Annotated in this window: 93 protein-coding genes, 4 tRNA genes, 1 pseudogene, 1 riboswitch and 1 other annotated feature; of the genes and pseudogenes, 18 read left to right on the top strand and 80 right to left on the bottom strand. The window is 58.4% G+C overall.

Annotated elements, in window-relative coordinates; all coding sequences use genetic code 11:
- The 3 genes from J3352_RS08200 to sigG all read left to right on the top strand — a co-directional run.
- Positions 1 to 417 (top strand): sigma-E processing peptidase SpoIIGA (locus tag J3352_RS08200; protein ID WP_207700498.1); only part of this gene is annotated, 417 nt, incomplete at its 5' end.
- 38 nt (positions 418 to 455) lie between these two features.
- Positions 456 to 1,148, top strand: coding sequence for a sigma-70 family RNA polymerase sigma factor (locus J3352_RS08205; protein WP_187115630.1), 693 nt, complete (start codon positions 456 to 458; stop codon positions 1,146 to 1,148).
- A 234-nt stretch (positions 1,149 to 1,382) separates the two neighbouring features.
- Complete coding sequence (gene sigG / locus J3352_RS08210) at positions 1,383 to 2,147, top strand: RNA polymerase sporulation sigma factor SigG (protein ID WP_156065914.1); 765 nt, start codon at positions 1,383 to 1,385, stop codon at positions 2,145 to 2,147.
- A 36-nt stretch (positions 2,148 to 2,183) separates the two neighbouring features.
- Here the strand turns inward: sigG and J3352_RS08215 are convergent, their stop codons facing one another.
- Positions 2,184 to 2,429, bottom strand: a complete 246-nt coding sequence (locus J3352_RS08215; protein ID WP_005932131.1) for a sporulation transcriptional regulator SpoIIID — start codon at positions 2,427 to 2,429, stop codon at positions 2,184 to 2,186.
- A 110-nt stretch (positions 2,430 to 2,539) separates the two neighbouring features.
- Positions 2,540 to 2,642, top strand: a riboswitch (TPP riboswitch).
- Between the two features lie 88 nt (positions 2,643 to 2,730).
- Here J3352_RS08215 and thiT point away from each other — a divergent pair.
- Both thiT and J3352_RS08225 read left to right on the top strand, forming a co-directional pair.
- Positions 2,731 to 3,303, top strand: a complete 573-nt coding sequence (gene thiT, locus J3352_RS08220; protein WP_005932129.1) for an energy-coupled thiamine transporter ThiT — start codon at positions 2,731 to 2,733, stop codon at positions 3,301 to 3,303.
- Between the two features lie 145 nt (positions 3,304 to 3,448).
- Positions 3,449 to 3,524 (top strand) — tRNA-Ala (locus tag J3352_RS08225).
- Between the two features lie 338 nt (positions 3,525 to 3,862).
- Here the strand turns inward: J3352_RS08225 and J3352_RS08230 are convergent.
- Genes J3352_RS08230 through J3352_RS08240 form a run of 3 tightly spaced genes read right to left on the bottom strand, consistent with a single transcriptional unit; the run spans position 3,863 to position 6,022 of the window.
- Positions 3,863 to 5,386 carry a recombinase family protein gene (locus tag J3352_RS08230; RefSeq protein WP_156065916.1) on the bottom strand — a complete coding sequence of 508 codons (1,524 nt, stop codon included), beginning with the start codon at positions 5,384 to 5,386 and terminating at the stop codon, positions 3,863 to 3,865.
- A 13-nt stretch (positions 5,387 to 5,399) separates the two neighbouring features.
- Positions 5,400 to 5,720: a type II toxin-antitoxin system RelE/ParE family toxin gene (locus J3352_RS08235; protein WP_112090862.1), complete on the bottom strand. Its 321-nt coding sequence runs from the start codon at positions 5,718 to 5,720 to the stop codon at positions 5,400 to 5,402.
- Positions 5,717 to 6,022, bottom strand: coding sequence for a type II toxin-antitoxin system RelB/DinJ family antitoxin (locus J3352_RS08240; RefSeq protein WP_156065918.1), 306 nt, complete (start codon positions 6,020 to 6,022; stop codon positions 5,717 to 5,719). The genes J3352_RS08235 and J3352_RS08240 overlap by 4 nt, the downstream gene beginning before the upstream one ends.
- Before the next feature lie 135 nt (positions 6,023 to 6,157).
- Between J3352_RS08240 and J3352_RS14280 the strand changes: the two are divergent.
- Positions 6,158 to 6,250: pseudogene (locus J3352_RS14280) on the top strand (DUF6061 family protein); the annotation flags it as partial.
- Between the two features lie 83 nt (positions 6,251 to 6,333).
- On the opposite strand, the gene J3352_RS08245 reads toward J3352_RS14280, so the two are convergent.
- The 6 genes from J3352_RS08245 to J3352_RS08270 form a co-directional block, all read right to left on the bottom strand.
- On the bottom strand, positions 6,334 to 6,873 hold the full coding sequence (locus tag J3352_RS08245) for a hypothetical protein (RefSeq protein ID WP_156065920.1): 540 nt from the start codon (positions 6,871 to 6,873) through the stop codon (positions 6,334 to 6,336).
- A gap of 65 nt (positions 6,874 to 6,938) precedes the next feature.
- On the bottom strand, positions 6,939 to 7,277 hold the full coding sequence (locus J3352_RS08250; protein ID WP_156065922.1) for a hypothetical protein: 339 nt from the start codon (positions 7,275 to 7,277) through the stop codon (positions 6,939 to 6,941).
- Positions 7,278 to 7,507: 230 nt separating this feature from the next.
- Entirely contained in the window at positions 7,508 to 8,173 is a 666-nt protein-coding gene (locus J3352_RS08255; protein ID WP_156065924.1) for a sigma-70 family RNA polymerase sigma factor, read from the bottom strand.
- Positions 8,157 to 8,987: a helix-turn-helix domain-containing protein gene (locus tag J3352_RS08260; protein WP_156065926.1), complete on the bottom strand. Its 831-nt coding sequence runs from the start codon at positions 8,985 to 8,987 to the stop codon at positions 8,157 to 8,159. Before J3352_RS08260 ends, J3352_RS08255 begins: the two co-directional genes overlap by 17 nt.
- Before the next feature lie 788 nt (positions 8,988 to 9,775).
- A complete protein-coding gene (locus J3352_RS08265; RefSeq protein ID WP_120120272.1) occupies positions 9,776 to 9,982 on the bottom strand; it encodes a helix-turn-helix transcriptional regulator in 207 nt (68 codons plus the stop codon).
- 10 nt (positions 9,983 to 9,992) lie between these two features.
- Positions 9,993 to 10,472 (bottom strand): DUF2975 domain-containing protein, encoded by a 480-nt coding sequence (locus J3352_RS08270; protein WP_156065928.1) that lies wholly within the window; start codon positions 10,470 to 10,472, stop codon positions 9,993 to 9,995.
- Positions 10,473 to 10,611: 139 nt separating this feature from the next.
- Here J3352_RS08270 and J3352_RS08275 point away from each other — a divergent pair, with 139 nt between their 5' ends.
- Together J3352_RS08275 and J3352_RS08280 are read left to right on the top strand one after the other, a co-directional pair.
- A complete protein-coding gene (locus J3352_RS08275; RefSeq protein ID WP_156065930.1) occupies positions 10,612 to 11,877 on the top strand; it encodes a plasmid recombination protein in 1,266 nt (421 codons plus the stop codon).
- A gap of 17 nt (positions 11,878 to 11,894) precedes the next feature.
- Entirely contained in the window at positions 11,895 to 12,071 is a 177-nt protein-coding gene (locus J3352_RS08280) for a hypothetical protein (protein ID WP_223387700.1), read from the top strand.
- A gap of 103 nt (positions 12,072 to 12,174) precedes the next feature.
- On the opposite strand, the gene J3352_RS08285 is transcribed toward J3352_RS08280, so the two are convergent.
- From J3352_RS08285 to J3352_RS08425, 29 genes are all read right to left on the bottom strand, one after another.
- Positions 12,175 to 12,756, bottom strand: a complete 582-nt coding sequence (locus J3352_RS08285) for a hypothetical protein (RefSeq protein ID WP_156065932.1) — start codon at positions 12,754 to 12,756, stop codon at positions 12,175 to 12,177.
- Positions 12,753 to 14,126, bottom strand: coding sequence for an ATP/GTP-binding protein (locus tag J3352_RS08290; RefSeq protein WP_156065934.1), 1,374 nt, complete (start codon positions 14,124 to 14,126; stop codon positions 12,753 to 12,755). The genes J3352_RS08285 and J3352_RS08290 overlap by 4 nt, the downstream gene beginning before the upstream one ends.
- A gap of 72 nt (positions 14,127 to 14,198) precedes the next feature.
- Positions 14,199 to 14,450, bottom strand: coding sequence for a DUF6061 family protein (locus J3352_RS08295; RefSeq protein ID WP_156065936.1), 252 nt, complete (start codon positions 14,448 to 14,450; stop codon positions 14,199 to 14,201).
- A 152-nt stretch (positions 14,451 to 14,602) separates the two neighbouring features.
- A tRNA-Tyr gene (locus J3352_RS08300) sits at positions 14,603 to 14,688 on the bottom strand.
- 185 nt (positions 14,689 to 14,873) lie between these two features.
- Positions 14,874 to 14,948 (bottom strand) — tRNA-Thr (locus tag J3352_RS08305).
- Between the two features lie 66 nt (positions 14,949 to 15,014).
- Positions 15,015 to 16,835 carry a glutamine--fructose-6-phosphate transaminase (isomerizing) gene (gene glmS, locus J3352_RS08310; RefSeq protein WP_197036492.1) on the bottom strand — a complete coding sequence of 607 codons (1,821 nt, stop codon included), beginning with the start codon at positions 16,833 to 16,835 and terminating at the stop codon, positions 15,015 to 15,017.
- A 470-nt stretch (positions 16,836 to 17,305) separates the two neighbouring features.
- Complete coding sequence (locus J3352_RS08315; protein WP_156065940.1) at positions 17,306 to 17,857, bottom strand: hypothetical protein; 552 nt, start codon at positions 17,855 to 17,857, stop codon at positions 17,306 to 17,308.
- Complete coding sequence (locus J3352_RS08320; protein WP_156065942.1) at positions 17,854 to 18,723, bottom strand: DUF5685 family protein; 870 nt, start codon at positions 18,721 to 18,723, stop codon at positions 17,854 to 17,856. The genes J3352_RS08315 and J3352_RS08320 overlap by 4 nt, the downstream gene beginning before the upstream one ends.
- Before the next feature lie 18 nt (positions 18,724 to 18,741).
- Positions 18,742 to 19,941: a class I SAM-dependent RNA methyltransferase gene (locus J3352_RS08325; protein ID WP_097772495.1), complete on the bottom strand. Its 1,200-nt coding sequence runs from the start codon at positions 19,939 to 19,941 to the stop codon at positions 18,742 to 18,744.
- 86 nt (positions 19,942 to 20,027) lie between these two features.
- Entirely contained in the window at positions 20,028 to 20,579 is a 552-nt protein-coding gene (locus J3352_RS08330) for a S1 RNA-binding domain-containing protein (protein WP_156065944.1), read from the bottom strand.
- Between the two features lie 73 nt (positions 20,580 to 20,652).
- Positions 20,653 to 20,958 carry a septum formation initiator family protein gene (locus tag J3352_RS08335; protein WP_035393978.1) on the bottom strand — a complete coding sequence of 102 codons (306 nt, stop codon included), beginning with the start codon at positions 20,956 to 20,958 and terminating at the stop codon, positions 20,653 to 20,655.
- 45 nt (positions 20,959 to 21,003) lie between these two features.
- The gene (locus tag J3352_RS08340) at positions 21,004 to 21,474 is read right to left on the bottom strand and encodes a hypothetical protein (RefSeq protein WP_156065946.1); all 471 of its coding nucleotides are present in this window, start codon (positions 21,472 to 21,474) and stop codon (positions 21,004 to 21,006) included.
- The gene (locus tag J3352_RS08345; protein WP_005933464.1) at positions 21,474 to 21,740 is read right to left on the bottom strand and encodes a YabP/YqfC family sporulation protein; all 267 of its coding nucleotides are present in this window, start codon (positions 21,738 to 21,740) and stop codon (positions 21,474 to 21,476) included. Before J3352_RS08345 ends, J3352_RS08340 begins: the two co-directional genes overlap by 1 nt.
- 162 nt (positions 21,741 to 21,902) lie before the next feature.
- Positions 21,903 to 22,148 (bottom strand): RNA-binding S4 domain-containing protein, encoded by a 246-nt coding sequence (locus tag J3352_RS08350; protein WP_005933461.1) that lies wholly within the window; start codon positions 22,146 to 22,148, stop codon positions 21,903 to 21,905.
- A 154-nt stretch (positions 22,149 to 22,302) separates the two neighbouring features.
- Positions 22,303 to 22,572 carry an HU family DNA-binding protein gene (locus J3352_RS08355; protein WP_005933459.1) on the bottom strand — a complete coding sequence of 90 codons (270 nt, stop codon included), beginning with the start codon at positions 22,570 to 22,572 and terminating at the stop codon, positions 22,303 to 22,305.
- 39 nt (positions 22,573 to 22,611) lie between these two features.
- A complete protein-coding gene (locus J3352_RS08360) occupies positions 22,612 to 23,343 on the bottom strand; it encodes a MazG family protein (protein WP_099357222.1) in 732 nt (243 codons plus the stop codon).
- Positions 23,344 to 23,536: 193 nt separating this feature from the next.
- On the bottom strand, positions 23,537 to 23,983 hold the full coding sequence (locus J3352_RS08365) for a zinc ribbon domain-containing protein (RefSeq protein WP_156065948.1): 447 nt from the start codon (positions 23,981 to 23,983) through the stop codon (positions 23,537 to 23,539).
- 181 nt (positions 23,984 to 24,164) lie between these two features.
- Positions 24,165 to 25,103 (bottom strand): uridine kinase, encoded by a 939-nt coding sequence (locus J3352_RS08370; RefSeq protein ID WP_005933447.1) that lies wholly within the window; start codon positions 25,101 to 25,103, stop codon positions 24,165 to 24,167.
- Positions 25,069 to 26,538 (bottom strand): coproporphyrinogen dehydrogenase HemZ, encoded by a 1,470-nt coding sequence (gene hemZ / locus J3352_RS08375; RefSeq protein ID WP_156065950.1) that lies wholly within the window; start codon positions 26,536 to 26,538, stop codon positions 25,069 to 25,071. The genes J3352_RS08370 and hemZ overlap by 35 nt, the downstream gene beginning before the upstream one ends.
- A gap of 18 nt (positions 26,539 to 26,556) precedes the next feature.
- On the bottom strand, positions 26,557 to 27,174 hold the full coding sequence (locus tag J3352_RS08380; RefSeq protein ID WP_156065952.1) for an MBL fold metallo-hydrolase: 618 nt from the start codon (positions 27,172 to 27,174) through the stop codon (positions 26,557 to 26,559).
- Between the two features lie 53 nt (positions 27,175 to 27,227).
- Positions 27,228 to 27,689 (bottom strand): D-aminoacyl-tRNA deacylase, encoded by a 462-nt coding sequence (gene dtd / locus J3352_RS08385; RefSeq protein WP_097771014.1) that lies wholly within the window; start codon positions 27,687 to 27,689, stop codon positions 27,228 to 27,230.
- A 3-nt stretch (positions 27,690 to 27,692) separates the two neighbouring features.
- A complete protein-coding gene (locus tag J3352_RS08390) occupies positions 27,693 to 29,996 on the bottom strand; it encodes a bifunctional (p)ppGpp synthetase/guanosine-3',5'-bis(diphosphate) 3'-pyrophosphohydrolase (protein ID WP_098922854.1) in 2,304 nt (767 codons plus the stop codon).
- Positions 29,997 to 30,000: 4 nt separating this feature from the next.
- Positions 30,001 to 32,142, bottom strand: a complete 2,142-nt coding sequence (recJ, locus tag J3352_RS08395; RefSeq protein WP_005933430.1) for a single-stranded-DNA-specific exonuclease RecJ — start codon at positions 32,140 to 32,142, stop codon at positions 30,001 to 30,003.
- A complete protein-coding gene (locus tag J3352_RS08400) occupies positions 32,139 to 33,494 on the bottom strand; it encodes a 5-bromo-4-chloroindolyl phosphate hydrolysis family protein (protein WP_156065954.1) in 1,356 nt (451 codons plus the stop codon). The genes recJ and J3352_RS08400 overlap by 4 nt, the downstream gene beginning before the upstream one ends.
- A gap of 9 nt (positions 33,495 to 33,503) precedes the next feature.
- The gene (locus tag J3352_RS08405; RefSeq protein ID WP_097772505.1) at positions 33,504 to 35,099 is read right to left on the bottom strand and encodes an NAD(P)/FAD-dependent oxidoreductase; all 1,596 of its coding nucleotides are present in this window, start codon (positions 35,097 to 35,099) and stop codon (positions 33,504 to 33,506) included.
- Positions 35,100 to 35,274: 175 nt separating this feature from the next.
- Positions 35,275 to 36,573 (bottom strand): YbbR-like domain-containing protein, encoded by a 1,299-nt coding sequence (locus J3352_RS08410; protein WP_156068716.1) that lies wholly within the window; start codon positions 36,571 to 36,573, stop codon positions 35,275 to 35,277.
- Positions 36,570 to 37,472, bottom strand: coding sequence for a diadenylate cyclase CdaA (gene cdaA, locus J3352_RS08415; protein WP_005933418.1), 903 nt, complete (start codon positions 37,470 to 37,472; stop codon positions 36,570 to 36,572). Before cdaA ends, J3352_RS08410 begins: the two co-directional genes overlap by 4 nt.
- A gap of 16 nt (positions 37,473 to 37,488) precedes the next feature.
- Positions 37,489 to 38,655, bottom strand: coding sequence for a 2-C-methyl-D-erythritol 2,4-cyclodiphosphate synthase (gene ispF / locus J3352_RS08420; protein ID WP_097786443.1), 1,167 nt, complete (start codon positions 38,653 to 38,655; stop codon positions 37,489 to 37,491).
- A 172-nt stretch (positions 38,656 to 38,827) separates the two neighbouring features.
- Complete coding sequence (locus J3352_RS08425; RefSeq protein WP_005933408.1) at positions 38,828 to 40,510, bottom strand: phospho-sugar mutase; 1,683 nt, start codon at positions 40,508 to 40,510, stop codon at positions 38,828 to 38,830.
- A 322-nt stretch (positions 40,511 to 40,832) separates the two neighbouring features.
- On the opposite strand from J3352_RS08425, the gene J3352_RS08430 reads away from it, so the two are divergent.
- The 4 genes from J3352_RS08430 to J3352_RS08445 all read left to right on the top strand — a co-directional run bounded on the left by J3352_RS08430 (position 40,833) and on the right by J3352_RS08445 (position 44,715).
- Positions 40,833 to 42,374 carry a YifB family Mg chelatase-like AAA ATPase gene (locus tag J3352_RS08430; RefSeq protein ID WP_005933402.1) on the top strand — a complete coding sequence of 514 codons (1,542 nt, stop codon included), beginning with the start codon at positions 40,833 to 40,835 and terminating at the stop codon, positions 42,372 to 42,374.
- A gap of 110 nt (positions 42,375 to 42,484) precedes the next feature.
- Entirely contained in the window at positions 42,485 to 42,757 is a 273-nt protein-coding gene (locus J3352_RS08435) for a helix-turn-helix transcriptional regulator (RefSeq protein ID WP_005933400.1), read from the top strand.
- Between the two features lie 172 nt (positions 42,758 to 42,929).
- On the top strand, positions 42,930 to 43,382 hold the full coding sequence (locus J3352_RS08440) for a MarR family winged helix-turn-helix transcriptional regulator (RefSeq protein WP_005933396.1): 453 nt from the start codon (positions 42,930 to 42,932) through the stop codon (positions 43,380 to 43,382).
- On the top strand, positions 43,372 to 44,715 hold the full coding sequence (locus tag J3352_RS08445; protein ID WP_005933394.1) for an MATE family efflux transporter: 1,344 nt from the start codon (positions 43,372 to 43,374) through the stop codon (positions 44,713 to 44,715). Before J3352_RS08440 ends, J3352_RS08445 begins: the two co-directional genes overlap by 11 nt.
- A gap of 56 nt (positions 44,716 to 44,771) precedes the next feature.
- Here J3352_RS08445 and J3352_RS08450 read toward each other — a convergent pair whose 3' ends face one another.
- From J3352_RS08450 to J3352_RS08475, 6 genes are all read right to left on the bottom strand, one after another.
- Positions 44,772 to 45,704: a carbohydrate kinase family protein gene (locus J3352_RS08450; protein WP_156065958.1), complete on the bottom strand. Its 933-nt coding sequence runs from the start codon at positions 45,702 to 45,704 to the stop codon at positions 44,772 to 44,774.
- An 88-nt stretch (positions 45,705 to 45,792) separates the two neighbouring features.
- Entirely contained in the window at positions 45,793 to 47,838 is a 2,046-nt protein-coding gene (locus J3352_RS08455) for a ComEC/Rec2 family competence protein (protein ID WP_197036491.1), read from the bottom strand.
- 68 nt (positions 47,839 to 47,906) lie between these two features.
- Entirely contained in the window at positions 47,907 to 48,446 is a 540-nt protein-coding gene (locus J3352_RS08460) for a phosphoribosyltransferase family protein (protein ID WP_005933386.1), read from the bottom strand.
- 45 nt (positions 48,447 to 48,491) lie between these two features.
- Positions 48,492 to 48,824 (bottom strand): histidine triad nucleotide-binding protein, encoded by a 333-nt coding sequence (locus tag J3352_RS08465; RefSeq protein WP_005933383.1) that lies wholly within the window; start codon positions 48,822 to 48,824, stop codon positions 48,492 to 48,494.
- An 18-nt stretch (positions 48,825 to 48,842) separates the two neighbouring features.
- Positions 48,843 to 51,503, bottom strand: coding sequence for an alanine--tRNA ligase (gene alaS, locus J3352_RS08470; RefSeq protein WP_156065962.1), 2,661 nt, complete (start codon positions 51,501 to 51,503; stop codon positions 48,843 to 48,845).
- Positions 51,504 to 51,923: 420 nt separating this feature from the next.
- On the bottom strand, positions 51,924 to 52,487 hold the full coding sequence (locus tag J3352_RS08475; RefSeq protein ID WP_097772716.1) for a hypothetical protein: 564 nt from the start codon (positions 52,485 to 52,487) through the stop codon (positions 51,924 to 51,926).
- 266 nt (positions 52,488 to 52,753) lie between these two features.
- Here J3352_RS08475 and J3352_RS08480 point away from each other — a divergent pair, with 266 nt between their 5' ends.
- Positions 52,754 to 53,704: an RluA family pseudouridine synthase gene (locus J3352_RS08480; RefSeq protein WP_156065964.1), complete on the top strand. Its 951-nt coding sequence runs from the start codon at positions 52,754 to 52,756 to the stop codon at positions 53,702 to 53,704.
- 62 nt (positions 53,705 to 53,766) lie between these two features.
- Here J3352_RS08480 and J3352_RS08485 read toward each other — a convergent pair whose 3' ends face one another.
- The 3 genes from J3352_RS08485 to J3352_RS08495 form a co-directional block, all read right to left on the bottom strand.
- Positions 53,767 to 54,393 carry a hypothetical protein gene (locus J3352_RS08485; protein WP_050762791.1) on the bottom strand — a complete coding sequence of 209 codons (627 nt, stop codon included), beginning with the start codon at positions 54,391 to 54,393 and terminating at the stop codon, positions 53,767 to 53,769.
- Between the two features lie 153 nt (positions 54,394 to 54,546).
- Positions 54,547 to 55,044 carry an N-acetyltransferase gene (locus J3352_RS08490; RefSeq protein ID WP_156065533.1) on the bottom strand — a complete coding sequence of 166 codons (498 nt, stop codon included), beginning with the start codon at positions 55,042 to 55,044 and terminating at the stop codon, positions 54,547 to 54,549.
- A 136-nt stretch (positions 55,045 to 55,180) separates the two neighbouring features.
- A complete protein-coding gene (locus J3352_RS08495) occupies positions 55,181 to 56,200 on the bottom strand; it encodes an alpha-hydroxy-acid oxidizing protein (RefSeq protein WP_117533581.1) in 1,020 nt (339 codons plus the stop codon).
- Between the two features lie 265 nt (positions 56,201 to 56,465).
- On the opposite strand from J3352_RS08495, the gene J3352_RS08500 reads away from it, so the two are divergent.
- The 3 genes from J3352_RS08500 to J3352_RS08510 all read left to right on the top strand — a co-directional run bounded on the left by J3352_RS08500 (position 56,466) and on the right by J3352_RS08510 (position 58,255).
- Positions 56,466 to 56,557, top strand: a tRNA-Ser gene (locus J3352_RS08500).
- Positions 56,558 to 56,615: 58 nt separating this feature from the next.
- On the top strand, positions 56,616 to 57,302 hold the full coding sequence (locus J3352_RS08505; protein WP_005933185.1) for a gamma-glutamyl-gamma-aminobutyrate hydrolase family protein: 687 nt from the start codon (positions 56,616 to 56,618) through the stop codon (positions 57,300 to 57,302).
- A gap of 80 nt (positions 57,303 to 57,382) precedes the next feature.
- On the top strand, positions 57,383 to 58,255 hold the full coding sequence (locus J3352_RS08510) for a hypothetical protein (protein ID WP_099357225.1): 873 nt from the start codon (positions 57,383 to 57,385) through the stop codon (positions 58,253 to 58,255).
- Between the two features lie 49 nt (positions 58,256 to 58,304).
- Here J3352_RS08510 and J3352_RS08515 read toward each other — a convergent pair whose 3' ends face one another.
- The 11 genes from J3352_RS08515 to J3352_RS08565 all read right to left on the bottom strand — a co-directional run bounded on the left by J3352_RS08515 (position 58,305) and on the right by J3352_RS08565 (position 72,295).
- Positions 58,305 to 59,198 carry a hypothetical protein gene (locus J3352_RS08515; protein ID WP_156065966.1) on the bottom strand — a complete coding sequence of 298 codons (894 nt, stop codon included), beginning with the start codon at positions 59,196 to 59,198 and terminating at the stop codon, positions 58,305 to 58,307.
- 173 nt (positions 59,199 to 59,371) lie between these two features.
- Positions 59,372 to 61,471: an S-layer homology domain-containing protein gene (locus tag J3352_RS08520; protein WP_099357226.1), complete on the bottom strand. Its 2,100-nt coding sequence runs from the start codon at positions 61,469 to 61,471 to the stop codon at positions 59,372 to 59,374.
- A 99-nt stretch (positions 61,472 to 61,570) separates the two neighbouring features.
- A complete protein-coding gene (locus tag J3352_RS08525) occupies positions 61,571 to 62,767 on the bottom strand; it encodes an ABC transporter permease (RefSeq protein WP_005933168.1) in 1,197 nt (398 codons plus the stop codon).
- Complete coding sequence (locus tag J3352_RS08530) at positions 62,764 to 63,513, bottom strand: ABC transporter ATP-binding protein (RefSeq protein ID WP_099357227.1); 750 nt, start codon at positions 63,511 to 63,513, stop codon at positions 62,764 to 62,766. Before J3352_RS08530 ends, J3352_RS08525 begins: the two co-directional genes overlap by 4 nt.
- A complete protein-coding gene (locus J3352_RS08535; RefSeq protein WP_005933163.1) occupies positions 63,510 to 65,243 on the bottom strand; it encodes an HlyD family efflux transporter periplasmic adaptor subunit in 1,734 nt (577 codons plus the stop codon). Before J3352_RS08535 ends, J3352_RS08530 begins: the two co-directional genes overlap by 4 nt.
- A 273-nt stretch (positions 65,244 to 65,516) precedes the next feature.
- Positions 65,517 to 66,827 carry a histidine kinase dimerization/phospho-acceptor domain-containing protein gene (locus tag J3352_RS08540; RefSeq protein WP_005933161.1) on the bottom strand — a complete coding sequence of 437 codons (1,311 nt, stop codon included), beginning with the start codon at positions 66,825 to 66,827 and terminating at the stop codon, positions 65,517 to 65,519.
- Positions 66,820 to 67,548 (bottom strand): response regulator transcription factor, encoded by a 729-nt coding sequence (locus J3352_RS08545; protein ID WP_005933159.1) that lies wholly within the window; start codon positions 67,546 to 67,548, stop codon positions 66,820 to 66,822. Before J3352_RS08545 ends, J3352_RS08540 begins: the two co-directional genes overlap by 8 nt.
- 236 nt (positions 67,549 to 67,784) lie before the next feature.
- Positions 67,785 to 68,750, bottom strand: coding sequence for a calcium/sodium antiporter (locus tag J3352_RS08550; protein WP_156065968.1), 966 nt, complete (start codon positions 68,748 to 68,750; stop codon positions 67,785 to 67,787).
- 75 nt (positions 68,751 to 68,825) lie between these two features.
- Positions 68,826 to 70,124 carry a putative ABC transporter permease gene (locus J3352_RS08555; protein ID WP_035394176.1) on the bottom strand — a complete coding sequence of 433 codons (1,299 nt, stop codon included), beginning with the start codon at positions 70,122 to 70,124 and terminating at the stop codon, positions 68,826 to 68,828.
- Between the two features lie 70 nt (positions 70,125 to 70,194).
- Entirely contained in the window at positions 70,195 to 71,343 is a 1,149-nt protein-coding gene (gene fucO, locus J3352_RS08560; protein ID WP_035394173.1) for a lactaldehyde reductase, read from the bottom strand.
- A 292-nt stretch (positions 71,344 to 71,635) separates the two neighbouring features.
- On the bottom strand, positions 71,636 to 72,295 hold the full coding sequence (locus J3352_RS08565) for a GntR family transcriptional regulator (RefSeq protein WP_005933151.1): 660 nt from the start codon (positions 72,293 to 72,295) through the stop codon (positions 71,636 to 71,638).
- 293 nt (positions 72,296 to 72,588) lie between these two features.
- Here J3352_RS08565 and J3352_RS08570 point away from each other — a divergent pair, with 293 nt between their 5' ends.
- Both J3352_RS08570 and asnB read left to right on the top strand, forming a co-directional pair.
- Entirely contained in the window at positions 72,589 to 73,065 is a 477-nt protein-coding gene (locus J3352_RS08570) for a Fur family transcriptional regulator (RefSeq protein ID WP_005933149.1), read from the top strand.
- A 13-nt stretch (positions 73,066 to 73,078) separates the two neighbouring features.
- Positions 73,079 to 73,341 (top strand) — a binding site (T-box leader).
- Positions 73,342 to 73,470: 129 nt separating this feature from the next.
- Positions 73,471 to 75,057, top strand: coding sequence for an asparagine synthase B (gene asnB / locus J3352_RS08575; protein WP_370569098.1), 1,587 nt, complete (start codon positions 73,471 to 73,473; stop codon positions 75,055 to 75,057).
- Positions 75,058 to 75,114: 57 nt separating this feature from the next.
- Here the strand turns inward: asnB and J3352_RS08580 are convergent, their stop codons facing one another.
- From J3352_RS08580 to J3352_RS08680, 21 genes are all read right to left on the bottom strand, one after another.
- Positions 75,115 to 75,984 carry a hypothetical protein gene (locus J3352_RS08580; RefSeq protein WP_005933145.1) on the bottom strand — a complete coding sequence of 290 codons (870 nt, stop codon included), beginning with the start codon at positions 75,982 to 75,984 and terminating at the stop codon, positions 75,115 to 75,117.
- Entirely contained in the window at positions 75,978 to 76,706 is a 729-nt protein-coding gene (locus J3352_RS08585; RefSeq protein WP_097772521.1) for an ABC transporter ATP-binding protein, read from the bottom strand. The genes J3352_RS08580 and J3352_RS08585 overlap by 7 nt, the downstream gene beginning before the upstream one ends.
- On the bottom strand, positions 76,699 to 77,079 hold the full coding sequence (locus tag J3352_RS08590) for a GntR family transcriptional regulator (RefSeq protein ID WP_005933142.1): 381 nt from the start codon (positions 77,077 to 77,079) through the stop codon (positions 76,699 to 76,701). The genes J3352_RS08585 and J3352_RS08590 overlap by 8 nt, the downstream gene beginning before the upstream one ends.
- A gap of 153 nt (positions 77,080 to 77,232) precedes the next feature.
- Entirely contained in the window at positions 77,233 to 79,377 is a 2,145-nt protein-coding gene (locus J3352_RS08595) for a polyribonucleotide nucleotidyltransferase (RefSeq protein ID WP_005933140.1), read from the bottom strand.
- A 208-nt stretch (positions 79,378 to 79,585) separates the two neighbouring features.
- On the bottom strand, positions 79,586 to 79,840 hold the full coding sequence (rpsO, locus tag J3352_RS08600) for a 30S ribosomal protein S15 (RefSeq protein ID WP_005933138.1): 255 nt from the start codon (positions 79,838 to 79,840) through the stop codon (positions 79,586 to 79,588).
- Positions 79,841 to 79,987: 147 nt separating this feature from the next.
- Positions 79,988 to 80,908 carry a riboflavin biosynthesis protein RibF gene (gene ribF, locus J3352_RS08605; RefSeq protein WP_097772522.1) on the bottom strand — a complete coding sequence of 307 codons (921 nt, stop codon included), beginning with the start codon at positions 80,906 to 80,908 and terminating at the stop codon, positions 79,988 to 79,990.
- A gap of 6 nt (positions 80,909 to 80,914) precedes the next feature.
- The gene (gene truB / locus J3352_RS08610) at positions 80,915 to 81,799 is read right to left on the bottom strand and encodes a tRNA pseudouridine(55) synthase TruB (RefSeq protein WP_097772523.1); all 885 of its coding nucleotides are present in this window, start codon (positions 81,797 to 81,799) and stop codon (positions 80,915 to 80,917) included.
- Entirely contained in the window at positions 81,799 to 82,788 is a 990-nt protein-coding gene (locus tag J3352_RS08615; protein ID WP_097772524.1) for a bifunctional oligoribonuclease/PAP phosphatase NrnA, read from the bottom strand. The genes truB and J3352_RS08615 overlap by 1 nt, the downstream gene beginning before the upstream one ends.
- Positions 82,789 to 82,805: 17 nt before the next feature.
- Positions 82,806 to 83,195: a 30S ribosome-binding factor RbfA gene (gene rbfA / locus J3352_RS08620; RefSeq protein ID WP_097772525.1), complete on the bottom strand. Its 390-nt coding sequence runs from the start codon at positions 83,193 to 83,195 to the stop codon at positions 82,806 to 82,808.
- A 163-nt stretch (positions 83,196 to 83,358) separates the two neighbouring features.
- Positions 83,359 to 85,836 carry a translation initiation factor IF-2 gene (infB, locus tag J3352_RS08625; protein WP_097770980.1) on the bottom strand — a complete coding sequence of 826 codons (2,478 nt, stop codon included), beginning with the start codon at positions 85,834 to 85,836 and terminating at the stop codon, positions 83,359 to 83,361.
- Positions 85,833 to 86,210 (bottom strand): hypothetical protein, encoded by a 378-nt coding sequence (locus J3352_RS08630; protein ID WP_005933129.1) that lies wholly within the window; start codon positions 86,208 to 86,210, stop codon positions 85,833 to 85,835. The genes infB and J3352_RS08630 overlap by 4 nt, the downstream gene beginning before the upstream one ends.
- Entirely contained in the window at positions 86,197 to 86,493 is a 297-nt protein-coding gene (gene rnpM / locus J3352_RS08635) for an RNase P modulator RnpM (protein WP_005933128.1), read from the bottom strand. Before rnpM ends, J3352_RS08630 begins: the two co-directional genes overlap by 14 nt.
- A 36-nt stretch (positions 86,494 to 86,529) precedes the next feature.
- Positions 86,530 to 87,645: a transcription termination factor NusA gene (nusA, locus tag J3352_RS08640; RefSeq protein WP_097770979.1), complete on the bottom strand. Its 1,116-nt coding sequence runs from the start codon at positions 87,643 to 87,645 to the stop codon at positions 86,530 to 86,532.
- Positions 87,646 to 87,680: 35 nt separating this feature from the next.
- Positions 87,681 to 88,172, bottom strand: coding sequence for a ribosome maturation factor RimP (gene rimP, locus J3352_RS08645; protein WP_097770978.1), 492 nt, complete (start codon positions 88,170 to 88,172; stop codon positions 87,681 to 87,683).
- Between the two features lie 177 nt (positions 88,173 to 88,349).
- The gene (locus J3352_RS08650; RefSeq protein ID WP_156061964.1) at positions 88,350 to 88,826 is read right to left on the bottom strand and encodes a hypothetical protein; all 477 of its coding nucleotides are present in this window, start codon (positions 88,824 to 88,826) and stop codon (positions 88,350 to 88,352) included.
- A 34-nt stretch (positions 88,827 to 88,860) separates the two neighbouring features.
- The gene (locus tag J3352_RS08655) at positions 88,861 to 89,124 is read right to left on the bottom strand and encodes a hypothetical protein (protein ID WP_143405741.1); all 264 of its coding nucleotides are present in this window, start codon (positions 89,122 to 89,124) and stop codon (positions 88,861 to 88,863) included.
- Positions 89,125 to 89,346: 222 nt separating this feature from the next.
- Positions 89,347 to 90,588 (bottom strand): aminopeptidase, encoded by a 1,242-nt coding sequence (locus J3352_RS08660; protein ID WP_156065972.1) that lies wholly within the window; start codon positions 90,586 to 90,588, stop codon positions 89,347 to 89,349.
- Between the two features lie 497 nt (positions 90,589 to 91,085).
- On the bottom strand, positions 91,086 to 92,507 hold the full coding sequence (locus tag J3352_RS08665) for a glycine--tRNA ligase (RefSeq protein ID WP_154276383.1): 1,422 nt from the start codon (positions 92,505 to 92,507) through the stop codon (positions 91,086 to 91,088).
- A gap of 239 nt (positions 92,508 to 92,746) precedes the next feature.
- Positions 92,747 to 93,232 (bottom strand): 23S rRNA (pseudouridine(1915)-N(3))-methyltransferase RlmH, encoded by a 486-nt coding sequence (gene rlmH, locus J3352_RS08670; RefSeq protein ID WP_097770974.1) that lies wholly within the window; start codon positions 93,230 to 93,232, stop codon positions 92,747 to 92,749.
- A gap of 211 nt (positions 93,233 to 93,443) precedes the next feature.
- Positions 93,444 to 95,693 (bottom strand): DNA gyrase subunit A, encoded by a 2,250-nt coding sequence (locus tag J3352_RS08675; protein WP_097772531.1) that lies wholly within the window; start codon positions 95,691 to 95,693, stop codon positions 93,444 to 93,446.
- A 185-nt stretch (positions 95,694 to 95,878) separates the two neighbouring features.
- Positions 95,879 to 97,870: a type IIA DNA topoisomerase subunit B gene (locus J3352_RS08680; RefSeq protein WP_005933111.1), complete on the bottom strand. Its 1,992-nt coding sequence runs from the start codon at positions 97,868 to 97,870 to the stop codon at positions 95,879 to 95,881.
- Positions 97,871 to 98,251: the final 381 nt, after the last annotated feature.

A 98,251-nucleotide genomic window follows, 5' to 3' on the forward strand; every position in this document is an offset into this window, starting at 1 on the left:
GCCCGGCTCACTGTGGCAGACACAGCGCTGGATGTCCGGGCCTTCTGCGACACCGGCTTTTCGGTGCAGGAGCCGCTTTCGGGCCGGACGGTGGTGCTGGTGCGGTTCGGTGCCGTGCAGGGCCGCCTGCCGCCCGCCCTGGGTACTTATCTGGAGCAGCACTTTGCCGGGGCCGCTCCCCTGCCCGACCCGGCGCTGGGGGTGCGCCTTGTTCCCTGCACCACCGTGGCCGGGCACTGTATCCTGCCGGCCGTCCCGGCCAGCCTGTGCTGCACCGGCTCTCCCGCCGGGCAGGGCATGGCCGAGCACCTTTATGCCGCCTTCGCCGATCTCCCCCCGCCGCCTGATGGGTGGGAAGTGCTGGTGGGGGTGGAAGCGTTGGAAATGATTCACCCCCTCCGTCACCGCCAAGCGTGACCGAGGGCTTCACAAAGGAGGAACCGCCCTTGCATCATCTGCTTTCACTTCTTTGCCGTCTTTATTGCTTTCTGCTGGCCCCTTCCGCCGCCCACTACATCAACGGCGGGCCCAGCCTGCCGCCGCCGCTGACACCGGAACAGGAAAAGGCCCTGCTGACCCGGATGATGGCGGGGGATGCCGCCGCGCGCGATGACCTCATCACCCATAACCTGCGGCTGGTGGTCTACCTTGCCAAAAAGTACGAGAACAGCGGTGTGCCGCAGGAGGACATGATCTCCATTGGCACCATCGGGCTGATCAAGGCGGTAAACACCTTTACGCCCGCGCGGAACATCAAGCTGGCCACCTACGCCAGCCGGTGCATCGGCAACGAGATCCTGATGTACCTGCGCAAAAGCTCCAACCGGCGGCAGGAGGCCAGCATCGACGAGCCCCTGAACACCGACGGCGACGGCAACGAGCTGCTGCTCTCGGATGTGCTGGGCAGCGACGAAAATCTTGTGGGCCTGCAATTGGAGCAGGCCGCCGAGCGCGCCACCCTCCGGCGCTCCGTGGAGCAGCTGGCCCCCCGGGAGCGGCAGATCATGGAGCTGCGCTTCGGCCTTGTGGACGGCGTGGAGCACACCCAGAAGGAAGCCGCCGATGCCCTTGGCATCAGCCAAAGCTACATCTCCCGGCTGGAAAAGCGGATCATCCGTCAGCTGAAAGAGGTGCTGGAGCGGGAGTAACCGGCAGCTGGCTCACCCTCTCAGGCGCTAACGCGCCAGCTCCCCCAAAGGGGGAGCCAAGACTGCCCCAGCCTTTAGCACCTGCTTGCGGTTGCCCTGCCAAAGGCTCTCCCTTTGGGAGAGCTGGCATTGCGAAGCAATGACTGAGAGGGCGAGGCTGCTAACAATTCCCATGTATCTTCCCCGCCCTCTTACCCCATACTTCCGGTATCAACGTAACCGGAGGTTCGGGGGATGTACAACAAAGTGGAATTATGCGGGGTGGACACGGCCCAGCTGCCGGTGCTTTCCGAAACGGAAAAGCGGCAGCTGCTCACCCGGGCGCGGGCAGGCGATGCCGCCGCCCGGCAGGCCATGATCGAGGGCAACCTGCGGCTTGTCCTGAGCGTGGTGCAACGGTTCGCGCAGCGGGGGGAGAATCTGGACGACCTGTTTCAGGTGGGGTGCATCGGGCTCATCAAGGCCATCGACAACTTTGACCCGGCCCAGCCGGTGCGGTTTTCCACCTACGGCGTGCCCATGATCATCGGGGAGATCCGGCGCTTCCTGCGGGACAACAACGCCCTGCGGGTCAGCCGCAGCCTGCGCGATGCCGCCTACAAGGCCATGCAGGCCCGGGAGACGCTGGAAAAGCAGCTGGGCCGGGAGCCCACCGTGGACGAGGTGGCCCGGCAGGCAGGACTTTCCCGCCGGGAGGTGAACGCGGCGCTGGAATCGGTGGTGGAGCCCATCAGCCTGGAAGAGCCCCTTTACACCGATGGCGGCGATGCCATGTATGTCATCGATCAGGTGCGCGACCCGGACAGCGAGGACAGCTGGATCAGCGGGTTGGAGTTCCGGCAGACCGTGGCCGGGCTGACCCCGCGCGAAAAGCGGATCATGGAGCTGCGCTACCTCAAGGGCGAGACCCAGATGGAGGTGGCGCGGGAGATCGGCATCAGCCAGGCGCAGGTCTCCCGGCTGGAAAAGGCCGCGCTGGAGCAGTTCCGGCACAAATAAACAGGAGAGCGGCACAGGCCTCCCTGCGCCGCTCTCCTACTTTTTGTATTTGCGCCTGGTCGCCGCCCCGCCCCGCAGATGGCGCTCGGCCTTGTTGCGGGCCAGCACGGCCTGCACCCGGGCAAACAGGGCCGCATCCACGGCCCGCAGGCGGGTGGATACATCCTTGTGCACCGTTGATTTGCTGCACCCAAACGCCCGGGCGGCTGCCCGCACCGTGGCACTGTGCTCTGCAATGTACTCTCCCAGCAGCGCCGCCCGCTGCTCCGGCTCCACGTTCATCCGGTCACGCCTCCCCTGTTTGCGGTCTCCCTAAAAAATATGAGCCAGCGGCCGCCAATATGCCCGCCGGGGCTTGACATTTGGGCGCTGGCCGCTATACTGGGAGCTGGACATAAAAACAGGGGCGCTGAAAAGCTGAGATCCGCACCTGAGCGGAGTACCCTCGAACCTGATCCGGGTAATGCCGGCGTAGGTAGTTTGCGGAAAGGTCCACCCTCTTCACAAACGAAGCCCATGCGCCTGCCTTTTTGTGCGGGTGCATTTGTTTTTGTGTACTATTATCTGAGAAGAGGAATCTCCCATGTCAAAAACCTATTCCAAGACCCGCATTCTTGTGGAGTGCGCCCTGATGATCGCCATTGGCACCGTGCTGAGCAACATCAAGTTCTTCACCCTGCCCAACGGCGGCAGCGTTACCCTGCTGAGCATGCTGCCCTTTGTGCTGGTCTCCTTCCGCCACGGCGTGAAGTGGGGCCTGTTCACCGGCTTTGTCAACGGCTGCCTGCAGATGCTGCTGGGCTTCTGGGCACCCCCGACCCCGACCTTCCTGTATTTCCTGGGTGAAGTCCTGCTGGACTACCTGGTGGCCTTTATGGCGCTGGGCACTGCCGAGTTCTTTGCCCGTCCCTTCAAGAACCGGATGGTCGGCGTGGCCGTGGGCACATTTATGGCAGGCTTCCTGCGCTTTATGTGCAGCTTCCTGTCCGGTGTGCTGGTCTGGGGCAACCTGAACGAAGGCCTGTCTGCCTGGACTTACAGCCTGGTGTACAACGGCAGCTACATGCTGCCCGAGACCCTGCTGACCATGGTGGCCGCCGTTCTGCTCTGCCGTGTGGCTCCGCAGATCTTTGACCGCCAGCACGCAAAGGCCTAACCTATCTTCACTTTGTTCCGCGCCCTGCCCGGCTCCGTGCCCGGCAGGGCTTTTTTGTTTTTGCAGACTTTTTCAAATTGGGTGTTGACAACCGCCTGCCCGGCTGGTATAATAACTCACGTCGCAAGACACCAACCGAATATGTGGGGGATTAGCTCAGCTGGGAGAGCGCTTGCATGGCATGCAAGAGGTCAGCGGTTCGATCCCGCTATTCTCCACCAAAAAGGCACTGTACTTCGTAGGAAGTACGGTGCTTTTCTTTTTTATTCCGGCAAAAAGATCAGGGGGTGCACCGCTCGCCATGCAGGCGGGCCAGTGACACCCCCGATCTCAATCGAAACCGTTATCTGATTTAACGCTTGCAGTGTTTTCCGCGCCGCGCCGCCAGCGCCATGCCAAGGCCCGCCTGCGTATCTCTACGCTGGCGGTCTTTTTATGGGCGCGGGTGGATTACGCAAGCCGCGCATCTAAAAAAGCCCCGCAGGGGCTTTTTCCCCCGCCGGACTGTTCGGCGGGTCGATGCTGTTCGAATCCACCCGCCTAGCCTCCGGGAAGGTTATTACAAAACAGAAACTCCAGTACCCGGTTCGGATACTGGAGTTCTTGGTGGAGCGAAGCAACCTAAATCCGAACCATTGCCCTCTGGGGCATCTTTGGCGGCAATCTCATCAAAAGTGATGGTTTTTGTGCCGTCTTTGTAGTTGAATGTAATCAAAACTTTTTCATCATAGAGATAAACAGCGTTCACAAACGTATTGATAAGCGTCTCACGGTGGCTTTTCACGTTCGGGTCGAGCTTGCGGAACCGGGTCAGCCAGAAACGAACCTGATTTTCGCTCAACCGAGGCCGAGCGATTTTTTCTTCGGCAATCCGAGCCTCAAGCTCTTTCTGCTGGGCTTCCAGCTTTTCCAAACGTAATTTGGTGGAGTTGGTCAGCACACCCGCCTGAATAGCGTTCAGCATATTCTCAATGCCGTTCTCCACCTCGCGCATCTGCTTTTCCAGCAAAGGGAGCGTGGTGTTTTCCTGTTCCTGCAACTCCATCACTTCCGCAACGATGGCATCAATCACGGCATCGTCCTGAATCAGCTTCATGGTTTCAGCTATGACCAAATCTTCCAGCCACTCTTTACGGACGGTCTTTTTCTTACAGGTCTTGAAACGCTTCGCAGTGGCACACTTATAATAATGATGAACTACCTTGTTTCTACCCGTACCGCACTCGCCGAACATCATGGCACCGCACATTCCGCAGAACAGCTTGGTGGTGAGCAGATAATCATCCTCGGCCTTGTGACGGGCAGGAGCGCGGCTGTTCTTCTTGATTTTCAGCTGCACTTCTTCAAACAAGTCCTTGTCCACGATGGCCGGGATGCTGTCGGGCATCACAATGTCCTTGAAGTGGTTTTCTCCGATGTACCGTTTGTTCGTCAACAGCTTCTGAATACTGTTGTAGGTAAACTTCTGGTTGCGGTTGGTGGTCACGCCACTGTCGTTCAGCCAGTTCATCAGTTCCTTCATGGTCGCGCCCTCATTGTACCGCTGAAAGGCTTCTACCACAAAAGGAGCTTTCAAAGGGTCGATCTGGAAGAACTTTTCCTCGTCCACCTTAAAACCAATGGGAATCGTGCCGCCGTTGTACTTGCCTTTCAGAACATTCTCAGTCATGCCGCGCACGACTTTTTCAGAAAGTTCTGCGGAATAGTATTCAGCCATACCGGTGAGCATACTCTTGACCATGATACCCGCTGGGCTGTCAGAGATGGGCTCCGTGGCAGATACCAGCTTGACATGGTTTCGTTCCAACTGATACTCATAGTGTGCCGAATCATAGCGGTTCCGGGCAAAGCGGTCGAGCTTCCAGACCAGTACCATATCAAACAGCCGTTTCTCACTGTCCTTGATCATCTGCTGGAAGTCCGGGCGGTTATCGGTTTTGGCGGAAAGGGCACGGTCAATGTAGTGTTTGACCACAGTGATGCCGTTCTTTTCGGCGTAGGCCGTACATTCCCGAATCTGGCCTTCGATGGATTCTTCGCGCTGGTTATCCGATGAATATCGGGCATAGATCACGGCGGTCATGCAAATACCCCTTTCACTTCATTCTCCGCAGGCGGCGCACAAGGTCAGATGCACTGTACAACACACGAGCCACCGACACAGTATCCTCTCCCACGATGTAGAACACTGAGTAGTTGTCCACCAGCATCTGCCGCAGCCCTTGGGTGCGTTCCGGCTCGCTTTCCACCAGCGCACAGCGTTCCGGCAGGATGTTCAGCGATTGGATGGCTTCTGCAATGCGGTTATACTGCCCCATAGCTGTGTCAGGCTCCAGCAGACGGTCGGCAATGTAGCTGTAAATCTGCTCCATATCGCTGAGAGCTGCATGGGAAATTTTCACGTCATACTGCTTCATCTGTGCTGTTCCCTGAACTGTGCAAATGAGCTTGCCGCATCTACGGTGTCACCGTTCTGAATCTCCTTAATGCCTACCTGCAAGGCTGCATGAAGCTGATCATCGGTCATGGTGTCAGCGTTCAGTGCCGCAGGAGCCTTTGGCAGGGACAGAGAGAAGGGAATGCCGCCAGTCAGGGTGATTTGGCGCAGGTACATATCAATGGCAGTTGCCATCGGGATGCCGAGCTGCTTCAGCACATCCTCGGCTTGCTGCTTGACGCTGGGACTGACCCGGACATTCAGCATCATCGTTTTTTCCATGGTTATCACCTCAAAAGTATTGTAATGCTTTTTGCATTACAAGTCAATCGAGAGCTAAGTAACATTTGAAATTCTCCATATTGCACAATATGTCAATCGTCAAATTGTTCAAAGCGCAAAATATTCATTCGTTAGAATAAATCTTTGGAGTATGCCCAGCTAGTGCTAGGTGGTGAGATTGAACACTACCTTTCACTTGGCTGCGACCATGGCAGACTGGAAGATTGACCTTTAATTAAAATATCCAAGGCAAAACAACAGCCCTCTACTTGCAGTCGTTGCAAATAGAGGGCTCATGGTTAGTTAGTAGTTCAACCTATTATGGTAACCATCTGAAAATACTGATACTGATATTCGTCTTCTAATACCGCCTGCATTTCTTCCATGTATAACGGGTCTTTCAACAATTTGGGATGAAATGCTCGCTCTCTCCAGAGTCGGACTCCAATTTTGGGAAAAATATATTCCGTTCCCAGTTGCAAGTCCTTTTCGTTGCAAATAACGTTGTCCTTTTTCATTAAGCTATCAATAATGCACTCGGCGGTTGTATTAAACATATCTATCCCGAACAATTTTATTGATGCCACTTTAGACAAATCTCTCTGGATGCCGATTTCAGTAGCTTTTCCGTTCCGATACTGCACAAGAAAGAACGAATCATTATCCATATATCGTCCGGTTATCAAATCAGGATCATCAGTTTCCGCACAACATTCCATTTGCATTGCTTCATCAGAAGAATTTGACCACTGTTTCTTCATTTGTAGAAGAGCATTTTCTAGCCCATCTGATGTCATGCCTAATTTTAATTGTCCAATTCTAATATGCGGTTCAACAATTATCTCTTTCATAATAATATCTTCATATTCTCAAAAGCATCTATATTCATTTCATTGTTTAGGGCATGAAAATAGGATTATGGTAATCGAATACTGTATATCGTATCAAACTGATAGGGGTCAGATAATAAAACCTTTCCATTGGAAACTACCGCAATCTTTTCGCCTTCTTCAATTTGCGATAGCTGAATATTTCCTTTTAAGTATTTCGAAGCTCCCTGAATGAGATAGTAATTATTTGTACCGTACAGTTGATTGGGAGCAGTTGCATAGATAGAATTATTGCTTAAATCCACCTTTGTTACAGTAAGTTCCGATTTTGTCCTCCCCCACGGATGCAACAGGAAACCGCCTATAAGAATCGCTACGATCAAAGCCATACCAAAGGCAGTCAATTTCTTACTTGATTTCGTCATTTTAATCACCTCTTCATCAGAGCTCTATTTGAATTATCCGAACGTCACATTTTTCTGATCGATTGCAGTTATAAGAATCACATCAATGGTATCATGATTATTGGCTTCTCTGTTTGAATAACGAATTTTAAGCCTGCTTTATTTCATCTGTCCACAAATTTTTTCAAAATCGTATAACTGTACATAAATTTTTAGAAAACTTGTAGCACAATCACGATTTTTCTTTTCATTCAATCAAACCACCACGGCAGTTCCAGCCACAGGTTATCCATGGCCTGTCCCTCCGTCTTTTTTGCGCGGCCTTTCGTCAGGTGAAAGTATATCGCCGTGCCGATCAGCGGATGTTCCTCGCCATCGGTGAAGCCATAGCGGTACAGCAGATAGGTCTGCTCCCGTTGGGTCAGCCGTTTCAGGCCATCGTACAGCTCCCGGCGCGATTCCTGTTCCTCTATAATGCTCTGCGGCTGCATGGCATAAGGGTCGGCTATGGCTTCAATGCGCCGCAGTTGTTCCTCTCCCGGCAGAACATCGTCCAGCGAAACGCGCTGGTAGCAGACGCCGTCCTTGTCCTCCGTCACCATCCGCTGCTCAAAAGCGGCAAAGGCATCCCGCACCATGTCCATCATGGCGTTGCGGATGGCAGGAGCTGCGTAGGTCAGGAACTTCATGCCGCGCGCTGCATCGAACTTCGGCACGGCCTTCCACAAGCCCAGATTGCCCGCCTGTTTCAGATCGTCCGTGTCAAGGTTCAGGCCGGACTGTGCCAGATTCATGCTGCGGAAAAGGTCATTTGCCACCTTGCCAATAAAGGACTTGTTGTTGTCAATCAAGCTGTCCAACGCGGCAGCATCGCCTTTCTGTGCCAGCGCACAAAGCCGTTCATTCGTCTGCTTCATGGGCGTTTTCCTGCTCTGCGGCAGACTGCAAGATTCCCAACAGACCGTTCCGCAGCTGTTCCAGCGCTTCCGGCGTAGCTCCTTCCATACCCGAAACGCTGTCCAACATTGCATCTGTCAACTGCTCTGCCGTAATCGCTGGGTGCTGCACATCCTGCCCTTTGGTCAATTCGGTGAACATTTTCTCTGCCACTTTCTTGCTCATGGCTTCCTGCTCGGCGTAATGGCTCCCGATCCCCTTTTTGATTTCCTTGACCGCCGCCATGAAGTACATCTCGATATCATCAAGATCACCTTGGTATACTGGCTTTCTCCGAAGGCTGATGTCCTTTGCGGCTTTGGCTGCTTCCGGGGTCTTGACCCTTGTACGCAGCAGGGTGCTCAATGTCGTGAGCATGGCGTTCTGTGCCGCAATACCAGACGCAAAGGTATCATCAAAATACTGCGCTATGCGGTAAGTAAGCTCTGCAAAGCGTGCGTTTTCCAGCAGCAGATTGACCACCTCTGTATTGACACGCCCTGTGTAGAGGTTCCTTGCGGCTTCAACGGACAAGCCCAGTTCGGCAATGTCGTAATTTTTGCGGTCGGGGATGTTGGTTTCTCCCAGCAGAAAATCCGTAGACACGTTGAACAGCCTTGCAATCCTCAGCACCTGCTCATGGGTCAGGGTTCCTTTCGCACCGCTGATGAAGCGGCTGATGGTGCTCTTGGAGCAGCCGATCTCCTTGGCAAGCTCTGGTTGGCTGATGTTGTGTTCTTTCATCAAGTCCGCAAGACGGATGTTGGATGGTGCGGGCAGATATTCCTGTGCCATGTGGTCGGCCCTCCTTTTTGAGCTTTTTCCTCATTATAATACGCTCTGCCGTTTTGTTCAATATACGGTTTCCCCTCTGCCCTTGCTGTTGCAAATCTGCAACCAGTAAGGGCTTTTTTCTTTTTCCGTTGCAGTTCTGCCGCTTTTTCGCCTTTCCTGCAAAATTTTCCGTATATTCAGGCAGGAAGCAAAAAACACCAGAGTCCCCACTTTGGGGTACTCTGGTGCAGTATATAACACCGCCCTGCCCGGTGGCCGCAGGGTGCGCGGTTTTGCATGCATCGAGCCGCTTGTCCACCCCTGCCCGCAAAAAGTGCATTTTTTCGCGGAAGAAGTTCGTACAACCTGTACGGTCTGTACTTGTACGCATCTGTACGGCGAATTGAAGCAGATTAAAACGTGCTATCGTTTATATTTTGGATTTCCGTACGTCGTACGAACCGTACAGGTTATTTGAAGTCTGTACGCAATTTTTTCAGATGCGTACGGAGCAATCAAGTTCGCATTGTGCGAACTTGTCGGGGCGAGGCCCCTCCATCTTGCTGGCGCAAGACCGTTCGGTCACTTAAAAGCCCCACTGGGGCTTTCATTGCTTCGCAAACGTGAACTTGATTAACTCTCCCGCAGGAGACGTTCCCCCTCGGAGAGCCCACTACACTTTGCAGACCGCAGGGATGAAAGTGTCATAGTGGGTTATTACACTTCCAAAGAAGTGCATCTCCCCACCGCAAACAAGCTGTTCGCCTAAAGAAAAGCCGCATAACGGAATGTACCTGTCCCGACTCCTTCTATGTTTCATCGTATTCTAAAATGTCTCCCGGCTGACAATGAAGCTCCCGGCAAATTGCATCCAGTGTAGAAAAACGAATTGCTCTAACCTTTCCGGTCTTTAGATTTGAGAGGTTCGCCATAGAGATTCCAACACGTTCAGAAAGTTCTGTCAAGGAAATCTTTCGGTCTGCCATAATGCGGTCTAATCGTAGTATGATTGCCATTCTTATCCCCTTAAAGAACTTCGTTCAATTCCTTCTGCATCGCAACAGCTTCTTTCAACAACTCAGCCATGATAATCAGAAGTACTCCAGGCAACAGCAATACTGAATCACAGAAGAAAAAGGTCGAACCAGACGCTTGATATCCCGGTAAAAGTGGAAATATCACAGATGCAACCGCAATAAGATAGCCTTCAAGACGAGTGCATTGAACCAGCGTTTTAGAAAAAGTTTTATCACTAAGCATCATCTTCAAAACAGAGATTCCGGCAATCGTCATTACAAGGAAATACAGTTCCTGCGATGCAATGGAAGTGACATTAAGAACCACTCCATGCCTTGCACCCAAAAGCCATTGAATAGGAAGAATCACTGCACTGAACATATGCGGAACAGTCAGTAAGAATGCCAGTCCGAGAAGTGTTTGTTTCTTTTTGAAAAACGTCTTTTTCTCGGAAGAAGTTGTATCAACCCGAAAATCATTCTTACCCATATTGCATCCCCCTTTGATTTCACATTTAGAATAGCACACGTTAAATTGAAAATCAATATATTTTTATCGTTTATCAGCAAAACCATCTGCATTATGAGTAAGAGTGTTAAACAGTACCCCTTGAAAGGAGGGATGCCCTTTGGCAAGAAATGATGGTATTGACCGCACAAGTGTCCGAAACCTCGCCGTTTCGGATAAGGCCGTTGGTAACACCCAGCAGCACAACGAGCGCGAAAAGGACAGCTATCGAAACCCCGACATTATCCCCCAGCGCACCTCATGGAACGTCCACTTCAAAAAGCCAACCGCCAGCTACACCGACCTGTTCGCCCAACTGGAAGCCGTTGGAGCCATTTCCACGCGCGGCCTGAAGCCGGATGCCACCCATTACTGCGAACTTGTCTTTGATGTCAACTCAGCCTACTTTGACAACCACGGCGGCTACGAGTTCGCCAAGCAGTTCTATGCGGATGCCTACAAAGCTGCTGTGCAAATCGTAGGCGGTGAACAGTATATCCTCTCGGCTGTCATGCATGCCGATGAGATCAACCGTGCCATGACAGAAGCATTAGGCCGGGAGGTCTACCACTACCATCTCCATGTGGTCTATGTGCCTGTGGTGGAAAAGCAGATCCTCTGGTCGAAACGCTGCAAGGACAAGGCGCTGGTCGGCACAGTCAAGGAAACCGTCATGCAGGTCAGCCGGAGTAAGAAGTGGGCATCCAAGCCCCTGCTGGACGATGCCGGAAAGCCTGTTTTGCAAAAGAACGGCAAGCCCGTGCTGAAGAAGTCGTACAGTGTCCTGCAAGACGATTTCTTCAACTATATGCGCAATGCCAGGTACACGGATGTAGAGCGCGGTGAGCGCGGCAGCACCGAAGAACACCTGACTGTCACCCAGTTCAAAGTCCAGCGGGAGCAGGAGCGACTGGACACTCTGACCGCCCAGATTGACCAGAAAGAGCAGCACCTCACCCAAACCAACAAAACCCTCTCCAAGACCGAAAAGGAACTTGCCGCTGTGCAGAAAAAGGTCACGCTCACAAAAGAAGCCCTCATTCATGCGCGCGATCTGGATTATATTGGTAAGCGCACCTTTCTCGGCAACTATTCGCTGACCGAAGAAGAGTTTTCCAAGCTGAAAAAGCAAGCCGACCACGGCTATATGATGGATGTGGAGAACCGCCGCCTGAAAGAAGAACTTTCCACCGCCAAGAAAGAGGCCGTTCGTTGGAGCAACAAGTACCACGACCTGTGGTACGACGTGAAACCCTATCTGGATGCTCTCCACCGTGCGCCCGAACTGGTGCGCGGCTTTCTGGAAAAGATTCTTGCCCCCAAGCAGGAGCACACCATGAATGTGCCGCAGCAAAACCGTAAGCGTGGGCAGGATATGGAACTTTGATTTTCGGAGGATACCATTTGAACAAAAAGAAGAAGTCAAACAAATCCGGCTACCCGGATGAAGCAATCAAGACCCTTGCGCGTTGCTTTTATCCCTCTATGGTTGAGTTTTTCAACAGTGAGGAAGGCCAGCGTGAATATGAGGAATGGCTGAAAGAGCAGGAAGCACTACAAGCCTTGCCTGTTGCCGCATAAAAACAGCAGGACGCTCCCAGTAAAGGGAACGCCCTGCTATACATATTACAATCGCTTATGGATTTGTGTAAGATACACTCCGTATAGAAAATCATACGATGCTTTAACGATTGCACCTATTCGCTCTCGCATTTTCAATGCAGGTTTTTATATACTCATCCATATTCGTGCAATTACAATTTTTTAATTTCTCGTATAATTTTTCGGCAACTGTTATGTCCAAATCACCATGACTTGTAGGAAAGATCGTGATATACTCTTTTTTCTTATTGATTGGTATACTAGCTTTCTTCATCGTTTCTTCAAGATTGGGATCATTATAAATTGGAACAATATAATCTTTTAGCCAGTGTCCATCAAACATACTTTTATCTTTGAATTTTCTCTTCTCATCTTCAGTACAGTCATCAACATCCATAACGATAAACAATTGGAAGTTTTTCAACTGATTTTTGGCATGTTCGACTTTAGGAAAGGCTCTTATAAAAGATTTATAATCCTTAAATCTTGAATCATTTAAAAGTGGCATTAAACTTGTGATTTGAATACTGCATCTTCCGTTATCTCTTGATATTATCTCCTGTGGAAGTCTTAAATTGGATTTAATATTTGAACAAATTGATTGTTCAGATAATCCATGGACAATTACCATTGATCGCTGATAAGATGGCTCCATCTTTTTCATTGGCTATCCTCCAGCGTATGACTTTTTAATTCCATAGCTTCATCAATAAGTTCTGCAAAATCCAAGTATCCAGTTTCTGGGATTCCTTGATAGCAGCCATCCAAATATTTATGTCTAACACTGTTTGCCTTCTGCGTACGGAATCTATAGTCCGAGATACAGACAATCTCTTTTTCTCCCTCAGCATCTGCCTTGAGAACATATACTTCATCGGCGGGAACTGAATCCATTAAGAGCGTATTATGCGTAGTTGCTATAAATTGCCCTTCGTCTGTTTGATCAACCGCATTTTTTAACAGGCGGAGAATATCATTCATAAGCAAGTCATGAATACCGGAATCAACTTCATCAACAAATGCTGTTAGTCCCATCGCACTTGTGAAAAAAATCGGGAAATCATCAAGAAGCTTTCTTGTTCCCGTTGACTCCAAGGAAACAGGAATCGACCGGATGCTTCCTCCACAGACTTTGTCAAAATATAACTCGTACCTATACCCATCACCTTCCTTTTTAAACTTATAGTAAGCTTTCTTTATATCAGAATAAAGCTGCGTGAAGTATTGATTTAAGATATCTTCAAAAACGTAGAGTTCCTTGTTTTGCTTTCTTCCCGGATTTTTCACATTTCCTGCATCTAATTCTTGTAAAATCCTAAAAGGAACAGCCATTCGACCCGTTTCCTGATTTCCGCCTTTATACAGGACATTTAGTCTTTTGAACATTCTTAGAACATCGTATAATTCCTTAGATATCGATTCTTTGAAAAATTTTTGATTCTTGTTTTTTTCTTCTGCATACAGAATCGACATGAATGTATGCTTTCCCCAATATTTACTTATAAGTTCCTGTAATTCTTCCTTGTATTTCAAATTAGCAAATACAGAGGGACTTAATGTTACTTTTTTAGGGGTTATACTAAAAATTCTACCCGATCTTTGCTTGACTAGATAGAATAACTCTTCCTTTATGACAGCATTTTTGGAAAAGACCATTTGATATCTTCCACTTTTATTTTTGTGGAAAAAGCCGATTTCTATTTCCATAGGATTTTCATTTCCTATAGTCCAATATTTTCCAATTAAGTCTTCCAATGAAGCAAAGCGCAATTTAAGGATTTCAGAAATAATTTTGTTTCGAAAAGCTTCGTCACCTATGCCGTTTAAATCATCGAGAACGGGCAATTTATCATCTTTTCGCATTGTTTCAAACGTTTGGGACACAAACAATGGTGCAAGCATAAGGTTCGATTTGCCTGATCCGTTTTCGCCATAGATTAGCGCAACCTTTTTAGGGATGCCATGTGCGCCTCTTAAATCCAATTGGACATCAGAGAACGACTTGAAATTTTTCAGTTTAATATACGAGATCATCGCGATGCCCTCCTTTTGTTATATTATATAACAATTTTGTTGATTAGTAAACACTAAACTCAAATTTTTCAGTTAATCTTCTAACCCATGGCTCCCGGCCACATTCTTCAAATATTTCTCCGGGTCACCATTCAAAATCAAATCGGCATAGTCCAGAGGGTCATTGTAGATAAGGTAGTCCAACTCCGCTCTCTGTGCCATAGTCACGTCCAGCGCATCATCGACCCCGGTGCAGCCGATGGAAATTTTTCTCCCATCTTGGAGAGTCAACTCCACACACCCGGTATCCATGTTAAACTTGCAGGCTCTTTCATCGTACTTCATAATCGCATCCTCCAATTCTCGTTATCGGCTTACGGTCTATGACAAGGCATCAGAGTTTTGCGCCGTCCACGGGAGCCTTCATTGTTGTACCCGAAGAAAACGAAAAATCCGAACCCTTCTCCAATCGGAAACAGGTTCGGATTTTTCTTGTTTGGTGGGCGCGGGTGGATTCGAACCACCGAAGCTGAAAAGCAGCAGATTTACAGTCTGTCCCCATTGGCCACTCGGGAACACGCCCATATCCTATTTGCAGTCATCGCTGACTGCCTGTATATTTTATCATCTGAAGTGGCATTTGTCAACTACTTTTTCCACGGATTTTCTCTTTTTCTGTCGTTCTCTATTTTCCTGCGTTTTACCGCAATAAAAGCACTTCCTATAACAGTAAAAGACCCCAAAACGTTTTCCGTTTTGAGGTCTCTTTGGAGCTGGTGACAGGAGTTGAACCTGCAACCCACTGATTACAAATCAGTTGCGCTGCCATTGCGCCACACCAGCATCGGTTACCTAAATAGTATACCACCAGCGGGCGGGTTTGGCAAGGCTTGATTTCTGATTCTACGGTTATTCCACGGTCACGCTCTTGGCGAGATTGCGGGGCTTATCTACATCACAGCCGCGCAGAACAGCCATATAGTAGGCAAACAGCTGCAGCGGAACGATGAGCTGCAGGGGCATCAGCAGGTCGTCGTAGTCATCCAGACGCACCACATAGTCGGCCACGCCATCGGGCACCACGGCATCCTGGGTGGTGAAGAGCAGGACTTTTGCGCCGCGGCTCTTGGTCTCCTTGGCGTTGGAGATGGTCTTTTCGTAGACCTGCTTCTGGGTGGCAAGGGCGATCACCGGCACGCCGTCTGTTACCAGACTGATGGTGCCATGCTTGAGCTCGCCCGCCGCATAGGCATCCGAGTGGACATAGCTGATCTCCTTCAGCTTCAGGCTGCCCTCCAGCGAGAGCGAATAGTCGAACCCGCGGCCGATGAAGAAGCAGCTCTGGGTATTGACGAAACGACTGGCCAGATACTTGATCTGCTCACAATCGGCCAGGCGGGGCTTGATGACCTCCCCGGCCCGGAGCAGCTCTGCCGTCAGGCGGCGGATCTCGGCATCAGTCTGCATTCCCCGGGCGTAAGCCAGCCGCAGGGCGAACAGGTAGAGCACGCACATCTGCACCATGTAGGCCTTGGTGGAGGCCACGGCGATCTCAGGGCCGGCATAGGTGTACATGACATAGTCCGCCGCGCGGGCAATGCTGCTGCCCACCATGTTCACAATGGCCAACACCGGCACACCCCGGCTCTTGGCCAGCTTGAGGGCTGCCAGCGTATCGCTGGTCTCGCCCGACTGGCTGATGATGATGACCAGATCCTCCGGCCGCAGGATGGGGTTCCGGTAGCGGAACTCGCTGGCAATCTCCACCTGTGCAGGCACCCGGGCCAGCGCCTCGATGGCAGCCTTGCCCACCATGCCCGCATGCATGGCCGTGCCGCAGCCCACCAGATGCACCGTGCCGATGCGGCGCAGCCGCTCATCCGTCAGCTCAGGAACGCGCAGGTCGGGCAGACCGTTCTCCACACGGGGGCTCACCGTGGCCGTGATGGCCGCAGGCTGTTCGTTGATCTCCTTCAGCATGAAGTGCGGGTAGCCGCCCTTTTCAGCGGCTTCCTGATCCCAGTTGGCGGTCAGAACTTCTCGCTCCACCGGCTCCGCGAACTCATTGTAGAAGCAGATGCCGTCGGCGTTCACCACCGCCATGTCCCCCTCTTCCAGCACGCTGTACCGGCGGGTATATTTCAGCAGCGCCGGGATATCCGACGCAATAAAGTTCTCCTCTTCGCCCCAGCCCACGATGAGCGGGCTCTCCCGCTTGACCGCGAACAGGGTATCCGGGAAATCCCGGAACAGGACAGCCAGCGCATAGCTGCCCCGCACCATAGCCAGGGCGGCACGCAGAGCCTTGAGGGGCTCCCCCTCATAGCAGCTGTCGATGAGCTTGACCAGGACCTCGGTGTCGGTCTCGCTCTCAAAGGTATAGCCCTTGGCCATGAGCCTCTCCTTCAGCACACCATAGTTTTCGATGATGCCGTTGTGGACGATGCTCACCCGGGGCGTGGAATGCGGGTGGCTGTTCACATCGCTGGGTTCCCCGTGGGTCGCCCACCGGGTATGGCCGATGCCGCAGCCGCTCCGGGCCAGAGCCTCCACCGCCAGCCGCTTGCGCAGCTCAGCCAGACGGCCCTTGCTCTTGACCACCCGGATGCCGCCCTCCAAAGCCAGGGCCACACCGGCGGAATCATAGCCGCGGTACTCCAGCTTTTCCAGACCATCCAGCAGAACATCCTGTGCATTCCGTTTTCCAACATAACCAACAATGCCACACATACAAAACACCTCCATGCCGACAGCCCGGCGCAAAAAACGCGCGCAGCACAGCTGTCAGCCTCCTGTAACAGTTTATGTTCTTGTATGGCTTTCTTTGAGGGGATCTGTTACGGTATCACTGCCGATTTTTGCCCCTCTCTGCGGCTGGTATAGCCCATGGTCAGCCGGAGAAACATCCGCCGAATTTTTCGATGATTCCTCTCCTCGTCACCCTCACGGCTGTCACCCGTGTGGCCCGGCGCTTTGTGTCAACTGGTGGTAGACATCACTCCTCTCAATTAGAATCCTCTTAGACAAAGCCCTGCTATTAAACCCCACCGTCATCCCTTCGGGATGACACCGCCCCTACTAGGGGCGGCCTTGGCAGAGCAATACAGTTTGTGTATATAGGGAAACTTTACGAAATGCCAAGGGCCCCACTATTAGGGGGGCCCTTGGCGGGCGTAAGCCCGCCTGAGGGGTTTGACCCATTATCTTTTTCCCAGCATCTTATGCAGCTTCGGCCGCCACACCAGCTGATACACCTGCAGCAGGTTGTGGAGCGCCCGGTCATACAGCAGAAAGGCAACGTTGCCCATGGCAAGGGTGGCCAGCGAGACCGCCAGCGCGGTGGTCTTCAGCTCCTGCGAAATGCTGCCCGCAGGCACCAGCAGCAGCACCAGCCCGTACATGGCCAGCACGGCACCGTTGCAGAGCAGCAGCTTGCACAGCACCCGCACCAGCGGCAGACGAATGCGCTCAAACCGGGGCTTGACCAGCGGGTAATACCCCAGCAGGAACACAAAGACCAGTGCCACCTCCTTATCCGGTACAAAGAGCAGGCTGAGCAGGCTCACCGCGCCGTAGGCTGTCAGGGCCATGGTCCTGCCGCACTCCACGCAGACCGTAGCGATAAGCAGGCTGGCCACCGCCGGGGCAATGAACATCAGCACCGGCACCACGGCCCCCAGCAGCATCAGGGCCACGCTCAGGGCAGCAGCCATGCCGCAGTAGGCCATAGCCCAGCTCTTGCGGGCCTTCACGGCAGCTCCCAGCGCACGGGCTGGTTCTCCGGGTCCAGCGGTTCCACCGCATGGCGCAGGCCCAGGATCATAATATTGTCGATCAGGCTCTTGTTCAGCTTGACATCCAGCATCCCGTAGGCGCGCACCAGATCGTTTGCCGCAGCCAGCGACTGCCGCCGGGCATTTTCCAGTGCAGCACCGGGGTCCTCGACACCATTGACCAGATACACATTGTACCGCTCGGCCCGCTTGTCATCGGCCACACGGCCCGCCTTATCCAGCAGGTAGAACACCCGCCCGATGCAGCTGCCGATATAGCGCATACTCTTGCGCTGGCTGTTCTCATCGGTGGCAAGCGTGGAGTAGAGCGCGCCGTAGATGTTGCTCATAGGCTCGGCAACCTCGGTGTAGTTCTTGGCGTTCAGGTTCATCTGAACGATCGCCTGCTCCTGCTCCTGTTCAAACAGCCGTTCCAGCGCGGGGTTCTCCTGCACGGCCTTTTCGTAGGCGCGGCGGAGCAGGATGCGGTCGATGGTGCGCTTCACCCGCTGTTTGAAGGGCAGCTCGTCACAGCGGCGGTCCTGCAGCTTATGCCAGCCCAGCAGCACCTCCACCTGCGCGGCCAGCCGGATGCCCTGGGTCTGGCACATCATCGGCCTCCAGCAGAGCGTCCAGGGCAGGCGCACCTTTTTGCAGGTCGCCTCCCGCCCGGCCAAGCTGTCTGACAGCAGTGCAAACAGAACCCCGTTGTGCTGCAGCAGACTGCACGAGTAGAGCCCGTAGGTCGTGTTCAGCTGATACTGCACGCCCCGCAGATACCATTGGTAGATATTATAATCCCGGATGGTAAGCTCCGGAAGATAAGGCCGCATCCGACCGTCCATGTCTTTTTATTCTCCTGTTTACTTTTTCTTGAACTCGACGGTACGCTTCCCGTCAAAGCCCTGCTTGGGCATCGGCTTTGCCTTGTGTTCAAACTTGGGGGCCTCGTAGTACATATACAGCTGGCAGGGGATCATACCGTTGTACATCTTGCGGCGCTTGTTGGCGCGCTTGCCGTAGTGGCTCTCAAACTCCATATCGGCAGTGATGGCGTACAGGCCCGCGCAGGGATGCTCGGCCATCTGCTGGCCCAGGGTGCGGGCCAGCTTGGCGGCACCCTCGATGGTGTTCATCCGCTCGCCGTACGGGGGATTGGTCAGAACGATGGCTTCGGGCTTTGCCGCAAAGTCAGCGACATCGGCCACCTCAAAATGGCAGCGCTTTTCCACACCGGCCAGCTTTGCGTTGGCATTGGCCAGTGCCACGGCGGCGGGGTCGATATCGTAGCCAAAGGCCTCAAAGCCCACATCCAGCTTGGACTCTGCCAGCGCTTTCTGGCGCTGCTCGGCCCAGAGGGAAGCGGGCACAAAGCTGTAACGCTCGGCGGCAAAGCGGCGCTTGAGGCCGGGGGCAATGTTCATGGCCTTCTGGGCAGCTTCGATCAGCAGAGTACCGCTGCCGCAGAAGGGATCCTCCACCAGACTGTCGCGGCGGACACGGCCCAGGTCGGCAATGGTCGCGGCCAGCGTCTCACGGATGGGGGCCTCCATGGCGTTGCGGCGGTAGCCGCGCTTGTGCAGGCCCTCGCCGGTGGTATCCAGCATGATCTCGCAGACATTCTTGCGCAGCATGAAGCGGATCTTGTACTCCGCGCCGGTCTCGGGCAGAACAGAGGTATGATGCTTGTTCATCAGGCGCTTGACCACAGCCTTTTTGATGATGCTCTGGCAGGCAGGCACGCTGGTGAGCTGGCTGTTCAGGGAAGAGCCGGTCACAGGGAAGGCGGCATCGGCGGGCAGCAGCTCTTCCCAGGGGATGCTGTACACGCCGTCAAACAGCTCATCGAAGGTGGAAGCGGGGTAGGTGTTGAGGAGCAGCATCACGCGCTCCACCGTGCGCAGGTTCAGGTTGGCGGCAGCGATCATCTCCGGCCCGCCCGCAAAGGTCAGGCGGCCATCCCCTACCCGGATGTTCTCGGCCCCGATGCGGGTCAGCTCAAATTTCGCAGTTGCCTCGCAGCCAAAGAAGCAGGGTGCGATCAGTTCAAATTTTGCAGGCATTCTGGTTCCTTTCTTATCCGTGGGCGTTGCCGCACCACCAAAAAACAGGCCCGCCCCGCTGGGGCAGGCCCGGTTCATTCTGTGAATCAGCGGCCGCGGCGGGAGCGCGGTGCATAACCGCCGCCACGGCGGTTGTTGGTCTCGTGGTCGAGGTCGGCCATCTTCTCCTCGCTCTGGCTCTTGAAGCGGCTCATCATATCCTCAAAGCTCAGGTTATCGCTCTTGGCCGGGGCCTTGGGCTGCCACACACGGGGTGCTGCATCCCTGGCAGGGCCGCGCCCACCCTCACGAGGGGGCCGTCCGCCGCCGCGGGAATTGCCGAAGTGGCCGCCCTCGCGGGGGCCGTTCTGGCGCGGGCCACCGGGCCGGGGCCCACGATCACTGCGCGGCTGACGGGGTGTCGGCGGCAGCAGCCGCTTGATGGACAGCGCGATCTTGCCGTCCGGTGCAATGTTGATGACCTGCACCTTCACAGCATCGCCGTCGTGCAGCACCGTGTTGATATCCTGCACATATTCATTGGACACCTCGGAAATGTGAACCATGCCCGATTTGCCCTCAGGCAGCGCAACAAATGCACCAAAGGGCTTTACGCCGGTCACACGGCCTTCCAGTACGTTCCCTACCTCAATTGCCAAAACTCAATACTCCTTGCTCTCTTTTTGTGGGGGCACCGGGTCTGTCCGCAGAGCTGCCCGGCGGGGTGTGCCCTCAGTTGCCGGTCACATCCACAAAGATGCGCTCGTTGGGGGCTGCGTAGTTGTAAGAATCCCGGGCGACCCACTCGGTCACATCGTCGGCATCGCCGCTGAGGATGCGCTTCATCTCCTCGTTCTGGGTCTTTTGCTGTTCGATCTGCTCGCTCAGCGTCTGCAATTCCGCACGCCGGGAACTGATGGACACCTGATTGGAGATGTAGGCCACCAGCATACTCAACAGCAGCAGAATGAAGAAAAGACGAAGGATCGTCCGCACAAACGGGCTGCGTCTGCGCTTTTTCCGGGTGGTATTTGCCATTTTTCAGCGCCTCCTGTGCTCAGCAGGCCCGAAACGCCTGTACTCTTACTTTGATACGTTAGAATTATACAACAACCGCCGTGTGCTTGGCAAGTTCTTTTTCGGTTTTTTTGCGCTTCTTTTTTGCGCGCGGCGCGCTCTGGCCTGCTCCGCCCGGTTTTTGCGGGCTGCTGCCAGCGGCTGCCATGCCCGCCGGGCCAGCCGGAGCGGCCCCGCCGCCAGCCAGAACAGCCCCTGTTCCAGTGCCTGCAGGGCAGGCCGCAGAAGCCGTTCGGCCCCAAAAGCACAGAGAAAGGCGCTGCCCGGCATATACCACCGCAGCACGCCCCCGGCGCTCAGGGCGGCGGCATAGCTCTGCAGCCCCAGCAGGACAGCCCCCACAAGGGCCATATCCGGCAGGAACGCCGCCCGCCCCCTGACCGGAAACACCGCGCGCACGCTGCCCAGCACAAGGCCCAGCAGGGCGCAGGCAGCCGCCTCCTGCCCGATGAGCGCGGGCGCAAGGGCCGGTGCCATCAGCGGAGCAGCCGGGACAGAAAGCCGCCCGGGGTGCGCGCGGCGGTGTACTCCACCGTGTCGATACGGCCCGTCAGCTTCACTTCCCCGCTGTCGAGGTCAAGGCTGGTCACGTTGAGCTGCGCCCCGGCCAGCTGCAGCACGCCCCGGGCTGTTTCAATGGCGGCGCTCTCCGCGTTGCACTGCAGCACCCGCCTGACCCCTGTTACCGTCAGCTTTTCCCGGTTCTCCAGGATGAGGTCGCTGTTCCCCGCCTGCTCTGCCATGCACCTCTCCCCCTTCTGGTGAAGGTTATGCAAACAGCTTCCGGGATAGAACCTCTCCGTCAGCCCTTCGGGCTGCCACCTCTCCTAATAGGCGAGGCAAGGATGCAGCAGCATAAACTTAGCGGCCCCTATTAGGGGAGCTGGTGCAAAGCGCCTGAGAGGTTATTCCGAAATGATCTCGTACATCTCCCGGGCCACATCCTTGGTGCGGGGCTCCACGTCAGAGAGCACCTTTACCTTGATGGGCCGGTTGCCGAAGGTGACCTCGATGATGTCTCCTTCCTTGACCGCCTGGCTGGCCTTGGCGATTTTGCCATTGATGAGGATGCGGCCCGCATCGGCCACCTCATTTGCCACGGTGCGGCGTTTGATGAGCCGCGAAACTTTCAGGTATTTATCCAGTCTCATGTTATGATCCTCCAGAAAAGCAGGCCCTCTCCATCATTGCGCTTTGTCCACCGCCGCACCTCCGGACAGGGGAACTGGCAACGCGAAGCGTTGACTGAGAGGTTTTACAAAAAAACCGCCGGAACCACTGCGGCCCCGGCGGCAAAGATCAAACTTACAGGGTATCCTTCAGAGCCTTGCCCGGCTTAAAGACAATGCTCTTGGAAGCAGCGATGGTAATGGGCTCACGGGTGCGGGGGTTGATGCCCTGGCGCTCTGCGCGCTCACGGATCTCAAAAGTGCCAAAGCCAGAGATGGTGATCTTCTCACCCTCAGCCATTGCCTTGCTCAGTGCGTCGAAAGCGGCGTTGACAGCCAGCTCGGCGCTCTTCTTGCTCATCTCGGTGTTTGCTGCAACCTGTGCGATCAGATCGGTCTTGGTCATAATGGGGTACCTCCACAAAATTTTACTCAGCTTTTTCTATCAGACAGTGGCAGGGCGTTCCTGCTCGTCTGAATCTTCGGTCTTTTGCAGCAGCTCCTGACGGAACCGCCCGGATGCAAAGGTCAGGGCCTCTTCCGCGTCCACACCGGCCAGCCGCATGGCATTGGCCGCTGCAAACAGCAGCGCCCCGGCCCGCTCGGCGGCATTTTCCGGCACCGCTTCCTCCCAGCCTCGCTCGGCAGCCTTCAGGGCAGCGGCGGCATCCTCTGCCGTCTGCGCAAACGCGCCCTTGCGGGCGGCACGCTTCTGCATCTTCTGGGCATACATCAGGGCGGGCAGGGTAGCCGGAACCGTGTTCAGCTCATCCGCCAGCGTGGTGCGGCCCTTTTCCTTATTTTTGAGCGCATCCCAGCTGTTTATACCGGCATTTTCAGCCGCCGAAGAGGCAAAGATGTTCGGGTGCCGGAACACCAGCTTCTCGCACACCTCCCGGCAGACCTGCTCGAAATCGAACCGGCCCCGCTCTTCCTCAATGACGGTATGGAACGCCACCTGCATCAGCACGTCGCCCAGCTCCTCGCGCATCATGGCTGCGTCGTCGGCATCAATGGCTTCCAGCGCCTCGCAGGTCTCCTCCAGAAAATTCTTCCGGATGGAAGCGTGGGTCTGCACCTTATCCCAGGGGCAGCCGTTTTCTCTGTCGCGCAGAATGCGGATGATCTGCAGCAGATCCTCCGCCGTGTAGCGTTCCCGTTCAGGCCAGTCCTGCATGGGTGCACTCCCCTTTCCTCTGCTCAAAAACCTGAGCTCGATTGTACCGCAGAATCTGCGATTTTTCAAGGGGACAAGCGCATTTTCCGGCTTTTCATTTCAATTGTTTCCAGAATTTTCACACTTTGCCCTGTTTCTGTGCAGAAAGGGCGGCATCCCCCTACGGGGACACCGCCCTTTCAAGGCTTTTGCGTTACAGCTGTGCGCCGCACTTGTTGCAGAACAGCGCATCCTCAGAGACCGGCGCGCCGCACTGGGGGCAGGTCTTTTTGTCCGTGTCAGGCTTTTTGTCCTTTTCCACGGTCGGCTCAACGGTGATGCCGCTGCCCTCGGCGGGCTCCTCGTCCAGATCATGGGTGATGACCTCGGCAGCGGGGCCAAGGCTCTCCTTGAGGGCGTTCAGGTTGGCCTCGATGCTGCCGATCATCTCGATATACTTATCCACAAGGGGCTGGTTCTCCTCGTTGCCCTTGGCCAGGCTGTAGACCAGTGCACCCAGCTGACGCTGTGCCCGGGCAAGCTTGGTCTGCTCCGAGACGATCTTTGCCTGCGTTCTGCCGCGCTCTGCCAGATCCATGGCGGCGTTGCGGCCCTTTTCCGCATATTCCAGACCCATTTCCTTGATCTTATTGAAATCCATAATGACACCTCTCTTACGGGCATTGGCCCTGTGTGTGCTGTCAGATGATGGTTTCATTATAGCGCACTCAGGCACTGATTGCAACGAATCCACCGCAACTTTTACAGTTTCGTGCGGATTTGGAAACAGTTTTTTCGCATTTGAACAAGAGAATGGAACATTTTCCCCGCAGAGCGCGATTTTATTTTACGGCACTGCCGTAGAACTCCCGCAGCATGCTGTCGGCGGGCAGAAGCTCCAGATCCAGCGGGACCACGTGCTCAAAGCGGCGGGCAGTCTCGTCCCAGAGCTCGGCGTTGTGGCCCTCCAGCGTGAACTGGCGGCGCACGATGCCCAGCAGCCTGGAGATCAGGCCCAGCTCATAGGTAAAGGAGGTGTCCAGCAGAAAGTCCGCCGTGGTCTTGAAGCCCTTGATATACCGGGTCTCGCCGTCCAGCACCCGGTCCCACATGGCAAGGGTCTTTTCGGGGCTGCGGCCCCGGGCGGCAGCGTCCCGCAGGGTGCGGCGGCACAGGCGGATGTCCTGGGTGTTGATGACCCGGCGGCCGTCGATGGCATATTCCTCCCGCAGGCCGGCGTAGATGCGGTAGACATCCTCCGCAGGCACAAGGCCGGTGAGCTCCGGGTTCAGGGCATGGATCCCCTCCACGATGCAGACACCGCCCTGCAGGTCCACGGCCTCGGTCTCGTCGGAGCGCCGCTCGTTGGCAAAATCATAGATGGGCAGGGTGGTCCGGCCCGTCTCGCTCAGCTCATGCAGGCACTGCCGGACAAGGGGCAGGTCCATGGTATCGGGGTTTTCGTAATCCAGGGTGCCGTCGGGCAGGCGGGGGTAGAACTCCGCCCCACGGAAAAAATTATCCAGGCTGACCACATGGGCGTATGTTCCCTGCCGGATCAGCTCCTCGGCCAGCTTGTGGGCGCTGGTGGTTTTGCCGCTGGCCGACGGGCCGGTGAGCATGACGATCTTGGTGCCGGAAAGGCGCACCTTTTCGGCGGCGTACTTCACGCGGTCGCGGTAGCTCTGCTCACTCAGGGCGGCAAGTTCCTGCGGACTGCGGGCGGCAACGTTGTACAGCCCGACTTCAACCAGACGTTTCGGGACCCAAATCGTGATCATAAAAATCAGCCACTCCTTTTTTGCGCTCCAGTACCTCCGCAAAGCGCTGGATATACTCTGTCGGATACTTGAAATTGAAGATGCGCTGCATCCGTCGGCCGCCGTCGGCCACCAGCTTGGTGCTGCCGCCTGCTCCGGCCGAAAGGATGGTCTGGACTTCCTCCATGATATAGATATTATAGTACCCCTCGTGGCCCGGCTTGCACCAGCCCACATTTTCCAGATTCTGCAGGGTGTTCTTCTGGCGGTAGAGGTAATAGGGGCGATATCCTGCATCGGCCAGCAGCTGGCATTTTTCCAGCATAGCCGCTACGTCTGCATAGTCGTTCTCCTTCTGGTCCTCGATGACGATGCGGGAGGCCCGCTTGAGGGTCAGGGTGTGAACGGTGATGTTCTCGGGGTCCAGCGCGATGGCCTGCCGCAGGCTGTGCTCAAAGCCCGCGACCGTATCGCCGGGCAGGCCCGCGATGAGGTCCATGTTGATGTCCTCATGGCCCGCCCTCCGGGCATCGGCATAGCAGTCCAGGATATCCTGCGCCGAGTGCCTGCGGCCAATGCCCGCCAGCACCTCGTCCGAGAAGGTCTGGGGGTTGATGGAAATGCGGGTGGCACCATACTCTTTGATGACAGCCAGCTTTTCGGCATCGGTGCAGTCGGGGCGGCCCGCCTCCACCGTGTACTCCACCACCTTGGAAAGGTCAAAGTTCTCCCGCACCGTGCCCATGAGCTGGCGGAGCTGGTCAGCGGACAGGCTGGTGGGGGTGCCGCCGCCGATATAGATGCTGCACAGCTTCAGTCCTGCCTTGTCGGCCTGCTCCCGGATGGCCTCCACCTCTCTGCACAGGCAGTCCACATAGGGCTGCACCAGCTTGCGGTCCCGGTCAAGATTGCAGCTGACAAAGCTGCAGTAGCTGCACCGGGAGGGGCAGAACGGGATGCCGAGATACAGGCTGTACGATTTGGGGGCGCTGCCCAGCTTCAGGATGGGCTCCTGCAGGTCGGCGATGGCCTTGGCCATGTCGTACTTCTGCCGGGAGCAGTCAAAGCGCTCCAGAAAGAACCGGTCGATGTCGGCTTCGGTCCAGCCCGCGGCCCGCTTGTCATGGATGAGCCGCACCGGGCGCACCCCGGTCATCTTGCCCCAGGGCGGGCGGATGCCGGTCCAGCTCCGCAGCAGGTCATAGGTCAGGCTGGCAAGGGTGAACTCCACCGTCTCGCCACCCTCTTCCACGGGGCGGGGCAATGGAGCCGCCGCATCCCTGCTCTGGCCCTGCTCCCGCACCATGGCGTACAGACTATCCTCTTTTTTCTCAGCCCAGACACAGTCCTCGCCCTCTTCCGGCGGGGTAAGGGTGAGCGGAGCCATAGGGTAAAACAGGCGCACCAGATGCTCCACCTCGTAGCCGGAGGGCAGGCCGGTAATATAAATCTTCATGTTTTTCTCTCTTTATCCTTAAAAGTCCGCATTCCCGCCGCGCAGGGCGCTGCGGATATAGTAATTGTTCGCCAGTTCCTCGCCAAGGGTAGAAAAATCCCCGTGGCCGGGCAGCAGCTGGGTCTCTTTGGGGATGGGCAGGCCCGCCAGCTTGCGCAGGCTGGCATCCATTTTCTGCATACTGCCGCCCTCCAGATCGGTGCGGCCAATGCTGCCCTGGAACACGGTATCGCCCACAAAGAGATAGTCCCCGCACAGCAGCACCACACCGCCCTCGGTATGGCCGGGGGTGTGCCAGACGGTAAAGGTCAGCTCATCCACGGTGAGCTTTTCCCCTTCCGCATAGCCGCTGTCCGCGCTTTTCAGGGGAAAAAGCTGGCTGCCCCTGCAGTCGGCAGGCTCACAGTAGATCCTGGCCTTCCACTCCCGGCTCAGCACCCCCGCACTGCCCACATGGTCATAGTGACCATGGGTGCAGAGGATGGTGGTGAGCGTCGCGTTGTTCTCTTTGAAAATTTTATCGTACTCCTGCACTTCGGCGGCGGGGTCAATGACCACTGCATGGCCCGCATCGGAGATCAGGACAAAGCTGTTGGTATAAAGCGGCGCAGCGCCGAGAAGATGAAATGCTTTCATATCCTATATCCTTCTAACTGTTCAGATGTTCCGGCTTTGCCGGGGGCGGGCCGTTATGAGTGGTGCGCCCACTCGTCCGTGTCGATGACAATGGTGCAGGGCCCCTCGTTCACCAGAGACACCTGCATATCCGCGCCGAACTCGCCGTGCTGCACGTCCCTGAGGCCCTGCCGGTTCATCTCGGCAAGGAACAGCTCGTAGGCATCCACCGCAAGCGGGGCCCGGGCCGCTTTGATAAAGCTGGGGCGGTAGCCCTTTTTCGTGTCGCCGTAGAGCGTGAACTGGCTGACCACCAGTGCCGAATAGCCCAGGTCCTTTGCACTGAGGTTCAGTTTGTCGTTTTCGTCCTTGAAGATGCGCAGGCCCGCGCACTTATCCGCCAGCTTGGGCACGATGTCCAGCGTATCGGTATCCCGGACACCCAGCAGGATGACCAGGCCGGGGCCGATGGAGCGGGGCTCCCCGCCGTTGACCCGGACAGAAGCGGAGGACACTGCCTGAATGACTGCACGCATGGTTTAACTCCTTGTCACTTTGAGCACATCCTTAATCTTGGACAGACGCGCCACCACGCGGTTCAAGTGCTCGGTATTGTTGATGCCGATGGTCAGGCTGACCACGGCGCAGTTGTTTTCCACCTGACGGGCGTTCATGGTGTAGATGGGCACCCGGATATCGGCCAGAGCGCTCAGCACATCCCGCAGCAGCTCGTTGCGGTCCAGCGCCACGATCTCAAGGCCGGCCTTGTAGCTGTCCTTGACGCTGTCGGCCCAGTAAGCCTTGACCCAGCGGGGGGCGTTGGTGGGGTCCTTCATGCTGGAGATGGCATTGACACAGCTCTGCTTGTGGATGGACACGCCAAAACCGCGGGTGATAAAGCCCACGATGGGGTCGCCGGGCAGCGGGCTGCAGCACTTGGCGAACTTGATGGGGGTGTTGTCGAAGCCCTCCACCACCACACCGTCGGTGGCGTGGACCTTGCTCAGATCCACCTTGGCCAGCTGCTCGTTCTTGCCCTCCTCGCTCTTCCGCTTCTGCCACTCTTCCTTCAGCTTTGGCAGGCAGTTGGCAATGGTGATGCCGCCGTAGCCGATGGCGGCATACAGCTCCTCGGCGTTGTTCTGGCGCAGGCGGCGGCAGCAGCTGCCGATGAATTCATCCAGCTCGTCGTCGGGGATGAAGATCATCTCCCGGCGCAGCTCCCGGGCCAGCGTGTCGCGGCCCTCCTGGATATTCTCCTCCCGGCGCATCTTCTTGAACCAGTTGCGGATCTTGCTCTTGGCCTCGCTGGTACGCACGATCTTCAGCCAGTCGCGGCTGGGGCCCTTGTCCGCCGGGCCGAGGATGACTTCAATGATCTCGCCGGTGGAAACAACGTGGTCAATGGGCACCATCCGGTTGTTGACCTTGCAGCCCACCATCCGGTTGCCGACGGCGGAGTGGATGGCATAGGCAAAGTCGATGCAGGTGGCACCCGTGGGCAGGTTGATGACATCGCCCTTGGGGGTAAAGGCAAAGACCTCCTCGGGCAGCAGGTCGCTCTTCAGGTCATGGAGCAGGTTGCCGGAGTCCTCGCTGACGCGCTGGTTTTCCAGCAGCTGGCTGACCCAGGCCAGGCGCTCGTCCAGCTTATCGTGGCCATCCAGCCCTTCCTTGTACTTCCAGTGGGCGGCAACGCCGTACTCTGCCTGTTCATCCATCTTGCGGGTGCGGATCTGCACCTCAAAGGGGATGCCCTCGTGGCCGATGACGGTGGTGTGCAGGCTCTGGTAGCCGTTGGGCTTGGGGGTGGAGATATAATCCTTAAAGCGGTTGGGCAGCGGGTGGTACATATCGTGGATGAGGCCCAGGGTGCTGTAACACTCAGCCAGCGTATCCAGAATGACACGGACGGCATAGATATCGTAGATCTCATCGAAGGACTTGTTCTGCATGATGGTCTTGCGGTAGATGCCGTAGATGCTCTTGACGCGGCGCTTGATGGTGGCACCCTCGATGCCGCTCTCCTTCAGCCGCAGCTCAATGACACCGGACACTCTGGCAAGGAACTCCTCCCCTGCACGCTCGCTCAGCATCTTGCTGATCTCCTCGTAGCCCACAGGGTCAAGGTAGTGCAGGCTGCGGTCCTCCAGCTCCTCCTTGACGTTCAGGATGCCCAGACGGTTGGCGATGGGGGCATAGACCTCCATCGTCTCACGGGCCTTGTCGCGGCGCTTCTGCTCAGGCCAGGCATCGCCGGTGCGCATATTGTGGAGCCGGTCGCAGAGCTTGATGATCATCACGCGGACATCCCGGCTCATGGCCAGCAGCATCTTGCGCAGGTTCTCGGCCTGCAGCTCCTCGATGTTGGAGAACTGGATCTTGGTCAGCTTGGTCACGCCGTCCACCAGCAGGGCCACTTCCTCGCCAAAGGCGGCGGTCAGGTCCTCCAGCGTGGTGGGGGTGTCCTCCACCACGTCATGGAGCAGGGCGGCGGCAATGCTCTCCGAATCCATGCCCAGATCCAGCACCAGGCGGGCCACGGCCAGCGGGTGGCAGATGTAGGGCTCACCGCTGCGGCGGCAGACCCCGTTGTGTGCCTTGTTGGCAAGGTCGTAGGCCTTGGTGATCATCTCCATGTTGTAGGCCTTGCCGCTGGCCTTGATGGCCTCGCAGAGCTTCTCCCAGGTAACGATCTCAGGCCGCACCTCGCTGGGCAGAGCACCCTCGGGCGCATCGGCCGGCAGGGCCGTGGCGTTCACGGTAGACACCTCCGGCACCGGCTGATGCAGATGCGTTTTTGCGGAGTAAAGATCCTCCGCTGGTTTCTTTCCCTCTGGCATATTTTTACTCCTCCAGACATTTCAGGATGGGGGCATCGGCCAGGTTCTTCTTGCCTGCCGTGGGAACCAGCTCCCAGAACTTTGCCCCGCCGCGCTCCACGGCGGCGATCAGGCCCACCTGTTCCAGGGCCGTCAGGGCCACCAGCGTTTTGCCGGTGTGCTCCTCCCCCAGCTTTGCAAACAGGGGCTGCATATCCTCGGCGTGCCAGCGCCGGGCCTGCAGTTCCCGGTAAACGGTAATGATATCACTGCGCTCCGGTGCGATCAGGGCGCGCTGCTGGGCAGTCAGCGGGCTGCCGCGGCGCAAAGCCTGCACCAGCGCGGTCTGCTGGGCGGCGGCGTTGCCAAAGCCCGCCGGGTGCAGCTCCAGAATGCGTCCCGAAAGCTGCGCGCCCCGGGCGGCCTCGTAAACCGAGAGGCTCAGGGCCGCGTCCACCACATCGCCGGTGGCATAGGGCAGCTGCTCCGGGTGCATCCCGAACCAGACCGCATAGATGCAGGCATTGCCCTGCCGCAGGCGCAGGCGGCAGTGCCGCCCCTCCGAGACAGGGTAGACTCCCTCCACCACGGCCTTTTCCAGCAGGAACACCGGGGCGGGGTTCTCGGCACCGTAGGGAGCCAGCTGGTCCAGCCGCCGGACGGATTCCACCGTGATGCGGTCGAGATGGATGGACAGGTCGCATTCCAGCGGCGGGGTCACCAGCACCGGGCACTCCCGGGCGGCCCACTCGTTCAGGCGGCGGCGCAGCTCCGGCAGGTTCTCCTCCCGTACCGAAAGGCCCGCCGCCATGGCGTGGCCGCCGAAGCGGAGGAGAAGGTCCTCGCAGGAGGCAATGCAGGCGTGCAGATTGAAGCCCTGCACACTGCGTCCGCTGCCCTTGCCCTCGCCGTGCTCATCAATGGACACCACGATAACGGGACGGCCGGTCTTTTCCACCAGCCGGGATGCCACGATGCCAATGACACCGGGGTGCCAGTCCCGGCCCCAGATCAGGATGACCCGGTCCTCCAGAATGGCGGGCTCGGCCTCCAGCTGGGCCTGCGCGGCCTTGGCGATCTCGCCCTCGGTCTCCTGCCGGGCGGCGTTGATCTCGTTCAGTTTATGTGCCAGCTCGGCAGCGCGTTCCTCATCCTCACACAGCACCAGCTGCAGGGCGGTCACAGCGCTGTCCATCCGGCCCGCCGCGTTGATGCGGGGGGCAATGGCGTAGCTGACATTCTCGGCGGTCACGGGCTTGCCGCCCAGCCCCACCTCATCCAGCAGGGCCAGAAGGCCGGGCCGGTCAGAGTGCTGCAGCAGGTGCAGGCCCGCTTTGACCAGGGTGCGGTTCTCGCCGGTCAGGGGCATCACGTCTGCCACGGTGCCCACGGCGGCAAGGTCGCCGCAGTAGTCCAGCATCTCCTCGGGCGGGCAGCCGTCCAGCGCGGCACAGAGCTTGAAGGCCACACCTGCGCCGCACAGGCCCTTGAAGGGGCTGGTATCATCGGCGCGGCGGGGGTCCACCACGGCAACGGCCTTAGGCAGGGTATCATGGGGCAGATGGTGATCGGTGACGATCAGGTCCACCCCCAGTGAAGCCGCAAACTCAGCCTCCTCCAGTGCGGAGATGCCGTTGTCCACCGTCACGATGAGCTGGCAGCCCTTATCGTGGATGGACTGGATGGCATTTTTGGAAAGGCCGTAGCCATCCCCTTCACGGCTGGGCAGCATACACTTGACGTTGGCTCCCATCCCCTTGAGGTGCTGGTAGAGCAGGGCGGTGGCGGTCACGCCGTCCACATCGTAGTCGCCAAAGACAACAATGGTCTCTTCCCGGTCGATGGCATCGAGGATGCGGGCACAGGCCTTGTCCATGTCGGTCAGGAGCATGGGGTCGGTCAGCTCTTCCTCGCCCGACAGCAGGGTCAGGGCCTCGGCAGGGTCGGTAATGCCGCGTGCAGCCAGAATGCCCGCCAGCAGGCCCGCCTCCTTCTGCTGGGCGGCCAGCGTCATCTGATATTTTTCCTCGCTCCACGGCTCCCCATCCATCGTTTCCATGGCGCGGCTTTCCAGCTCCTCGGTGCTCTGCTGGGCAATGGCCGCGGTCAGCTCCTTCAGGGCAGAGCGGTCCAGCGGCTTCAGGTTCCAGGCCCGGTAGGTCGTCATAACAGTCCCTCCCCGGTCAGGCCGTCATTGGCCAGCATTCCCTGCAGCGCGGCGATCTCGCTGGAAACATCCATGGCAACGTCAGAAAGCAGGTTATCATACAGGTTGCTGTAAGCCTGATTCAGGGTGTGCAGGATGCCCGCGATATCCCGGCGGATGGTCTCTGCATTTTCGCCCTGCTGGCCCTGCACATCGTTGTAGGTGTGCAGCAGCTTCAGGGTGGTGGGGATATAGTATTCCGCAAAGCGGCGGGCCTTGGGCAGACTTTCCGGGTGCGCTTCCAGCCACTCGCAGATGGCGGTGGTGGTCTTTTGCATCGTTTCCAGCTCTTCCCGGCCCTGCGCGTCCTGCATGAGGTGCTGTTCCTGTTCCAGCACCTGCGCAAAGCGGCGGGCCGTTTCGAGGTTGAGGGGCGTTTCCGGCGCGGCCTCCTGCTCCGGCTGCGGAGCCGGGCGGGCGTGCTCTGCGGCGAGGGCCTCCTGCGCGGCGCGGTAATCCTCCGCCGTCAGGTACACAGTCTCCGTTTTCTCATCCAGCCAAGCATTCAGCCAGCCTTTGCGGATGCTTTTTTTCAGCCGCTTGAGCGTTTTTTTCTTTTTCTGGTGGGTCAGGTCGGCCAGCATCTCCACCGGCAGGCCCTTGCCGCCGTCCATGCTGTCGGCAAGGTCGGCCAGCTGGCCCATCTGCCTGCCCGCTTCCCTCTGGGAAACGCCGCAGGCCGCCATCCAGCCAAAGCCCGCCGTGGCAAGGCCCAGCACGCTGCTGACGATGCCAAGCACATTGTAGGCGGTGTTCATAGCGTAGTCCGTGCCCGTCATCAGGATGCCGCCGCCCTCAGCAGTCGACACCACAACGTCGCCCAAAGCAGCCGGCGAAATAATGCCCAGCCCGATCAGGCAGCCCACTGCGCCCAGCCCGAAAAGCACCGCAAAGATGATGCCCACAGCCAGCAGAGCCACGCCCGAGCTGTAACGCTCCTTGGCGCATTTCCGCAGCTTTTCCACCGGGGTCAGCTCCGGGCGCGATGCAAAGAAATTTCTGGCCCACTGGGGCATCCCGGCGTACTGCCCTGCCGTGCCGCCGTTGGCATGGGCCTGCCGCTGGCTCTGGTAGTAGCTGTCCCGGGCCTGCCGCATGGCCTTGCCCGCCTCCGAGATGCCGTAATTGGCTGCATGAACAGCGGCCTTGCCCACATCCCACGCACGGTCGCCGATGTCCATGCCCCGGCCCTCAAAGCCGTGGGCAAAGGCATCGGACATGGTGTCGCCAAAGGCGCGCAGCTGCTCTTCCAGCTCCTGCTGCACCTGTTTTCCCTCGTTTTCTTGTGTTGAATCGTTTTCACGATGGTTCATCAATATTTCTCACCCTTCTGCCGGTGCATACCGGCCGATGATCGCACGGGCGACCCGCAGGCCGTCCACGGCGGCGCTCATAATGCCGCCCGCATATCCGGCCCCCTCGCCGCAGGGGTACAACCCCGCCAGCTGGGCCGATTCCAAGGTCTCCTCCCGTTTCAGCCGCACGGGGCTGCTGGTGCGGGTCTCAAGGCCCGTGAGGATGGCTTCCGGTGCGGTGTAGCCCGCAATTTTACGCTCGTAGGCGCGCAGGCCCGCCCGCAGGGTATCGGCCAGCTCCCCGGGCAGCAAAGCTCCCAGATCCGCAGCCACAACGCCCCGGTCATAGGTAGGCTCCACCCGGCCGATGTTCAGCTGGCCTTTGCCCTCCAGAAAGCTCTGCACGTTCTCAGCCGGGGCCGCATACGCCCCGCCCCGGCGGCCTGCAGCGTAGGCTTTGGCCTCCAGCTCCCGCTGGAAAGCAATGGCCCTGCGCGGGTCGCCCGCAAAATCCTCAGCTCCCACGCTGACCACCACCGCCGCGTTGGCGTTCTTGCCGTCCCGGGCGTGGTAGCTCATGCCGTTGGTGACCACGTGGCCGGTCTCGCTGGCCGAAGCCACCACCTGACCGCCGGGACACATGCAGAAGGTGTACACGCACCGGTCTCCCACATGCTGGGAAAGCTGATACTCTCCGCGCGGCAGGGCCGGATGCCCGGCAGCCTCGTGGTACAGGCTCTTCTCGATCTCACTCTGCAGGTGCTCTGCCCGGAAACCCACGCTGAAGGGCTTGCACTCCAGCACAAGGCCGCTGTCCATCAGCATCCCGAAGGTGTCCCGGGCCGAGTGGCCCACGGCAAACACCAGCGCTTCACAGGGGAAGGTCCCGCCGGTGGTAAAGATGCCGGTCAGCCGTCCGTTCTTCTGCTCAAAACCGGTGAGGGCCGTGTTGAAGTGCACCTCGCCGCCCAGAGCTTCGATCTCCCTGCGGATGGAGGTGATAACGCCCCGCAGCAGGTCGGTGCCCACATGGGGCTTCTGCTTCCAGGCGATCTCCGCCGGGGCACCGTGCTGCAGAAACACCTCGGTGACAAAGCCGCAGAGCTCATCCCCGATGCGGGTGGTCAGCTTGCCGTCCGAAAAGGTACCCGCGCCGCCCTCGCCAAACTGGATGTTGGCGTTGGGGTCCAGCTCACCAGTGGCAGAGAAGTGCTCCACCGCCTTCACACGCTCGTCCAGCGCCGGGCCGCGTTCCAGCACGATGGGCTTGTAGCCCTGCCGGGCCAGCAGCAGCGCCGCAAACAGGCCCGCCGGCCCTAGCCCGCAGACCACAGGCCGGTGGGGCAGGCGCTGGGTGCCGTTCTGAACGCTGAGATCCGTTTTGCCGCGGATAGCAACGCAGGGCGAGGCCCCTGCATACGCAGATTCCTCACCCTCGTCCTTGAGCGTTACCGCTATGGTATACACCAGCTTTGGCTGCCCGTGGCGGGCATCCACCGACAACCTGGCTACGCCCAGATGGGCCGCCTTGCTGCGGGGGATGCGCGCCAGATGCAGCGCTTTCTCGAATGCCTGCGGCTCCCCGGCAGAGAGCGGCAGGCGGATATCTCTTACTAGTATCATCTATCAGGTTTCGCTTTCTATTTTCAGCCTCCTCACCCTCTCCGTCATTGCTAACGCAATGCCACCTCCCCCAAAGTGGGAGGCCTTGGCAATATTTGCAAACTTCATCTTTATGCCAAGGGCTCTCCCTTCGGGAGAGCTGGCGAGCGAAGCGAGACTGAGAGGGTGAGCCAGCTCAGTTACTTTCTATCTTGCACTGGATGACATAGCTCCCCAGCGCAAAGATCTTACCATTGGAGGGCACATACAGGCGGCAGGCAATGTTCTGCTGCCCTGCGGCCACATAGAAATCATCCGCATCAATCTCAATGACCACCTGCTCGGGCACCAGCGTATCCAGCAGACCCGCCGGGCCGCAGAGGGTCACGTTCATCAGCCGCTCGGTCTGCACGGTCAGGGTATAGGTAGAGGGCAGATTGACCACCTGCACGCAGCTGGCGGGCAGGTTCATGGTCTTGGTCTCGAGCTTGGAGCTGTCGAAGCTGACCGTGATGCTAGAAATGTTGTCCAGCAGGCGGATATTGCCCGGCAGCTCGATGGGCAGCTCATACACCTTGTTCAGCGCAAAGGTGGAAAGATCGATGGTGCCCACAGACAGGGTGGAGAGCTTTTCGATCTGGCTCTCGGGCCCGGCGACATTCAGGGTCTGCTTGCTCAGGGAGTAGACCAGCACCGAGGGATTAAAATTCCGGGGCGCGTTGATAAAGCTGACCGACACGGGCAGGGTGGCCATCTTGTAGACCTCCAGCGTGACCTCCACACTGGACTCCTCCAGATTCGTGTATTCGAACTTGATCTCGCTGCCGCTCTTGGTATAAAAGCGCAGGGCGGTATCCAGCGTGACAGAATCGGTGAGCTCCCCCTTGTGGGTCACCTCGGCGGTGCAGGTCTCCACCTTATCGATCTCGGTGCTGGGGCCGGAGAGGGTCACTGTCTCCTTGGAGAGCTCGGTGCCATAGAGGATATAGCCGTCCGCAATGGTCAGGTAGTTGGTGGTCACGGTGATGGGCACCGTTTTCTCCTCCACCACGTCAAACACCACGTCCACGCTGTTGTCGCCGCCCTCAATGGAAACGGACACGCCATTGAGCAGGGTGTTCACGCCCCGCACCTGCAGGTGCAGGGTCTTTTCGCCGCTGTCCCGCACACCGGACCAGTCCGGGTAGACCACGAAATCAGAGGAAGTCAGGCTGCCGATGGTGTAGCCATCGCCCGAGAGCTTCAGGCTGACGTACTTTTCCGGCGCGCTGACGATGCTCAGGCCCCGGGAGGTGTACGCGGCGGAATCATAGGTAAAATCCACCGGCACATTGTTGATGGTGCGGGTGGTGCCGGGCTGGACGACGATGGTGACCACCATCCATGCCACAATGGCACCCACGATGGCCAGCAGCAGCCGAATGCGGCGGTCGTCCAGAATGCTCTTGGTGTGCTGGATGGCAGGCTTTGTGCCGTTGGTACGATTGCTGCTCACTGCTGCTCATCCTCCTCTTTCTGGTTCATCCAGTTCAGCAGGCTCTTGACCTTGCCGCGCCAGCCATCGGCAGCTGCCTTTTCGCTGGCGGTCTCCTTGGGGATCATCTCATCCACCAGCCGGGTGTACAGGGTCTGGCGGTCAAAGTGGCGGATCAGCACACCGTTCTTTGCCATGGAGATGATGCCGGTCTCCTCACTGACCACAACGGCAATGGCATCCGAATTCTCCGCAATGCCCAGGCAGGCGCGGTGGCGGGTGCCCATATCCTTGCCCAGATCCAGGTTGTTGGACAGGGGCAGCACGCAGCCCGCCGCCTTGATGCGGCCATTCTCAATGATGGCGGCACCGTCGTGCAGGGGGGTACCCTCGTAGAAGATGGTGCCCAGCACCTCCAGATTGACGGCACTGTTCACGGGTGTGCCGGTGCGCACGATCTCAGAGAGGTTGGTGTTGCGCTCCAGCACGATCAGGGCACCGGTCTTGGTCTCGGAAAAGCGCTCGGCGGCATCGCAGATGGCAATGATGGCGCTGCGCCAGGCCCCTTTGAAGCTGGGGTCATTGTAGCGTCCCTTGATGTTGAAGAGCTTGCCCGCCCACTGGTCGGTCTGGCCCATCCGCTCCAATGCGCGGCGGATCTCTGGCTGGAACAGGACCACCAGCGTCAGCAGGCCGACCTGCAGCAGCGAGTTCAGCAGCCAGGTGACGGTGCGCATGTTCAGCACGTTGGCCACCAGATAGACCGCCAGCACCAGCAGCGCGCCCTTGGCCAGCTGCCCGGCGCGGGTGCGGTTGATGATGCCCAGCAGCTGGTAGATCAGGAAAGCAATGATGACGATATCCAGCAGATCGGCCAGCTTGAAGGTCTGGAAATTGGCGATGATCGAATTCAGAGTCATCAGAGTGTCTCTCCCGTTACAGCTTCTCGATCAGGGCGACAGCATGGGCGGCAATGCCCAGGCCCTCGCCGGTAAAGCCCAGATGCTCCTCGGTGGTGGCCTTGACGCTCACAGCATCCACCGGCATCCCGAAGGCTGCGGCCAGATTTTCCCGCATGGCGGGGATGTAGGGGGCCAGCTTGGGCTTCTGGCAGAGCAGGGTGGAATCGATGTTCACGATCTTCCAGCCCTTCTCCCGCATGATGCGTGCCACATGCTGCGCCAGCTGCAGGCTGTCGGCACCGGCGTAGGCGGGGTCGGTATCCGGGAAGTGCTTGCCGATGTCGCCCAGTGCGGCAGCACCCAGCACAGCGTCCATCACAGCGTGGGCCAGCACATCGGCATCCGAGTGGCCCAGCAGGCCCTTTTCAAAAGGCACCTCCACGCCGCCCAGGATCAGCTTGCGATCCTCGACCAGACGGTGAACATCATAACCATGACCAATGCGCATATCATTTCCTTCTTTCTGTTCGGCGCGGGGCAGATCCTCCCGCGTTGTGATCTTCAGATTGGCGTAATCCCCCTGGGTCAGCTGCACCGGGCGGCCGGTCAGTTCAAACAGGCTGCAGTCATCGGTGACCAGGCGGGCTTTTTCCGCATCCAGCTCGTCCAGCGCGGCCAGATACGCCGCACGGTCGAAGCACTGGGGGGTCTGCACCGCATACAGGGTGCTGCGGTCAGGGGTATCAGCGACCATGCACTGCTCCGGCACAGTCTTGCCGTCGCCCCGCACAGCCCGCTTGACGGTATCCTTTACCGGCACGGCGGGGGCGGCAGCACCACAGGCAGCGGCTGCTTCCAGCGCCGCCGTGATGACAGCCTGACTGACAAAGGGACGGGCGGCATCATGGACAGCCACCAGCTCTCCGTGGGCGGCCAGCACGCCGTTCTTCGCGCTCTCGGCACGGGTCGCGCCACCCTGTACCACCTGCACCGGCTTTGTGCAGGCCCCGGCCTGCTGTTCCAGAAATGCCCGGTTCTTCCCGGCCACCAGAACGATCTCGCTGACCAGCGGACACTCCGCAAAGGCCCGGATGCTCCGCTGCACCACGGTCTCCCCGCCCAGATCAAAGCTGAGCTTGTCAAACCCCATGCGAGTGGAGGACCCTGCCGCCACCAGAACGGCTGATACTTTCTTTTCCAATTTCTGCACCTGCCCTGCTCTTATTCTCCCGGGAAATACCACCCGGGGCACAGATAGAATAAACCATATTTTATTATACCGTATCGCCCGGCAAACTGCAACCGATTTTATACAGCAAAAATGCCCCTCTGCGGCAGAGCAGAGGGGCAAAAACGCTTCTTTTTTCAGGAGATCACTTCAGAATGGGCTCGATGGCGGCAGCCAGAGCATCCTTCTGTGCCTGGGCTTCCTCCAGGGTCTTGCCCAGAGTGGTGAAGTAGGTCTTGATCTTAGGCTCGGTGCCGGAGGGACGCACCACAACGGTCGCGCCATTTTCCAGCGTGTAGATCAGGACATTGGCGGCGGGCAGGCCGGTCTCCTCGGGCTTCTTGTAGTCCATGACCTTGACAACCTTGTGGCCGCCGATCTCGGTCAGGGGCTCGTCACGCAGCTTCTGCATGATGGAAGCCATCTTCTCCATGCCGGTCAGGCCGGGGAACTCAAAGCTGTCCACCTTGTTCAGGTAGCGGCCGTACTGTGCGTAGATCTCTTCCAGACGCTGCTTGATGGAGGAGCCGATGCTGCGGTAGTAAGCGGCCATCTCGCAGATCAGCATGGAGCCGATGACGGCATCCTTATCGCGGACATAGGGGCCGGCCAGGTAGCCGTAGCTCTCCTCAAAGCCGAAAATGAAGCGGTCCACTTCACCGGCGGCTTCCAGATTGGCGATCTGATCGCCGATCCACTTGAAGCCGGTCAGAACGTTGCGCATCTCCACGCCGTAGTGCTTTGCCACAGCGTCGGCCAGCGGGGTGGAAACGATGGACTTGACCGCCACGGGGTTTGCGGGCATGGTGCCCTTTTCAATGCGTCCGGCGCAGATGTAATCCAGCAGCAGAACGCCCATTTCGTTGCCGGAGACCAGCTCATAGCTGCCGTCCGGGCACTTCATGGCAATGCCCACGCGGTCTGCATCGGGGTCGGTGGCCAGCATCAGGTCAGCACCGGTCTTGGTGGCCAGCTCCAGACCCAGCTTCAGGGCCTCAAAGATCTCAGGGTTGGGGTAGGAGCAGGTGGTAAAGTAGCCGTTAGGGTACTCCTGCTCGGGCACGATGGTGATATCGGTGATGCCCATATCGTTCAGCACATGGGTCACAGGCACCAGGCCGGAACCGTTCAGGGGGCTGTACACCAGCTTCAGGCCGGCAGTCCGGCACAGGCCGGGGCGCACCTGACGGGCCTCGATGGCATCGTACAGGGCCTTCTTGCAGTCATCGCCCACAAAGCGGATCAGGCCCTGCTCCACGCCAGCGGCAAAGGAGATGTACTTTGCGCCGGTCAGAACATCGGTCTTCTGGATCTCATCATAGACGATGGCGGCGGCATCATCGGTCATCTGGCAGCCATCCGGGCCGTAGGCCTTGTAGCCGTTGTACTTGGCGGGGTTGTGGGAAGCGGTGACCATGATACCGGCGTTGCACTCATAGTAACGGGTGGCAAAGCTCAGGGCAGGCACAGGCATCAGGGCATCATAGATGCGCACCTTGATGCCGTTGGCGGCCAGAACACCGGCGGCGGTCTTGGCAAAGACATCGCTCTTCAGGCGGCTGTCGTAGCTGATGGCGACAGTCTGGCTGCCGCCCTGGGTCTTGACCCAGTTTGCCAGGCCCTGGGTGGCCTGACGGACAACATAGATGTTCATGCGGTTGGTACCGGCACCCAGCACACCGCGCAGACCGGCGGTGCCAAACTTCAGGGCCACGGCAAAGCGGTCCTTGATCTCCTCGTCATTGCCCTCGATCTTGTTCAGCTCCGGTTTCAGATCCGCGTCCTCCAGATCCGCTGCCAGCCAGCGCTTATACTCATCCAGATACATATTGCACACCTTACCTTTAATTCGTATTTCGCACAGGGATAGTTTTTCCAAACCTATTTATACTATAAACCCTTTCTTGGTACTGTGTCAATTCCATATTATGTAAGAATTTTTGCTCCGCAAATCATACAAATATTACAAAGATTTCAGCCTTTTCCATCATTTGGGGCTTTCGTGCTGTCCGCAGAGCCTGCGGCAGTGCCCGCACATTGACAAGCCCCCTGCCCGACACTATAATGGGGACAATAGAATATTTTGCCGAGACCGGGCATTTTCCCGGTCATTTCCCCATCGGGCCGCAGACGCGGCGTGAGGAGGCCCCATGTATTCCGTTCTGAAAAGCTATGGTCTGAACGGCCTGAACGGCTTTGCCGTGGCCGTGGAAGCCGATGTCTCCGGCGGCCTGCCCGCCTTTTCGCTGGTGGGCCTGCCGGATTCCGCCGTGCGGGAAAGCGGTGACCGTGTCCGCTCTGCCGTGAAGAATCTGGGCTACAAATGGCCCGACCGCCACATCACGGTCAACCTTGCCCCGGCGGACATCCGCAAGAGCGGCCCGGTATATGACCTGCCCCTGCTGCTGGCGGTGCTGGCATCCTCCGGCCAGATGGAGGAGCCGCCCGCCGACGCGGCTTTTCTGGGGGAGCTGGCACTGGACGGCAGCCTGCGCCCGGTTTCGGGCGTGCTGCCCATGGCGCTGGCGGCGGCAGCAGACGGCATCCGCAGCCTGTATGTGCCCGCCGAAAATGCCGCCGAAGCCGCCGAGGCGGGCGGCGACGCGATGCAGGTCTACCCCGCACGCACAGCCCGGGAGGTCGTGGATGCGCTGCGGGGCCTTGTGCCCCTCTCCCCTGCCGCGCCCATCCCCTTTGACCCCGCTTCCGGCTGGAATGCCGCCCCGGATTTTGCGGATGTGATGGGCCAGCCGCTGGCCCGCCGGGCCATGGTGCTGGCGGCAGCCGGTGGGCACAACGTGCTGCTCATCGGCGCGCCCGGCACCGGCAAATCTATGCTGGCCAAGCGCCTGCCCGGTATCCTTCCTCCCTTGACCCGGGAGGAGGCTGTGGAGACCACCAAGATCTATTCCATTGCGGGCCAGCTGCCCAAGGGGCGGGGCCTGATCTCCGCCCGACCCTTCCGCAGCCCGCACCACTCGGCCAGCGCGGCGGCACTGGCGGGCGGCGGCACCACCTTCCGGCCCGGCGAGTGCAGCCTTGCCGACTGCGGCGTACTGTTTCTGGACGAGCTGCCGGAGTTTTCCCGGGACAGTCTGGAAGTTCTGCGCCAGCCGCTGGAGGACGGCCAGATCACCGTGAGCCGCGCGGCAGGCAGCGCCACCTACCCCAGCCGGTTCCAGCTGGTGGCCGCCATGAACCCCTGCAAGTGCGGCTATTACGGCCACCCCACCCGTCCCTGTACCTGTTCACCCAGTGCGGTGCGGCAGTACCGCAGCCGGGTGTCCGGCCCCCTGCTGGACCGCATCGACCTCTGTGTGGAGATGGACCCCGTTGCCTTTGACGAGCTCCACACCAGCACCCCCGCCGAGAGCAGCGCAGACCTGCGCAAGCAGGTGCTTGCCGCCCGGGCCGTGCAGGCCAAGCGCTATGCCGCCCCCGGATACGAGGGCGTGCGCTGCAATGCCCAGCTCACAGCCGGGCAGGTGCGGCGTGTCTGCCGGATGACCCCCGCCGCCGAGCGGCTCCTCCGCGCCTCCTACGACACACTGGGTCTTTCTGCCCGCGCCCATGACCGCATCCTCCGGGTGGCCCGCACCGTGGCTGATCTGGCAGGCAAACAGCTGCTGGATGAAGAGGCCCTGCTGGAAGCATTGCAGTACCGCGCGCAGGAAAAGGTGGAGACGTTCTGAGGTTCCTCTTGAAAAAAAGATATCATATATGATATAATAATGGTAACGATTGCTCGATTATAAGAGCCGCCATGCCCTGACCACACAAAACCAATAAAGGGAGTGAGCCGATGGATTACCGCACCTATAAAATGAAGACCTTTGCCGAAAAACCAGAAGTCCGCGCTGAATATGAGCAGCTCGGCCCGCAGTATGAAGCCATCTGCGCCGCGATCGAGAGCCGCAAAGCCGCTGGGCTTACTCAAAAACAACTGGCCGAAAAAATGGGCACAGCACAGGCCAATATTTCCCGCTTTGAAAACGGAAATTCCAATCCCTCGTTGGAGTTTTTGCAAAAAATGGCTGCCTGTATGGGCAAAACGCTTCACGTTTCATTTGAGTGACCACAAAAACCTTTTTTCACATTTCACGATCCGATCTCTGTTTCAAAGAGTGCACTGTCCGCTTTCTGCGGGCGGTGCATTTTTGTTTGCAAAAAACGCTTGACAAATCCCGGCAGTTCTGTATAATTATCTGCGGTAATTATCTTTGGTCACTATTTGAGGAGAAACCACTATGAACATCGCGCTGATCAAACGGATGATGGATGCCTGCTATCAGGCCAAGCGGGTGCGGGATCTGCTGCCTGCCCTGCCGGACGGGGTCCTGCCCTCCTTCATCCAATATCTGGATGCGATCCAGACACTGGAACAGCAGGGCGTACAGGTCAAGGTCTCTGACCTGAGCGATGCGCTCAGCCTGCCCCGCCCCGGCGTGACCCGGACCGTAAAGGACATGGAAGCTCGTGGTCTTTTGACCAAGCAGACCTCCCCTGAGGACGGCCGGGTGACCTACCTGACCATCACAGAGGCCGGGCGGGCGCTTTCCCGCAAATACGATGCGGAATATTTCAGCTCTCTTGTTCCGGCGCTGGAGGTCATCCCGGAAGAGGATGCGGAGACCATGATCCGCACCATCGAGATTTTTTATCAGATCATGGTCGAAAGGAGAGATTCCCATGAAAAATGATAAGACCGATTTCACGCAGGGCAGCATCCCGAAAAAGCTGGCCCTGTTCATGCTGCCCATTCTGGGCTCACTGGTGCTGCAGGCCGCTTACGGCGCGGTAGACCTGCTGGTGGTGGGCCGCTTCGGCTCCACCTCGGGCCTGTCTGCCGTTTCCACCGGCAGCCAGGTGCTCAACCTTGTCACCTTTGTGGTCACCCAGCTGGCCATGGGTGTCACGGTGCTGATCGCGCGGTATCTCGGCGAAAAGAAGCACGAATTCATCAGCCCGGTCATCGGCGGCGCGGCGGTTGTATTCGCCCTTCTGGCCGCTGTGCTGTTCGGGGTTCTGGTGTTTCTGGCACGGCCCATTTCCAGCCTGATGCAGGCCCCGGCCGAGGCCCTTGACCTGACCACCAGCTATGTGCGCATCTGCGGTGCAGGCATCTTCTTCATCGTAGCCTACAATATGCTCTCGGCCCTCTTCCGCGGCCTGGGTGACAGCCGATCTCCCCTGATCTTTGTGCTGGTGGCCTGCGTGGTCAACATCGTCGGCGACCTGGTCCTGGTGGCCGGGTTCCATCTGGATGCTGTCGGTGCCGCCATTGCCACCGTGGCCGCACAGGCTGTCAGCGTGGTCTGCGCTGTTGTCATGCTGCTGAAAAAATCTCTGCCCTTTTCCATCAAAAAGGCGGACTTCCGGCTGAACTTCCAGTGCAAAAAGTTTCTGGCCATCGGCCTGCCGCTGGCGCTGCAGGAGTTTTTGACCCAGCTCTCTTTTCTGGCCCTCTGTGCCTTTGTCAACCGCCTGGGTCTGGAGGCTTCCTCCGGCTACGGCGTGGCCTGCAAGATCGTCAATTTCGCCATGCTGATCCCCAGCGCCCTGATGCAGTCCATGGCTTCCTTCATCTCCCAGAACATCGGCGCAGGCAAGCATCAGCGCGCCCGGCAGACCCTGCGCACCGGCATCGGCATCGGTCTGTTCTTTGGCCTGTTCGTCTTTGCGCTGGTCTTGTGCAAGGGCGACCTGCTCTGCAGCTTCTTCACCACGGATGCACCTGTGATCGCCAACGGCTATGCCTACCTCAAGGGCTTTGCGCTGGAGACCATCCTCACCGCGATCCTGTTCAGCATGATCGGCTATTTCAACGGCAGCGGCAAGACCGTTTTCGTCATGGCGCAGGGCCTGTTCCAGACCCTGCTCGTCCGCCTGCCCATGGCCTACATTATGAGCATCCAGCCCAACGCCAGCCTGACCATGATCGGTCTGGCCGCACCCACCTCCACAGCGGTGGGTGTGCTGCTGAATGTCTGCTTCTTCCTGTACCTGGACCGGAAGGCGAAAAAGCAGGGCTGAGAGGATATACAAAAGGGACGGCGTGGAGCACACGCCGTCCCTTTTTACTTGTTCTCTCAATCCACCACCGGGATATCCAGCCCGAACTCAAGAGGGCGGAAGCGGGGGCAGACATTTTCCGTGATGCAGATGACCGAGGCGGCCAGGCGGCTGCCGATCTCGCAGGATTCAGCCAGAGTCTTGCCGTAGGTCAGGCCGATGACAGTTCCGGCAAAGAAGGCATCCCCCGCGCCGGTGGTGTCGATGACATCCACCTTTTTGGCGGGCACGATGCCGCACTCGCCATTGGCGCGGGCGAACACAGCGCCCTTGCCGCCCATGGTCACCACCATGCAGGGGATGTTGGCGCTGTGCACATTGCCCGCCAGCACCCTGCACATCTCCTCAGGCTCGAGATGGTCGTAATTGTCCGAGAAGAGCAGCCCAGCCTCCTGCTGGTTGCAGACAAAGCAATCGATCTGCTGCAAAAAGTCCCGGCGCTCCATAGCGATGCTCATGTTGGAAACGGCCGCATACACTTTTTTGCCGTACTTTTTGGCGTATTTCAAGGTCTGCTTGACCGTCTCCTTTTCAAGGTCCAGCTCCAGCGCGATGCTGTCGCAGTCGGCAAAGATCTCATCCCCCTGCTCGGCCAGCAGGCCAATGAGCGGTGTGGTATCCGGCCGCTTGGAGATGGCGGCAGTTACATCACCCCTGTTGTCAAAGATGGCCAGCCAGGTGCCCATGCCGTCCGGTACCTTTTTGATGAACCGGGTGTTGACCTTGTGGTTCTCCAGCTTGTCAATGACATCCTGACCCATGCCGCTGTCATCGACAAGGCCCACGAAGGTGGGCCGGAGCTCCACGTTGGCGATATCCTCTGCCACGTTGCGGCTCACGCCGCCGTGGACCTGCTCCATTCTGCCCGCGTTGCGCCCGCCGGGGATATAGGTAGAAAGCGGATATCCCTTGATGTCCACAAACACTGCGCCGATGACTACGATGCCCATAAATTTCTTGATTCCTTTCCGGATTTTACTTTGATATCTCCTATTATATAACAGCTCTTGACAAAAAGCCAATTTTTTCTCTCAAAGCCTACTCTGCCCTTGAAAAACTGTGGCAGTGCTGCCCCGAAGAAAGAGCCTCCGGCATCCACCGATAATCGCTGCTCAGGCTCAGGATCGCATCATACTTCACGCAGTCCGGCAGGGCAGGCGAGGCCAGCAGGGTATCCGCCTGCACAGGGGCCGCAAGCGCAGCACTGCCGCTCAGGGTAACAAAGGTCTGCCCGGCGGCGTGGATGCGGGCCACACAGCCGTTCCGGGTGCGGAGCACCTCCACCTCTGCCGGGCCGCAGCGGACACGGCGGGTGGCATAGAGCGCCATCCGGTCAACGGCAATGCGTTGTTCTGCCCCCATCCGCTGGGCGCTCTGGGGCCTGAGCCGCAGGTCGATCAGGCACTCCACGGTCCGGATATTCCGGCGTTCCAGCGTGGTCTCCACGGCGCTTTGGGTCACGTCGCCGCCGCGGAAGAGGATGACGGCGCTCTCGTTCCGGCTGATGACCACCGCCGGGGCATTCCGGCTGCCCACCAGCTCCACCCGGACAACATTCCGGCTCAGGGCATTGCCGGTGAAAACAGCAATCCCCGCCGTCAGCAGAAGGGCAGGCAAGGCCACCCGCAGACGTACCCTGTTATGGAACGCCAGCCAGCAGAGCCCGGCCAGCAGCAGGCAGACCACGGCGGCATAGGCGGTGTCGAACCAGATCTGTGCCCCGGGCCAGCCGGACACCCAGAGTGCCCAGCGGTCCAGCACCTCTGCCAGAAATTCCGCGCAGCACGAGCACACCCGCTGGGCCGGGGCCAATGCAGGCACCAGCCCCAGCAGGGCTGCTCCCAGACCGGTGAGCAGGATGGGTTCCACCAGCCAGAGCACTGCCGCGCCGGACACCAGCGCGTACAGGCTGGTGCTCATCCCCCGCAGCACCAGCACCGGGAAGGTAGCCATGGAGGCGCAGGCCGAAATACAGACCGTTTCCCACAGACTTCCCGCAAGCCCAAGCGCTTTCCGCTTCCAGAACCGGAGGCGGGGGTGCTTTTTCTTTGCCCGTTGTTTTTCCCAGGCTTCCTGACTGCGGCGCACCACGGCTCCACCGGCCAGGGTGCCCACCACCGCCGCAAAGGAGAGCTGAAAGCCTACGTCACAGACGGCGTAGCTGTTGCCCGCCGTCATCAGAACACCGGCCACACCCAGCGAGGTCAGGGCATCCGGCGGGCCGTAGACCCAGACCCCCAGCGCACTGAGCCAGACGGCCCCCGCCGCGCGCAGAACAGAGGGCGTAAAGCCCGTCACGCCCACCAGCAGCAATGCCAGCACCGCACTGAACAGCGCCCTGACCCGGCGGCCGGTATAGCCGCGCAGTCGCTTTTTGCGGCGGGGCAGCAGCCTGCCCAGCACATCGCCGCACAGGATCGAAACATGCATTCCGCTGACCACCAGCACATGGGAAAGCCCCGCGCCCCGGTAGGCTGTGCGCAGTTCCTTGGAGAGATGGGTGCGGTCGCCCGTGACCATGGCGGCCAGCACGCCCGCCGGGCCGGAGGCCATCCCCTGCCGCAGGGCGGCGCTCAGCCGCTTCTGGAGCCGGGCCGTCCGGGCGCGGAAGGAGGTGCTCTGCCCCAGCAGCGCAAAGCCTTTCTCATAAGCAGCGTTCAGGGCAATGCCATCGGCCAGGGCATTCAGGCGGGCGGTGTCATCGGGTGTTTCCAGCGCAAAGCGGCCCTTGACCCGGTCGCCGGGGCTGCAGACGGGCAGGCTGGCGCACTCCACCCGGAGGGAGGCCGCCTCCCGATCCACCGTTTCCACCCGCAGGACCGCCCGCACCCTGCTGGGGAAATAGGAAGAGGTTGTGCTCTCCACCTCCGCCTCCAGCAGGACACTGCGGCCATCGTAGGCGGTCTGGATCGCATCCCATTTTGCCTGCGTGGAGCCGGTCAGCACAAGGCCCAGCGCAGCCCCCAGGATCAGGCAGATGCCATAGCCCCAGGCCGGACTTTTGCGCAAACGGCCCACCAGCGCCCACAGCAGACCGACAATAAAAAATGCCGCAAACGGCACAAAACGTCCCGTTTGCGGCAAAAAGGCGCACACCAACTCCAGCCCCAGCGTTCCTGCGCAGAAAACACAGAGCGGGCGGCGCATCTTACTTAGTGGAAGAACAGGGGCAGCGGCTCAAGGAAGATGATATCCTTGCGCTCGGCTGCATCGCCCTCGGCCAGAACAGCGGCCTGGCCCACGATGGTGCACTGGGTCTTTTCTGCCAGTGCGTCCAGCGCCTTCAGGGAGCCGCCGGTGGAGATGACATCATCCACCACAAGCACACGCTTGCCGTTCATCTTGTCCAGCTCCTTGCGGTCGATGACCAGCTTCTGCTTGCCTGCGGTGGTGATGGACTGATCCTCCACCACGACAGGGTCGGCCATATAGAGCTTTTCGCCCTTGCGTGCGCAGATGTAGGGCTTGCCGCTCTGGCGGCTCATCTCGTGTGCCAGAGGGATGCCCTTGGCCTCAGCGGTCAGCAGGATATCAAACTCGGGGCACTTTTTCAGCAGCTCGGTGGCAGCAGCCACGGTCAGCTCTGCATCGCCCAGCATGATGAAGGCCGCAATGTCCATGTGGTCGTTCACCTTGCAGATGGTCAGTTCACGGGTCAGGCCCGCAACATTCAGGGTATAAGTCTTTGCCATAACAATTCCCTTCCTTTTGTTCGATCCGTTATTTTTATGCGCGGCTCAGACAGGCAGCTTCTCGCCGCCCAGCACATGGAAATGCAGGTGCTTCACGGTCTGGCCGGCATCCTCGCCGACATTGGAGATCACGCGGTAGCCGTTGTCCAGGCCGACTTCCTTGGCCAGCTTGGCGATCACGGCAAAGATATGGCCCAGCAGGGCACCGTCCTCCTCAGTCAGGGCAGCGGCACTCTGGATGTGCTTTTTGGGCACAACAAGAAAGTGCACCTTGGCCTGCGGGTTGATATCGTAAAACGCCACGACCTGATCGTCCTCATACAGCTTGTTAGAGGGGATCTTGCCCTCGGCGATCATGCAAAACAGACAATCTTCCATGGGAATTGCTCCTTTCACTCAGCCCAGCTGCTTCTCAACGATGCCCTTGACAGCGGCCAGAGCCTGGTCGATCTTGGTCTCGTCCTTCAGGCCGGCCATTGCAAAGTCGGGCTTGCCGCCGCCCTTGCCGCCTGCGATGGCGCTGATCTCCTTGACCAGCACGCCAGCCTTGAGGCCCTTTTCCTGTGCCAGCTTGTTCACGGTAACAGCCATGGTGATCTTATCCTCAGCCTTGCCCACCAGAACAGCGACCACAGGGTTGACAGCCTTCTCGCGGATGCTGTCGCACATGCCGCGCAGGGTGTCGCCGGTGGTGCCGGTGAAGTAGGCGGAAGCGATCTTCACGCCGCTCACTTCCTCGGCATTGTCGAACAGACTGTTGACCTTGGAAGCGGCGATCTTTGCCTTGACCTCCTCCAGCTCGCGGCTCATGGCCTTGTTCTCAGCCATCACAGCCTCAGCACGAACAGGCAGAGAGGTGACGTTGTTGGCCTTCAGGGTGTTTGCCACATCATGCAGCATAGCCTCCTGCAGGTTTGCACGAATCAGCAGGTTGCGGCCGGTAACAGCCTCGATGCGGCGGATGCCTGCAGCCACAGAGCTCTCGCTGACGATCTTAAAGCCGCCGATCTGGGCGGTGTTCTTGACGTGGGTGCCGCCGCAGAACTCGGTAGACCAGCCCTCGATATCCACCACGCGGACGACCTTGCCGTACTTCTCGCCGAAGAGGGCCATTGCGCCCAGCTTCTTGGCCTCCTCGATGGGCATCTCCTTGACGGTGACGTTCATCGACTCGTAGATCTTATCGTTGACGATCTTCTGCACCCGGGCCAGCTCCTCAGGCGTGACGGCGCTGAAGTGGGTGAAGTCGAAGTGGGTGATCTCCGCATCCTGATAGGAGCCTGCCTGATGGACATGGTCGCCCAGCACCTCACGCAGGGCAGCCTGCAGCAGATGGGTCGCGGTGTGGTTGCGGCAGACGGACATCCGGTATTCCTTGTCCACCTGAGCGTTCAGGTGGTCGCCCACCTTGACGATGCCGCTCTCCAGCACGCAGGTGTGGACGTAGTAGCCCTTGGGGGTCTTTTTCACGTCCAGCACACGCAGGCTGCACTCGGGGCCGGTCAGCAGGCCGTTGTCCGCCACCTGACCACCCATCTCAGCGTAGAACGGGGTCTTGTCCAGAACCACCAGCACGCCGTCCTTTGCCTCCTCATCGGTGGCAATGGCATCGGTCAGGGTCTCCTCGTCGCTCAGGGCAACCACAACGCCGGTGTCGTTCAGGGTCTCATAGCCGGTAAAGACAGTGGGCTCAACGGTCAGGCCGCCGAACAGGTCCTCGCTCCAGCCGGAGATGTTCTTCTTCAGGCGCTCGGCACGGGCGCGCTCCTTCTGCTTCTTCATCTCAGCATGGAAGCCGTCCTCGTCGATCTCAATGCCCTGCTCGGCAGCGATCTCCTTGGTCAGATCGAGGGGGAAGCCGAAGGTATCGTTCAGCTTGAACACGTCCAGACCCTTGAGCAGGTGCTGGTGTGCCTTTTCCAGGCCGTCGATCATGTTGTTCAGGATGTTCATACCGGCATCGATGGTGCGGGCAAAGTTTGCCTCCTCGGTGCCGATGACCTTCTTGATATAGGCATCGTGCTCACGCAGCTCGGGGTAAGCGCTCTCGCTGGACTGGATGACCGTCTCCACCAGCTCCACCAGGAAGGGGCGGGAGATGCCCAGCATCCGGCCATGGCGGGCAGCGCGGCGGAGCAGGCGGCGCAGAACGTAGCCGCGGCCCTCGTTGGAGGGCAGGATGCCGTCAGACACCATGAAGGTGCAGCTGCGGATGTGGTCAGTGATGACACGGATGGAGATGTCATCCTTGGCGTTCTCACCGTAGGTCTTACCGGCAATGTGCTCCACATGGTGCAGCACGCTCTGAACGGTATCCACCTCAAACAGGTTGCCCACGCCCTGCATCACGCAGGCCAGACGCTCCAGGCCCATGCCGGTATCGATGTTGGGGCGTGCCAGACGCTCGTAGTGGCCCTTGCCGTCGGCATCGAACTGGCTGAACACCAGGTTCCAGATTTCCATATAGCGGTCGCAGTCACAGCCCACGCCGCAGGTCGGCTTGCCGCAGCCGTACTCGGGGCCGCGGTCAAAGTAGATCTCAGAGCAGGGGCCGCAGGGGCCGGAGCCGTGCTCCCAGAAGTTGTCCTCCTTGCCCAGACGCACCATGTGGTCCGGAGCAATGCCCACCTTCTTGGTCCAGATATCGTAAGCCTCGTCGTCCTCTTCGTAGACGGAGATGTGCAGCTTATCCTTGGGGATGGCCATCCACTCGTCGCTGGTCAAGAACTCCCAAGCCCAGGGGATGACCTCTTCCTTGAAGTAATCCTGGAAGGAGAAGTTGCCCAGCATCTCAAAGAAGGTGCCGTGGCGGGCAGTGATGCCCACGCGCTCGATATCCGGGGTGCGGATGCACTTCTGGCAGGTGGTCACACGATGGCGGGGAGGCTCTTCCTGCGCCAGGAACCATTTTTTCATGGGGGCCATGCCGCTGTTGATCAGCAGCAGGCTGGGGTCGTTCTTCGGCACCAGCGGGAAGCTGTCCAGACGCAGGTGGCCCTTGCTCTCAAAGAAGCTCAGGTACTTTTCACGCAGTTCATTCAAACCGGTCCATTGCATAGGTTTTCTCTCCTCAATTGTCCTTGGCGTTTGCACGTCAGTTTTTATGATGTTATGGCAGAGGGGCGGGCAGGCGCAAAAACAAAAACAGCCCCATCCCAAAAGGGACGAGGCTGTGTAAAACTGCTCCGTGGTACCACCCAAATTGCAAAGGATAAAACTGCTTGTCCCCTGCCGCTTTCGGCGCGGTAACGCTGCGCTGCGTCCGACTTGTTTCGCCGGAAGCTCCGGGGTGGCACGAAACGAGACCTGCCGGAGCGCCTTGCAGCTGGGAGCGCTCTCTCTGGGCGGCGGTGTGCATTTCTGACCCCATCAATGCCATCTGTCATAATTCACATCCCGCAAAAAGGCACAGTGCCCCTTGCGTACACTTAAATTATAGCATCCCGGAAGCGTTTGTCAACGGGTTTTCCACAAATTTTACGGCACCCAGATGCGGTCTACATGGGTCATCTCGCCGTTTTGGATGGTCACGGTCGTGTTTCCCGCATTCCACCCATAAACATCTTCTTCGCTGCTCATTGCATCGCAAACCGCCCGGTCTCCCTTGACCATCACTGGGTCGGCTCCAAAGTCTGCTGCGCCGTCCGATAGTTCGATATCGTCTGCCATAACAAGCTGCTTCACCACACCAACTTCATAATAAGCGGGAAAATCATCCCATGTCAGAGTCCGGTAATGGTCCTCCTCTTTGCATAAGTCGATGCCGCCTTCTTCTATTCCGCCGTTGATGGTCACATAGTTGTTTTCCCGCTCGATGCTCTCCACGGTCAGGGCTGTAGTTTCCTCTGTCCCGTTTAGATGTGTTACAATGGTATCGCCTTCGCTCAATGCTTCTATCTCTGGGGCTGTGTACCGGTCATAGTCGTATACGACCGCGTCGTTGATGGTATTCTTGCGTTCACCGACCCATACTTTATCGCTTTCAAAGCTGATGTGATAGGTGCCATCCGAAAGGGGGTCGCTCAGTAAAACGCCTTGCATGGGCTGTACTTCCGTTTTTTGCGCCTCCTGCGCCTCCGAAGAGGTCGTGCTTGGCGTGGAAGCCGCTGTGCTTCCCGCCGTGGAACTGGAGGCCCCACAGCCCGCCATGGTGATCCCAAGCGCCAAAAGCACCGTAAATGTTCCTATTTTATGGTTCCATCTCATACGAAAACCTTCTTTCTCTTGCTTGACGGAACGTTTCCGTTCCGCTACAATAAAAACGATTCAAAGACACATTCTATTTCAAGATAGAGAGGAAAATTTCCGTGAAAATCTTAAAAGTAAAATGTCTGGCCCCCACCCGGCTGGACAACTATCTGATGCAGCAGTTCCCGGCGCTGAACCCGGGCCGCCTGAACAAGGCTCTGCGGGAGAACAAGATCAAGCTGAACGGCAAAAAGCATCCCCTTTCCACCCGCGTGATGGCAGGCGACGAGATCAAGCTGTTCATCCTGGACGAGGTACTGGATGCCGACAAGCGGGTGGAAGGCCCGGCGTGGAAGAACGCCCGCGGCCTGGCACAGGTCATCTACGACTGCCCGCAGATCCTGGTGGTGAACAAGCCTGCAGGCCTTGCCGTGGATGGCCCCGAGGACGACACCCTGCTCAACCGTGCTCTGCTCTACCTCAACCAGCAGGGTGAGTACAAGGAGAACGATCTGTACACCCCGGCCCTCTGCCACCGGCTGGACACCGGCACCAGCGGTCTGGTCCTCATTGCCAAGACCCCCGAGGCCGAGCAGCTGTTCCTTGAGGTCATCAAGAACCGCGAGGTCAAAAAGACCTACCTCTGCGTCACCTTTGGCCGCCCCACCCCGCCAGACGGCACCCTGGGCGGCTACCTGCTCAAGGATGCAGACCGGGGCATCGTGAAGATCGTGCCCGACAAGCAGCCCGGTGCCAAGGACGTGGAGACCCAATATGAGACCGTTGCCGTCTCCGGCCGTCTGGCCCTGCTCAAGGTCCGGCTCATCACCGGCCGCACCCACCAGATCCGTGCCCACATGGCAAGCATCGGCTGCCCCATCCTGGGCGACAGCAAGTACGGCAACAACACCGCCAACCGGGAGCTTAAGCTGAAATATCAGGCCCTCTGCGCCTGGGAGCTGGTCCTCCCCCGCTTCACCTCCCCCGACTTCGCTGACCTCTCCGGCAAGACCTTCCGCGCACCGAAGCCCTGGTATTACCAGCAGGTACTGGATGGAACGTTGAAGTAAGTTTCCTCCGCAGCCCAAAACGGCATCTCTCCATTTGATTGGAAAGATGCCGTTTTTCTTACTTATTTGCTTGAAAAATACTCATCACAGAATGCAAACCAAAGTTTTTCATAATCCTCATGCTTTACCTCAATCAATTGATACGGAGATACAATATTCCGTTTGATAGCTTCTGCTGCAAAATCTCTGACATAATCGCCAGCCTCTGTATAAAATCCATACACATTTTGGATTCCTTTTTCAGCTGCCACAAACAATCGTGTATGACCATCCACGGAAACATTATGGCCTTCCCAATTCACAAGCGGAATTATCAAGTCTTCTTCTGTATGAACAAAGTCACTTACAGCTTGCTTTTTGATTTCATCCACATAAAACTGTGAAGGCTGAATCTCTGCCATAGGAATCTTCACTAGTTCTACCGCAGGGTATGTTTTCACTAGATTATTTGTTTCGTCCCAAAAATTCGTAATATGTTCGGCATAAAATCGAAATTCATCTATCACAGCTTCATAGAAATTCGAGTTCTTTCCTCTTATAATCGCATCTGTTTTCGACACAATTTCCACTTCATACGGGTCATCTCCAACAAGAAATGCTCCATGTTGATTCAGAACTTTTTTCAAAAATCGATCATCCAGATATGTGTTTACTCGATTTACTCCAGGCATATATTCTTTTTGCTTCATCGTTTTATATTTCATCCTTTTATCTTATCGGCCCCACCGATTTCCCGAACCACCAGCTTCATCTTACCATAGTTTCTGTTCTGTGGCAACAAAACGCGGCACCTCTCCGTACAACCGGAAAGATACCGCTTTTCTTGTTCCTATATGTTCAAATCAGAAGTCCTTATCCTTCCGAATCTCGAACTCCATGCCGTGGATATTTTCCTTCCGCACAACATCATACTCGTAGCCCGGGAAGTCTTTGCGAATCGTAACTGTGTTCAGGCAGTCATAACCCAATTTCCGATACAACCGGATAGCCGCTTCATTGCGAGCGGCGGCTTCGATGTAAAGGGAAACCGAATACTGCTTCACGATTTCTTCCAGCTGGTGAATCGCTTCGCTGCCAAAACCGTGGCCCTGCCATTCCGGCAGGATGAACAAATCTTCCAGCCAGTCCATTTTACCGCCGCGGCTTCCCAGATGGGCAAAGCCCACATTGACGGCATCGTTCTGGATAAAATAAATCATATGGCCCGGTTTTGTCCAGTTCTGCAAATCTTCCAGCGCTTCCGCTTCGCTCTGGTCATAATGACTGTGTGCTTTCCAGAAGCCCTGAATGAGTGGGATGATTTGTGCTTCTTCGTTCGTGTACTGCTTTAGTGTAATCATAACAGAATCCTCTTATTGTATCAGGCCTCCACCTTTTCCACGCTCCACCAGCTCCATCATATCATAGTTTCTGTTTCAGAGCAACCAAAAAACGGCACCACAGTTTTCAGCTGTGATGCCGCTTTCATTTTACCTATCAGATCCTCACCATATCCCGGGTGATCTCGGCCAGAGAGTGTGCGCCGCACATCTGCATGGTATCAGCCAGCTCGGCGGCGATTTTGTCGATGTAGCACTTCACGCCTTCCTCGCCGCCGCCATAGACTGCGGTGACAAAGGGGCGGCAGATGAGCACAGCGTCAGCGCCCAGAGCCAGCGCCTTGAACACATCCACGCCGGAGCGGATGCCGCCGTCCACCAGAATCTTCACGCCGCTGCCCTTGAGGGCTTCAGCGATCTCCGGCAGGACCTCGGCGGTGGCGGGGCACTGATCCAGCACACGGCCGCCGTGGTTGGAGACCACGATAGCAGCAGCACCGGCTTCCTTGGCCTTGAGGGCACCCTTGACGGTCATCACGCCCTTGACGATGAAGGGGCGCTCGGCCAGCTTGACGATCTCGGCCAGCTCGGCAACGCTCTTGCTGCCGGCGGGCGGGGTCATATTCTTCAGGAAGGGCAGACCGGCGGCATCCACGTCCATGGCAACGGCAAAGCAGCCGCTGGCCTTGGCCTGCTCCATCTTGGCCTTGACAGTGTCAATGTTCCAGGGCTTGATGGTGGGCACGCCGCAGCCGCCTGCTGCACCAATGGCCTTGGTGGCCATAGTCATCACGTCAGGGTTGGTGCCGTCACCCGTAAAGGCGGCAATGCCATTTTCGGCACAGGCGCGCACCAGCACGTCATTGTAGGTCATGTCGGTGTAGGTGTCGGAATAGTGGAGGTTTACCGCACCCACAGGGCCTGCAAAGAAGGGATACTTGAAGGTTTTGCCAAACAGCTCCACACCGGTGTCGGGGGTGCCGTTCTCGCACAGGGTGTCCATGTTCACCCGGATCTCCGCCCACTTATTATAATTGCGGATGGCCGTATCACCCACGCCCTTGGCACCGGGGCCGGGGATCTGGTTTTTGCAGGCCACACCGTTGCACACGGGGCAGGCCTTGCAGTACTGCCCGATGCACTGGCGGGCATTGTTCAAAACATCAGCGTAATTCATATTGCATCCTCCTGTTCAGGTTCCCTTTTTCGAGCGGAACCTGCAAATTCCAACCGTTCTCTGCCCACATCATAGTCCGTTTTTATGGGTTCGTCAAGGGGATCAGCGGGTCCCGCTTTTTCTAACGAAAAAATGTATGGCGCAGAAACGTTGATTTTTAGATTTTTCAAATTTTTTCAAAAAAATCCTTGACAAAAGTCATCCTTTCAGGTATTATAGTGGAGCGCTGAGGGCCACGGCCCGAAACGCTGAAAACTGAAGATGTGGAAAGATGGCTGAGTTGGTCTAAGGCGCACGACTGGAAATCGTGTAACGTGTCAAAAGCGTTCTGGGGTTCGAATCCCCATCTTTCCGCCAGAAACCCCGGAACGAATGTTCCGGGGTTTTTCTGTTGACGTAAAAAGGAGTTTCTACAATGTCTGCTGCTATTACGATTGCAATGCCGCGCATGGTGCCGAACCAGCTGCTGGCGGAGGCTCACGCAAAATATCCCGAAAGCCTTGCCCGGGCCGGGGCAGAAATGCGCTGGATCGAGCTGAACGACCCCGACAAAGCCGTACAGGATGCGCTGGCCTGTGACGGCCTGCTGCTGCCGGGCGGCGGCGACATCGACCCGAAATTCTACGGGCAGGAGCGCATCCCTGCCTGCGGTGAGCCCAACGTTCTGCGGGATATCGCCGAGCCGCTGCTGCTGCGCGCCTTCCTTGCCGCCGACAAGCCGGTGCTGGCCATCTGCCGGGGCATCCAGCTGATGAATGTTGCGCTGGGCGGCGATCTGTATCAGGACATCAAACCCTTTGAGCACGTCCCCCACAACGACCATTGGGGCAAGATCCACACTGTCACCGTGCGGCGGGATACCTTGCTCTCCCGCATTCTTGGGCAGGATACCGTTCTGGTCAACAGCCAGCACCATCAGGCGGTAGACAAGGTCGCTCAGGGCCTTGTGCTGTCGGCCCTGAGCGAGGACGGCATCGTGGAGGGCATTGAGAAGCCGGACGCGAAGTTCTGCCTGGGCGTGCAGTGGCACCCTGAATGGCTCAGCGCTGCCGACCCCGCCATGCAGGGGATTTTTGATGCCTTTGTGGCGGCCTGCAAATAAATTATAAAAAATCAAAGCCAACTTGAACGATTTTTAAGCTCTGGATCGTATTCCTTATAAAGAGAACAGGAGGTTCTGCCATGAAATCTTCCAAAAAGCGTTCCCGCGCCGTGGTCACGGTGGTGGCCTGCATTCTGGCGGTGTGTCTGGTGGCTGCGCTGGTCCTTTTCAGTCTGGTCAACAGCAAAGTCCGTGCCTTACAAAAGGGTGCGACTTTTGAGTTCAGCTATAACATCACCGCACAGGACAGTGCCAGTACCCCGGCCCTGTACAATATTCTGAAACAGGTGGGTGCAACTTCCGGCGATGTGGCCGGGCTGTATTCGCCGGGGCAGCTGCAATTGTACCTGTACCCCTCCGGCGGGCTTGCCCGCGCCGAGACCGGCGGCACCGACTTTTTCACCGACCTCTATATTGATGCCAACGACACCTACTTCGATGCCGGGCGGCTCTACCGCACCCTGCGGGATTCCATCGCGGACAGCGTGCCGCTGGTGGGTGCGTTCCTGCCGGAGTGGTCTCTGCCCAACTACATCACGCAGGCCCAGCTGGCAAAGATCCTCGGCGTGCCCAACACGCAGGTGGCCATGCAGGAGATGTCCGGCTATACCATGACCCTTAGCCGCCAGTGCGTCGTCCACCCCGATTATGCCAAAAAGGGCTACACCTACTACCAGTTCCCGTCTGAGGGGGAGGACGCGGCTGTCCTTGTGGTGGGCCTGCCGCTGAAGTCCCTGCTCTTCGATGACACCATCCCCGTGGATGTGCATGTGGAGATCCCCGCCCACGGTGTCAACGCAGCCCTGAGCGGCACACTGAAAGCCGGTGTCAACAGCCTTTCGGCTCCCGTCAGTGTCATTTCCGACAGCGACATCGATTCCATTGTCCAGCTCCGGGAACGTCTGGAGCAGTTTGCCGATCTCATCAACACAGCGTTAAAGCGTGTGCAGTAACAAAAAAGCAGAGCCGTGCAGCGTTTGAACTGCACGGCTCTTATCTATTTCAGCGCTTATGCTCAATGTGTTCCTGGATCCATTTGCCGCCATCGCCGCTGCCCACCGCACTGTTATAGACAATGCCGGTCAGCTCGCTGGTCAGGTCGGACTTCATCTTTTTGTACTCCTGCTCTGCCTGATCCGCAACGCTCTGATCACGGCCATTGTCCCGCAGGTACTGGCGCAGCTCTTTCAGGATGGCATTGAACTCCTTGTCACACTCGCCCTGAACACTGGTCAGCTTGGCGGTCTTGGACACCACGATGGAGACCTTCATCCCCAGATTGCGCTCCTCCACCGGGTGGGAGATATACTCATCGTAGGCTTCGTAGATCACGCCGTAGAGCTTGGATTCCGTCTGCTTCTTCAGGTTCTGCAGCTGGCGGATGTAGCTGTCGATCCTGGCATCCACCTCATTCTCCGAAGCAGCGGAGCTGCTGGAGGCATGGCTGCTGCTGGAGGCATGGCTGCTGCCGGGGGCCTGACTGCTGGCCGCATGGCTGCCGGAAGCCGCAGAGGAGGCAGGCACCGAGTGTGCGGCGCTGGAACCGGACACTGCGGAGCTCACGCTGTCCGCCTTGCCTGCGCTGGCGGAAGAGGAGACCTCACTGGACGAAGCTGTCTCCGAAGAGGAAATGCCAAGTTCCTCTTCCAGCTGTTCCAAAAAGGACGAAACCGGGGATTCTTCCGTCACCTCACTGCTGACGGCGCTCTTGCTGGAGGCGGCGGCGCTGGAGGGCCCCTCAGCTTCCCCGCCGGGCAGAGCGGAGGACGGCACCGAGCTGGCCTGCGCCTCGGACACAGGGGTGCTTTTCCGCATCCCTGTCAGGATCAAAGCAGCTGCCACGGCCACCACAAGAACGATGACCGCAGCCAGCTGATAAAGCTTCTTTTTCTGCATCTGGCACAAAATTCTCCCACTTCAGATTTCGTTCCCGGCCTTTTGCCGCGCAGGAACAGGTCTATCATATCATCCCCGGGGGAGAATTTCAATGGATAAATCGTGAAAAATGTCGCCTAACTGCCTTTTTATGACCGGATTTCGTCCCATTTCACAGCCTGTCGGAGACGCGGTCAGTCTTTTTTCACGGCCACAAGAACGCGGATCTTTCCGCCCGCCGCGCTGCCATGGGCATCGTACCAGCCGATGAGGCTGTAATCCTCGGCGTTGATCTGGGAAAGGGTGGTGGCGTAATACTTGCCCTTGTACCACAGATACACCTGCATGTCATCGGCAGTCTCATAGCGGGTGGAGCCGCTCCGCACGGAGGCCGCCCCCAGCTGATCCACCGTGACCGGGAGCAGCTGGGCCATGGTGCCCACACTGCCGGAAGCAGTCTTGCGCACCGAGATACCGCCTGCCAGCACGGGATACTTCACGCTGGTCTTATAGGTGGTCTGCTCACCGTTGACGTAGCAGACATAGTTCGCGCCGCTGCTCAGGTAATCCAGCACCGAGCTGACCACGCCCGTGGTGCTGTTGGCACCAATCTTGAGCAGATAGCTTGCCAGGCTGGCGGTGCTGCTGGTCACACTCTCCCACAGGGTGCTGCCGATGCTGCCATCGACCAGCCCATACAGCAGGGTGCTGGTGGAGGGCATCACGCTTTCCACCGCACCGGCCACAAGGTCAGAGGCGCTGGAACCGGTGGTGTTGGAGGTGGACGAGCCGGAGCCGGTGTTCGTGGTGGAGCTGGCTGCGGTGCTGATGAGGTTGGTCACATCATCCAGCACACCGTAGGTCCACAGGTCGCCGGTGGCATCGTTCAGAATGAGCCGGTCAATGGCACCGTTCCCATCCACGGTGTAGTAACGGACATCCGAGGCAGAAAGTGTCACCCCCGATAGGCGGCCGGGACTTACTGTCCCAGCCAACCCCTCCGCTGTCGTATCCAGGATCTCCACATCCGAAGCAAGGGCCGCATCGCCCAGCGCGGTGCCGTCCGCACGGATGGTGCCGCTGACCGATTGGCCGCTCAGGGTCTCCACGTTCTCCCCGTCGGCGTTGACGGTGATCTTCACCAGCCAGCCGGTGGGGAAGTTCAGGCTCTTGTCCACATTCACGGTGCGGGTCACGCCATCGGTGCAGGCCACCTGCACGCTTTGGAGCACATCCGCGCCGTTTTCTTCGGTCAGGCTGCGGGAAGAAGTCTGCACCACGCCATAGAACACGCTGTCAGCTTCCTCGCCGGTCAGAACGGCCACCGCCTCGTTGTTCATGCCCAACAGCAGGGTGACCACCTGCCCCACTCCGCCGCCGTTGAAGGCCGAGAGGACCGATGCCGCTGCCGAGGAAGCCAGCGTGTAGCTGGTGCCTGCCACCGTCACACTGGTGGGGGCGCTGGCGCTGGGCGAGACCGCCGTGATGCGGCCCGCCGCCTTGCGGGAGTAGATCCAGACCGTTCTGGCGCTGGCGCTGTAATAGTAGACATCGTAGGCGTTCAGAGCGGCATCTGTGGCCACGGTATCATTGCGGTAGACCGCCGCCGGGGCAAAGGGCAGCTGGGTGGTGCCATCGGCCACAAAGGGGCCCTCCACACTGCTGAGCAGCACCGAGGACAGGTCGATCCGGCCATCCGTCACGGTAAAGCCCAGCGTGGCGGCATAGGTCTGGTTTTCAGCGGTGCTGGCCGTCAGGGCATTATAGAAGAGCACAGCGGCATCTTCCAGGGTCAGGCCCTGCCCCTGCACGGCGCTCAAACCGGCCCGCAGGCCCAGGCTGCCGGCTTTGTTGAGCTGTGCCGCCGGGAAGCTGCCGCTCAGAGTGGTAACATCATAGCCCAGCAGCTTGAGGGCGGCGGTACAGGCCTCTTCCAGCGTCACACCGTTGTCGGGCCGGAAAGAGCCGTCGGTGTAGCCGCTGAGCCATCCCTGCTGGACGGCAATGCGGATATAGGGGGCATATTCGTTCCCGCTGTCCACATCGGTGAACAGGGTGCCGGTGTTCCCCTGCGTGGCGGCGCTCTCCCGGTAGGCCGAGAATGTCACCAGCAGCTTTGCCAGCTGGCCCCGAGTCAGGGCGGTGCTCAGGGCGGAGGCCTGTTCGCTGGTCAAGCCGCCCAGCGTCACGGCAGTCTGCACCGCCGCATTGCTGGCAGCGGCATTTGCCGGCACCACCAGCATCGAGCAGGCGATGCTCACCGCCAGCAAAAGGGAAAGGATTCTTTTTTTCATGGAAGATTCTCCTTAAGATCGTGTTTCCTCTATTCCAGGCTCCCCTGCCAGGGGAGCTCCGCAAGGCGCTGGCGAAGCCAGACCGAAGCGGTGAGAGGTTTAATCATATCTCAATGCTTCAATGGGGTTCAGCCTTGCGGCGCGCTTGGCAGGCAGGTAGCCGAACAGTACACCGATGCCCACCGAGATGCCAAAGGCCACCAGCACTGAGGTCATGGAGGGGGCCACCGTCAGTTCCATATCCGACACCAGCAGCGGAAGCACCCGGTTGGCCAGAGCGCTGAACAGATAGCCCAGTGCAATGCCAAGCAGGCCGCCCAGTGCGGAGGTGGTGGCCGCTTCAGTGACGAACAGGGCAAGAATGCAGCGTTCCTTGGCACCCAGCGCCTTGCGAATGCCGATCTCCCGGGTGCGCTCGGTGACGGACACCATCATAATGTTCATAATGCCGATGCCGCCCACCAGCAGGGAGATGGCTGCAATGGCGGTCAGGATCGCCACCACCATGTTGATCATGCCGGTCATGGTCTCCAGCATCTCGCTCAGGCTGGTGATGAAATAGCCGTCCTCCGCGTGGAGGATGGATTCGATCCCTACTACCAGAAGATTCTTGCCCTCATCGGCAAGTTCATCGCTCACCAGAACCACGCCGTAGGAGCTGGCGCTGGTCCTGCTGATGCGCTGGGCGGTGGTATAGGGCACAAAGATCATGTCATCGTCGGTGCCCTCCTGATCGGTCGTACTGCTGACATTGGCTTCCAGCACACCCACGATGGTAAATCTCTCGCTGCCGATTTTGATGGTCTGGCCGATGGCGTTGCCGCCGTAGGCCGCACGGGCAATGTAATCGCCCACCACGCAGACCTTTTTATTGTCCGTGATGTCCACATAGGTCAGGCCCCGGCCCTGGGCCAGCGTGCGCCCCATCATATCCAGGTAGGTCTCACTCACGCCCTTGACGCTCGTATAGCCATAGGTGGTGGTATCCACCTTCACGGTGCTGTCCAGCGTGGTGGTGGGCGACATGCCGGTGAACACCTCCGGGTGGCTGTCCACGATATCGTACAGCTGCTGTACGGTCACGGTGCGGGAGCCGCGGCCCGTGATCTGGACGCTGAGGATATTGGTCCCCATCTCAGAAAAGCTGTCCTTGATGCTTTGGGTCATGCCATTGCCCAAGCCCACGATGACGATGACCGCCGTGACACCGATGATGATGCCCAGCATGGTCAGAACCGTGCGGAACTTGTTGCTCCAGATATTCTTGACTGCTTCGCGGAAGGTCTCGTAGATCATGCGTCCCCCTCCTGTTCTGCCGGTTCAAAGTTCAATGTCGGCTGAACGATGGCCTCCGGTGCCCGGGCATCGCCGTCGTAGACCACGCGGCCATCCTCCAGCCGGATGATGCGCTGGGCCTGCACGGCAATAGAGTTGTCGTGGGTGATGAGCACCACGGTGTTGCCCTGCCGGTGGAGCTGCTGCAGCATTCCCAGCACCTCGCGGCCGGTGTGGCTGTCCAGCGCGCCGGTGGGCTCGTCGGCCAGAATGACCGCCGGATTCCCGGCCAGCGCCCGGGCAATGGAGACGCGCTGCTGCTGACCGCCGGAAAGCTGGCTGGGCTTGTTTTTCAGCTTATCGCCCAGCCCCACCTGCTCCAGTGCCTCGCGGGCCCGGCGGCGGCGCTCGGCGCGGGGCACGCCCGCATAGATCAGCGGCACCTCCACGTTTTCCAGCAGATTCAATTTGGGCAGCAGGTTATACTGCTGGAAGATGAAGCCCAGCATCTCGTTGCGCACCTCAGCCTGCTCATTGCCGGACATGTTGCCCACCTCCCGGCCATTGAGCCGGTAGCTGCCCGCTGTGGGCACATCCAGGCAGCCGATGATGTTCATACAGGTGGATTTACCGGAGCCGGACTGGCCCACGATGGCCACGAACTCGCCCTTTTCAATTTTCATGCTGATGTGGTCGGCGGCTTTTACCGTGGTGTCACCCATCCGGTAATATTTGCACACATCCTCAAATTCGATCAGAGCGCTCATTGCGGGCCACCTCCCGGTGCGCCGCCGCTCGGGCCGCCGCTTCCACCGCCGCCCTGACCGGGCCCGCCGACCACCATCATCTCCTCCATCTGTCCGTCAGCGCTGACAGAGGCGGTGCTGCTGGCGGTGTAGGCTACGGTGTCGCCTTCCTGCAGGCCGCTTGTTACGGCGATGTAATCATCATCGCTGGTGCCGGTGGTCACCTTGACATAGACATAGCCCTCCGGGGCGGTCATGCTGGGGTCGGCGTTGGCAGCGCTGGGGGAATCCTTGGTCACCAGCACATAATTGCCCCGCACCACAGCGGCATTGGGGATGGAAAGCGCGTTCTCGGTGCTGGCCGTCGTGATCTCGGCGGTGGCGTTCATGCCGGGCAGCAGGTCGCCGGTATCGTCGATGCGGATGGTGACGGGATAGGTGGTGGTGCCGCCTACCGTGGTGCCCGCCTTGGACACGCTGGTGACCACGCCGGTAAAGGTGCGGTCAGAGATGGCATCCGCGGTGATGGTCACACTCTGCCCCTCCTTGATGGAGAGGATCTCCAGTTCGTCCACATTCACCGTCATCTGCAGATAGCTCAGGTCGTAGATGGTGCACAGGCTGGTGCTGCCCGCGGTATTGCTCACGGTGTCGCCCGCCTTGACCTCCTTGGAGATGACCGTACCGCTGATGGGTGAGGTGATGGTATAGTTGTTCAGCTGATCCTCGGTGTCCTCCATGGACATCTGGGCACTGCGCAGGTTATCGGAGGCGTTCTGCACCTGCTTGGTCAGCTCCTTGCCGGAGATCCTGACCAGCGCGGTATCGGCGCTGACAGAGGAGCCCTCTTTCACGCAGAGGGCGGTCACGGTGCCGCCGGTGGAGGCGGTGATGGTCTGCTCGTTCTGGTAGCTGAATTTTGCCGATGCCAGTGCGCTGACCCCGTTGACGCTGGCCGTTGCGGCCTGCGCGGTGGTCAGGCTGCCGGTGTTGTTCACCGCAATGGTCACGGTGCGCACCAGCAGGTTCCCGCTGCTCAGGGCATCCGCACCGGAGACAGAGCGCACGGTGCCGGAGACGGCCTCAAAGGTGCCGTCCAACGTGACCTGTGCGGCCTGCCCCACGGTAAAGTTCGCCGCATCCGCCGCCGGGAATTCCAACGTCAGCAGTAGGGTGGAGGCATCCCGCACAGTGGCCACCTCCTGCCCGGCGGTGACCACATCGCCCACCGCCACCTTATAGGAGGCCAGCGTGCCGCCGATGGTGCTGCGGATGTATTGGGCATCCACGGCATCCTCGTAATTGCGCTGGGCCTGATCCAGCGAGAGCTGGGCCTTTTCCGCGCTGTTGGCGGCGTTGGAGCTGTCGATGGTGTAGAGCACCGTTCCCTCTTCAATGGTGTCCCCCACCGCAAAATCGGCGGTGAGCACGGTGCCGGACACCAGCGCATTGACGGTGTAGGTGTTGGCGGCGGCAATGGTGCCGGAGCCGCTGAACACATTGGTGATATTCCGGCGCTCCACCGCGCTTTCCAGATATTCGGTATCTACGCCTGCCGGTTTTGCGCCATTCCCGGGCAGCAGGAACGCACCGGCCACTGCGGCTGCGCAGGCGGCAGCGGCAATGCGCTTCCAGTTGCGCCTTACAAAAGGTCTCCAGCCCTTCGGTCTTTGTTCTGCAGGCACTTCCAGCGCCAGATTGAATTCCTGGTCGCTCTGTTCCTGCGGCGTTTGTTTCTTTTTTCGCAGCATTGGTTGCCCCTCCCTGATGTTATGGCCGGGTGCAAAGCTGCACCCGCCCTTCTTCCAACAGTATAGCGGGGCTTTCTTAACATTCGCCGGAGATATTTCTTAAGACTTGCTTAAGTTCGGTGGAAAAAGTGTAAAAAGAGACCCTCCCCGTCATCGCTTCGCAATGCCGCCTCTCCCGAAGGGAGAGGCTATGCAGGCTCTATCCGAGGTGCTGCATTGGCTCCCCCTTCGGGGGAGCTGGCAAAGCCGTAGGCTTTGACTGAGAGGGTTGTCTTATTCTACCGGGAACAGCAGCGTCATGGTGAACTGCTCATTCTCCTGTTCGATCTTGCAGTCTGCGTGCATCTTATCCATCATGGTCTCGATGCTGGTCAGCCCCACCTTGGTGCTTTCCACCGCCGGGGGCGCAGGCAGGACATGGTTGCGGAGCACAAGGCCCGCCCTTCCCTCCTGCCGCAGGAACCGCACCTCGATGGGCCGGGCCGGGTCGGCGTACTTGATCAGGTTGGAGCCGATGTTATCCAGAATGCGTCGGATATACTGCGCCCGCACGGTCAGGAGCACATCCTCGCTGCCCAGCTCCAGCGCACAGGCAAAGCCGCGCTGCTGCAGCATCTCCACCATCTCGGCCAGCGGCTCCTCAAAGATCTGGGAGAAGCGGGCCGGGGCATCCAGCTGCACCACGGTGTCCCGGGTGACCAGCGCGTACTCGAACAGATTGTCGGACAGCTGCTTGATCTGCCGGGCCTTACCGTCGATCTTTGCCAGATATTCATCCTGCTGGGCCTCGGTCTCGTATTTGTGGTGACGCAGGATCTCGGTATAGAGCAGCAGGGTGGTCAGCGGGGTGCGCAGGTCGTGGGACATCTCAGTGATCAGGCTCTTGACCTTGGCGGCAGCCTGAGCCTCCTCGGCCTGCTGCTGGCGCAGGGTCAGACGCAGACCATCCAGACTGGTGGCCAGCAGGGCCAGCTCATCGTCTCCCTGGATCGTGATGGCGTGGTCAAGGTCGCCGCCCTCCATGGCCTGGATCTCCCCGCTGAGCAGGAGGATATAACGGATGATTTTCCGGCTGCTCAGGAAGAAAAACAGCGGAAAAAGGGCAAAGCTGACAAGCAGCAGGATCTCGCACCCCTTGCCGTAATAGGCATCCACGCCGTTGTAATAGAACATGGCTGTGGCCTCTTTGTCCGAAAAGGTGAGCGAGTACATCGGGAGCCAGCGCTCGGCCGGAACCGTTTCCGTCACATTTTCCCGCCCCTCGTAGACCGGAGCGACCAGCGGATAGGAGGAATAGAGCATCCGGGAGCGGTCGTAGATGATGAACATCGTGCTGCCGTTCCGCACAGACCAGTCGTCCAACTTGTCGATATCCCGGCTGGAAAGACCGCGCCGGTCGATATAGCTCTGCAGCTCCTGCACCTGCTTTTCCACAGCCTTCTGCTGGGTTTCCGGCTGGTCAAAATAAAGCCACAGGGCTTTGTTCAGCACGACCTGCATTCCCACCAGAAATACAGCACTTGCCAGTGCTGAGAACAGGATCATCAACACCAGCTTGCCGGAAAGCCCCAGCTTTTTACGCATGATCCTTCTCCTCCCCGGGCACAAAGCGGTACCCTTTCCCCCACATGGTCTGCAGACGGGCGGGGTTCTGCGGGTCTTTTTCGATCTTCATCCGCAGATTGCGGATATGTACCATCACGGTGCCGTTGGAGGTGTAGAAATAAGGTTCCTGCCACACATCCTCGTAAATCACCTGCACCGGGAAGATGCGCTGGGGGCTCTGCATGAGCAGCCGCAGGATCTTGTACTCCGTCTCGGTCAGGTCGATCTCCTCCCCGTCCACCCAGACGCGGTTGCAGTCCAGCGCCAGCTTCACGCCGTGGCTGCACAGGGTCAGGTTTTCGGCCCGGGCCGGGGCCTGCCCCTTGCCCTGATAGACGCAGTACCGCCGCAGCAATGCCTTGACCCGGGCGCTGAGCTCCGCAAAGGAAAAGGGCTTGGGCAGGTAATCGTCCCCGCCCGCGGTCAGGCCCAGCAGCTTATCGGACTCCTGTGATTTTGCCGTGAGGAACAGGATCGGCACTGTGGAGAGCTTGCGCAGCTCCTCGCAGACGCGCAGGCCGCTCATGCCCGGCATCATAATATCCAGGATCACCAGATCGACCTCCGGGCGGAACACCTCCAGTGCCCGGGTGCCGTTTTCGGCTTCGATGATATGGTATCCCTCGCCGGAAAGCAAGATGCGCACGCCGTCCCGGATATCCGGATCGTCCTCCGCGATCAGAATGGTCTGCTCTGCCATGGTCTTCTCCCCTTTTTGTCATTCTCGGTTCTAGTATAACAGCAGTTTCCTGCATTTTCCATGAAATTTTTCTAAGGATTTCTTAAGAAAACGCTTCTTCCGGTCAGCCCCTGCTGCGGGGACAGAAAAAAGGCATCCCCGCACTTCACAGAACGAGGATGCCTTTCTCAAAACGGTTTTCTGCCCCAAAGCGCCCGCTCCGGCGTGGAGCCGGGCCGGGTCTCCGGCGCAGAGGCTTACATTGCAAACTGGACGGCGCAGAAGGCTGCATAGATGCAGAGCAGCAGCACACCCTGCCAGCGGGAGAGCCTGCCCTTGAGCAGAGCGGGCACGGTCAGGAGGATCATGACCGCGAACATCACGGGCAGATCCATGACCAGAGAGGAATTGATGCCCATGATGGTGGAGTTCTGCGGGATGCTGAAAGGCGACACCGTGATGGACATGCCGCTGACCAGCACCAGATTGAACACGTTGGCACCGATGACATTGCCCAACGAGAGGGAGCCGTGGCCCTTTGCCAGCGAGGTGATCGCCGTGACCAGCTCAGGCAGAGAGGTGCCCAGCGCCACAAAGGTCAGGGCAATGACGGATTCCGGCACGCCCAGCGCCTGCGCGATCAGGGTGCCGTTGTCCACCAGCAGGTTTGCGCCCACAGCGATCAGGGCTGCGCCGAGGATGAGCAGGCCAATCTCCTTGGCAAAGGACATTTCCTTTTCCGGCTCGTCCTCATCGTCTTCCGGGGCGGGGGCGTTTTTCATCGCCAGCACATTGCAGACCATGTAGGCCACGAACATTGCCAGCAGCACAATGCCAATGGGGCGGCTGAAGTAGCCAGTGGTGTAGGCCACGCCCGCATACAGGGCCGCTGCCACAAAGAAGAACAGCACCGGCACCCGCAGGCTCTTGGGGTCCACCTTGCCCGGGCGGACCGCAATGGTGATGGCCGCGATCAGGGCCGCGTTGCAGATGACCGAGCCAATGGCGTTGCCATAGGCGATCTCGCCGTGGCCGGTCATGGCCGAGGTGGTGGAGACCATGACCTCAGGCAGGGTGGTGCCGATGGACACCACCGTGGCACCGATGAGCAGCTCCGGCACCTTGAAGCGGCGGGCGATGCCGGTTGCACCGTCCACGAACCAGTCGCCGCCCTTGATGAGGCAGAGCAGGCCCACGATAAACAATAATACAGGGATCAGCATATAAAATCTCTCCTTTTTAATCCAAAAAGTATTATACCTGTTTTCCCTGCAAAACGCAAGCAAAATCGTGCATTTTTATCCAGCCTTCTCCACCTTTTTGGCGTTGGGGTAGATGCGCTCCATTCGGGCATTGTCAAAATGCTCATCCAGCAGCACATCCACTGCATTGGCCGGAGCCGCGCCGCTGGTGCGGGCATCGTAGCGGGCCAGCGCCAGCGCACTGGTCACAAGGTTCACGGCCATGAACACGGCCAGCAGAGCGGTCATCCAGGGGCGGATCCTGCGCTTGACCGCCTTCATCCCCTTTGCCACCAGTGGGTAGCCATAGCGGATCCAGGTCACGGCCGCAATGCCCCAGAAGAAGCAGTACAGCAGGTTGATGCGCCCGCCCAGATTGAACTTGAAGCCGCTGTAATCCCAGAACACGGTGCCAAACAGCAGCTCTGTCACGGCGCTGCACACATACTCATACGCACCGCCCAGGATCACGCCGAACCAGAAGATGCGGCTCTCGCTCTTCTGTTCGCCGCCCCGCAGCAGGATGGCTGCCAGCACCAGCGCCAGCCCCCACACCACGCTGAACGGGCCCCAGACCAGGCTGGAACGGCTCATCCAGACCCCGGCGGTGATGCGGCAGAAGATGGTCTCCACCACATCTCCGAGGAAAGCCCCGATGACAAAGAGCCAGAGCAGGTCGGCAAGGGAGAGCTGCTTTTCGGCACTGGTGGTGGGCTCCGGACGAGCCGCAGCAGGGTACGCCCGCTGGATCCGCTTTTCCACGCTGGCGGTAATTTTCTGCCGCAGCCTCTCCGAGCCCCTGCCCAGCTCCCGATTCAGCTGCTCGAGCCGTGGGTGGCGGTTCGCATACCGGCTGACCACCACCATGGCAGAGATCTGGTCGAGGACGGCCAGCGCCATGCCGACCCATACCACAGCGTGGAACAGCAGCGGCGGCAGGTGGGCGCAGAGCCGGAACAGCAGGTCGTTGCCCCAGCGGACTGCCGCCATGCCCAGCAGACCCCACAGCAGGGAGTACTGCAGGCAGACATAGCCATCCAGATTGAACTTTTTATCGGAGTAGTCCCACCAGCGGCGGTGGTGGATCCTTTCCAGCAGCTTGGCGGTCAACCACTCCACCACCGTGGCATAGATCATGCTGCCGAAGAACAGTGCCGCCAGGCTGGTGCGCTGGTCGTTCAGGCCGATGGTGATGAGCACCCCTGCCGTGCCGTACACAAAGCAGAAGGGGCCGGAGGCCACGCCGCGATTGGTGAACCGGCGGCCCTTTGCGGTTGCAACAACGGTCTCGCCTACCCAGCCCAAAAAGGAATATACCAGATAAATTACACAAAGAGTATAGAAATTCAGGTTCATAGCGCTCCTTTCCCGGAACAAAAAGGGGCCGGGAAGCGGCATTCCCGACCCTCTTTGTTCAGTTTACGAATTACAGCTGGCTCTTATACAGTGCCTCGATCTCCTCCACGCTGGTATCGCGGGGGTTGCCAGGGCGGCAGGCATCTGCAAAAGCAGACTCAGCCAGGAAGTGGATGTCCTCTTCCTTCAGGATGCCCTGCAGGTTTGCGGGGATGCCCACATCCGCACTCAGCTGCTTGACGGCGGCGATGGTGGCATCGGCAGCCTCAGCATCGTTCATCTCGTCGATGCCCTTCACGCCCATGGCCTTGCCGACCGCGCGGTAGCGCTCCCCGGCAACGGTCTTGTTGTACTCCAGACCCACCGGCAGCAGGATGGCGCAAGCCACGCCGTGGGGGGTATCATACAGAGCGGACAGGCCGTGTGCCATGGAGTGGACAATGCCCAGACCCACATTGGAGAAGCCCATACCGGCGATGTACTGGCCCAGAGCCATGCCCTCGCGGCCCTCCGGGGTGTTCTGCACGGCACCGCGCAGGTTCTCGCTGATGAGCTTGATGGCTTCCAGATGGAACATATCGGAGATGGTGCAGTGGCCCTTGGTGATATAGCCCTCGATGGCGTGGGTCAGAGCGTCCATACCGGTAGCGGCGGTCAGGCCCTTAGGCATGGAGGACATCATATCGGGATCGACCACAGCGATTTCGGGGATATCGTTGGTGTCCACGCAGACGAACTTGCGCTTCTTCTCCACATCGGTGATGACGTAGTTGATGGTGACCTCAGCCGCAGTACCGGCGGTGGTGGGCACGGCAATGGTGAACACAGCGTGCTTCTTGGTGGGAGCCACGCCTTCCAGAGAGCGCACATCCGCGAACTCGGGGTTGTTGATGATGATGCCGATGGCCTTTGCGGTATCCATGGAGGAGCCGCCGCCGATGGTCACAATGCAGTCTGCCTCAGCAGCCTTGAAGGCTGCCACGCCGTCCTGCACGTTGGCGATGGTGGGGTTGGGCTTGATCTCGCTGTAAACAGCGTAGGCGAAGTTTGCAGCATCCAGCAGGTCAGTGACCTTTTTGGTCACGCCGAACTTGATCAGGTCGGGGTCAGAGCAGACAAAAGCCTTCTTGTAGCCGCGGGCGGTCAGCTCGGGAACGATGTTCTCAATGGCACCGTGGCCATGGTAGGAAATGGTGTTCAGAACAATGCGGTCAGCCATAATTATTTTCCTCCAAATCATTCTGCCCGCCTGCCAGCGGGCTCTCTCTGTTGTTAAGGATACCACATTGTTAAACAATATTCAATGCACTTTTCTTGTGATTTCTATGAATTTTTTACACTTTCCAGCAAAAGAAAACGCTGTACTACTCCCTCAGTCTCGCATTCGCTCGACAGCTCCCTCTAGGAGGGAGCCTTAACGCGGCAGCCAACGCAAAAGCCTCCCTCTGAGAGGGCGGCGGCATCGCATCAGCGATGCCGGAAGGAGTGATACAGCGTTTTTATCGTTTCATTTACCACAGCCGGATGACCTTGATGACTCCCTCGGCCTTATCGCGGGCCAGCTCAAGGTGATGCTGCAGCGCATCGGCGGCGGTGTTCCAGTTGTCGCTCAGGGCGGCATTCAGAATTTCCAGATGCTCCTCACAGGTCTGATCCTGATTGATCATGCTCACCTTGCCGGTCATAATGCGGAAACGGGTGTTCAGGCCGGTGATGCGGTCATAGCCAGAGCGCAGATATTTGTTGGGCAGGCTGCTCATCAGCAGCTCATGGAAATCATCGTCGGATTTGCAGAAGTCGTCGATCCGCTCGGGGTGGTGCATCAGCTCAGTGTAGGCCTCCAGCTGCTCCCGGGGGATCAGGTTGCCGTAGGTGCGCAGGGCGTAAGGCTCCACCAGCAGACGCATCTCGAACATGCTGTGCACGTCCTCTTCGGTAATGCCGGAGACCATCAGCCCCTTTTTGGGCAGGATGGTGATCAGCCCCTCCTGCTCCAGGCGGCCCAGCGCGTCACGCATGGGGGTGCGGCTGATGTTGCCCATCTCGGCACAGAGCTTCTGCTCGTTCAGAAATTCGTTGGGGCGGTACTCGCAGTTCAAAATCTTCGTTTTCAGGTACTGGTAAGCCTGCAGCTTCAGGCTGAGCTTTGACTGGGAATCCATCTCTTTCATTGTTCTATCTCCTAGTTCGCAAGCAGGACCATTCAGGCAGCAATCAGTCGCCCGCCGGACAGCTTGTATCCCTTAAATAATCCAAGTAATCATTAACATTATTATCACATATCCGGACAATGTTTACAAGACTTTTTTGAAAACTTTGGGAGCTTTTCCGTTTTGAACAGATATCATGCATTATTTTGCTATAAATTGAACAGTTTTTTTGTGCTTGTCGCCAGTGTTTCGTTCTTGTTTTGCATCGAAGGATAAATTGTGGTACACTTGACCCAGAAAGGAAGGCTGATACCATGGCAGGTCGCGGGGGGTACAACACCAAAACCCGGCAATTGATCCTGGATTATCTCATCAACAACCGCCAGCACGCGGTCAGTGCATCCAACATTCTGGAACATCTGGAGGCAGAGGGGGCCAGCCCCAATCCCACCACGGTGTACCGGTATCTGGACAAGCTGGCAGGCGAGCAGCGCATTATGAAATATGTGGCCGATAAGGGCGAAAAGGCCGTGTTCCAGTATGTGGACGAAGGCCGCCACTGCCGCGAGCACCTGCACCTGAAGTGCGTGCAGTGCGGGCGCATTTATCACCTGGACTGCCACTTTATGGATGAGGTGCGTGCCCATCTGATGGCGGAGCACGGCTTCACCCTGCAGTGCGAGGGCAGCGTTTTGTACGGATTGTGCCGCAGCTGCGCACAAAACAGCCCCCATCCGGGGCAGACCGCACAAAAATGCGAACACTGTGTTGACACGGACAAAGAGCCGTGATACAATGCAGGCAGGAAAAGCGTTGATCGGGAAAAGTAAGTGCTCAAGGTTCTTTTGCAGCGAGTGCGGGCTGATGGAAGCCGCACAGAGAATGAGCCCCGAACGAACCCCCGTGAGCTTCCCCCTGAACCTGCTTCGGGCAGTTAGTAGGGGCCGACGGCAGCCGCTCGTTATCGCGGCAGTGCTTTCAACGGGGAGAGTACACAAAAGTGACTGGTGTGTTCGCGCACCGGTAATTTAGGTGGCACCACGGATACGGCAGCATTCGTCCTAGCAATGGGAGGAAGGCTGCCGTATTTTTTTATTTGCAAAAACCTCTCAGTCACCGGGAAACTTGCCTCTCCTATCAGGAGAGGTGGCAATGTGAAGCATTGACGGAGAGGTTTAGAGAGAGGGGTAAGAAATATGTGTTGTGTTATGGGTTACACGGGGCACGACCTGAGTGCCGCCAAATTCAAGGAGTATCTGCTGCGCACCGTGATGCGTGGGCCGGACGACCAGCGTGTGGTGGAAGGGCCTTTTGGTCTGATGGGCTTTGGCCGCCTTGCCATCATGGGCCTGACCCCGGAGGGGATGCAGCCCTTCTACCGCGGTGCCGACTGCGTGGTCTGCAACGGTGAGCTCTACGGCTTCCGCTTTGAGAAGGAGATCCTGAAGCGCCGGGGCTACAAGTTTGCCTCCGACTGCGACTGCGAGATCCTGCTGCCGCTGTATTACGAGTACGGTCTGGATATGTTCCGCCACATGGACTCCGAGTTCGCGCTTATTCTGTATGATTCCCGCAAGGACCGGCTGATTGCAGCCCGCGACCCCATCGGCATCCGTCCGCTGTTCTACGGCTATTCCAAGTCCAGCCACCAGATCGCCTTTGCCTCCGAGATGCAGAACCTGATCGGCTGGTGCGACGACATCCGCCCCTTCCCCATCGGCAGCTACTACTGCGATGGCCGCTTTGTCCGCTATGAGGACATTGCCGACATGCCCGCCCCCATGGAGGATGACATGGAGACCACCCTGCGGAACATCCGCGAAAAGCTGATCGCAGGCGTGGAAAAGCGTCTGGATGCCGATGCCCCTGTGGGCTTCCTGCTCTCGGGCGGTCTGGATTCTTCGCTGGTCTGCTCCATTGCAGCCAAGAAGCTGGGCAAGCCCATCCGCACCTTTGCCATCGGCATGGACACCGATGCCATCGACCTGAAATATGCCCGCCAGACCGCCGATTATCTGGGCAGCGAACACCATGAGATCATCATCAACCGGGACATGGTCATCCAGAGCCTGGAGGAGGTCATCCGACTGCTGGGCACCTGGGATATCACCACCATCCGCGCCAGCATGGGCATGTACCTGCTCTGCAAGGCCATCCACGAGCAGACCGATGTGCGCGTGCTGCTGACCGGCGAGATCTCCGATGAGCTGTTCGGCTACAAGTACACCGACTACGCCCCCACCGCCGATGCCTTCCAGCAGGAGAGCCAGAAGCGCATCCGGGAGCTGTACATGTACGATGTCCTCCGGGCCGACCGCTGCATCTCCGCCAACAGCATCGAGGCCCGCGTGCCCTTTGGCGATCTGGATTTTGTGCGCTACGTCATGGCCATTGACCCCGAAAAGAAGCTGAACAGCTACGGCAAGGGCAAGTACCTGCTGCGCAAGGCCTTTGAGGGCGACTGGCTGCCCCCGGAGATCCTCTGGCGCGAAAAGGCCGCCTTCTCCGATGCCGTGGGCCACAGCATGGTGGACGACATCAAGGAGTATGCCGAGAGCCTGTACACCGATGAGGAGTTCCAGCTCCGCCGGGCAAACTACTCGGCCCACTGTATGCCCTTTACCAAGGAGAGCCTGTTCTACCGCGAGATCTTCGAGAAATACTACCACGACCAGAGCCGCACCATCGTGGGCTTCTGGATGCCGAACAAGGCATGGCCCGGCTGCAACGTCAACGATCCTTCTGCCCGTGTGCTGGCAAACTACGGCGCTTCCGGCGTGTAATCCTTTTTCCAGACAGCAAAAGACGGTGTGTCCGCTCCGGGCACACCGCCTTTTTGTTTACTCCAGATTCAGTTTATTTTTCATCAGCCACCGGGTCAGGAAGAAGTATGCCGCCGCAATGGCTGCAGTCACGGCAAAGCAGAACAGATAGCCAACGTCTGTTCCAAGTGCCGCCGTCAGCCAGCGCATCGGGGTCGCTCCATAGCTCACACCGGTCACGTTCACACCCACGACCCGGTACGTGACATCCACGATCATACTCACATCATTCGTGCCCAGCAGCTTATCGAGCTGGGTCTCCACGATGTTCAGGCCGATAAACGCGAGGATCCCGGCCACCATCACATGCTTGGGGAATTGATGGGCGATCATACAGGCAGCGTAAACGCAGAGGATGAGGCTTGCCAGCCGGGCCAGATTGATGAGGATGGTCCAGAACGTCACCAGCCAGAACTTCGCGCCCAGTTCTCCATACAGCATCCCCCACAGCTGCTTCCAGCTGTTCCAGTCCACCATGCCGAAGGTCTCCGAGTCAATCACACCGATGCTGACCATCACCGTGATGCAGACGATGCCCACAAGGCCGCTGCACAGCACCCAGACCATGCTGGTGAGGAGCTTGGAGAGGATGAGCTGGTTCTCATTGACCGGCAGCGTGTGCATCAGGTAGCCTTCCCGGCCCAGCAGGTTCTGATAAAAGCGCTGGATGGTGTTCACGAAGCAGAGCACCGCGATGGCAAGGATGACCGAGACATACACGATCATCAGAATCACTTCGAGATTCTGGAAGCTTGTGCTGTGAGCCAGCGCGTGTTCCTGCCGGAAGGTCACGCCCAGCACCACGCTCAACAGCGCCAGCGCCAGATACAGCCCGAAGTACAGGCTTTTGGTGGCCTTGAACTCATATTTCAACAATTGCCTCAGCATTTGAATACCTCCCGGAAATATGCATCGACGCTCTTGCCCTCGGTCTCGCGGATATCATCCACAGCGCGGTGAGCAAAGATTCGGCCGTCCTTCAGGAACACGGCCTCGTCCAGCACCGGCTCAATGTCCTCGATGAGGTGGGTAGAAATGACAACGGTCGCGTCCTTGCTGTAGTTGGAAATGATGGTGTTCAGGATGTAGTCCCGGGCCGCAGGGTCCACGCCGCCGATGGGCTCATCCAGCAGGTAGAGACGGGCGTGGCGGCTCATGGCCAGCACCAGCTGAACCTTCTCCTTGTTGCCCTTGGAAAGGGTCTTGAGCCGGGCATTGGGGGCGATGTTCAGCCGGGCCAGCATCTCATTGGCCTTGTCGGCGTCAAAGCCGATGTAAGCCTTGGCCTGACTGGGCGTGCCGTAAAAATCCCGGAACATCTCCACCAGCTCCTCCACCCGCATCCAGTCGGGCAGCCAGTCGGCGTCCGGCAGGTAGGAGACCAGCTCCTTGGTCTCCGGGCCGGGGGCCATGCCCGCGATCCGGATGCGGCCTTCCGTGGGCTGCAGCAGACCATTGGCCAGCTTGAGCAGGGTGGTCTTGCCGCTGCCGTTGGGGCCCAGCAGCCCTACGATGCGGCCAAAATCCAGCTCCAGATCGATGCCGTCCAGCGCGGTCTTTTCCTTTCCGTATACTTTTGTCAATTTTTCACAGGTCAGCACCTTACTCATGGGGTTCTACCTCCTCTGTATCCCAGTGCTCCAACAGGGCTGCCGCCTTTTCCGGCGTGTAGCCGATGCTGCGCATCTTCTCCAGAAAATCTGCCGCGATGTCATGGGCGGCGGCAGCCCGCAGTTGTTCGATCAAATTCGTATCCTCCGTGACGTAGCGTCCGCTTGTGCGCTCGGTGCGCACAAGGCCCTCACTTTCCAGCTGGGCCAGAGCCCTCTGCATCGTGTTGGGGTTGACCCCGGCAGCTGCGGCCAGATCCCGCACCGAATCCAGATGGCCCCCCGGCGGGTAGGTGCCCGCCAGAATTCTGGCTTTGAGCCGTTCCACCAGCTGGGCATAGATCGGGCGGCTGGCATCAAACTGTTCACTCATTCTGCTTTGCCCTCCTTATGTGTTGCTGTATTAAGTAGCTAATACAATAATACATATTTTTGCATTTCTGTCAAGAGGAAACCCAAAAATTTTTTCGGACAGCAAAAAGGGACCCCGCAGCCAACCGGCTGTGGGGTCCCTCTGATTTATGGATTACTGCTGCTCCTGCGCGGCGCGCTTGGCTTCCAGCGCCAGAATGGCATCGCGGCGGCTCAGGTTGATGCGGCCCTGCTGGTCGATGTCCGTGACCTTGACCACGATGGCATCGCCCACGGCGACCACATCCTCCACGCGCTCCACACGCTTGGTGTCCAGCTTGGAGATGTGCACCAGACCTTCCTTGCCCGGTGCGATCTCCACAAAGGCACCAAAGTTCATCAGGCGGGTGACCTTGCCCTTGTAGATGGCACCGATCTCGGGATCCTCCACAATGGTCTTGATGGTGAAGATGGCGCGCTTTGCGTCCTCCTGATCCACGGCGGAGACGAACACATGGCCGTCCTCCTGCACATCGATCTTGCAGTTGCAGGTGGCACAGATGTCCTGGATGACCTTGCCGCCCTTACCGATCACGTCCTTGATCTTGTCGGTGGGGATCATCATGCTGAACATCTTGGGAGCCCAGCGGCTCAGCTCCTCACGGGGCTGTGCGATCACGGGCTTGATGATCTCGTCCAGGATGTACAGGCGGCCCTTGCGGCACTTCTCAAAGGCCTCGGCAATGATATCGTAAGTCAGGCCGTCGATCTTGATGTCCATCTGGATGGCAGTGATGCCCTTGCGGGTGCCGCCCACCTTGAAGTCCATATCGCCGTGGAAGTCCTCCACGCCCTGAATGTCCAGCATGGTCATCCAGCGGTCGCCCTCGGTAATCAGGCCGCAGGAGATGCCGGCAACAGGTGCCTTGATGGGCACACCGGCATCCATCAGAGCCAGCGTGGAACCGCAGATGGAAGCCTGAGAGGTGGAGCCGTTGGAGCTCAGAACCTCAGAGACACAGCGGATGGTGTAGGGGAATTCCTCCAGAGAGGGCAGCACGGGAACCAGAGCGCGCTCTGCCAGTGCGCCGTGGCCGATCTCGCGGCGGCCGGGGCTGCGGGGTGCGCGGGCTTCGCCGACAGAATACGGCGGGAAGTTATAGTGATGGATGTAGCGCTTGGTCTGCTCGTCGGTCAGATCGTCCATCAGCTGGTTGTCCTTGGTGCCGCCCAGGGTGCAGGTGGTCAGCACCTGGGTCTGGCCGCGGGTGAACATACCGGAGCCGTGGACCCGGGGCAGGATGCCCACTTCGGCAGCCAGCGGGCGGATCTCGTTGATGCCGCGGCCATCCACGCGCTTGCCCTCATCCAGCAGCCAGCGGCGGACAACGTACTTCTGCATCTTGTAGCTGACAAGGTCGAGATCTGCATCAGACAGGTCGGGGTACTCCTCAGCAATCTTGTCCATGATGGGCAGCAGAGCTGCATCCCGCACATTCTTGTCATCGGTATCCATGGCGGCCTTGAAGTCGTCCAGATACTTGTTCTGGATGGCGTGGAACACGTCCATATCCAGACCCACCACCTGGAAGTCGATCTTCGGCTTGCCGCGCTCAGCAACGATGCCGTTGATAAAGGTGATGATCTTCTTGATCTCAACGTGGGCGGCCTTGATGGCATTGAGCATGGTGTCCTCGTCCACCTCGTTGGCACCGGCCTCGATCATCACGATCTTGTCCATGGTGGCGGCAACGGTCAGGGCCAGGTCGCTCACCTTGCGCTGCTCCTGGGTGGGGTTCAGGACGATCTCGCCGTCCACCAGGCCCACCTGAACACCGCCGATGGGGCCGTTCCAGGGGATTTCAGACACAGCGGTGACCAGAGACGCACCGATCATGCCAGCGATTTCAGGGCTGCAATCGGGGTCCAGGCTCATCACGGTCATGGTGATGCAGACATCATTGCGCATCTCCTTGGGGAACAGCGGGCGCATGGGGCGGTCCACCACGCGGCTGGTCAGGATGGCGCGCTCACCGGGGCGGCCTTCACGGCGCATAAAGCTGCCGGGGATGCGGCCTGCGGCGTAGAGCTTTTCCTCATACTCCACGTTCAGGGGGAAGAAATCCACACCTTCGCGGGGCTTGGGGCTCATCACAACGTTGCACAGCACGCAGGTCTCGCCGTAGCGGATCAGGGCGCTTGCGTTGGACAGGCCGCACATCTTGCCCATCTCGACCTTGAACGGACGGCCAGCCAGCGTGGTCTCGTAGACCTTGAAGTTTTCAAAGGTCTCTTTGCGGGAACCAAATTCAATTGCCATTTGGTTTTGCCTCCTTTGTCCTTTTGCGGTTTATCTTCTTATCTTCCAAAAGGCAGCGGCCAGCGCATCATAGCAATAAAGCCAACGCCCGTGCCTTTTACAGCACAGGCGCTCGATTTACTGCTGCAACGCGCAGCAGCGGCCTGTTGTTCCTCAAAAAAGAGCAAAGGGCAGGCACCACAATGCGGTACCTGCCCTCTGTTTTCTATTACTTACGCAGACCCAGGGTTGCGATCAGAGCACGGTAACGCTCGATGTCCTTCTTCTGGAGGTAGGCCAGCAGATTGCGGCGGCGGCCAACCATCTTCATCAGACCACGGCGGCTGTGGTGATCGTTAGGGTTCTTCTTCAGGTGCTCGTTCAGCTCGTTGATGTGAGCGGTCAGCAGAGCGACCTGAACCTCGGGGGAGCCAGTGTCCTTCTCGGTCAGAGCGACTTTGGCCATAACTTCCTGCTTGTTCATAGTAACAGTACCTCTTTATAAAATTTTATTTGCCGTCGGCACAGAATGCGGGAAAACGGTACTCCCGAATGGGCATACTCCCAGCCCCGTGCCGCGGTAACATGGCTAGTATAACAGAAATCCGTACAAAAAGCAAGAAAAATTTTACTATGCTTTTGCAAAATAGGCCTTGGCGCGCCGGGCTGCATGGTCGATGCAGGCCTTCAGCTCGTCCAGGGTATCAAACTTTTTGCTGGGACTCAGGTAGGCGTAGAACTCCACCACCGGGTCGGTGCCGTAGAGGTCGCCGGAAAAATCCGGGATAAAGGTCTCACAGGTCACCTTGGTCTCGTCCGAATTGACAGTGGGCCGGGTCCCCAGGCCGGTGGCCGAGGGATACCAGGTATCACCGATCCGGGTGCGGGTGATGTAGATGCCATAGCGGGGCATCTGGAAGCCCGCCGGGTAGATCTGGTTGATGGTGGGCACGCCCAGCGTGTGGCCCAGACCCGCCCCGTGCTGCACCGCGAAGCGGATGGCATAGGGCATCCCCAGCATGGCGTTGGCGGCAGGCACATCGCCGCCCTCCAGTGCCGTGCGGATGCGGGTGGAGGACACCGGCTTTTCCTCAAACTGTGCCATAGGCACCACCACGACCTCCACCCCCAGCGGGGCGCAGAGCTCCTTCAGCAGCTCGGGGGTCCCGGCGGCCTTGGCACCAAAGGTAAAGTTTTCGCCGCAGAACAACGCCCTGGCGTGGCAGTCCTGCACGATGCCGTACACGAACTGCTCCGGGGTCATGGCGCGGATCTCCTCAAACTCGGGGCAGAGGTAATACTCCACACCCAGGCTTGCGATAAGGGCATGCTTATCCTCGGTGGAGAGCAGACGGCGGCCCTTCATTTTGCTGTCAGCGGGCAGCTTGAAGGTGAACACCGCCGGGGCAGCGCCGTGGGCCTTTGCCCACTCCACTGCTCCCTCAATGACGGCACGGTGGCCGATGTGGATACCGTCGAAGTAGCCCATGGCAACAGCAGTGCCGCCCTCATGTTCCAGCGCCAGCGGCGACAGAGATGAAACGATTTGCATTGGTCGTCAGTTCCTTTCCACGAACAGCTTTTCCACCTTGAGCACACCGTTCACCACATTGGCAAGACCCAGAAACTGCCCTCCGGCGTTCCGCACGCGGTAGCGGCCGTCGGCAGCGGGATAGCGGCTGGTGGGGCACCCGTTGTAGAGGTGCTGCTCCACCCGCTCGTCCGCCACCAGCAGCGGCAGGCTGGCGAACACGCTTTCCACCGGCAGCATCAGAGCCTGCAGGGCCTCCGGCCCCGCGTCCTTTGCCGCCTGGATCTCTTCCAGCGTGTGGGCATCGGCTTCTGAATACACCCCGGCGGCCACGCGGCGCAGGGCACTCATGGTGCCCTTCTGGCCCATGGCTTCGGCAATCTCCTCCAGCAGCACCCGGATATAGGTGCCCTTGGAGCACTTTACGGTCAGGGCATACTCGTTTTCCGCAGGGCTGCCCTCGTACCGGATGTCCAGGATCTCGATCGGCCGGGCCTTGCGCTCCACAGTTTTGCCCTCCCGGGCCAGCTTATAGAGCGGCTGACCGTTGATCTTGACCGCCGAGTACATGGGCGGGGTCTGCATCCGGGGGCCGAGGAACTGCGGCAGAACGGCCAGCAGCTCCTGCTCCCCTGCCGTTACCGGGGCGTTCTCCAGCACAGTGCCGGTCACATCCCCGGTATCGGTGCGCTGGCCCAGCCTGAGGACAGCGCGGTAGGCCTTGGTGTGGTCCAGCTGCAGATCAACTGCCTTGCTGGCCCCGCCGCAGAACACCGGCAGAACACCGGTCGCCATGGGGTCCAGCGTACCGCTGTGGCCCAGTTTCCGGGTGCCCAGAATGCCCCGCAGCTTGGCAATGACATCAAAGCTGGTCCAATCGGTGGGCTTATCAACAATGAGGATCCCCTGCATCATGCTTCCTCCTGCGGTGCATCAAGAACAGCTTCCACCTCAGAGAGGATCGCGCTCTTGGCGTTGTCAAGGTTGCCCAGCAGCTCACAGCCCGCCGCACGGGTGTGGCCGCCGCCGCCCAGACGGCGGGCAATGGCACAGGCATCCACGCCCTTGGCGGTGCGCACGCTGATGCGATAGCTGCCGCCGGGCTGCTGGCGCAGGGTCAGGCCGACCTTCACGCCCTCAATGCTGATGGGCAGGCTGGTCAGCTCTTCCAGATCCGCAGGGTCTACCCTGCTCTGCTCGATCTCATCCCGGGTCAGGTAGATGAGGGCGCAGCGGCCATCCAGATGATATTCCAGATGGTTGCGGGCGATCCGCTCGGCTTCCATCCGCTCCCGGGACTTGGTGTCAAACAGCAGGGTGTTCAGCTCCTCCACATGGGCACCGGCCTCCATCAGCTTGGCAGCAGTGATGTGGGTGCTGGCCTTGGTGGAAGAGAACTTGAAGCAGCCGGTATCCGTGGACAGGCCGGTATACAGGCAATCGGCAATGTGGGGGGTGATCTCCACATGCATGGCACAGATCACCTCATACAGCAGCTCTGCCGCAGCGGCGGCGCTTCCGTCCAGCAGCGTGAACTCGGCGTAGCCGCTGTTGCCTGCATGGTGGTCGATGCACAGGTCCACATGGCGCGTGTACTGGGGAACGCCGTTGCCCTCGCCAAACAGCTGGACGCTGGCAACATCCACAGCCACCACGATCTGCGGCTCAAATTCGCCCTTGAACAGGCGGGGGTTGGTAAATGCGTACCGGCCGGGGATGGGGTCGGCGCAGAGCACGGCTGCGTGTTTTTCCAGTGCAAGCAGCGCATAGTAGAGCGCGCTGCCGCAGCCGACCGTATCACCATCCGGGTTTTTGTGGCACAGAATCAAGATGTTATCCGCAGCAAGCAGCTTTTCTGCCATCTGCTGTACATTCAGCTGTTCTGTCATCCCATGTTCCATCCTTTCCGCAAGGCTGATTATTCCTCGGTCTCTTCCGGCTGGCTGGTTTCCTCAGCGTCACCGTTCACGTTCAGCGTGCGGAGCAGCTCATTGATGTGGGCTGCGTAGGCGGCACCGTCGTCCTCCACAAAGATGAAGCGCGGAGCTTTCCGGATGTGCATCTTCTTGCTGACCTCGGTGCGCACATGGCCTGCGGCACGGTTCAGTGCCTCGATGGCGGGCTTGGGGCCGTCCTCGCGGCCCATCACGCTCACATAGACCTTTGCAACATCCAGGTCAGGTGTCACATCCAGACGGGTGACGGTCAGCAGACCGCCCTCCAGGCGGGGGTCCTTCAGCCGTCCGATGATGGCAATGACCTCACGCTTCATATCCTGGGCAAGACGACCCATATTTTTCTGAGACATAGCTTCTCCTCTAAAACAAAACCCCTCAGTCTCGCTTGCGCTCGACAGCTCCCCTAATGGGGGTGCCTTTGGCATAAAGATGAGGCTTCACCCGGCTGCCAAGGCCTCCCCTACTAGGGGAGGTGGCATTGCGAAGCAATGACGGAGAGGTTTAATCCGTTCCTTAGTCCCGATATTCTTCCATCTTGAAGGCCTCGTATACGTCGCCTTCCTTGACATCGGCAAACTTTGCCAGCGTAACGCCGCACTCGTAGCCCTCAGCCACTTCCTTGGCATCATCCTTGAAGCGCTTCAGAGATGCGATCTCGTCCTCCGTGATGACGATGCCGTCACGGACAACGCGCACCTTGCTGTCGCGGGTGATCTTGCCGCTGGTCACGCGGCAGCCTGCAACGGTGCCCACGTTGCTGATCTTGTAGACCTGACGGACCTGCAGCTCACCCAGAGCGACCTCGCGGAACTTGGGAGCCAGCATGCCCTTCATAGCATCGGTGACATCGTTGATGGCATCGTAGATGACGCGGTACATCCGCATCTCGACCTTGGTGGCAGCGGCTTCTTCCTTGGCCACGTTGTCGGGGCGGACATTGAAGCCGATGATGATGGCATTGGAGGCATCGGCCAGGTCAACGTCGGACTTGCTGATGGCACCGACACCGGCGTGGATGACGCGGACGCGCACCTCATCATTGGAGATCTTCTCCAGGCTCTGCTTGACGGCCTCGGCGGAGCCCTGCACATCAGCCTTGACGACAATGGCCAGCTCCTTCATATCGTTCTGTGCCATCTGGCTGAACAGGTTATCCAGAGTGACCTTCTGGAAGGAGGAGAACTGCTTCTCCTTGGCAGCGGCAATGCGCTGCTCTGCCAGCTCACGGGCCAGACGCTCGTCGGCAACGGCCTCGAACAGGTCGCCTGCCTCGGGCACAGCGGTCAGGCCGGTGATCTCCACGGGGGTGGAGGGGCCTGCATCGTTCAGCAGCATGCCCTTGTCGCTGCGCATGGTACGCACACGGCCCACAGCGGTACCGGCAATGATGACATCACCGGCATGCAGGGTGCCGTTCTGCACCAGAATGGTGGCGATGGGGCCCTGGCCCTTGTCCAGACGAGCCTCAACAACAGCACCCTTGGCGCGGCGGTTGGGGTTGGCCTTGAGCTCCATGACCTCGGCCTCCAGCGCGATCCGCTCCAGCAGGTCGTTGATGCCCATGCCGGTCAGTGCGGAAACGGGGATGCAGGCCACATCGCCGCCCCAGTCCTCGGTGATGATGCCGTACTTGGTCAGGCCTTCCATCACGCGCTCGGGGTTTGCAGTGGGCTTATCCATCTTGTTCATGGCCACGATGATCTTGACATTGGCAGCCTTGGCGTGGTTGATGGACTCCACGGTCTGGGGCATGATGCCGTCATCGGCGGCAACGACCAGAACAGCGATATCGGTCATGTTGGCACCGCGGGCACGCATGGAGGTGAATGCCTCGTGGCCCGGCGTATCCAGGAAGGTGATCAGGCTGTCGTTGATCTTGACCTGATATGCACCAATGGCCTGGGTGATGCCGCCAGCCTCGCCTGCGGTGACATTGGTCTTGCGGATGGCATCCAGGATACTGGTCTTACCGTGGTCAACGTGGCCCATGACACAGACAACGGGAGGACGCTCCACCAGATCCTCGGCGGAATCCTCCTCCTGGGTGAACAGGCGCTCCTCGATGGTCACATGCACCTCGTGCTCGACCTTTGCGTGGAACTCCTCAGCCAGCAGAGATGCGGTATCGAAATCGATCACATCGTTGATGGCGTGCATCTCGCCCATCTGCATGAACTTGGCAATGACCTTGCCGGCCTGCTGCTTCAGGCGGGCAGCCAGCTCGCCGACAGTGATCTCATCGGGGATCATCACCTTCAGCTGTGCGTTGCGGGCCTTTTCCAGCTGGATGCGCTGCAGGCGCTCGAACTCGGTCTCGCGCTTGCCCTTCTGGAACTGCTGGCGCTGGCGCTGGCCGCGCTGGGTGAACTTCTGCTTGTTGCCCTGCGGGGTGGGCTTGCGGCGGTTCTCGGTGTTCTTGGTGGAAGCCAGATCGTCGTAGCGGGCATCAAAGCGGTCCACGTTCACATCCACAGTGCGGGTATCGACCGTCACCTGGCTGTCCTCGCGGCGGACAGAGACGGACTGAGCGGGGGCAGCAGAGGCCTTGGCACCGGTCTCGCGGGCCAGCTCGCTCAGGGAGACAGTCTTCTCCTCGCGCTTCTTGTGCTGCTCGTTCTTCTTCTCGCCGTGCTTATTGTTGTTATTGTTTGCCTTGGGCTGCTCTGCCTTTGCGGCAGGGGCAGCGGGCTTTGCCTCGGGCTTCTTCTCAGCAGCCTTGGGCTCTGCCTTTTTCTCCGCAGGCTTCTCGGCCTTTTTCTCCGCCTTCTTTTCAGGCTGGGCAGGCTGCTTTGCGCTGTTCAGATACTCGTCCAGGCTGGCAACGCTGTTGTCCTTGCTGAATTTCTCCAGCAGGTAGTTCAGCTCGTTCTCCTCCAGGGTGGAGCTGTTCTTCTTGCCGGTGCTGCCCATGGCAGCCAGCTCATCCAGGACCTTCTTTGCAGAAACATTCAGATCCTTTGCAAAATCGCTCACTTTATATTTTACGGTCATTCGCTCATATCCTCCTCATTTTTGATTGCCCCGCAGTCCGAAAGACGGTCAAAGCAGAGCTTTGCGAGGTTGCGGTCAGTCACCGCGTAAACAGCCACAGGCTTGCGGCTGATATCGGCCAGGCGGTCCTGGGTCAGCGGCATGGAGATCACGTCCACCAGGTCGCCCACAGCGTAGTTCAGGCGCTGCACGGTCTTGGCGCTGGCATCGGACGCGACCATTACCAGCCATGCCTTGCTCTTGACGCAGGCATCTTCCACGGCATCAAAGCCCATGGTCAGCGCGCCTGCCTTGCGGCAGAGGCTCAGCGCCTGGAACAGCGCTTCTTCCGGGGCCATTTTGGGCTTTTCGGGGGTATTGTTATGCTTCGCCATTCGGCTGGGCCTCCTTTTCCACGTCGGCCAGCTGTGCGGCCAGCGCATCGTAAACCTCGGCGGGAACCGGCTGCTCAAAGCAGCGCTCCAGCGCCTTTTTCTTTTTGGCCTTTGCCAGACAGGCCGGGTCCGGGCAGAGGTAAGCGCCGCGGCCCGGCTTCTTGCCCACGGGGTCGATGCTGATCTCGCCGCTGGGGGCGCGCACCACCCGCACCAGTTCCTTTTTGGGGCGGCTGGTCATGCAGCCGATGCACTGGCGGGCAGGGATCTTTTTTTGTGCCATCCGGTTTCCCTCCTTCAGGTGCGGTCACAGCCGCTCTTACTCAGCGTCCTCGGTCTTGGGCTCGGCAGCCTTGGGCTCCTCGTCCTCGCCGTAGTAGCCGCTCTCGGGGCGGATGTCGATGTTGTAGCCGGTCAGGCGGGCGCACAGGCGGGCGTTCTGGCCCTTGTTGCCAATGGCCAGGCTCAGCTGCTGGTCGGGCACGGTGACGCGGCAGGAGCGGGTCTCGCCGGGCAGCAGCTCGACCTTGAGCACCTTGGCGGGGCTCAGGGCAGCGGAGATGAACTCGGAGACATCCTCGCTCCACTTGACGATATCGATCTTCTCACCGCCCAGCTTCTCGACCACAGCGGCCACACGGTCGCCGTGGGGGCCGATGCAGGCAGAAACGGGGTTGACGTTGGCATCCTTGCTCCAGACAGCCATCTTGGTGCGGGCACCGGCCTCGCGGCTGATGGCCTTGACCTCAACGGTGCCGTCATAGATCTCGGGCACTTCCAGCTCGAACAGGCGCTTGACCAGGCCCGGGTGGGTGCGGCTGATCATCACGCGGGCACCGCGCTCGCCGCTGACCACGTCCACAACGTAGACCTGCAGGGTCTGGCCCTCGGTGTAGGTCTCGCCGGGCACCTGCTCGTTGCGGGGCAGGATGGCCTCGCCGCCCTTGCCCAGGTCCAGGGCCACGATGCCCTTCTCGTTGTCCACGCGGGTAACGGTAGCCTGGATGATATCATGGGCGCGGGACTGGATCTCGCTCAGCTGCTGGCTGCGCTCGGCTTCCCGGATGCCCTGACGGATGACATGCTTTGCGGTCTGGGCAGCAATGCGGCCGAAGTCCTTGGTCTTGAGGGGGGTGACAACGCGGTCGCCGACCTCATAGCTCTTGCGGATCTTCTGAGCCTCGGTGATGCCGATCTCGGCGTGCTCATCGTACCAGTCCTCATCGGCGACAACGTTCTGCACCAGAGCGACGTTGAACTTGCCGCTGTCGGGGTCGATCTCCACCAGAACGTTGTCGTCCTCGACCTCATAGTTCTTCTTGACAGCGATCACGATAGCAGCCTTGATCTTCTCGATCAGGTACTCTGCGGTGATGCCGCGCTCATGCTCCAACATGGAGAGAGCTTCAAAAAATTCATTGTTCGCTGCAGCCATTTTTCGGGTTCCTCCTAAATATCATTCTTTCTCTTTTAATCAAACAGGTCCTCGTCGTCACACAGGCGCACTGTGCTGACGGCGGAAAGCTCGAACTGCATGGGGCCGGCCGGGCCTTCGAGCGTGATGGTATTGCCTTCGCGGGAAGTCAGGAGGCCGGAAAACTCCTTAACACCGTTCTCGTTGGCCCGGTACAGCCTGACGCTGATCTTCTGGCCCCGAACGGCTTCGTAGTGCTCCGGGCGGGTCAGCTTGCGGCCCAGGCCGGGGCTGCCGACTTCCAGATAATAGCTCTGTTCAATGGGGTCCGCCTCATCCAGGATGGGGTCCAGCGCATGGGAGACATCGGCACAGGTGTCGGTGTCCATGGTAGTGCCGTCCGTTTTGTCGATGAGGACACGGAGATACCAGTCCGGACCTTCCTTTTCAAAGACCACGTCCCACAGGCGCAGGCCCATGCCCTCCACAGTGGGGCGGACAAGCGCTTCGACTCTCTGGGCGGTATTTCCGCCAGACTGCTTCGCCATAAAAACCTCCAAACAAACAAGAAACGCGGACCTTGCGGCCCACGTTTCAGTAAAAGTTATATCGTACTATTAGAATATAGCATACTTCCGGTAATTATGCAAGGGGTTTCGTGAAATTTTGCCTTATCCTTTGCCGTACCACAGCACTTCAAGAATCAAAACCTTCTCACAATCTTCTTATGCATCATAGGTTTCCACTTCTGTTTTTGTATCTCCACACTTGGTACAGACATAATAATAAGTCACCTTGATAAAATCTCTTCCAATCGGCATATTCCGGAATTCCTCCCGGACAACCTTATCAAGATCATAATTATGCTTGCAGGTATCAGGTATAATCGGTTCCGGGGATACATCACATGCTTTTTGTTCTGCCGCTTCAATCAAACGGAACATTTCGCTCGACTGCTGCGCCACATGCTGATTTACATACGCTTCCACTTGCGTAAAATCATAGCTGGAAGTTCTTGAAGTTTCAACAAGTTCTTCTGCCTTTTCTTTTCCCAGAACCAGCTCCAGCATACTGTCAATCCGTTTCTGGGTCTCTGTTTCAAAATATTGATCGATTCTGGAGGTGTCAAACGCCGCAAAAGCCGTTGCACCAACAGATATAACCAGTAAAAGGCTTAATAGCACCGCTGTCAATCGTTTCATAGTTTGCATCTCCTTTCTCTTACCCATATTAATATCACTTATACGTGGTCACAATATATTCTGCACCGCAATTTGTGCAGACATAATACTCCGTAGTAACCGTATATGTTCTACCCGTCTTCGGGTCCGTTTCCGATACACTTGTAGCATACTTAAAGCTATACAAATGGCTGCATACATCCGGTATAATCGGTTCCGGAGATAAATCATGCGGAGCGATATTTCCTTCTGCAAAAGAAATCACGCCCATCGTACATACCATAGCCAAGGTCAATAGGAACATCATCAAACGCTTCATAGCATTTCCATCCTTTCATCTTGTCTTGTGGTTCGGTCAAAGTGCACTTTTTATAGTAAAAGTATAACATCCCCTTTTTTTGATGTCAATATTTTTCTTTCATGTGAAATATCTTTTGTGCATTCATACAATTATCGAGTTTCTAGTCGTTCTAAATAAGCAAAAATCCTTACAGACTAATCACAGACTGTAAGGATTTAACGAATTATTTATATTGAACGATTACAGCACCCAGACACCGTTCCGGAACAGTTCCACCACACGGCCGTCACGGCACTTGCCGGTGATGTGGCTGTCCTCTGCACCGATCATCACATCCTCATGGATGGTGGACTGGTTCATGCCGCGTTCTTCCAGCTGCTCCTTGGTCAGGCCGGTGCCGCCCTCGGTGGTGCCGGGGTAGCTGGCACCAAAGGCGATGTGGCAGGCAGCGTTCTCATCGAACAGGGTGCTGTAGAACAGCGCGCCGCTGCGGTTGATAGGGCTGGATGCGGGCACCAGTGCCACCTCACCGATATGGCGGGCACCCTCATCGGTATCCAGCAGTCGGCCCAGCAGGTCAGCGCCCTCCTCGGCTCCATGCTCAACGACTTTGCCATCCTTGAAGGTAACATGGAATCCCTTGATGAGCTGGCCATTGAACACATAGGGCTTGGTGCCGTAGACGATGCCGTCCACCTTATCCTTGTGGGGAGCAGTGAACACTTCCTCGGTGGGGATGTTGGGCAGGAAGAACACGCCCTTCTCGCTCTTGCTGCCAGCGCTCTCCCAGCTGGCCTTCTCGGCCAGACCCACGGTCAGGTCAGTGCCGTTGGCGCTCTCGAAGTGGACGCTTTCCAGATCAAGAGCATTCATCTTCTCGCCCAGACTGGTCAGACGGTCCAGATGTGCCTTCCACTCATTGACGGGGTCACCGCCGGTCACGCGGCAGACATCAAAGATGAGCTGCCACAGCTTCTCGATGGCGGCATCCGGTTCCAGCTCGGGGAACATCTTCTTTGCCCAGGGGGCGCTGGGCATGGCGGCAATGGACCACTGCACCCTGTCGTTCATGGTGTACTCCCGCCAGGGAGCCATAAATTTCCGGTTGGCGGCGTTCACACGGCTGATCTTGGCACCATCCAGACCGGCATAGACCTCGGGGTCATCCGCAATGAGGTGCAGCACGCAGACACTGCCCTCGCTCTCTGCGTAGTCGAGGTAGCGGCGCAGCTGGTAGGGCTTGCTGTCGGTCAGGGCCTCCTCGCTGCCCAGCTCCATCCGGGTGCGGGATACAGCATTGTCGCTCCAGTCCACCTGAACATCACGGGCACCGGCCTCAAAGCCGCTGCGCACACACAGGCGGGCCAGCGGGGCGGCCTCCAGCGGGCAGCGGATGATCATGGTCTGGCCCGGCTGAGGGTTCACGCCCACCCGAACGATAAAGTCAGCGTATTTTTTGAGCAGTTCATCAAAGTTTTTCACAAAAGGTTCCTTTCTGCCGCAAGAAACGGCATGGTTGTTTTGCCCTAAGTATACCCTCTTTTTTCAATTCTGTCCATCGGATAAAAGAAAACAAACGCTTCCGGCGTTGAAAAACGGGGAAACGTCTGCTATACTAACCTTGGGAGTGCTGTCCACATACGGTAAGCGGTCTAACCTTTCCGGCCCAAGCGTCGGGGAGGCGAATATTTTTGTCGTGCCCCTGACGCTCTGCTGCGAAAGGGGTGATGCTCTATGACGCTATTGGAAACTTTAGCCCTGCTGACGTTGCTTGCAACCGTCGGCTTTGGCGTGTTCGATATCGCATGGAAAATCTTCACACACAAAAAATGACCGCCCTCAGCGTCCAAACCTGAGCGGTCATTCTTTGTGAATAACTTGCCGGGAAGGTACTGACCGTTTGCCGGACAGCACTCTCTTTATCTATAATATACCACAGCCCCGCCGAAATTGCAACGGCGGGGCTGTTTTTATTTGGATCAGAACTCGATCTTGCTCTCGATATAGCTCTTGAGCTCGGAGATGGGCATACGCACCTGCTCCATGGTATCACGGTCGCGGACGGTGACGCAGTTGTCAGCCGCGATGCCCTTGGCCTCGTCACCCACGGTGTCGAAGTCCACGGTGATGCAGTAGGGAGTGCCGATCTCATCCTCGCGGCGGTAACGCTTGCCGATGGAACCGGTATCATCGTAGTCCACCATGAAGTACTTGCTCAGCTCATTGCGGATCTCCATGGCCTTGTCGCCCAGCTTCTTGCTCAGGGGCAGCACAGCGCACTTGTAGGGAGCCAGAGCCGGATGCAGGTGCAGGACGGTGCGGACATCTTCCTTGCCCTTGGCATCGACCAGATGCTCCTCATCGTAAGCCTCACACAGGAAGGCCAGCGCCACACGGTCGCAGCCCAGAGAGGGCTCGATCACGTAGGGGATGTAGTGCTCGTTGGTCTCGCTGTCGAAGTACTCCAGGCTCTTGCCGGAGGCCTCCTGATGGCGGGTCAGGTCGTAGTTGGTGCGGTCTGCAATGCCCCACAGCTCGCCCCAGTCGGTGAACGGGAAGGCATACTCGATATCGGTGGTGGCACGGCTGTAGAAGGCCAGCTCTGCGGGCTCGTGGTCGCGCAGGCGCAGGTGCTCCTTCTTGATGCCCAGGCTCAGCAGCCAGTTCTCGCAGTAGTTCTTCCAGTAAGCGAACCACTCCAGATCGGTGCCGGGCTTGCAGAAGAACTCGCACTCCATCTGCTCGAACTCACGGGTGCGGAAGGTAAAGTTGCCCGGGGTGATCTCGTTGCGGAAAGCCTTGCCCACCTGGCAGACACCGAAGGGCAGCTTGCGGCGGGTGGTGCGCTGGATGTTGGCAAAGTTGACGAAAATGCCCTGTGCGGTCTCGGGGCGCAGGTAGCAGGTAGAAGAGCTGTCCTCGGTAACACCGATGGCAGTCTTGAACATCAGGTTGAACTTGCGGATGGGGGTAAAGTCATGCTTGCCGCAGACAGGGCAGACGATGTCCTCGTGGTCGGCGATGAACTGATCCATCTCATCAAAGCTCATGGCATCCACATTGACCTCGGGATGCTCCTCACCGATCAGCTTATCGGCACGGTGGCGGGCCTTGCAGGCACGGCAGTCCAGCAGGGGGTCAGAAAAGCTGGAAACGTGGCCGGTGGTCACCCAGGTCTGGGGGTTCATAATGATGGCGGCATCCAGGCCCACATTGTAGGGGCTCTCCTGGACAAACTTCTTCAGCCATGCTTTCTTGACGTTGTTCTTGAACTCAACGCCCAGGGGGCCGTAGTCCCAGCTGTTGGCAAGACCGCCATAGATCTCAGAACCGGGGAACACGTAACCACGGTTCTTGCAGAGATTGACGATCATATCAAGGGTCTTTTCGCTCTGTTCCATTGTAATAACATCCTTTCCGTCCGCGGCTGGCTTGCCGTGTCGTGTGTGTTGTTTCGGGCAGCTTTCCCCACTGCCGCGTATCTCTACTTTATCATGTTTTCTTATATTTGTAAAGCAAAAGGCCGCTGCATTTCTGCAACGGCCCTTTCTTTCTGAGAAACAGGCGGGTTGACGTTTCCCTCATCTCCTAACACCGGGCGACGGCTGCCTGTTCCGTCCTCTGTTTCTCTTTGCAAGTTTTACTTATGATACTTCATACCGGCATTGATGGTACAGGCCCGGTAGATCTGTTCGGTCAGCACCAGGCGGGCCAGCTGATGTGGCATGGTGATGCGGCCCATACTGAATCTGAGGGCTGCGGCTTTTTTCACCTCATCGGACAGGCCATGGGAGGAGCCGATGACGAACGCCACATCCCCTGCCCCGCTGTTTGCGCGGTCGGCCAGGAACTGCGCCAGCTCATCGGAGGAGATCTGCCTGCCCTCAATGCACATGGCAACGATGGCAGCACCCTTGCGCACATTGGAGAGGATGGCTTTTCCTTCCTTCTCCAGTGCTTTTTTCACCACAGCATCGGAGGCATTTTTCTCCTCGATCTTTTCCTCCGGCAGCTCGATGATCCGGAATGCCGCAAAGGCAGCCAGACGCTTCTGGTACTCTGCCACGCCCTCGGCAAAATATTTTGCGTTCATTTTACCAATACAAATCAGGTCAATATTCTGCATTACAGCTTCCTCTTTTCAGGATAAACGATTTAAAATTGTCTCCGCTACTGCTTGAACTCCCTCAGTCACGGCTTACGCCGTGCCAGCTCCCTCGGAGAGGGAGCCTCTGGCGAAACCGGATACTTTGCAATTCAAGCAAAAGCTTTCCCGCCATGCCAAAGGCCCCATCCTAGAGGGGGCTGTCGAGCGAATGCGAGACTGGGGGAGTTTTTTACAGCATTGTCAGCTGCTCCCCCTCGTCCTCGGCGCGGATGAGTGCGCCGGTGGCGGGCAGGCTGCGGACACGGTAGCGGTGGGGGTTGGCAAGCTCCAGCGTTTCCGCCGGGACGACAGATGCAATGGTCTGGTTCTTTTTCAGGGTCACAACAGCAACACCCTGGCTGTCGCGGGTGGTCTTGGCAGCGATCTGCGCCGTGTTGACCAGCAGCATCCGGCCAGCGCTGGTGCGGATGGCCAGCTCCGTGTCCTCGGGCAGGAAGAGCAGCTTTGCCAGCGGCTCCTTGTCGGAATAGGCCTTGAGCAGCTTGCGGCGGTTCTGCTTGGTGGCGTAAGAGGCCAGCGGGATCTTTGCGCACTTGCCGCCCGCAAAGAAGAAGAGGACATAACCGCTGTAATCGCCCGTGATGACCATGGCGAGGATGTTCTCACCCTCATCCATTCCCAGACGGCCCGGCAGGTAGATGCCCATCTGGGCCACCTTGCCGTCCTCCAGCTCGTTCAGGCGCACCTTGTATACCTGCTGTTTGTCGGTAAAGAAGAGGGCCTCCACGTTGTTCCGCGTCTCCACCTGATGGATGATCTCATCGCCCTCTTTCAGCTTGTGGGCACCGGCGGTGCGCAGGCTCTGGGGCGGGATCTTTTTCAGGTAGCCCTCACGGGTAAAGAACACGGTAACAGGATAATCCGGGATGGATTCCTCTTCGGCACCGCTCTCCTCCTCGGGCAGATCATACAGGATCTCGCTGCGGCGGGGCTGGGCGTACTTTTTGGCCACATCGTTCAGCTCATTGATGATGATGCGGCGGATGCGGGCAGGCTTTGCCAGAACATCGTTCAGGTCGGCAATGTCCTTTTCCAGCTGTTCGATCTCACCCGTCCGCTTGAGGATATACTCCCGGTTCAGGTGACGCAGCTTGATCTCAGCCACATAGTCGGCCTGCACCTCGTCGATGCCAAAGCCGATCATCAGGTTGGGCACCACCTCGGTCTCCTCCTCAGTGGTGCGGATGATATGGATGGCCTTATCGATATCCAGCAGGATGGCGGCAAGGCCCTTGAGCAGGTGGAGCCGCTTTTCCTTGCCGTGGAGATCGTAGTAGGTGCGGCGGCGGACACACTCCATCCGGAAAGCGGTCCACTCCTGCAGAATCTCCCGCACGCCCATGACCCGGGGCTGACCGGACACCAGCACGTTGAAGTTGCAGCTGAAGCTGTCTTCCAGCGGGGTGGTCTTGTAGAGCTTGGCCATCAGCTTTTCCGGGTCCACGCCGCGCTTGAGGTCAAGGGTCAGCTTGAGGCCGTTCAGGTCGGTCTCATCCCGCATATCGCTGATCTCTTTGATCTTGCCCGTCTTGACCAGTTCGGCGATCTTGTCCATGATGGCTTCCACAGTGGTGGTGGGCGGGATCTGCGTGATCTCCAACATATTCTCGCCGGGCACCACATTGTACCGGGCACGCACCTTGATGCTGCCCCGGCCATTCTCATAGACCTCCCGCATCTGGGCCTCATCGTACAGGATCTGGCCGCCGCCCACGAAATCCGGGGCGGGCATGGTGGTGGAGATATCGTGTTTGGGATCCTTCATCAGGGCCACGGTGGTGGCGCACAGCTCTGCCAGATTGAAGGAGCAGATGTTGCAGGCCATGCCGACTGCAATGCCCAGGGTATTGTTGGCCAGAATGGTGGGGAAGGTCACGGGCAGCAGGGTCGGCTCGGTGGTGGTGCCGTCGTAGTTGGGCACAAAGTCCACGGTCTCCTTATCGATATCCCGGAACAGTTCCTCGCAGACACCCTCGAGCTTGGCCTCGGTATAACGGGCAGCGGCGCAGGACATATCCCGGCTGTACGCCTTGCCAAAGTTGCCCTTGCTGTCCACAAAGGGCACCAGCAGGCTCTCGTTGCCCCGGCCCATGCGCACCATGGTATCGTAGATGGCGGCATCACCGTGGGGGTTCAGGTGCATGGTGCTGCCCACGATGTTGGCCGACTTGGTGCGGGCACCCTTCAGCAGGCCCATCCCGTACATGGTGTACAGCAGCTTGCGGTGGGCGGGCTTGAAGCCATCGATCTCGGGCAGGGCGCGGGAGACGATGACGCTCATTGCGTAGGGCATATAGTTGGTCTCCAGCGTGCTGGTGATGGGATCTTCCAGCACACTGCCCGCGTTCAGGATCTCAACGCCGTCGCCCAGCTGCGGGCGGACAGGCTTGGTCGTTTTTTTGGTTGTTCGTTTTGCCATTTTTGCTCCTCTATATCAGCATCTATATCCCGGATCCAACCCCTCAGTCTCGCATACGCTCGACAGCCCCCCCTAATAGTGGGGCCCTTGGCATAGAGGGGAACTCGCAGGGCGTTCCGCAACGCCAGGGTCTCCCCTACTAGGGGAGGTGGCAATGCAAAGCATTGACGGAGGGGTTTATCTCGTCAGCTCACATCCAGATCATCCAGATATTCCGCGCCGTGCTGTGCAATATGTTCTTTGCGTCCGGCAAGGTTATCTCCCAGCAGCAGGTCAAACACCCGGGCCGTTTCCTCCACGTCCGTGGGCAGCACCTTGATCAGGCGGCGGCTCTCGGGGTTCATGGTGGTCAGCCACATCATCTCGGGGTCGTTTTCGCCCAGACCTTTGGAGCGCTGGATGGTATACTTTTTGTCGCCGATCTCCTTCAGGAAAGCTGCCTTTTCCGGCTCGGTGTAGGCAAAATAGGTGCGATCCTTTGTGGTGATCTCATACAGCGGCGATTCCGCGATATAGACATAGCCCTCGTTGATCAGAGTGGGGGTCAGCCGGTAGAGCATGGTCAGCACCAGCGTGCGGATCTGGTAGCCGTCCACGTCAGCATCGGTACAGATGACGATCTTGTTGTAGCGCAGGTTATCGATGTTGAAGGTGGCAAGCTCCTTGTTGTGCTTGCCGCCCAGCTCCACGCCGCAGCCCATGACCTTGATAAGGTCCACGATGACATCGGACTTGAAGATGCGGGCGTAATCGGCCTTCAGGCAGTTCAGGATCTTGCCGCGGATGGGCATGATGGCCTGATATTCACTGTCGCGGCTCTGCTTGACCGCGCCCATAGCGGAATCGCCCTCCACGATGTAGAGCTCCCGGCGGGAAGCATCCTTGGTGCGGCAGTCCACGAACTTCTGCACCCGGTTGGCCAGATCGATCTGGGTGGAGAGCGTCTTTTTGATGCTCTGTCGGGTCTTTTCGGCGTGCTCGCGGCTCTGCTTGTTCACCAGCACCTGCTGGCAGATCTTCTGGGCCTCCTCCGGCTTTTCAAGGAAGTAGACCTCCAGGTAATGCTTGAGGAAATCAGTCATGGCCTGCGAGACGAACTTGTTCGTGATGGCCTTTTTGGTCTGGTTTTCGTAGCTGGTACGGGTGGAGAAGCTGGACGAGACGTAGACCAGGCAGTCCTGCACATCCTGGAAGCTGATGGCACTCTCGCCCTTCTTATAGAGGTTCTTGTCCTTCAGGTATTTGTTGATCTGGTAGACAAACGCCGTGCGGACGGCGTGCTCGGGGCTGCCGCCGTGCTCCAGCCAGGAGGAGTTGTGATAGTATTCCAGCAGCTGCACCTTATTGGAGAAGCAGAAGGCAGCGCTCATCCGCACCTTATAATCCGGCTGATCCTCACGGTCACGGCCGGAGGCCTCGCTTTCGCAGCTGAACACCGGGGTCAGGGTGTCCTCTCCTGCCACCTCCTGCACATAGTCGGCGATGCCGTTCTGGTAGCACCAGCTCTCCTTCCAGGGCTTGCCGGTGGCGGGGTCCTTTTCCTTTTCGTCCGTAAAGTTCAGGGTCAGGCCCGCGTTGACCACGGCCTGACGGCGCAGCACATCCTTATAGTAGCTGCCGGGCACGTCAATGTCCGTAAACACCTCATCGTCGGGCTTCCAGTGGATGATGCTGCCGGTACGGCGGCCCTTGTATGGTTCCTTCTGCAGGCCGCCCACATTCTCACCCCTTTTGAAGTCGAGGTGGTAATGAAAGCCGTCGCGATAGATATCGGCGGTCATCCAGGCAGAAGCGTACTGGGTGGCGCACAGGCCCAGACCATTCAGGCCCAGGCTGAACTCGTAGTTGTCCTCGCCCTCACCGTATTTGCCGCCCGCGTACATCTCACAGAACAGCAGCTCCCAGTTGTAGCGGCCCTCGCCGTTGTTCCAGTCCACGGGCATACCGCGGCCAAAGTCCTCCACGATCACGCTGCCGTCCTTGCAGCGGGTCACATTGATGGTATCGCCGTGGCCATCGCGGGCTTCATCAATGGAGTTGGAGACGATCTCAAAAATAGAGTGGGCGCAGCCTTCCACGCCGTCTGAGCCAAAGATAACGGCCGGGCGCTTGCGCACACGGTCGGCACCCTTCAGCGAAGTAATGCTTTCGTTGCCATATTCCTGTTTTCTTGCCATGCTGTCCTCCAGGCCTGTTCTCTTGTAATGAGCAGGTCGTCAAATCAAAACGCCTTTGCTCTTTCCCTTATAATAAGTATAAGCGATGTGTAAAGAGCAAAAGCGTCGGTGTTCTTTTCTTTTATTAAACCATAGGTTGTATTACTTGTCAATTTCTTCGGGCAGATTTCTTGTCCTCCTGATCCGGCAGAAAAAAGCCCAGAAAGTCATTCTTATTTTGCGCGTTGAAACGCATAAAACGAAAAAAGTTTCAGTTTTTTTCAAAAATTTTGAATTTACCCCTTTACAAAATCAAAATTTCAGGTATAATAATCATCGTCCGGTGCGCCTCTGTAGCTCAGTCGGTAGAGCAGGGGACTGAAAATCCCCGTGTCATTGGTT

Origin of the sequence: Faecalibacterium sp. Marseille-Q4164 (assembly GCF_017377545.1) — a bacterium.
In the GTDB taxonomy this organism is placed as follows: domain Bacteria; phylum Bacillota; class Clostridia; order Oscillospirales; family Ruminococcaceae; genus Faecalibacterium; species Faecalibacterium duncaniae.

What these genes read in the sequence shown, in the direction of transcription:
- J3352_RS08595 (WP_005933140.1), bottom strand. Translation starts at nt 79,377, where the DNA reads ATGGCAATTGAATTTGGTTCCCGCAAAGAGACCTTTGAAAACTTCAAG.
- asnB (WP_370569098.1), top strand. Translation starts at nt 73,471, where the DNA reads ATGTGTTGTGTTATGGGTTACACGGGGCACGACCTGAGTGCCGCCAAA.
- J3352_RS08565 (WP_005933151.1), bottom strand. Translation starts at nt 72,295, where the DNA reads ATGAAAGAGATGGATTCCCAGTCAAAGCTCAGCCTGAAGCTGCAGGCT.
- J3352_RS08350 (WP_005933461.1), bottom strand. Translation starts at nt 22,148, where the DNA reads ATGAGACTGGATAAATACCTGAAAGTTTCGCGGCTCATCAAACGCCGC.
- J3352_RS08495 (WP_117533581.1), bottom strand. Translation starts at nt 56,200, where the DNA reads ATGAATTACGCTGATGTTTTGAACAATGCCCGCCAGTGCATCGGGCAG.
- J3352_RS08485 (WP_050762791.1), bottom strand. Translation starts at nt 54,393, where the DNA reads ATGAAGCAAAAAGAATATATGCCTGGAGTAAATCGAGTAAACACATAT.
- J3352_RS08335 (WP_035393978.1), bottom strand. Translation starts at nt 20,958, where the DNA reads ATGGCAAATACCACCCGGAAAAAGCGCAGACGCAGCCCGTTTGTGCGG.
- J3352_RS08270 (WP_156065928.1), bottom strand. Translation starts at nt 10,472, where the DNA reads ATGGGTAAGAATGATTTTCGGGTTGATACAACTTCTTCCGAGAAAAAG.
- J3352_RS08555 (WP_035394176.1), bottom strand. Translation starts at nt 70,124, where the DNA reads ATGAACCTGAATTTCTATACTCTTTGTGTAATTTATCTGGTATATTCC.
- J3352_RS08580 (WP_005933145.1), bottom strand. Translation starts at nt 75,984, where the DNA reads ATGCTGAGGCAATTGTTGAAATATGAGTTCAAGGCCACCAAAAGCCTG.
- J3352_RS08630 (WP_005933129.1), bottom strand. Translation starts at nt 86,210, where the DNA reads ATGGCGAAGCATAACAATACCCCCGAAAAGCCCAAAATGGCCCCGGAA.
- J3352_RS08510 (WP_099357225.1), top strand. Translation starts at nt 57,383, where the DNA reads ATGAAATCTTCCAAAAAGCGTTCCCGCGCCGTGGTCACGGTGGTGGCC.
- J3352_RS08245 (WP_156065920.1), bottom strand. Translation starts at nt 6,873, where the DNA reads ATGAAAGAGATAATTGTTGAACCGCATATTAGAATTGGACAATTAAAA.
- J3352_RS08355 (WP_005933459.1), bottom strand. Translation starts at nt 22,572, where the DNA reads ATGACCAAGACCGATCTGATCGCACAGGTTGCAGCAAACACCGAGATG.
- J3352_RS08360 (WP_099357222.1), bottom strand. Translation starts at nt 23,343, where the DNA reads ATGCAGGACTGGCCTGAACGGGAACGCTACACGGCGGAGGATCTGCTG.
- J3352_RS08545 (WP_005933159.1), bottom strand. Translation starts at nt 67,548, where the DNA reads ATGGCAGAGCAGACCATTCTGATCGCGGAGGACGATCCGGATATCCGG.
- J3352_RS08515 (WP_156065966.1), bottom strand. Translation starts at nt 59,198, where the DNA reads ATGCAGAAAAAGAAGCTTTATCAGCTGGCTGCGGTCATCGTTCTTGTG.
- J3352_RS08340 (WP_156065946.1), bottom strand. Translation starts at nt 21,474, where the DNA reads ATGGCACCGGCCCTTGCGCCCGCGCTCATCGGGCAGGAGGCGGCTGCC.
- J3352_RS08570 (WP_005933149.1), top strand. Translation starts at nt 72,589, where the DNA reads ATGGCAGGTCGCGGGGGGTACAACACCAAAACCCGGCAATTGATCCTG.
- cdaA (WP_005933418.1), bottom strand. Translation starts at nt 37,472, where the DNA reads ATGACTCTGAATTCGATCATCGCCAATTTCCAGACCTTCAAGCTGGCC.
- J3352_RS08290 (WP_156065934.1), bottom strand. Translation starts at nt 14,126, where the DNA reads ATGATCTCGTATATTAAACTGAAAAATTTCAAGTCGTTCTCTGATGTC.
- J3352_RS08260 (WP_156065926.1), bottom strand. Translation starts at nt 8,987, where the DNA reads ATGGCACAGGAATATCTGCCCGCACCATCCAACATCCGTCTTGCGGAC.
- J3352_RS08590 (WP_005933142.1), bottom strand. Translation starts at nt 77,079, where the DNA reads ATGAGTGAACAGTTTGATGCCAGCCGCCCGATCTATGCCCAGCTGGTG.
- J3352_RS08390 (WP_098922854.1), bottom strand. Translation starts at nt 29,996, where the DNA reads ATGCCAGAGGGAAAGAAACCAGCGGAGGATCTTTACTCCGCAAAAACG.
- J3352_RS08475 (WP_097772716.1), bottom strand. Translation starts at nt 52,487, where the DNA reads ATGCAAGGCGTTTTACTGAGCGACCCCCTTTCGGATGGCACCTATCAC.
- J3352_RS08615 (WP_097772524.1), bottom strand. Translation starts at nt 82,788, where the DNA reads ATGGAACATGGGATGACAGAACAGCTGAATGTACAGCAGATGGCAGAA.
- fucO (WP_035394173.1), bottom strand. Translation starts at nt 71,343, where the DNA reads ATGGCTGACCGCATTGTTCTGAACACCATTTCCTACCATGGCCACGGT.
- J3352_RS08585 (WP_097772521.1), bottom strand. Translation starts at nt 76,706, where the DNA reads ATGAGTAAGGTGCTGACCTGTGAAAAATTGACAAAAGTATACGGAAAG.
- rimP (WP_097770978.1), bottom strand. Translation starts at nt 88,172, where the DNA reads ATGGCGAAGCAGTCTGGCGGAAATACCGCCCAGAGAGTCGAAGCGCTT.
- J3352_RS08235 (WP_112090862.1), bottom strand. Translation starts at nt 5,720, where the DNA reads ATGAAGCAGTATGACGTGAAAATTTCCCATGCAGCTCTCAGCGATATG.
- J3352_RS08365 (WP_156065948.1), bottom strand. Translation starts at nt 23,983, where the DNA reads ATGGATTTCAATAAGATCAAGGAAATGGGTCTGGAATATGCGGAAAAG.
- rlmH (WP_097770974.1), bottom strand. Translation starts at nt 93,232, where the DNA reads ATGCAGAATATTGACCTGATTTGTATTGGTAAAATGAACGCAAAATAT.
- J3352_RS08405 (WP_097772505.1), bottom strand. Translation starts at nt 35,099, where the DNA reads ATGATACTAGTAAGAGATATCCGCCTGCCGCTCTCTGCCGGGGAGCCG.
- J3352_RS08430 (WP_005933402.1), top strand. Translation starts at nt 40,833, where the DNA reads ATGTATTCCGTTCTGAAAAGCTATGGTCTGAACGGCCTGAACGGCTTT.
- J3352_RS08665 (WP_154276383.1), bottom strand. Translation starts at nt 92,507, where the DNA reads ATGGAACAGAGCGAAAAGACCCTTGATATGATCGTCAATCTCTGCAAG.
- J3352_RS08650 (WP_156061964.1), bottom strand. Translation starts at nt 88,826, where the DNA reads ATGAAACGATTGACAGCGGTGCTATTAAGCCTTTTACTGGTTATATCT.
- J3352_RS08505 (WP_005933185.1), top strand. Translation starts at nt 56,616, where the DNA reads ATGTCTGCTGCTATTACGATTGCAATGCCGCGCATGGTGCCGAACCAG.
- infB (WP_097770980.1), bottom strand. Translation starts at nt 85,836, where the DNA reads ATGACCGTAAAATATAAAGTGAGCGATTTTGCAAAGGATCTGAATGTT.
- glmS (WP_197036492.1), bottom strand. Translation starts at nt 16,835, where the DNA reads ATGTGTGGCATTGTTGGTTATGTTGGAAAACGGAATGCACAGGATGTT.
- rpsO (WP_005933138.1), bottom strand. Translation starts at nt 79,840, where the DNA reads ATGAACAAGCAGGAAGTTATGGCCAAAGTCGCTCTGACCGAGAAGGAC.
- recJ (WP_005933430.1), bottom strand. Translation starts at nt 32,142, where the DNA reads ATGACGACCTACCGGGCCTGGAACCTGAAGCCGCTGGACCGCTCTGCC.
- J3352_RS08530 (WP_099357227.1), bottom strand. Translation starts at nt 63,513, where the DNA reads ATGAGCGCTCTGATCGAATTTGAGGATGTGTGCAAATATTACCGGATG.
- sigG (WP_156065914.1), top strand. Translation starts at nt 1,383, where the DNA reads ATGTACAACAAAGTGGAATTATGCGGGGTGGACACGGCCCAGCTGCCG.
- rbfA (WP_097772525.1), bottom strand. Translation starts at nt 83,195, where the DNA reads ATGTCTCAGAAAAATATGGGTCGTCTTGCCCAGGATATGAAGCGTGAG.
- dtd (WP_097771014.1), bottom strand. Translation starts at nt 27,689, where the DNA reads ATGCGTGCAGTCATTCAGGCAGTGTCCTCCGCTTCTGTCCGGGTCAAC.
- hemZ (WP_156065950.1), bottom strand. Translation starts at nt 26,538, where the DNA reads ATGAAGATTTATATTACCGGCCTGCCCTCCGGCTACGAGGTGGAGCAT.
- J3352_RS08425 (WP_005933408.1), bottom strand. Translation starts at nt 40,510, where the DNA reads ATGTATCTGGATGAGTATAAGCGCTGGCTGGCAGCGGATCTGGAGGAC.
- J3352_RS08230 (WP_156065916.1), bottom strand. Translation starts at nt 5,386, where the DNA reads ATGACCGCCGTGATCTATGCCCGATATTCATCGGATAACCAGCGCGAA.
- ribF (WP_097772522.1), bottom strand. Translation starts at nt 80,908, where the DNA reads ATGCAAATCGTTTCATCTCTGTCGCCGCTGGCGCTGGAACATGAGGGC.
- J3352_RS08540 (WP_005933161.1), bottom strand. Translation starts at nt 66,827, where the DNA reads ATGCGTAAAAAGCTGGGGCTTTCCGGCAAGCTGGTGTTGATGATCCTG.
- J3352_RS08370 (WP_005933447.1), bottom strand. Translation starts at nt 25,103, where the DNA reads ATGATCACGATTTGGGTCCCGAAACGTCTGGTTGAAGTCGGGCTGTAC.
- J3352_RS08295 (WP_156065936.1), bottom strand. Translation starts at nt 14,450, where the DNA reads ATGAAGTACGATGAAAGAGCCTGCAAGTTTAACATGGATACCGGGTGT.
- J3352_RS08255 (WP_156065924.1), bottom strand. Translation starts at nt 8,173, where the DNA reads ATGAAGCAGACGAATGAACGGCTTTGTGCGCTGGCACAGAAAGGCGAT.
- J3352_RS08440 (WP_005933396.1), top strand. Translation starts at nt 42,930, where the DNA reads ATGAACATCGCGCTGATCAAACGGATGATGGATGCCTGCTATCAGGCC.
- J3352_RS08680 (WP_005933111.1), bottom strand. Translation starts at nt 97,870, where the DNA reads ATGGCAAGAAAACAGGAATATGGCAACGAAAGCATTACTTCGCTGAAG.
- J3352_RS08465 (WP_005933383.1), bottom strand. Translation starts at nt 48,824, where the DNA reads ATGGAAGATTGTCTGTTTTGCATGATCGCCGAGGGCAAGATCCCCTCT.
- truB (WP_097772523.1), bottom strand. Translation starts at nt 81,799, where the DNA reads ATGCAGGGGATCCTCATTGTTGATAAGCCCACCGATTGGACCAGCTTT.
- J3352_RS08250 (WP_156065922.1), bottom strand. Translation starts at nt 7,277, where the DNA reads ATGACGAAATCAAGTAAGAAATTGACTGCCTTTGGTATGGCTTTGATC.
- J3352_RS08345 (WP_005933464.1), bottom strand. Translation starts at nt 21,740, where the DNA reads ATGGCAGAGCAGGCGGGGAACAGCGACCTCATCCTGGAGAACCGGGAA.
- J3352_RS08215 (WP_005932131.1), bottom strand. Translation starts at nt 2,429, where the DNA reads ATGAACGTGGAGCCGGAGCAGCGGGCGGCGCTGCTGGGAGAGTACATT.
- J3352_RS08285 (WP_156065932.1), bottom strand. Translation starts at nt 12,756, where the DNA reads ATGAAAAAGATGGAGCCATCTTATCAGCGATCAATGGTAATTGTCCAT.
- J3352_RS08520 (WP_099357226.1), bottom strand. Translation starts at nt 61,471, where the DNA reads ATGAAAAAAAGAATCCTTTCCCTTTTGCTGGCGGTGAGCATCGCCTGC.
- J3352_RS08445 (WP_005933394.1), top strand. Translation starts at nt 43,372, where the DNA reads ATGAAAAATGATAAGACCGATTTCACGCAGGGCAGCATCCCGAAAAAG.
- J3352_RS08525 (WP_005933168.1), bottom strand. Translation starts at nt 62,767, where the DNA reads ATGATCTACGAGACCTTCCGCGAAGCAGTCAAGAATATCTGGAGCAAC.
- J3352_RS08325 (WP_097772495.1), bottom strand. Translation starts at nt 19,941, where the DNA reads ATGCCTGCAAAATTTGAACTGATCGCACCCTGCTTCTTTGGCTGCGAG.
- J3352_RS08450 (WP_156065958.1), bottom strand. Translation starts at nt 45,704, where the DNA reads ATGGGCATCGTAGTCATCGGCGCAGTGTTTGTGGACATCAAGGGATAT.
- alaS (WP_156065962.1), bottom strand. Translation starts at nt 51,503, where the DNA reads ATGCAATGGACCGGTTTGAATGAACTGCGTGAAAAGTACCTGAGCTTC.
- rnpM (WP_005933128.1), bottom strand. Translation starts at nt 86,493, where the DNA reads ATGGCACAAAAAAAGATCCCTGCCCGCCAGTGCATCGGCTGCATGACC.
- J3352_RS08535 (WP_005933163.1), bottom strand. Translation starts at nt 65,243, where the DNA reads ATGCTGCGAAAAAAGAAACAAACGCCGCAGGAACAGAGCGACCAGGAA.
- J3352_RS08460 (WP_005933386.1), bottom strand. Translation starts at nt 48,446, where the DNA reads ATGGCAAAGACTTATACCCTGAATGTTGCGGGCCTGACCCGTGAACTG.
- J3352_RS08320 (WP_156065942.1), bottom strand. Translation starts at nt 18,723, where the DNA reads ATGGACGGTCGGATGCGGCCTTATCTTCCGGAGCTTACCATCCGGGAT.
- J3352_RS08435 (WP_005933400.1), top strand. Translation starts at nt 42,485, where the DNA reads ATGGATTACCGCACCTATAAAATGAAGACCTTTGCCGAAAAACCAGAA.
- J3352_RS08675 (WP_097772531.1), bottom strand. Translation starts at nt 95,693, where the DNA reads ATGGCAAAACGAACAACCAAAAAAACGACCAAGCCTGTCCGCCCGCAG.
- thiT (WP_005932129.1), top strand. Translation starts at nt 2,731, where the DNA reads ATGTCAAAAACCTATTCCAAGACCCGCATTCTTGTGGAGTGCGCCCTG.
- J3352_RS08380 (WP_156065952.1), bottom strand. Translation starts at nt 27,174, where the DNA reads ATGAAAGCATTTCATCTTCTCGGCGCTGCGCCGCTTTATACCAACAGC.
- J3352_RS08240 (WP_156065918.1), bottom strand. Translation starts at nt 6,022, where the DNA reads ATGGAAAAAACGATGATGCTGAATGTCCGGGTCAGTCCCAGCGTCAAG.
- J3352_RS08400 (WP_156065954.1), bottom strand. Translation starts at nt 33,494, where the DNA reads ATGAACCATCGTGAAAACGATTCAACACAAGAAAACGAGGGAAAACAG.
- J3352_RS08265 (WP_120120272.1), bottom strand. Translation starts at nt 9,982, where the DNA reads ATGGCAATCATACTACGATTAGACCGCATTATGGCAGACCGAAAGATT.
- J3352_RS08550 (WP_156065968.1), bottom strand. Translation starts at nt 68,750, where the DNA reads ATGCTGATCCCTGTATTATTGTTTATCGTGGGCCTGCTCTGCCTCATC.
- J3352_RS08655 (WP_143405741.1), bottom strand. Translation starts at nt 89,124, where the DNA reads ATGAAGCGTTTGATGATGTTCCTATTGACCTTGGCTATGGTATGTACG.
- nusA (WP_097770979.1), bottom strand. Translation starts at nt 87,645, where the DNA reads ATGGCTGCAGCGAACAATGAATTTTTTGAAGCTCTCTCCATGTTGGAG.
- J3352_RS08490 (WP_156065533.1), bottom strand. Translation starts at nt 55,044, where the DNA reads ATGATTACACTAAAGCAGTACACGAACGAAGAAGCACAAATCATCCCA.